The 115,343-nt window shown below is 68.4% G+C and carries 100 protein-coding genes and 1 pseudogene (1 of these 101 running past the window's edge); 80 read left to right on the forward strand and 21 right to left on the reverse strand.

Annotation, left to right across the window (positions count from 1 at the left end):
- On the forward strand, positions 1-1,028 hold a 1,028-nt coding region (locus tag VGZ23_10230; protein ID HEV2357969.1), incomplete at its 5' end, for a dihydrolipoamide acetyltransferase family protein.
- Position 1,029: 1 nt separating this feature from the next.
- Positions 1,030-1,896, forward strand: coding sequence for a lipoyl synthase (gene lipA, locus VGZ23_10235; GenBank protein ID HEV2357970.1), 867 nt, complete (start codon positions 1,030-1,032; stop codon positions 1,894-1,896).
- 20 nt (positions 1,897-1,916) lie between these two features.
- On the opposite strand, the gene VGZ23_10240 is transcribed toward lipA, so the two are convergent.
- On the reverse strand, positions 1,917-2,948 hold the full coding sequence (locus VGZ23_10240; protein ID HEV2357971.1) for an NAD(P)/FAD-dependent oxidoreductase: 1,032 nt from the start codon (positions 2,946-2,948) through the stop codon (positions 1,917-1,919).
- Between the two features lie 317 nt (positions 2,949-3,265).
- On the opposite strand from VGZ23_10240, the gene moeB reads away from it, so the two are divergent.
- Complete coding sequence (moeB, locus tag VGZ23_10245; protein ID HEV2357972.1) at positions 3,266-4,423, forward strand: molybdopterin-synthase adenylyltransferase MoeB; 1,158 nt, start codon at positions 3,266-3,268, stop codon at positions 4,421-4,423.
- A gap of 13 nt (positions 4,424-4,436) precedes the next feature.
- On the opposite strand, the gene VGZ23_10250 is transcribed toward moeB, so the two are convergent.
- Positions 4,437-4,901, reverse strand: coding sequence for a secondary thiamine-phosphate synthase enzyme YjbQ (locus VGZ23_10250; GenBank protein HEV2357973.1), 465 nt, complete (start codon positions 4,899-4,901; stop codon positions 4,437-4,439).
- Positions 4,902-5,107: 206 nt separating this feature from the next.
- Between VGZ23_10250 and erpA the strand changes: the two genes are divergently transcribed.
- From erpA to VGZ23_10315, 13 genes are all read left to right on the forward strand, one after another.
- The gene (erpA, locus tag VGZ23_10255) at positions 5,108-5,485 is read left to right on the forward strand and encodes an iron-sulfur cluster insertion protein ErpA (protein HEV2357974.1); all 378 of its coding nucleotides are present in this window, start codon (positions 5,108-5,110) and stop codon (positions 5,483-5,485) included.
- Entirely contained in the window at positions 5,485-5,748 is a 264-nt protein-coding gene (locus VGZ23_10260; protein ID HEV2357975.1) for a NifU family protein, read from the forward strand. The genes erpA and VGZ23_10260 overlap by 1 nt, the downstream gene beginning before the upstream one ends.
- A gap of 140 nt (positions 5,749-5,888) precedes the next feature.
- Positions 5,889-7,031, forward strand: a complete 1,143-nt coding sequence (locus VGZ23_10265; protein ID HEV2357976.1) for an acyl-CoA dehydrogenase family protein — start codon at positions 5,889-5,891, stop codon at positions 7,029-7,031.
- Between the two features lie 19 nt (positions 7,032-7,050).
- Positions 7,051-8,022: a methylcobamide--CoM methyltransferase gene (locus tag VGZ23_10270; GenBank protein ID HEV2357977.1), complete on the forward strand. Its 972-nt coding sequence runs from the start codon at positions 7,051-7,053 to the stop codon at positions 8,020-8,022.
- Positions 8,019-9,020 carry a methionine synthase gene (locus VGZ23_10275; GenBank protein ID HEV2357978.1) on the forward strand — a complete coding sequence of 334 codons (1,002 nt, stop codon included), beginning with the start codon at positions 8,019-8,021 and terminating at the stop codon, positions 9,018-9,020. The genes VGZ23_10270 and VGZ23_10275 overlap by 4 nt, the downstream gene beginning before the upstream one ends.
- A 29-nt stretch (positions 9,021-9,049) precedes the next feature.
- Positions 9,050-9,865 carry an SRPBCC family protein gene (locus tag VGZ23_10280; GenBank protein ID HEV2357979.1) on the forward strand — a complete coding sequence of 272 codons (816 nt, stop codon included), beginning with the start codon at positions 9,050-9,052 and terminating at the stop codon, positions 9,863-9,865.
- Between the two features lie 238 nt (positions 9,866-10,103).
- Positions 10,104-11,180 carry an Mrp/NBP35 family ATP-binding protein gene (locus VGZ23_10285; GenBank protein HEV2357980.1) on the forward strand — a complete coding sequence of 359 codons (1,077 nt, stop codon included), beginning with the start codon at positions 10,104-10,106 and terminating at the stop codon, positions 11,178-11,180.
- Between the two features lie 71 nt (positions 11,181-11,251).
- On the forward strand, positions 11,252-12,034 hold the full coding sequence (locus VGZ23_10290) for a DUF169 domain-containing protein (protein ID HEV2357981.1): 783 nt from the start codon (positions 11,252-11,254) through the stop codon (positions 12,032-12,034).
- Positions 12,035-12,114: 80 nt separating this feature from the next.
- Complete coding sequence (locus VGZ23_10295) at positions 12,115-13,881, forward strand: 2-oxoacid:acceptor oxidoreductase subunit alpha (protein ID HEV2357982.1); 1,767 nt, start codon at positions 12,115-12,117, stop codon at positions 13,879-13,881.
- Positions 13,874-14,743: a 2-oxoacid:ferredoxin oxidoreductase subunit beta gene (locus VGZ23_10300; protein HEV2357983.1), complete on the forward strand. Its 870-nt coding sequence runs from the start codon at positions 13,874-13,876 to the stop codon at positions 14,741-14,743. Before VGZ23_10295 ends, VGZ23_10300 begins: the two co-directional genes overlap by 8 nt.
- 11 nt (positions 14,744-14,754) lie before the next feature.
- Complete coding sequence (locus tag VGZ23_10305; protein HEV2357984.1) at positions 14,755-15,339, forward strand: Fur family transcriptional regulator; 585 nt, start codon at positions 14,755-14,757, stop codon at positions 15,337-15,339.
- Positions 15,339-16,268 carry an LptA/OstA family protein gene (locus VGZ23_10310; GenBank protein ID HEV2357985.1) on the forward strand — a complete coding sequence of 310 codons (930 nt, stop codon included), beginning with the start codon at positions 15,339-15,341 and terminating at the stop codon, positions 16,266-16,268. The genes VGZ23_10305 and VGZ23_10310 overlap by 1 nt, the downstream gene beginning before the upstream one ends.
- A 67-nt stretch (positions 16,269-16,335) precedes the next feature.
- Positions 16,336-16,725, forward strand: coding sequence for a hypothetical protein (locus VGZ23_10315; GenBank protein HEV2357986.1), 390 nt, complete (start codon positions 16,336-16,338; stop codon positions 16,723-16,725).
- A gap of 6 nt (positions 16,726-16,731) precedes the next feature.
- Here VGZ23_10315 and VGZ23_10320 read toward each other — a convergent pair whose 3' ends face one another.
- Positions 16,732-17,421: a hypothetical protein gene (locus VGZ23_10320; protein ID HEV2357987.1), complete on the reverse strand. Its 690-nt coding sequence runs from the start codon at positions 17,419-17,421 to the stop codon at positions 16,732-16,734.
- A 48-nt stretch (positions 17,422-17,469) separates the two neighbouring features.
- On the reverse strand, positions 17,470-18,180 hold the full coding sequence (locus tag VGZ23_10325) for a molybdenum cofactor biosynthesis protein MoaE (protein ID HEV2357988.1): 711 nt from the start codon (positions 18,178-18,180) through the stop codon (positions 17,470-17,472).
- A 138-nt stretch (positions 18,181-18,318) separates the two neighbouring features.
- Between VGZ23_10325 and VGZ23_10330 the strand changes: the two genes are divergently transcribed.
- Together VGZ23_10330 and VGZ23_10335 are read left to right on the forward strand one after the other, a co-directional pair.
- Positions 18,319-19,212 carry a M48 family metalloprotease gene (locus VGZ23_10330; protein HEV2357989.1) on the forward strand — a complete coding sequence of 298 codons (894 nt, stop codon included), beginning with the start codon at positions 18,319-18,321 and terminating at the stop codon, positions 19,210-19,212.
- A gap of 40 nt (positions 19,213-19,252) precedes the next feature.
- Complete coding sequence (locus VGZ23_10335; GenBank protein ID HEV2357990.1) at positions 19,253-20,164, forward strand: hypothetical protein; 912 nt, start codon at positions 19,253-19,255, stop codon at positions 20,162-20,164.
- A gap of 23 nt (positions 20,165-20,187) precedes the next feature.
- Here the strand turns inward: VGZ23_10335 and VGZ23_10340 are convergent, their stop codons facing one another.
- Positions 20,188-20,928, reverse strand: a complete 741-nt coding sequence (locus tag VGZ23_10340) for an SIS domain-containing protein (GenBank protein ID HEV2357991.1) — start codon at positions 20,926-20,928, stop codon at positions 20,188-20,190.
- Positions 20,915-21,895, reverse strand: coding sequence for a GHMP kinase (locus VGZ23_10345; protein HEV2357992.1), 981 nt, complete (start codon positions 21,893-21,895; stop codon positions 20,915-20,917). The genes VGZ23_10340 and VGZ23_10345 overlap by 14 nt, the downstream gene beginning before the upstream one ends.
- 96 nt (positions 21,896-21,991) lie before the next feature.
- On the opposite strand from VGZ23_10345, the gene VGZ23_10350 reads away from it, so the two are divergent.
- The 3 genes from VGZ23_10350 to VGZ23_10360 are packed head-to-tail and all read left to right on the forward strand — an operon-like array spanning position 21,992 to position 25,988.
- A complete protein-coding gene (locus VGZ23_10350) occupies positions 21,992-23,251 on the forward strand; it encodes a hypothetical protein (protein ID HEV2357993.1) in 1,260 nt (419 codons plus the stop codon).
- A complete protein-coding gene (locus tag VGZ23_10355; GenBank protein HEV2357994.1) occupies positions 23,248-24,387 on the forward strand; it encodes a lipid-A-disaccharide synthase-related protein in 1,140 nt (379 codons plus the stop codon). The genes VGZ23_10350 and VGZ23_10355 overlap by 4 nt, the downstream gene beginning before the upstream one ends.
- 5 nt (positions 24,388-24,392) lie before the next feature.
- Positions 24,393-25,988 carry a glycosyltransferase family 39 protein gene (locus tag VGZ23_10360; GenBank protein ID HEV2357995.1) on the forward strand — a complete coding sequence of 532 codons (1,596 nt, stop codon included), beginning with the start codon at positions 24,393-24,395 and terminating at the stop codon, positions 25,986-25,988.
- A 33-nt stretch (positions 25,989-26,021) separates the two neighbouring features.
- Here VGZ23_10360 and VGZ23_10365 read toward each other — a convergent pair whose 3' ends face one another.
- From VGZ23_10365 to VGZ23_10375, 3 genes are read right to left on the reverse strand one after another with little or no spacing between them, the layout of a single operon-like run.
- Complete coding sequence (locus VGZ23_10365; GenBank protein HEV2357996.1) at positions 26,022-27,029, reverse strand: glycosyltransferase family 2 protein; 1,008 nt, start codon at positions 27,027-27,029, stop codon at positions 26,022-26,024.
- Positions 27,019-27,954: a glycosyltransferase family A protein gene (locus VGZ23_10370; GenBank protein HEV2357997.1), complete on the reverse strand. Its 936-nt coding sequence runs from the start codon at positions 27,952-27,954 to the stop codon at positions 27,019-27,021. The genes VGZ23_10365 and VGZ23_10370 overlap by 11 nt, the downstream gene beginning before the upstream one ends.
- Entirely contained in the window at positions 27,951-29,789 is a 1,839-nt protein-coding gene (locus VGZ23_10375) for an ABC transporter ATP-binding protein (GenBank protein ID HEV2357998.1), read from the reverse strand. Before VGZ23_10375 ends, VGZ23_10370 begins: the two co-directional genes overlap by 4 nt.
- A 112-nt stretch (positions 29,790-29,901) precedes the next feature.
- On the opposite strand from VGZ23_10375, the gene VGZ23_10380 reads away from it, so the two are divergent.
- Positions 29,902-30,636 carry a hypothetical protein gene (locus VGZ23_10380; protein ID HEV2357999.1) on the forward strand — a complete coding sequence of 245 codons (735 nt, stop codon included), beginning with the start codon at positions 29,902-29,904 and terminating at the stop codon, positions 30,634-30,636.
- Positions 30,633-32,501: a bifunctional homocysteine S-methyltransferase/methylenetetrahydrofolate reductase gene (locus tag VGZ23_10385; protein HEV2358000.1), complete on the forward strand. Its 1,869-nt coding sequence runs from the start codon at positions 30,633-30,635 to the stop codon at positions 32,499-32,501. The genes VGZ23_10380 and VGZ23_10385 overlap by 4 nt, the downstream gene beginning before the upstream one ends.
- 42 nt (positions 32,502-32,543) lie before the next feature.
- Here the strand turns inward: VGZ23_10385 and VGZ23_10390 are convergent, their stop codons facing one another.
- Together VGZ23_10390 and VGZ23_10395 are read right to left on the reverse strand one after the other, a co-directional pair.
- On the reverse strand, positions 32,544-32,984 hold the full coding sequence (locus VGZ23_10390) for a type II toxin-antitoxin system VapC family toxin (protein ID HEV2358001.1): 441 nt from the start codon (positions 32,982-32,984) through the stop codon (positions 32,544-32,546).
- Entirely contained in the window at positions 32,981-33,253 is a 273-nt protein-coding gene (locus tag VGZ23_10395; protein HEV2358002.1) for a hypothetical protein, read from the reverse strand. The genes VGZ23_10390 and VGZ23_10395 overlap by 4 nt, the downstream gene beginning before the upstream one ends.
- Positions 33,254-33,437: 184 nt before the next feature.
- On the opposite strand from VGZ23_10395, the gene VGZ23_10400 reads away from it, so the two are divergent.
- On the forward strand, positions 33,438-35,135 hold the full coding sequence (locus VGZ23_10400; protein ID HEV2358003.1) for a copper amine oxidase N-terminal domain-containing protein: 1,698 nt from the start codon (positions 33,438-33,440) through the stop codon (positions 35,133-35,135).
- A 53-nt stretch (positions 35,136-35,188) separates the two neighbouring features.
- On the opposite strand, the gene VGZ23_10405 is transcribed toward VGZ23_10400, so the two are convergent.
- Genes VGZ23_10405 through VGZ23_10420 form a run of 4 tightly spaced genes read right to left on the reverse strand, consistent with a single transcriptional unit; the run spans position 35,189 to position 40,870 of the window.
- Complete coding sequence (locus VGZ23_10405; protein HEV2358004.1) at positions 35,189-36,349, reverse strand: glycosyltransferase family 1 protein; 1,161 nt, start codon at positions 36,347-36,349, stop codon at positions 35,189-35,191.
- Positions 36,346-37,920 carry a glycosyltransferase family 39 protein gene (locus VGZ23_10410; protein ID HEV2358005.1) on the reverse strand — a complete coding sequence of 525 codons (1,575 nt, stop codon included), beginning with the start codon at positions 37,918-37,920 and terminating at the stop codon, positions 36,346-36,348. The genes VGZ23_10405 and VGZ23_10410 overlap by 4 nt, the downstream gene beginning before the upstream one ends.
- 44 nt (positions 37,921-37,964) lie before the next feature.
- On the reverse strand, positions 37,965-39,503 hold the full coding sequence (locus tag VGZ23_10415; GenBank protein ID HEV2358006.1) for an LptA/OstA family protein: 1,539 nt from the start codon (positions 39,501-39,503) through the stop codon (positions 37,965-37,967).
- Positions 39,497-40,870: a phosphomannomutase/phosphoglucomutase gene (locus VGZ23_10420; protein ID HEV2358007.1), complete on the reverse strand. Its 1,374-nt coding sequence runs from the start codon at positions 40,868-40,870 to the stop codon at positions 39,497-39,499. The genes VGZ23_10415 and VGZ23_10420 overlap by 7 nt, the downstream gene beginning before the upstream one ends.
- Before the next feature lie 147 nt (positions 40,871-41,017).
- Here VGZ23_10420 and VGZ23_10425 point away from each other — a divergent pair, with 147 nt between their 5' ends.
- Positions 41,018-42,337, forward strand: coding sequence for a Wzz/FepE/Etk N-terminal domain-containing protein (locus VGZ23_10425; protein HEV2358008.1), 1,320 nt, complete (start codon positions 41,018-41,020; stop codon positions 42,335-42,337).
- 172 nt (positions 42,338-42,509) lie between these two features.
- The gene (locus VGZ23_10430) at positions 42,510-43,574 is read left to right on the forward strand and encodes an O-antigen ligase family protein (GenBank protein ID HEV2358009.1); all 1,065 of its coding nucleotides are present in this window, start codon (positions 42,510-42,512) and stop codon (positions 43,572-43,574) included.
- On the opposite strand, the gene VGZ23_10435 is transcribed toward VGZ23_10430, so the two are convergent.
- Entirely contained in the window at positions 43,541-44,857 is a 1,317-nt protein-coding gene (locus VGZ23_10435; protein ID HEV2358010.1) for a hypothetical protein, read from the reverse strand. The two genes, VGZ23_10430 and VGZ23_10435, sit on opposite strands and share 34 nt — an antisense overlap.
- A gap of 125 nt (positions 44,858-44,982) precedes the next feature.
- Here VGZ23_10435 and VGZ23_10440 point away from each other — a divergent pair, with 125 nt between their 5' ends.
- The 27 genes and pseudogenes from VGZ23_10440 (at position 44,983) to VGZ23_10570 (ending at position 77,957) form a co-directional block, all read left to right on the forward strand.
- A complete protein-coding gene (locus VGZ23_10440; protein HEV2358011.1) occupies positions 44,983-45,987 on the forward strand; it encodes an NAD-dependent epimerase/dehydratase family protein in 1,005 nt (334 codons plus the stop codon).
- A 6-nt stretch (positions 45,988-45,993) separates the two neighbouring features.
- Positions 45,994-46,974 carry a UDP-N-acetylglucosamine 4,6-dehydratase (inverting) gene (gene pseB / locus VGZ23_10445; protein ID HEV2358012.1) on the forward strand — a complete coding sequence of 327 codons (981 nt, stop codon included), beginning with the start codon at positions 45,994-45,996 and terminating at the stop codon, positions 46,972-46,974.
- A 15-nt stretch (positions 46,975-46,989) separates the two neighbouring features.
- On the forward strand, positions 46,990-48,018 hold the full coding sequence (locus tag VGZ23_10450; GenBank protein ID HEV2358013.1) for a Gfo/Idh/MocA family oxidoreductase: 1,029 nt from the start codon (positions 46,990-46,992) through the stop codon (positions 48,016-48,018).
- A complete protein-coding gene (locus VGZ23_10455) occupies positions 48,015-50,081 on the forward strand; it encodes an aminotransferase class III-fold pyridoxal phosphate-dependent enzyme (GenBank protein HEV2358014.1) in 2,067 nt (688 codons plus the stop codon). The genes VGZ23_10450 and VGZ23_10455 overlap by 4 nt, the downstream gene beginning before the upstream one ends.
- Before the next feature lie 18 nt (positions 50,082-50,099).
- Entirely contained in the window at positions 50,100-51,149 is a 1,050-nt protein-coding gene (locus VGZ23_10460; GenBank protein ID HEV2358015.1) for an N-acetylneuraminate synthase family protein, read from the forward strand.
- Between the two features lie 10 nt (positions 51,150-51,159).
- On the forward strand, positions 51,160-51,666 hold the full coding sequence (locus VGZ23_10465) for a GNAT family N-acetyltransferase (GenBank protein ID HEV2358016.1): 507 nt from the start codon (positions 51,160-51,162) through the stop codon (positions 51,664-51,666).
- Between the two features lie 6 nt (positions 51,667-51,672).
- On the forward strand, positions 51,673-52,713 hold the full coding sequence (gene pseG / locus VGZ23_10470; GenBank protein ID HEV2358017.1) for a UDP-2,4-diacetamido-2,4,6-trideoxy-beta-L-altropyranose hydrolase: 1,041 nt from the start codon (positions 51,673-51,675) through the stop codon (positions 52,711-52,713).
- Positions 52,713-54,704, forward strand: a complete 1,992-nt coding sequence (locus tag VGZ23_10475; GenBank protein ID HEV2358018.1) for a hypothetical protein — start codon at positions 52,713-52,715, stop codon at positions 54,702-54,704. Before pseG ends, VGZ23_10475 begins: the two co-directional genes overlap by 1 nt.
- On the forward strand, positions 54,697-56,202 hold the full coding sequence (locus VGZ23_10480) for an oligosaccharide flippase family protein (protein HEV2358019.1): 1,506 nt from the start codon (positions 54,697-54,699) through the stop codon (positions 56,200-56,202). The genes VGZ23_10475 and VGZ23_10480 overlap by 8 nt, the downstream gene beginning before the upstream one ends.
- A 126-nt stretch (positions 56,203-56,328) precedes the next feature.
- On the forward strand, positions 56,329-57,087 hold the full coding sequence (locus tag VGZ23_10485; GenBank protein HEV2358020.1) for a 3-oxoacyl-ACP reductase family protein: 759 nt from the start codon (positions 56,329-56,331) through the stop codon (positions 57,085-57,087).
- Between the two features lie 35 nt (positions 57,088-57,122).
- On the forward strand, positions 57,123-57,881 hold the full coding sequence (locus tag VGZ23_10490) for an SDR family NAD(P)-dependent oxidoreductase (protein ID HEV2358021.1): 759 nt from the start codon (positions 57,123-57,125) through the stop codon (positions 57,879-57,881).
- 19 nt (positions 57,882-57,900) lie between these two features.
- Positions 57,901-58,683, forward strand: coding sequence for a 3-deoxy-manno-octulosonate cytidylyltransferase (gene kdsB / locus VGZ23_10495; GenBank protein ID HEV2358022.1), 783 nt, complete (start codon positions 57,901-57,903; stop codon positions 58,681-58,683).
- Between the two features lie 37 nt (positions 58,684-58,720).
- Positions 58,721-60,643: an alcohol dehydrogenase catalytic domain-containing protein gene (locus tag VGZ23_10500; protein HEV2358023.1), complete on the forward strand. Its 1,923-nt coding sequence runs from the start codon at positions 58,721-58,723 to the stop codon at positions 60,641-60,643.
- The gene (locus VGZ23_10505; protein ID HEV2358024.1) at positions 60,633-61,664 is read left to right on the forward strand and encodes a class I SAM-dependent methyltransferase; all 1,032 of its coding nucleotides are present in this window, start codon (positions 60,633-60,635) and stop codon (positions 61,662-61,664) included. Before VGZ23_10500 ends, VGZ23_10505 begins: the two co-directional genes overlap by 11 nt.
- Before the next feature lie 53 nt (positions 61,665-61,717).
- Positions 61,718-63,571, forward strand: a complete 1,854-nt coding sequence (locus VGZ23_10510) for a hypothetical protein (protein ID HEV2358025.1) — start codon at positions 61,718-61,720, stop codon at positions 63,569-63,571.
- A 19-nt stretch (positions 63,572-63,590) separates the two neighbouring features.
- Complete coding sequence (locus VGZ23_10515) at positions 63,591-64,871, forward strand: aminotransferase class I/II-fold pyridoxal phosphate-dependent enzyme (GenBank protein ID HEV2358026.1); 1,281 nt, start codon at positions 63,591-63,593, stop codon at positions 64,869-64,871.
- Positions 64,871-65,653, forward strand: a complete 783-nt coding sequence (locus VGZ23_10520) for a methyltransferase domain-containing protein (GenBank protein HEV2358027.1) — start codon at positions 64,871-64,873, stop codon at positions 65,651-65,653. Before VGZ23_10515 ends, VGZ23_10520 begins: the two co-directional genes overlap by 1 nt.
- A 4-nt stretch (positions 65,654-65,657) precedes the next feature.
- Positions 65,658-66,434 (forward strand): glucose-1-phosphate cytidylyltransferase, encoded by a 777-nt coding sequence (gene rfbF / locus VGZ23_10525; GenBank protein HEV2358028.1) that lies wholly within the window; start codon positions 65,658-65,660, stop codon positions 66,432-66,434.
- Complete coding sequence (locus VGZ23_10530) at positions 66,410-67,525, forward strand: NAD-dependent epimerase/dehydratase family protein (protein ID HEV2358029.1); 1,116 nt, start codon at positions 66,410-66,412, stop codon at positions 67,523-67,525. The genes rfbF and VGZ23_10530 overlap by 25 nt, the downstream gene beginning before the upstream one ends.
- Positions 67,501-68,904 carry a UDP-glucose/GDP-mannose dehydrogenase family protein gene (locus tag VGZ23_10535; GenBank protein ID HEV2358030.1) on the forward strand — a complete coding sequence of 468 codons (1,404 nt, stop codon included), beginning with the start codon at positions 67,501-67,503 and terminating at the stop codon, positions 68,902-68,904. Before VGZ23_10530 ends, VGZ23_10535 begins: the two co-directional genes overlap by 25 nt.
- Entirely contained in the window at positions 68,901-69,812 is a 912-nt protein-coding gene (locus VGZ23_10540) for a glycosyltransferase (GenBank protein ID HEV2358031.1), read from the forward strand. Before VGZ23_10535 ends, VGZ23_10540 begins: the two co-directional genes overlap by 4 nt.
- A gap of 22 nt (positions 69,813-69,834) precedes the next feature.
- Positions 69,835-71,187 carry an O-antigen ligase family protein gene (locus VGZ23_10545; protein ID HEV2358032.1) on the forward strand — a complete coding sequence of 451 codons (1,353 nt, stop codon included), beginning with the start codon at positions 69,835-69,837 and terminating at the stop codon, positions 71,185-71,187.
- Positions 71,188-71,218: 31 nt separating this feature from the next.
- Positions 71,219-73,165, forward strand: a complete 1,947-nt coding sequence (asnB, locus tag VGZ23_10550; protein HEV2358033.1) for an asparagine synthase (glutamine-hydrolyzing) — start codon at positions 71,219-71,221, stop codon at positions 73,163-73,165.
- Positions 73,162-74,367: a glycosyltransferase family 4 protein gene (locus tag VGZ23_10555; protein HEV2358034.1), complete on the forward strand. Its 1,206-nt coding sequence runs from the start codon at positions 73,162-73,164 to the stop codon at positions 74,365-74,367. The genes asnB (VGZ23_10550) and VGZ23_10555 overlap by 4 nt, the downstream gene beginning before the upstream one ends.
- Before the next feature lie 82 nt (positions 74,368-74,449).
- Positions 74,450-74,545: pseudogene (locus tag VGZ23_10560) on the forward strand (GDP-mannose 4,6-dehydratase).
- Positions 74,546-74,815: 270 nt separating this feature from the next.
- Positions 74,816-76,153: a nucleotide sugar dehydrogenase gene (locus tag VGZ23_10565; protein HEV2358035.1), complete on the forward strand. Its 1,338-nt coding sequence runs from the start codon at positions 74,816-74,818 to the stop codon at positions 76,151-76,153.
- Position 76,154: 1 nt separating this feature from the next.
- Positions 76,155-77,957 carry a hypothetical protein gene (locus tag VGZ23_10570; GenBank protein HEV2358036.1) on the forward strand — a complete coding sequence of 601 codons (1,803 nt, stop codon included), beginning with the start codon at positions 76,155-76,157 and terminating at the stop codon, positions 77,955-77,957.
- On the opposite strand, the gene VGZ23_10575 is transcribed toward VGZ23_10570, so the two are convergent.
- On the reverse strand, positions 77,932-79,068 hold the full coding sequence (locus VGZ23_10575) for a DegT/DnrJ/EryC1/StrS family aminotransferase (protein ID HEV2358037.1): 1,137 nt from the start codon (positions 79,066-79,068) through the stop codon (positions 77,932-77,934). The genes VGZ23_10570 and VGZ23_10575 overlap by 26 nt on opposite strands.
- Before the next feature lie 278 nt (positions 79,069-79,346).
- Here VGZ23_10575 and VGZ23_10580 point away from each other — a divergent pair, with 278 nt between their 5' ends.
- From VGZ23_10580 to asnB (VGZ23_10590), 3 genes are read left to right on the forward strand one after another with little or no spacing between them, the layout of a single operon-like run.
- A complete protein-coding gene (locus VGZ23_10580) occupies positions 79,347-80,192 on the forward strand; it encodes an FkbM family methyltransferase (GenBank protein ID HEV2358038.1) in 846 nt (281 codons plus the stop codon).
- A gap of 52 nt (positions 80,193-80,244) precedes the next feature.
- A complete protein-coding gene (locus tag VGZ23_10585; protein HEV2358039.1) occupies positions 80,245-81,534 on the forward strand; it encodes a UDP-glucose/GDP-mannose dehydrogenase family protein in 1,290 nt (429 codons plus the stop codon).
- 48 nt (positions 81,535-81,582) lie between these two features.
- Positions 81,583-83,475, forward strand: coding sequence for an asparagine synthase (glutamine-hydrolyzing) (gene asnB, locus VGZ23_10590; protein ID HEV2358040.1), 1,893 nt, complete (start codon positions 81,583-81,585; stop codon positions 83,473-83,475).
- A 40-nt stretch (positions 83,476-83,515) separates the two neighbouring features.
- Here asnB (VGZ23_10590) and VGZ23_10595 read toward each other — a convergent pair whose 3' ends face one another.
- A complete protein-coding gene (locus VGZ23_10595; protein HEV2358041.1) occupies positions 83,516-84,580 on the reverse strand; it encodes a glycosyltransferase in 1,065 nt (354 codons plus the stop codon).
- Positions 84,581-84,629: 49 nt separating this feature from the next.
- Between VGZ23_10595 and VGZ23_10600 the strand changes: the two genes are divergently transcribed.
- The 12 genes from VGZ23_10600 to VGZ23_10655 all read left to right on the forward strand — a co-directional run bounded on the left by VGZ23_10600 (position 84,630) and on the right by VGZ23_10655 (position 97,340).
- On the forward strand, positions 84,630-85,853 hold the full coding sequence (locus VGZ23_10600; protein HEV2358042.1) for a glycosyltransferase family 4 protein: 1,224 nt from the start codon (positions 84,630-84,632) through the stop codon (positions 85,851-85,853).
- Complete coding sequence (locus tag VGZ23_10605; GenBank protein ID HEV2358043.1) at positions 85,850-87,409, forward strand: oligosaccharide flippase family protein; 1,560 nt, start codon at positions 85,850-85,852, stop codon at positions 87,407-87,409. The genes VGZ23_10600 and VGZ23_10605 overlap by 4 nt, the downstream gene beginning before the upstream one ends.
- Entirely contained in the window at positions 87,406-88,632 is a 1,227-nt protein-coding gene (locus VGZ23_10610; protein ID HEV2358044.1) for a glycosyltransferase family 4 protein, read from the forward strand. Before VGZ23_10605 ends, VGZ23_10610 begins: the two co-directional genes overlap by 4 nt.
- A 1-nt stretch (position 88,633) precedes the next feature.
- The gene (locus tag VGZ23_10615) at positions 88,634-89,893 is read left to right on the forward strand and encodes a glycosyltransferase family 4 protein (protein HEV2358045.1); all 1,260 of its coding nucleotides are present in this window, start codon (positions 88,634-88,636) and stop codon (positions 89,891-89,893) included.
- Positions 89,894-89,906: 13 nt separating this feature from the next.
- Positions 89,907-90,626, forward strand: a complete 720-nt coding sequence (locus VGZ23_10620; GenBank protein HEV2358046.1) for a sugar transferase — start codon at positions 89,907-89,909, stop codon at positions 90,624-90,626.
- A gap of 181 nt (positions 90,627-90,807) precedes the next feature.
- Positions 90,808-91,206: a HEPN domain-containing protein gene (locus VGZ23_10625; GenBank protein ID HEV2358047.1), complete on the forward strand. Its 399-nt coding sequence runs from the start codon at positions 90,808-90,810 to the stop codon at positions 91,204-91,206.
- Complete coding sequence (locus VGZ23_10630) at positions 91,154-91,537, forward strand: nucleotidyltransferase domain-containing protein (GenBank protein ID HEV2358048.1); 384 nt, start codon at positions 91,154-91,156, stop codon at positions 91,535-91,537. Before VGZ23_10625 ends, VGZ23_10630 begins: the two co-directional genes overlap by 53 nt.
- Positions 91,538-91,578: 41 nt before the next feature.
- On the forward strand, positions 91,579-92,439 hold the full coding sequence (locus VGZ23_10635) for a glycosyltransferase family 2 protein (GenBank protein ID HEV2358049.1): 861 nt from the start codon (positions 91,579-91,581) through the stop codon (positions 92,437-92,439).
- Entirely contained in the window at positions 92,436-94,595 is a 2,160-nt protein-coding gene (locus tag VGZ23_10640; protein ID HEV2358050.1) for a bi-domain-containing oxidoreductase, read from the forward strand. Before VGZ23_10635 ends, VGZ23_10640 begins: the two co-directional genes overlap by 4 nt.
- 25 nt (positions 94,596-94,620) lie before the next feature.
- Positions 94,621-95,616, forward strand: a complete 996-nt coding sequence (locus tag VGZ23_10645; protein HEV2358051.1) for an NAD-dependent epimerase/dehydratase family protein — start codon at positions 94,621-94,623, stop codon at positions 95,614-95,616.
- 16 nt (positions 95,617-95,632) lie between these two features.
- The gene (locus tag VGZ23_10650; GenBank protein ID HEV2358052.1) at positions 95,633-96,343 is read left to right on the forward strand and encodes a nucleotidyltransferase family protein; all 711 of its coding nucleotides are present in this window, start codon (positions 95,633-95,635) and stop codon (positions 96,341-96,343) included.
- A gap of 4 nt (positions 96,344-96,347) precedes the next feature.
- Positions 96,348-97,340, forward strand: a complete 993-nt coding sequence (locus VGZ23_10655) for a sugar phosphate nucleotidyltransferase (GenBank protein HEV2358053.1) — start codon at positions 96,348-96,350, stop codon at positions 97,338-97,340.
- Here VGZ23_10655 and VGZ23_10660 read toward each other — a convergent pair.
- A complete protein-coding gene (locus tag VGZ23_10660) occupies positions 97,337-97,921 on the reverse strand; it encodes a phosphatase PAP2 family protein (GenBank protein ID HEV2358054.1) in 585 nt (194 codons plus the stop codon). The two genes, VGZ23_10655 and VGZ23_10660, sit on opposite strands and share 4 nt — an antisense overlap.
- Positions 97,922-97,994: 73 nt before the next feature.
- Between VGZ23_10660 and VGZ23_10665 the strand changes: the two genes are divergently transcribed.
- Positions 97,995-99,125, forward strand: a complete 1,131-nt coding sequence (locus VGZ23_10665; protein ID HEV2358055.1) for a glycosyltransferase family 4 protein — start codon at positions 97,995-97,997, stop codon at positions 99,123-99,125.
- Positions 99,126-99,135: 10 nt separating this feature from the next.
- On the opposite strand, the gene VGZ23_10670 is transcribed toward VGZ23_10665, so the two are convergent.
- The gene (locus tag VGZ23_10670; GenBank protein ID HEV2358056.1) at positions 99,136-101,514 is read right to left on the reverse strand and encodes a hypothetical protein; all 2,379 of its coding nucleotides are present in this window, start codon (positions 101,512-101,514) and stop codon (positions 99,136-99,138) included.
- 172 nt (positions 101,515-101,686) lie between these two features.
- Between VGZ23_10670 and VGZ23_10675 the strand changes: the two genes are divergently transcribed.
- From VGZ23_10675 to VGZ23_10685, 3 genes are all read left to right on the forward strand, one after another.
- Positions 101,687-102,268: an NUDIX hydrolase gene (locus VGZ23_10675; protein HEV2358057.1), complete on the forward strand. Its 582-nt coding sequence runs from the start codon at positions 101,687-101,689 to the stop codon at positions 102,266-102,268.
- 63 nt (positions 102,269-102,331) lie between these two features.
- The gene (locus tag VGZ23_10680) at positions 102,332-103,270 is read left to right on the forward strand and encodes an NAD(P)-dependent oxidoreductase (protein HEV2358058.1); all 939 of its coding nucleotides are present in this window, start codon (positions 102,332-102,334) and stop codon (positions 103,268-103,270) included.
- A gap of 5 nt (positions 103,271-103,275) precedes the next feature.
- On the forward strand, positions 103,276-103,884 hold the full coding sequence (locus tag VGZ23_10685) for an SIS domain-containing protein (protein HEV2358059.1): 609 nt from the start codon (positions 103,276-103,278) through the stop codon (positions 103,882-103,884).
- 61 nt (positions 103,885-103,945) lie between these two features.
- On the opposite strand, the gene VGZ23_10690 is transcribed toward VGZ23_10685, so the two are convergent.
- A complete protein-coding gene (locus VGZ23_10690) occupies positions 103,946-106,387 on the reverse strand; it encodes a hypothetical protein (GenBank protein HEV2358060.1) in 2,442 nt (813 codons plus the stop codon).
- 370 nt (positions 106,388-106,757) lie between these two features.
- Here VGZ23_10690 and VGZ23_10695 point away from each other — a divergent pair, with 370 nt between their 5' ends.
- From VGZ23_10695 to VGZ23_10730, 8 genes are all read left to right on the forward strand, one after another.
- Positions 106,758-107,840 carry a kinase gene (locus tag VGZ23_10695; GenBank protein HEV2358061.1) on the forward strand — a complete coding sequence of 361 codons (1,083 nt, stop codon included), beginning with the start codon at positions 106,758-106,760 and terminating at the stop codon, positions 107,838-107,840.
- Between the two features lie 28 nt (positions 107,841-107,868).
- Positions 107,869-108,870, forward strand: coding sequence for a GDP-mannose 4,6-dehydratase (locus VGZ23_10700; GenBank protein HEV2358062.1), 1,002 nt, complete (start codon positions 107,869-107,871; stop codon positions 108,868-108,870).
- Positions 108,871-108,872: 2 nt separating this feature from the next.
- Positions 108,873-109,568 (forward strand): glycosyltransferase family 2 protein, encoded by a 696-nt coding sequence (locus VGZ23_10705; GenBank protein ID HEV2358063.1) that lies wholly within the window; start codon positions 108,873-108,875, stop codon positions 109,566-109,568.
- A complete protein-coding gene (locus VGZ23_10710; protein ID HEV2358064.1) occupies positions 109,559-110,560 on the forward strand; it encodes a thiamine pyrophosphate-dependent dehydrogenase E1 component subunit alpha in 1,002 nt (333 codons plus the stop codon). The genes VGZ23_10705 and VGZ23_10710 overlap by 10 nt, the downstream gene beginning before the upstream one ends.
- The gene (locus VGZ23_10715) at positions 110,535-111,581 is read left to right on the forward strand and encodes a transketolase C-terminal domain-containing protein (GenBank protein ID HEV2358065.1); all 1,047 of its coding nucleotides are present in this window, start codon (positions 110,535-110,537) and stop codon (positions 111,579-111,581) included. Before VGZ23_10710 ends, VGZ23_10715 begins: the two co-directional genes overlap by 26 nt.
- A 15-nt stretch (positions 111,582-111,596) precedes the next feature.
- Positions 111,597-112,805: a DegT/DnrJ/EryC1/StrS family aminotransferase gene (locus VGZ23_10720; protein HEV2358066.1), complete on the forward strand. Its 1,209-nt coding sequence runs from the start codon at positions 111,597-111,599 to the stop codon at positions 112,803-112,805.
- A gap of 36 nt (positions 112,806-112,841) precedes the next feature.
- Positions 112,842-114,356 (forward strand): radical SAM protein, encoded by a 1,515-nt coding sequence (locus VGZ23_10725; GenBank protein ID HEV2358067.1) that lies wholly within the window; start codon positions 112,842-112,844, stop codon positions 114,354-114,356.
- A gap of 374 nt (positions 114,357-114,730) precedes the next feature.
- Positions 114,731-115,343 carry the 5' end (the start) of a hypothetical protein gene (locus VGZ23_10730; protein ID HEV2358068.1) on the forward strand. 920 nt of this gene lie beyond the right edge of the window, so 613 of the gene's 1,533 nt are visible here — the first part of the coding sequence; it begins with the start codon at positions 114,731-114,733; the stop codon falls past the right edge of the window.

The following is a 115,343-nucleotide window of genomic DNA, read 5'->3' on the forward strand; positions in this document are numbered from 1 at the left end:
CGCCGGCGGCGCCCGCGCCATCCCGCCTACCCCCCGCGGCCGCCGCGGGGGCGGCCGGGAGCGCGGCGCAGTCCCGGGAAGGGCTTCGGCTTACGCCGCTCGTCCGGCGCCTCGCCGAGGAACACGGCCTGGGGCCGGAGGATCTCGTGCAGGTTCCCGGCACGGGCGCGGGCGGACGCATCACCCGGGACGACGTGTTGCGCCATCTCGAAGCCCGCGGGAGCGCCACGGGAACCGCGGCCCCGGCCGGGGCTCCACCGCGCATCCCGCCGGCGGCGCCGCCGCGTCCCGCGGCAGGCGACGGCGCCGCGCGCACGACGGCGCCGGGCGACGAGCTGCGTCCGCTGTCCGCGCTGCGCAGGACCATCGCCGAGCGAATGGCGCGCAGCAAGCGCGAGATCCCGCATGCGTATGGCGTCGTCGAGGTGGACGTCACGGCGATCGTGCGGCACCGGGATGCGCACAAGACGGCGTGGCGTGTCCGCGAGGGCATCAACATCACGCTGACCGCGTTCGTCATTCGAGCCGTGAGCCGCGCGCTGCGCGACATCGCCGTCGTGAACTCGACGTTCACCCCGGACGGGGTGCTGTGCCGGCACGCCATCAACGTGGGGATCGGGGTCGCGATCCCGGAAGGGCTCATTGTGCCGGTGATCAAGGATGCCGACCAGAAGAGCGTCGCCGGCATCGCGCGCGACCTCGAAGCCCTCTCCGTGCGCGCGCGCGCCGGGAAGCTCACGCTCGACGACGTCTCCGGCGGGACTTTCACCATCACCAATCCCGGCGTCTTCGGATCGGTGTTCTCCATGCCGGTGATCAACCATCCGCAGGCGGCGATTCTGTCCACGGACGCCGTGATCCGCCGGCCCGTCGTCGTCGGCGACGGCATCGCCATCCGGGAGATCATGCACGTGGGGCTCGGCTTCGATCACCGGGCGTTCGACGGGGCGGTGGCGATGCAGTTCCTCAACCACCTCAAGCGGCAGCTCGAAGCGTTCTCGCCGGTCGGGGATTCCCCGGAGTTCTGAGATGGCGGCCGAGCGGCGTCCGGAGTGGCTCAAGGTCAGGCTGCCCACCGGTCCGAATTTCCGGGACCTCGTGGGCGTCATGCGGACGCAGGCGCTGCACACGGTCTGTGAAGAGGCGCGGTGCCCCAACATCGGGGACTGCTGGGAGCGGCGGACGGCCACGTTCCTGATCCTCGGCAACGTGTGCACGCGCCACTGCGCCTACTGCGCGATTGCGCACGGCCTGCCGACCGAGCTCGACGCCGGCGAGCCGGCGCGCGTGGCCGAGGCCGTCGCCGCGATGGGCCTTCGGCACGTCGTCGTCACCTCGGTGGACCGCGACGATCTCCGCGACGGCGGCGCCGGGATGTTCGCCCAGACGATCCGCCTGGTGCGCGCCCGGGCGTCCCGGTGCTCCGTGGAAGTGCTGATTCCGGATTTCAAAGGCGACCCCGCCGCGCTCGACGCCGTGCTCGACGCCGAACCGGATATCCTCAACCACAACATCGAGACGGTCGCCCGGCTTTTCCCCGCCGTGCGGAACGGCGGACGCTACCGGCGCTCGCTCGAGGTGCTGGCGCGGGCCAAAGCGCGCGGTACCAGGTGGCTGACCAAGAGCGGGATGATGGTCGGGCTCGGCGAGACGCGGGACGAGATCGTCGCAACGATGCGCGACCTGCGGAAGGCCGGGTGCGACATTCTTACGGTCGGCCAGTACCTGAGCCCGGGGAAAGACTATGTCCCGATCGCGCGGTACTACCACCCCGACGAGTTCGCGTCGCTCAAGGCCGAGGGGCTGACCCAGGGCTTCCGGCATGTCGAATCCGGACCCCTCGTCCGCAGCAGCTATCACGCGGACGAGCAGGCGGTCGCCGCCGCAGCGACGTAGCGGCGGGCAACCCTGTCCGGTTAGGCCGGGGCCGAAACCGGGGCCGGGGTCTTCTGCTTGTGGACGTCCTGGCTGCTGCTATGTCCCGGGAAGACGCTCGCCTTCGGATTGATGTACTGCGCGGCGTTGTTGACCGCCGTCGCGGCCTCGCCGAAGCCCGTGGCAATGAGCTTCACCTTGCCGGGATACACCACGATGTCACCGGCGCCGTAGACGCCGGCCAGGTTGGTTTCCATCCGTGTGTTGACGCGGATGCTGTCGTGCTCAAGTTCGAGCCCCCAGTCCTGGATCGGGCCGAGCGTGCTGAGAAAGCCCAGCGAGGCGATGGCCGCGTCGACCGGGATCGTTTCGTCGGCGTTGGTCTTGTTGTTGTAAATGACCGCCCGCTCGAGCCGGTCCTGCCCTTCCAGACGGCGCAGCTCGTAGAACACCTTGACGTCGACGGCGGAGTGAAGCATTTTCTGCACGGAGTCTTCATGCGCCCGAAACCCGTCGCGCCGGTGGATCAGCGTGACCGAGCGGGCCACGCCGTTGAGGCCGTTCGCCCAGTCGACCGCGGAATCGCCGCCGCCGATGATGAGCACCCGTTTGCCCGCGAAATCCTGGAAGCGCTTCACGAAGTAGTAGAGCCCCCGCCCGTCGAACGAGTCGATCTCGGGCTTCTTGAACGTCTTGGGATGAAAGGCGCCGATGCCGGCGGTGATGATCAGGACCTTGGTCGCGTGGGTCGCCCGCGCCGTCGTCAGGCGCAGCGTGCCGTCCGCAGCGCGCTCCAGCTTCTCCACGGTCTCGCCCGTGCAGATCGCGGGCGAGTACTGGCCTGCCTGCTCGACAAGGTTGTCGACCAGCTCCCGCCCGACGATGCGGGGGAATCCCGCCACGTCGTAGATCGGCTTCTCGGGATAGAGGGCCGTGACCTGACCGCCGAGCGCGTCGAGGCTCTCGACGATCTTGGTACGCAGCGTGCGGAATCCGGCGTAGTACGCGGCAAAGAGTCCGGCCGGACCGCCGCCGATGATCGTCACGTCAAAAAGGTCGCCGTCTGCGCTCATTCCCTGCACTCCTCGCCTGTCGGGCCTCAACTCCCGCCTGCCGGGGCCCCACACCACCGCGCCATTATAGCACCGCACCGGCAACGCGCAATCGACCCGGCAGCGGGTCCGCGCATCGGGTCCCGACCCGACTCCGCCCGGGCCTGCCCCGACCTCTGGTCGGGGGAAGCGCCGTCGCCGCCCCGGCGTTTGCCCTTCGCGAGGGCGAACGGGCGGACGGCGGTCCGCACCTGAGACGGGCCCCCGGGTTTCTTGACAGTCCCCCGGGGAGGGCCTATCGTAAACGAATGTACCCGAAGTGATGGAGGGATAGCACGGTGGCGACCAACGTGACGGAGCGGCAGGCGCCGCTGCTGACCGACCGGCAGCTCGAACGGTACGGCCGGCAGATCATCCTCGAGGAGATGGGCCTCGAGGGTCAAACGAGACTGCTCCGCTCCAAGGTCCTCATCATCGGCGCCGGCGGCTTGGGGTCGCCCGTGGCCCTCTACCTCGCGGCGGCCGGCGTCGGCACCCTCGGCATCGTCGACGGCGACCGGGTCGATCTCAGCAACCTGCACCGGCAGATCCTGCACCCGACGCCGGCGCTCGGCCAGCCCAAGACGGATTCGGCGCGGCGGACGCTCGGCGGCTTGAACCCGGACGTCACCGTCGTACCCTATCAGACGGTGCTCACCAGCGCCAACGCGCTCGACATCATCCGGGACTACGACGTCGTCGTGAACGGCAGCGACAATTTCCCGACGCGCTACCTCGTGAACGACGCCTGCGTGCTGCTCGGCAAACCGCTCGTCGACGCGAGCATCTTGAAGTGGGAAGGGCAGGCCACCACGTTCGTGCCCGGGCACGGCTGCTACCGGTGCCTCTTCCCGACACCGCCTCCGCCGGGGATGGTCCCGAGCTGCGCGGAGGGCGGGATTCTCGGCGCCCTGTGCGGCCACGTCGGCTCGCGCCAGGCGCTCGAGGTGCTCAAGCTGCTCCTCGGGGTCGGCGAGACCCTCACCAACCGGCTGCTGATCTTCGACGCCCTGGAGGGCGAGACGCGCGTCGTGCGGTGGAGCCGGAACCCCGACTGCCCGGTCTGCGGCGACGCGCCGACGATCACCGCGCTGATCGACTACGAACAATTCTGCGGGATGCCGGCACACGATCGCGCCGCGGTTCAGCCGATCCCGGAGATCACGCCGGTCGACGCCCACGCCATGCTCGCCCGCGGCGGCGTGCAGTTGGTCGACGTGCGCGAGCCCTGGGAGTACGAGGACGCGCATATCGCGGGCGGCTGCCTCATCCCGCTCGGACAGGTGCCCGCGCGGCTCGACGAGATCGATCCCGCCGCCCCGGCGATCATCTACTGCCGGTCGGGCGCGCGAAGCGGCCGGGCGGTGGGCCTCCTGCGCGACCGGGGCTACGACAAAGCCGTGAACCTCAAGGGCGGCATCCTCGCCTGGATCAACGCGCAGTTGCCGACGGAGTGATCGGACAGTCGCGCTACGCGCCCATCACCTGCGCGTGGACGCGGCGGGTCTGCGGGCCGTCCAGCTCGCAGAACAGGATCCGCTGCCACGTGCCGAGGACGAGCCGGCCCTGCTCGATCGGGATCTGGACCGTCCGGCTGAGAAGCATCGCCGCCAGGTGGCTCCAGGCGTTCGCGCGGTTGCAATCGGAAAACGCGGGGTCGTTGTGCCGGTAGGCGCCGTCCTCCGGCACCAACCGGCGGAGGAAGTCCCGCATGTCGTGCAGCAGCGCGTCCTGCGCCTCGTTGATGAAGAGCGCCGTCGTCGTGTGCAGGCTGTGCAGCAGGACGGTTCCCTGCGTGACCTCGTCCAGGCCGGGCAGGGCCGCCACCTGTTCCGTGAGGTCCAGGATCCCGACGCGGCCGATCGTGGGGACGGTCAGGGTGCTGGCGACGATCTTGAGCGGTGCGAGCGTCCGTGTGGCGCCGGAGATGTCCACCCATCGCCTCCGAAGGCCGCCCACCCGCGGCCGGCTTGTTCGATGCGAGCCGAGTGTATCATTGCCGGTGCGGTTTGACAAACCAAACCGGCCGCCCGTAGAATAGTATGAATCGGGTGGCAAGACAACCGGACCACCAGGGACGGCCGGCGGGCCGCGCCCGGGCCGCGCCGAAGTCGAGCAGCGTTCAGGAGGCAGCCGGCTCTATGATCACGATCACCGACCGGGCCGTGACGAAGGTAAAGGAACTGCTGGCCGAACAGAACGATCCGAAGCTCGCCCTCCGGGTGTTCATCACCCAGGGCGGATGCGACGGGTACTCCTACGGCATGACCTTCGACGACGCGCAGGACGCGGAGGACCAGGTCTTCGAACGCGGCGGCGTGCGGGTGCTCGTCGACAAGATGAGCTCCCGCATGCTCGCGGGGTCGGAGATCGACTACGTGAGTTCGGTGACGGCGCAGGGATTTGCGATTCGCAACCCCAACGCGGTCTCGACCTGCGGCTGCGGGCATTCGTTCCATACCCGCGAGGAGGCCGGCGCGCCGGAAGAGTGCGGCGAGAAGAGCGAGGCGAACGCCTGATGGACCCGGCGACGGCTCAACCCACCGCCGACCTCGAGCTCAGCGCACGCGTCCAGGACGTGCTGGATCAGATCCGCCCGCACGTCCAGGCCGACGGGGGCGACATCGAGCTCGTCGACATCACGAACGGCGTGGTGCAGATCCGCCTCGCCGGGTCGTGCGTCGGCTGCATGTACTCGATGATGACGCTCCAGGCCGGCGTCGAGCGGATGCTCAAAGAGCGCGTGCCGGAGATCAAGGCGGTCGAAGCCGTCCCGTTGTAAGAACGCGGTCGTCGGCCGCGCACCGGCCTGCGCGCGTCCGGCGTCCGGCGTCGGCGTCCGAGAGGAACCCTGAGCCTCTCGTGGAACCCACGGGAGGCTTTTCATTTGCGTCAACGGCGCGATGACGTGCGGAGTTGCCGGTGCGGGTCGAGTACACCGAAGAGCAGCGTCTGATCCACCGGACGGTGCGCGAGTTCGCGGCCCGGGATCTGCGGCCGCACGCGCGGCGCTGGGACGCCGAGAACGCGTTCCCCCTCGAGCTCGTGCCCAAGATCGCGTCGCTCGGATTGTGGGGCATGACCGTGCCGGCGGACGACGGCGGATCGGGCCTCGATCCGGTGGGGACGGCGCTCGCGATCGAGGCGCTGGCGTGGGGCGACGGCGGCATCGCGCTGAGCGTGGCCGCCCACAACTCGCTCTGCGCCGGCCACATCGTGCGGTTCGGGTCGCCGGCGCAGCGCGCGGCGTACCTGCCGAGGCTCGCGTCCGGCGAGCTCCTCGGGGGGTGGTGCCTCACGGAGCCGGGGGCCGGCAGCGACGCCGCGGCCCTCGCGACACGCGCCGAACGGCGCGGGGACCGGTGGATTCTCGACGGCACCAAGGTCTTCGTCACGCAGGGCGGCATCGCCGGCGTCTACGTCGTGATGGCGCGGACCGGCCCCCCCAATGGGGGGCGGCGCGGCATTTCCGCGTTCATCGTCGAGCGCGGGACGCCCGGGCTGCGGACCGGCAAGCACGAGGACAAGCTCGGCATGCGGTCGAGCGACACGACGGAAGTGATCTTTGAGGAGTGCGCCGTCCTCGAGGCGCAGATGCTCGGGACGTCCGGAGACGGCTTCGCGCAGGCCATGCAGGTCCTGGAAGGCGGCCGCGTCGGGATCGGGGCGCTCGCGCTCGGCCTCGGCCGCGCGGCGCTCGACGCGTCGATCGAGTACGCGGCCGGCCGCCGGGCGTTCGGACAGCCGATCGGCGAGTTCCAGGCGATCCAGTGGATGATCGCCGACACCGCGACCGAACTCGACGCGGCGGAGCTGCTGGTCATGGACGCGGCGTCCCGCGCCGGCCGGGGCGAGTCCTACCGGCTCGCGGGCTCGATGGCCAAGCTGTACGCGTCGGAGGCGGCGTCCCGGGCCGCGGCCCGCGCCGTCCAGATCCACGGCGGGTACGGGTTCACGAAGGACTATCCGGTCGAGCGTATCTACCGGGACGTGAAGTTGTGCGAGATCGGCGAGGGCACGTCCGAGGTGCAGCGGATGATTATCGCACGCGAGACACTGGCATGACGGGGTGGAGGTGCACCGGGTGAAGACGACGGTCGTGGGCAGTTACCCGAAGATTCCCGACCCCCCGGCGCCGGGGCGCTGGCGCACGAGCGTCGAGAAGCTCCAGCGCGGCGAGATCACGCGCGAGGACCTGCGCCGGATCGAAGACGAGGTCACGGCCGAGGTGCTGGCGGAACAGGCCGACGCCGGCCTGGATCTCGTCACCGATGGGCAGATTCGCTGGGAGGACGGGTTCACGTACTTCGCTCGGGGGCTTGCGGGCTTCACGATCAACGGGCTGCAGCGGTACTTCGACACAAACGTCTACTACCGGCAGCCGGTCGCGGCCGGTGAGATCGGGTGGCGCGGGCCGATCACGGTGGCCGACTACCAGTTCGCCGCGTCGCACAGCGCGCGGCCGGTCAAGCCCGTGGTGACGGGGCCCTTCACGCTCGCCGTCCTGAGCAAGGACGAGTTCTACGGGACGCTCGATCAGTTCGTGATGGCGCTGGCCGCCGCCCTCAACAAGGAACTGCGCGCCCTCGCCGCCGCGGGCGCGACGGTGATCCAGGTGGACGAACCCGGACTGCTCGCCCGGCGGGACCAGTTTCCGCTGTTCCGGCGCGCGTCGGAGGCGCTGTGGGACGGGGTGACCGCCACCCGCGCCCTCTACACCTACTTCGGGCACCTCGACGGCCTGTACCCGGCGATCCTGGATCTGCCGGTCGACGTCCTGGGGGTGGATTTCGTCGCTGCGCCCCGCAACTGGGAGATCCTCGGCCGGGCGCGGTTCACGAAGACGCTCGGCGCCGGCGTACTGGACGCCCGGAACACCCGGCTCGAGCCGCCGGAGGAAGTGGCGGCGCAGTGCCGCAAGGCGGCGGCGATCGTCCCGGCGGACGGTCTCGTGATCGGTCCGAGCGCGGGGCTGGAGTTCCTGCCCCGCCGCGTCGCCCGCCGCAAACTCGAGGCGCTGGTCGCCGGTGTGCGCCTCGCCGGAGGTGCCGCATGACCCCCGCCGCCACGCCCACGGCCGTCGCCACGCTCCTGCCCACGACGACGGTCGGGAGCTTTCCGAAGCCGCCGTATTTGCTCGAGGCGCGCCGCAAAGTCTCGCGCAGGCAGATGGACGCGCAGGCACTCGCATCGCTCGAGCGGCAGGCCACCGAGGAATGGATCCGCCGTCAGGAAGAGCTCGACATCGACATCCTCGTCGACGGCGAGATGTACCGTGGCGACATGGTGGCGTTCTTCGCCGACCACATGGACGGCTTCGAGATCGCCGGCCTCGTGCGGTCGTACGGCAACCGCTACTATCCGAAGCCCGTGGTCGTGCGGCCGGTCGGCCGGCGCGGGCCGCTGACCGTCGACTGGTTCCGTCTCGCTCAGGGGCTCACGCCCCGGCCGGTCAAAGGAATGCTGACCGGTCCGTACACGATCGCGGAGTGGTCCTTCAACGAGTACTATCCGTCGCGGCGGGAACTCGTGATGGAGCTCGCGCGGGCGATCCATGACGAAGCCGTCGACCTCGAGCGCGCCGGGGCCCGGTACATCCAGATCGACGAGCCGGCCATTCACACGCGGCCCGAAGAGGACTTCGAGCTCGCCGTCGAGGCGATGGAGATCGTCACCCGCGGGCTCCGCGCCTACACCGTCACGCACGTCTGTTACGGCGACGTCCCGAAGATCTATCCGGCGATGCTGCGCCTGGCGGTGGACCAGATCGACCTGGCGCTCAAGAACGACGACTTCGCGCTGCTCGACACGTTCCGCTCGCCGCAGTTCACCAAGGACATCGGTCTCGGCGTGCTGGATGCGCACAGCCACCGGCCCGAGACGCCGGACGAGATCATCGACGGCATTCGGCGGACGCTCGACGTCATCCCGGCGGCGCAGATCTACGTGTCGCCCGACTGCGGCCTCAAGACGCGGACGGCCGACGAAACGGTCGCCAAGCTCGCCGCGATGGTGGAGGGGACGCGCCGAATGCGGAAGGAGCTGGCGGCATAGCGCCGCCCGTTCCACCGCTCGTCGTCGTCGTGGAGGCGCAGCGGCTCATCCGCGCCTCCCGCGAGCACGTCTTTGCCCATGTGGCGCACCCCGAACACCTGCCGCGATACGGGGCGCCGCTCTGGCTTTCCGCGGACGTCGAGGACCGGCGCGGCGGCGAGCCCCTCCTCGCGCTCCGGGGCTACTTTGCCGGCCTGCCCGTTGAGGCCGTGGTCCGCACGGCCGCGCGCGCCCCGCACAGCATCGAAATCGTCCAGGTGCGTGGCACGTTGCGCAGCCTGTCCCTGCGGCTCACGGCCGAACAGTCCGACGACGGGACCGTGCTGCGCTGCCGCGTGGACGTCGATGCCGGCATCCCGATGCTGTCGGACGAGGCCGCGCGGCACTTTTTGGTCCAGCACGTCGAGCGGATGCTTGACCGGCTGCGACTCGCCGCGGAGCGGCGTCCGCCCCAGCGGCGGCCGGTGCGGCCTTCGGCGAAGGCGGCCGAGGCGGCGGACGGTACCCCCGAGGGGGGCGATGCGGCGCCCGACGAGATCCCATCGGGCCCGGACGCGGTCCCGCCGGACGGCGGTCCCCAGGAAGCCCCCGCGGACGCGACGGCGTTCTCGCCCGAAGCCGTTCGGGCCCGCCGCCCATCGTCGTTCTCCCGGGCACGCGCTCCGAAGGCGGCGGCTCGCCAAATCGCCACCCCGCCCCCGGTCGGGGGTCAGGCGGAGGCCGCCACACCCGGTTCTCCGGGATCGGGGCGCCGCCGGCGCCGCCGGCGGCGCCGGGGCCGCGGCACCTCCGGGCGGGGTGATGCGGGCGCCGGTGCAACTCCGGACGGTGCGCCGGACGCGTAACGCCCCGATCATGCGATTTCTTACGATATTTACGGCTATCATTGCTTGACAGTGCCCCGTCCCGAGACTATGCTCGTGTAGGCAGTGAGAATTGTTCTCACCGGCCGGTCGGTGCGCGCCGACGCGCAGCAAGTTCCGGCCGCCGTCCCCGGCGTGAGCATGGGCATGTGGAGCGACCGAGGCCGCGCGGTCGGCGGCTCTCGCGCGTGGTGACGCGTGAGGTGCGAGGAGGCGTGGAATGGCGGCACGTTCGATCGCGGTGACGCGCGAGCAGGTGCTCGACGCGCTGCGGGACGTCATGGATCCGGAGCTCCACAAGAGCATCGTGGAGCTCAACATGGTCAAGGAGATCGCGATTCGCGACGGCGCGGTCCGGGTCGACGCGCTGCTGACGATCAGCGGCTGTCCCCTTCGGGAGACGATCACCGAGTCGATCCGTGAGAAGGTCCGCGCCCTGCCCGGCGTCGACACGGTGGACGTCCAGCTCGGCGTGATGACGCAAGAGCAGCGCCAAGGCCTGATGGCGCAGCTGCGCCCCGGTCCGCAGCGGCAGTCCCCGCTGCTGTCGCCCACGTCCGCGACCCGCATCCTCACCGTCGCCAGCGGCAAGGGCGGGGTGGGCAAGTCCACCGTGACGACGAACCTCGCCGTGGCGCTGGCACGGCGCGGACGCACCGTCGGCATCGTCGACGCCGACGTCTACGGGTTCAGCATCCCGAAGATGCTCGGGGTGAGCGGCAAGCCGACGATGATCGACCAGATGATGATCCCGCTGGAGCGTTGGGGCGTGCGCGTGATCTCGATCGGCTTCCTGGTGGACGAGAACGAAGCGGTGATGTGGCGCGGCCCCATGCTGCACAAGGCGATCACGACGTTCCTCGGCGAGGTGTACTGGGGCGACGTGGACGACCTGCTGATCGATCTGCCGCCGGGGACCGGCGACGTGTCGCTCACCATCGCGCAAACCCTGCCGCGCGCGGAGATGCTGATCATCACGACGCCGCAGGAGACGGCGACCGGGGTGGCCTACCGCGCCGGCCGCATGGCGGAGAAGGTCAACACGCCCGTCGTCGGGGTCGTGGAGAACATGTCCTACTACCTGCCGGCGCCGGGGGCGGAGCCGGTCTACATCTTCGGGAAGGGCGGAGGCGAGCGGCTGGCCGGCCTGGTGCAGGCCCCGCTCCTCGGGCAGATCCCGCTCGATCCGGCGATCCGCGAGGCGGGAGACCGCGGCCGGCCGGTCACGGCGGTGGCACCCGACGCCGCGTCGGCGCGGGTGTTCTACGAGATCGCCGACGCGTTGCTGCGCGACTGATGGCCGGAGCAGACCGCGCCGTTGAGCCCGGCGGGAGCGGTTCGGATGACGCCGACGCCGGCCGGGTTGCGATGACGCCGGCAGAGGTCAACGCCGAAATCGAGCAGCATGTCCGTCCGCAGACATTTCCGCTCGGCATCCGGATGCTGCGTCCCGGTGAGGCCCTGCCCGAGAAGGTGCGCCGGCCCTCGGACCTCGGCATCAAGGTGGCGATCTGCCAGACCTTCTCGATCGCGCGCCGCTACGGCTGGACGCTCGGCGTGGGACGAGACGACCTCAGCTGCCCGCTCGCGAAGACGGCCTTCGGCTTCGAGCCGGTCCTTCCGTACTATGCCGAGGGGAACCTCGCGTGCGGCATGTACGTGGAAACTCCGGAGGCGGCCGTGCGGACGGAAGCCGCGGTGCCGAAGTTCGCGCTCGGCGAGTACGAGCGGATCCTGATCGGGCCGCTCGGCCGGGCGGCGTTTGAGCCGGCGGTCGGCCTCGTCTACGGCAACTCCGCGCAGGTCATGCGCCTGGTCGCGGCGGCCCTCTACCGGCGGGGCGGCCGGCTGCAGAGCAGCTTCTCGGCGCGGCTCGACTGTGCCGACGCGGTGATCGAGACGATGCACAGCGGCGAGCCGCAGGTGATCCTGCCCTGCTACGGCGACCGCATCTACGGACAGACCGAGGACCATGAGATGGCATTTGCATTTCCCTGGGCGCGCGCCGGGGAATTGGTGGCCGGCCTGCGCGGCACGCAGCGGGGCGGCATCCGCTACCCCATTCCGGCGTATCTGCGGTACACCGGCGAGTTCCCGGAGAAGTATCGCCGGCTCGACGCGATGTGGGACTCCAGCGAGGAGCGAAAGTGAGGGGGCCGACCGGTCCGGGCCGTTCCACCAGAACGGCGCGCCGGGGCGGGACGCCCGACCTTCAACGGGGGTGACCGAGCGTGGCTAAGTTCGTCAACGATCTGTCGATCCGGCTCGCCGGGGAGGCCGGCCAGGGCGTCGAATCCGGGGGGGCCGGGTTCGCCCAGGCCCTCAGTCACGGCGGGCTGTGGCTGCATACGTATCCGGAGTACATGTCCCGCATCCGCGGCGGCCTGAACTTCTTCCAGATCCGCGTCGCCGAGCAGCCCCTCTGGAGCCATCACGAGGGCGTCCACGTCCTCCTGGCGTTCAGCCCCGAAGCGATCACCGACTACGGGCCGCACGTCGTCCGCGGCGGCGCGCTGCTGTTCGACGAGGGCCTGAAGGTCGACACGGAGGCGGTCGCCCGAGGCGGGGCGCAGCCGTTCAGCATGCCGCTCTCCAAGGTCGCGCAGGAGGTCGGCGGGAACAAGATCATGGCCAACACCTGCGGCCTGGGAGCGCTCGCCGGCATCGTCGAGTACCCGTTCGAGTTCATCGCCGACGTGATCAAGAAAAACTTCAAGCGCAAGGGCGACGCGGTCGTCGAGGGCAACCTCAAGGTCGCCCAGGAAGGGTACCGGCTCGCGAGCGAGCGGTACGCCAAGTCCTTCGACTGGAAGATCAAACCGCTGGCCGAGCGTCCGGACCGGATGTTGATCAACGGCAACCAGGCGCTGGCTGTCGGCAGCATCGCCGCCGGCTGCCGGTTCATCTCCGGCTATCCGATGACGCCGGCAAGCTCGGTGCTCGAGTTCATGGCGTCGCACGCACGCAAGTACGACATCGTCGTGAAGCAGACCGAGGACGAGATCGCGGCGATCTGCTTCGCGATCGGGGCCGGCAACGTCGGCGCACGGTCCATGACCGCGACGAGCGGCGGCGGGTTCGCGCTCATGACGGAGGCGCTCGGGCTCGCCGGCATGGCGGAAGTCCCGGTGGTGATCGTGGAGGCGCAGCGGCCCGGCCCGTCGACCGGCATGCCGACCAAGACCGAGCAGGGGGACCTCCTGTTCGCGCTGTTCGCCGGCCAGGGCGAGTTCCCGCGGATCGTGCTCGCGCCCGGCACGCAGGAAGAATGCTTCCAGGCCGCGGCGCGGGCGTTCAACCTGGCGGAGAAGTGGCAGTGCCCCGTGATCGTGATGACGGAATTCTACCTGACCAACTCCATGCGCACGCTGCCCTCGTCGGAGTTCCCAATCGAACGCGTGACCATCGACCGCGGCGAGGTCCTCACGGCGGAGCAGCTGGAGCGGCTCGGCGAGCCGTACCTGCGCTACAAGGACACGCCGAGCGGGGTGTCGCCGCGCGCGTTCGCCGGGCATCCCAAGGCGCTGCAGCAGACGTGCAGCGACGAGCACGACGAGTACGGCCACTTCGAGGACGAGGACGCGGCCAACCGGCTCCGGATGGCCGGCAAGCGCATGCGCAAATTCCACAACATCGTCGAGGACCTGCGGGCGCCGGCGATCTACGGGCCGGAGCGGGCGGAGATTACACTGATGGGATGGGGCGCCGCCTACGGCGCGATGCGCGAAGCGGTCGACCTGCTCAACGCGCAGGGCCGGCGCGCGAACCTGCTGCACTTCGTCGACATCTGGCCGTTCCCGGAGGCCAAGGCGACGCCGCTGATCGAGGCGGCGCGCCAGCTCGTCGCAGTGGAAGGCAACCAGACCGGGCAGTTCGCGCAGCTCGTCCGGGCCATGACCGGCCGCCGCGCCGACCGGATGATCCTGCGCTGGGACGGCCGGCCGCTGTCGGCGGAGTACATTCTGGCGAAGCTCGAGGAGGCCAAAGTCCATGCTTGATCAGAAGCTCTACAACAGCCCGATTAAAGTGACGTGGTGCCCCGGCTGCGGGGACTACGGCATTCTCAACGCGGTGAAGAGCGCGCTCGCGCAGCTCGAGATCCATCCGCACGAGGTGATGTTCTTCTCCGGCATCGGGTGCGGCAGCAAGCTGCCGGACTACCTGAACGCCAACGCGTTTACGACGATTCACGGCCGGGCCCTCCCGATCGCCATGGGCGCCAAGCTGGGCAACCACGACCTGCACGTGATCTGCGTCACCGGCGACGGGGACGGCTACGGGATCGGCGGCAACCACTTCATGAACATCCTGCGCCGCAACCCCGATATCGTGCACATCGCCGAGAACAACATGGTCTACGGGCTGACAAAGGGCCAGTACGCGCCGACGAGCCCGCGGGGCTTCCAGACCAGCACGACGCCCGAGGGCAGCATCGAGGTCGCGTTCAACCCGCTCTCCACCGCGATCAACGGCGGTGCGACCTTCGTCGCGCGCGGGTTCTCCGGGGATCCCAAGCACCTCGCCAAGCTGATCATGGCGGCGATTCACCACAAGGGCTACGCGCTCGTGGACGTCCTGCAGCCGTGCGTCATCTACAACAAGATCAACACCTACGACTTCTACCGGGAGCGCGTGTACAAGCTCGACGAGTCCGGACACGATGTGGCTGATCGCACGGCGGCGTGGCAGAAGGCGCACGAGTGGGGGGACAAGATCCCGATCGGGATCCTGTACCAGACGCAGGGCGAGCCCACGTACGAAGACCAGGTGACGGAGCTGAAGGCCGGCCCGGTCGCCAAGCGCACGCTGGCGCCGCTCACGGCGGCGCAGGCCGATGCGCTGCGCCGGGAGTTCTTCTAGAGGCACGGGAGGTGGCGGTCGCGTCATCGACACATCCGGTCGCGTCCAACAAGGCCGGGGCGCGCACGGCCGCGATCGCCGGGCCTGACCGTCCCGCCCCCCGGCTGAACCGGGGCAGGCGGGGCCCGGGCCGGCCCGGGACCGTGGCCGCGAACCTGCGCGTCCTCGAGCGGCAGGGCTACCGGGCGACCCCGCAGCGGCGCGCGATCCTCACGAGCCTGCTCGGCACGGGGCGCATCAACGTGCCGGCGGAAGACGTCTGCCGGCGCGCCCGCGCGCTGTGTCCTACCGTCAACCTCGCCACGACGTACCGGACGCTCGAGCTCCTGGGCCGCCTCGGAATCGTGCGGCGGCTCACCTACGGGGACGGGCGGGCCGTGTTCTGCGCGAACCCGCGGCCGCACTACCACGGTACGTGCCTGCGCTGCGGGGCGGTCGTGGATCTCCCCCGAGGGCGCGTGGCGGAGGTGCTCGAGCGCGAGCAATCCGAACTGACCGATCCCACCTTCGGGGTGGTCAGCCACCGGATCGAGTTCTACGGATACTGCGCGTCCTGTCGCGGCGCGGTGGACGGCGGGCAGGCGGGCCGCAGCTGATGCGTGGCCGGCGCATTGAAGCGACGCTCGGCGTGTCCATGCGGCGTCCACGCGTTCGCATCCGGCGGGGCGGCGCCGTCGCCGCGTGCGCGGCCGTCCTGCTCGGGGTAGCCGGCTGGGCCGTGTTGCCGCCCGGTGCGCCGGCCGCCCGGCCTGCCGAAGCGGCGGCGGTATTCCCCGCGCTCCAGGGGCCGCTCAACGTGAGCGCCGACGAGGTCGCCGTCGACAATGCCGGGACCGCACTGACCGCCCGCGGGCACGTGCGCCTCACGTACGCCGCGGGGGTGGCCACCGCGAACTTCCTGCGCCTCCGGCGCGCTGATCGGACCGCGGAGCTCACCGGCAACGTCACGATCACCGACCCGAAGGGCCGCGCCACCGGCGACGACATCACCGTCGTCTTCACCGCGGGCAACCAGATCAGCCGGATCGCGATGGACGGCGGCGCGGGGGCCGAAACCCAGGACTACGCGCTTCAGGCCGACCACATTCTGGCCGACCGCGCCGTGGGCCGGTTGACGGCGAACGGCCACGTCACGCTGTTTACGGCGCCGGACCTGATCGTCAACGGCGACAAGGCGGTCTACAACCAAGGCGCGCACTACGGCATCGTGAGCGGCCACGTCAGCGCGTCGAACCGCGCGGGGCGGATGCTCGGCCAGTGGGTCGAGTTCTTCCAGCGAAAGCAGCAGGCGGTCGTTCACGGGCCCGTCACCGCCGAGGTCTACGGCGCGACGATCACCGGGGCGGTGGCGCACCTTGACTTTGTCAAATCGAGCGCCGTCTTCACCGGCCATGTCCTCGTGACGCGCCGCCAGGGCACCCTGACCGCGGATCGGGTGACGATTCTCTACGCCGTGCGCCGGCTCATCGCCGAGGGCACCACCCACGCCCATTTCACCGACCTCGAGGGCGGCGGCGCTCCTTAAGGCGGCTTCCCTCGCCACCCCCGTGCGCAGAAGTCCCTGGCGCGCGGCCGGTCGCTGGGTCGTCGCCGTGGCCGCCGCCGCGGCGGTGTTCGAGGCGGTGGACGCGCTCAGCGCGGGTTCCGGATCCTCCCTCAACGGTCCGGCCACCGGCATCGCCGGCCAGATCGTGTTGTGGCTGCCTGTGGCGTCTCCCGGCCTCGCCGGGCTGGTCGCGGCCTGGATCGCGCCGCCCGGGGCGGGCGCCGGCCTGGCCGCCGCGGCCGCCGCGGTCTGGGCGCGGATGGGCGCGGACCGTCTGATCGGGGCGCTTCACAGCGCGCAGTTGCCGCCCGAGACGGGCGTCGTCCTCGTCCTCGCGTTCGGCGTGCCGTGGACGCTCACGGCGCTGCTTGGCGGTCTACTCGTGATCGCGGGCCGGGTGCTCGCGCGGGCGAGTCGACCTCCCCGACGGAGTTGAGGCCGGCTACGGCTCCTCGCCGCGCGTGATGTAGTTGTAGAGCGTGCGGTCGCGGTAGGCGAGGTTGAACTGCACGGCCGCGTCACGGCTGCGCCCGGTGCGGTAGTAGGCCGAGCCGAGCATGTAGTGGAGCACGCTGTTGCTCGGATCCAGCCGGACCGCCTCCTCCCATTGGGCGAGGGTGTTCTTCCCGTCGTTGTGCGTCGAGTACACGTAGCCGAGGTAGCCGTGGTTCATCGCGTTGCGCGGTTCCTGCCGCGTGATCTCAAGCAGCTCCCGAAACGTCGTCTGGTGATCGCCGGCGACCCACGACGCGAAGGCGAGCGAATAGCGCGCCAGGAGATCTTGAGGGTTCTTGCGCACGGCGCCCGCCGAGTCCTGAATGATCCGGTGCTCCAGGGCCGGCCGGCCCGCTTCGCCGCCGACCGCCCGGTCGATTTGCTTGAAGACGTGCCAGCCGTCGATCAACATCCCCTCGTGCGCGTACACCATCGCGAGCCGAAACGACGTCTCGGGGTCAGGGTGCTGCGCCGCCTGGGCCTTCAGCCCGGGAATCAGCCCGCGCCAGCTCGAGCCGGCCTGCTGGGCGTGCGCGATCGAGCCCGGAGCCGCGACGAGAGCGCTTAGGAATCCGAGCGCGAGCGAGGCGGCCGCAAGGGCGGATACGAACCGGCGTCGAGTCGGGGTTGTAGGCATCATCGCGTCCTCCTGGCTGCGAACGTTGGTCAATACGTCGCCGGTGTGCTAGCGGTTCGGCCGTTCGCTTCCGACCCAGGCCGCGCCGCCTTCCCACACTTCTTTTTTCCAAATTGGGACCGTGCGCTTCAACGTATCGATGGCGTACCGGCCGGCCTCGAACGCCGCCGCGCGGTGGGGCGCGGAGACGGCGACCGCGACGCTCGGCTCGCCGACTCCGAGGCGGCCGGTTCGGTGCGCCAGGGCGACGCGCGTCACCGGCCAGCGTTCCGCGATCGTCGCCGCAATGTTCTCCATCTCGCGGCGCGCGAGCGCCTCATACGCCTCGTAGATCAGGTGGTCCACGCGGCGGCCGTGCGCGTTGTCCCGCACGACGCCGAGGAACAGCACGACCGCGCCGGCCCGCGAGTCGGCCACGGCGCTGAGCATGCGGTCCGTCGAGATCGGCCGCTCCGTGAGGTCGACGGCCGTCGAACGTTCGACCGTAGCACGCTCCCGGTCGGTCGCGGATTCGGCGCCGCCGCTGACCGGGGGGATCAACGCCACTTCGCCCGCTCCCTTCAAGGAGCGGTTGCCGCCGACGTATTCGTCGTCGACGGCGTACCCGGCCGGCGGCGGCAACGTCCCGAGCGCCGGATAGCGGGCGACGAGGGCGCTCCACAACGCCGCGCCGTCGGCGTCGTCGCCGACGGGAACGTCGACCTGCGACGCTCCGACGGCCTCGCGATACGAGGCGAATAGCCGCACTTTGAGGTTCACAGTGTCGATTGTAGCACACGCGGCGCGAGCCGCCGGTCGCAGGGAACCCCTCGCCCGCGGCGGAACTCCGGCGGCGGGCGGCGCGTTAAGATAAGACGGACGTCCGGGACGGAATCGGACGCGAAGGGGACGACAGGCATGTTGCACATCCGACGGTTTACCATCGTTGCGGTCGTAGCGGTGTTCGCGATCGCGGGCGCGTTCCCGGTGGCCGGCCCGATGCCGGCCGCCAACGCGGCGCTCTTCAGTGTGAGCGAGCAACAGGAGATCCAAATCGGCCGCGAGGTCGAGCGCCAGCTGGCGCAGAAGCCGGGGTTCGTCGACGATCCGGGCCTGACCCGGTACCTCAGCGACATCGGCCACCGCCTGGCGGCCGTGTCCGAGCGCCCGAATCTGCCCTGGACCTACCACATTTTGCGGGACGACAGCGTCAACGCCATCGCCGCGCCGGGTGGCTTCATTTTTGCGACCCGCGGACTGTTCGGGTTCGTCAAGTCGCAAGACGAGCTCGGCTTTGTCATCGGCCACGAGACGACCCACGTCGCCCATCGCCATGCCGTCGACCTCGCCCAGCGCGACATGGAAGTGCAGTTCGGCGCGGCGATTCTCACGCAGCTCGTGTTCGGCGGCAATTACTCGGCCTACATCCTGAGCCAGGTCGGCCGCCAGATGATCGACGCGAAGTTCTCGCGCGACAAGGAATTCGAGGCCGATCATTACGGCGTCATCTTCGCGCGAAAGGCCGGATTCGATCCGACACAATCGCTCGCGTTCTTCGACCGCCTGCGGAAACAGGAAAAGACCCAGCCGGGACTGACGCACGCTTTTGAAAATCACCCCGACACGCCGGCCCGCATCGCGGCGGTGTGCACCGAACTTGGCGGGATGGGGTATCACGTCGCCTGCCCGGTTGCGCCGGCCGCGGCCGGGCCGGTCACGCCACGTCCCGCCGCGCCGGCGCCGGGATTCCCGCCGGCGAACTCGACGGCGGCGCCGTCGCCCGCCAACCCGAGCCTGGACGATAATCGGTAGCCGGGGGGATCCCCGGCACGCGGCCCGAATCTCCCCCGGCGTGAGTCGCGTCCGGATCGGGGACCCGTATGCCGCGCCGGGCGCCTACCGCAAAGCTCAACTGCACTGCCACACCACGCGCTCCGACGGCCGGGATCCGCCGCGGGCCGTGCTCGAGCGCTACCGCGCCGCGGGCTACACGTTCGTGGTATTCACCGACCACAATCGTGTCACGGCCTGCGACGACCTGAACGGCGACACCTTCCTTGCGCTGCCCGGCGTCGAAACCACGATTCCGCGGCCGTTCCGGCCGCTCGGCCCGCACATGGGCCGGCTCGGCGCTCCCGGGTCCCTTGCGCCGCGAAACGCCCAGGCGTGCGTCGACGCGACCGTCGCCGCGGGCGGGGTCGTGTCGCTCCACCACCCCACGTGGACCGGCAACTTCGGGACCGGCCGATGGTCGCTCGACGAGATGCTGACCCTTCGAGGCTACCATCTCATCGAAATCAGCAACCACCACAGCGCCACCGCCGCGGACGTGCGGTGCTGGGCCGCGGTGCTCCGGCATCGTGGACCGGGAGCCGCGGTCGGCGCGGTGGCGGCCGATGATCTGCACCGGCTCCGGGATCTCGACACCGGGTGGATCATGGTCAAGACCGCGTCGGTCGCCGCGGCCGCGTTGCTCGCCGCCCTGCGGTCGCTGGCCTTCTACGCGTCCACGGGCCCGGCGGCCGAGTTCGGCGTGCGGGACGGGACGATCACGGTCGAGACGGACGCGTCGATGGTCCGGTTCTTCGACGCCGCCGGCGCGCTGCGGGCGGAGCAGCCGGGCTCCACGGCGTCGTACGAACCCGCCGGCGACGAGCAGTTTGTCAGAGTCGAATGCCTCGGGCGCCGGCCGACCGGGAATCGGGCCCCCGCCACGGCCTGGTCGCAGGCGTTTTGGATCGCCAGAGCAGAGGCGCGAGGGTAAACCGACGCCGGTGCCGGCGCGGCCTAACGGCGTCTGCGTCGGCGCGCGGCGCGCGGCCGGACCGGGGGCAGGGACGCCGGCGCACCGAGGCTCAGGCGCGGCAGTCGTGCGCCGGCCGCCATCAGGAGGTAGCTCGTCAGCATGTGGTTGACGGCGAGGTGCGCGTCCTCGACCACCTGATAGTCGTCGCTGGGGATCACGATCGGATGATCGGCCAGCGCGCGCACCGTCCCGCCGTCGCCGCCGAGCAGCGCGACGACAGCGGCGCCCGCCGTGCGCGCCGCGTGTGCCGCCGCCACGATGTTGGGCGAGCGGCCGCTGACCGACAGCAGGACCACCGCGTCGCCCGGCCGGGCGAGTGTCGTCACCTGCTGCGCAAACGCCCGCTCGTAGGCGTCGTCGTTGGCCCAGGCGGTCAGCGTGCCGGCGGCGTCGCTCAAGGCGACGGTCCGCATCCGCACGGCGCCCGGGCGCGGCGGCCGGCCCAGTGAGGATTTGCCGAGGTCGACGGCCATGTGGGAGGCGTTGGCGGCGCTGCCGCCGTTGCCGGCGATGAGGACGAGGCCGCCGGCCCGCGCGACCTGCCGGAGGCGCTCCGCCGCGGCAATCACGCGGGACGTGTCCACCGCGGCGAGCGCCGCGCGGAGGCGAAAGACGTGATCATCCATCGCCGCCCGCGCGGCGGCGGCCGGCACCACCGCCTGGATGTCGACGGCGATCGGACGGCGGCCGGCGCCGCGCGGGCGCGGTCTACTCCTCGACATAGATGATCCGGCTCCCGAACGGCTCCAGGCGCACCGGCACCGGCCGCAGGTCCGGCAGACGCGCGAGGATCGCCGCGTGATCGCGCGGCGATGCGAAGAGCAGGAGGAAGCCCCCGCCGCCGGCGCCGACGAGTTTCCCGCCAATCGCGCCGGCTGCGCGCGCCCGCGCGTACCATTCGTCGATCTGCGGGGTCGAGATGCCGGAGGCCAGTCCTCGCTTGATCGTCCACCCGGCGTCGAGGATCTCGCCGACGGCGTCGAGCCGCCGGTCGAGAATCGCCGCGCGCAGGTCGAGCGCCAGGTCTCGCAGCCGCCGCGCGTCGTCGAGCGCCGCCGTGCCCTCCTCGAAGCCGCGCTGCTGTTCGGCGAGAATCGTATCGGCGCGCCGGGTGAGGCCGGTGTAGAGCAGGAGCAGATGCTCCTCGAGGTCGCGCCGAAACTCCCCGCCCGGAAGGAGCGGCTCGACGAGCACGCCGTCCGGCTCGAACCGGATGAACTGAAACCCTCCGTACGCCGCGATGTACTGATCCTGCCGGCCGATCGGCCGGCCGAGACGGTCCAGTTCGATCGCGCAGGCCTCTTCGGCGAGCCGCCTGGCACCCACGTGCCGGCCGGCATAGGCGTGCAGCGCGTGCAACAGGCCGACGGTGTACGTGCTGGAGGAGCCGAGGCCCGTGCCGCGGGACGGGATGTCCGAGATCGATGTGATCTCGATCCCGCCGCCGATCCCGGTCATCCGGAGGGCCTCGCGAATCAGTTCGTGCTTCAGGTCCTCCACGCGGTCGACCATCTCGGTGATGGAGTAGCTCGCCCGGATCCGCTCGTCGAATTTCCTGTTGACCGTGATGTACATGTACTTGTCGATCGCCGTCGCGACGACGGCGCCCGACGCCCCCCGGTACACGGCGGGAAAGTCGGAGCCGCCGCCGGCGAAGCTGATGCGAAGCGGCGTGCGCGTAATGATCACGGCGCATCACTTTCGGCCCGTTGCCTGCCGCTCCTTTCACCACGCATCGGCCGGCGCGATTTGCTCCTCTCGTGGAGCCTGCCGTATAATCCAGGCGTGACGCGCGTCCCCGCACTCGATCACCCCGACGGGAACCGGTCGATCCCGCCGCGCGGCCCGGCGGAACTTCTCATCGTGTCGAGCGGTCCCGGTGAAGTGGCGACCTGGGCGGTGCCGATGGCCCGCGCGGCGGCCGCCTGGGCGGCCGCGCGCGGGCACGCGCTCACGCTGTCGCTGGTGCTGCCCCCGTGCCAATTTGCGAGCGGGCAGGAAGCGGCGTTCGCGCGCCGCCAGGGGCTCTTTGCGCGCGTGCTCGGCCCGCGGGAGTGCCTCGCGATCGTGACGGGTCTCCGGCGTCTCACGCTCGCCGCGCCCGGGTGCGTCCTGCATCTGGGGGGCGATTTGTGGTACTCGTCGACGCTCGCCCGCCGCGCCGGCGTCCCGGCGTTTGCGTACGTCGAGACGCCGCTGATCCGCTCGCGGGCGCACCGGTTCGCCCGCGTCTTCGTCCCCTCGCGGGATCTCGCGGACGGGCTTGCCTCGGAGGGCGTTCCGCGCGATCGTCTCTTGACCGTCGGGGACCTGCGCGTGGATGCGCTGACGCAGGCCCGGCCGGGCGCCCGCGTGCCGCGCGCGGGGCTCCAGGTGGCGTTGTTTCCCGGCAGCCGGCGGTGGATCGTGCGGGGGTTCCTGCCGTTCTTGGTCGACATCGCGGCCGCGATGCGCGAACGGCGACCCGACGTGCGGTTCGTCCTCGTCGTCTCGCCGTTTCTCCGCCGCGAGGCGCTGACCCAGGTGCTCGACGGTCAACGGCCCGCGCTCGCGCGGCTTGGGATCGCGGTGGCGGACGGCGACGATCTCGGGGCGGCGGCCGAGGCCGATCTTGCCGTTACGCTTCCCGGTACGAACACCGTGCAACTCGCCGTGCTCGGTGTGCCGATGCTGGTGGTCCTGCCGCTGGACCGGCCGGGGCGGATCCGCACGGAGGGGCTGAGCGAGTGGCTCGGCCGTGTCCCCGGGCTTGGGAGCGCGATCAAAGGCGTCATGGCCCGGCGATTTCTGAAGCGGCCGCACGCTCTCGCATGGCCCAACCGCGAGGCCGGACGGATGATCGTTCCCGAACTGGTCGGCCGGCTCAGCCCCGGGGAGGTGGCCGGGCGGGCGCTCGCGCTGCTCGAGGATCCGGACGGACTCGACGCCACGGCCCGGGATCTGCGGGAATTGTATCGCACGCCGGCGGGGGTCGCGGATCGCATGCTCGAGGCGATGGCGTCGTCCCTGGCCGCGCCGGCCGGCCGTATCGCGGCGCCGGCGTGAGCAAACCACGTCTTCTTATCGTCAGCAACGGCTACGGCGAAGATCTCGAGGCGGCGCAGGTCGTGCGGTCGCTGCCGCCCGATCGTCTCGACGTCGCGGCCTATCCGCTGGTCGGGCTCGGGGGGGCCTATCCCGCCGGCGTGGAACTCCTCGATCCGCGGCGCGACTTCCCGAGCGGGGGTTTCGGAGTCCGCGCCGGCTGGCGAAGCACGTGGGCCGATCTGCGGCACGGCTGGCTCGCCTTCTGGCGGGCCCAGCGGCAGGCGTTGCGCGCGCAGCGCGGCCGGAGCGGACTCGTGCTGGCCGCCGGCGACGTGTATTGTCTCGCCATGGCGGCCGCCGCGGGCGGACCGACCGTCTACCTCGCGCTGCCGAAATCGGAATACGTCGGTCCGCACTCGCCGCTGGAGCGGTTGCTCATTCGGCGCCTGGCCACCCGCGTCTTCGCGCGAGACGAGGTGACGGCCGAGGCGCTGCGGCGGCGCGGGATCGACGCGCACTACGTCGGGTTCACGCTGATGGACACGCTGGCCGTGACGGGAGCAACCTTCGGCCTGCCGGCCGGCCGGCCGGTCGTGACGGTGCTCCCCGGAAGCAAGCCGCCCGCGTTCAATAACCTTCCCCTCCTCCTCCGGACGGTGGAGCGGGTCGCGGCCCGCATGGCCCCGCCGCCGGATGTGCTCGTTGCGTGGGCCCCACACCTGGCCGGCGAGCGCCTGCGGCAGACGGTGGAGACCGCCGGCGGCCGGTGGATTGACGGGCGGCGCTTCCGCCTCGGGCAGCTCGAGGCCCTGGTGACGTTGGAGCATTTCGCCGACGCGCTGGCGCAGGCCACGGTGGTCCTGGGCATGGCCGGCGCCGCGCACGAGCAGGCGGCGGGGCTCGGCAAGCCGGTCGTGGCGTTTCCGGGCACCGGCCCGCAGTTCACTGCGGTGTTCCTGGCCGAGCAGCAGCGGCTGCTCGGGGACGCGCTCGTCGCGACGCGCTCCCCGGAGGAGGCGGTCGAGGCGGTGCTGCGCCTCCTCGGCGATCCGGCGGAGCGCGAGCGCCGCGGCGCGGTCGGGCGTGCGCGGCAGGGTGGCCCGGGCGGCGCCGCGGCGATCGCCCATTACCTCCTGACGCGCCTGGCGGCGTAGCGGGGATGGGGCGCCGCGAGCGCGTCTGGGCGGCCGCCGTGCTGGCCGCCGCCGCCATCCTCACGTTCGCCCGCCTCGGCGCGGGCACGCTGTGGGATCAGGACGAGACGAAGTACGCGGAGGTCGCGCGGGAAATGCTCCAAACCGGCGACCCGATCACGCTGCACATGAACGGCAGTCCGTGGTACGTCCACCCGCCCCTCTACATGTGGCTCGTCGCGGCGACGGGCCGGATCGCCGGCTTCAGCACGCTCACCGTGCGGTTCTGGTCCGCGGCCGCAAGCGTGCTGGCCGTGTACGCGACGATGCTGCTCGGCACGGCGCTGTTCAACACGCGGACCGGTATTCTCGCCGGCGCGGTGCTGGCCGTGACGTTCCATTTTCTCGTGCAGTCACGCCTCGCCGTCTTCGATACGGTGCTGCTCGCCTTCATGCTGCTCGCCGCGTACGGCGCCGTGCGCGGGTACCAGCGGGGGCGCGCGGCCGACTATCTCCGGTTTTTCGTCTTTGCGGGACTCGCGACCCTCACCAAAGGTCCGATCGGGCTCGTACTCCCGGCGCTGGTGATGGCGGCGTTCGCGACCGCGCGGCGGGCGTGGCCGCGGTGGCGCGAGGTGCCCTGGGGAACGGGCCTCGCCCTCTACGCGCTGATCGGCCTGTCCTGGTACGCGGTGGAGGCGGCCGTGCGCGGCTCGGCGTTTGTTCGGCCGGTGCTCGGGTACTACGGGGTGGGGCGGTTCTTCGGCGTCGTCGAAAATCAAGCGGGTCCCTGGTATTACTACCTCCCGATTCTGGCGCTCGGCGCGTTCCCGTGGACCGCGTTCTGGCCCGCCGCCGCCGTCTGGCACGTCCGCCGGCTGCGCGAGGACGGCAGCCTCTTTGTGCTTCTCTGGTGCGGCATCACCGTGTGCTTCTACTCGCTGGCGCGGACCAAGCTGCCCAACTATGTGCTTCCGGTGTATCCGCTCGCCGCCGTAGGCGTCGCGGCCCTGTGGGACGCCTGGCTCGAGCGCCGGGCCGACGCGCCGACGCCTGCGGCGGCGCTCTCCGCCGTCCTGCTCGGGGTCCTGATCGCCGGGCTCTACGTCGGGATCGCCGGATACCTTGTGCGGCTGTACCCGCAACAGTACCACGCGTTCAGCCGGATCTTGCTCCCGCCGGCCGTCACGCTCGCCGCCGGCACCGCCATCGCCGCCGTCCTGCTGGTGTCCGGACGCCGCGCCGGCGCCTTCGTCGCCCTATGCGCCGGGATGGCGCTCACGTGGCTCGGCGTGATCGCGTGGGTGGCCCCGGTGGCGGAGGCGGAGAAGCCGATGCCGGTCGCCGCGCGGGCCATCGCGGCGGCCTGGCGGCCGGGCGACCGGATCCTCGGCTACCGGTTGGACGTCTACTCGTCGCTCATCTATTACTCCGGCCACCGGGTGGAGTGGGTGGACACGCCGCTCGGTCTGGCCAACGCGGCCTGCCTGCCCGGCCGGGTATTCGTCGTCATCGCGGACGCTGAGCGCCGGTGGGTGGCGCTGCCCCGGCCGATGACGCCGCTCTCGGCCCGCGGGGGGATTGAGGTGCTGGTGAAGCCCGAAAGCGTGACTTGCCCGTAACTCGACCCGCGGAGTCGAGACGACCGGATGCCGCTACCGAAGCGGTGTGGGGGTTTCCGGCCGCGCGTCGGTCCGTCCCGTCGCGGGCCGCGCCGCCGGTTGGCGGGTCTCCGCCGCGCCCGGCGACTTGAGCGCGCGAAACACGCCGTCGTAAAACGCCTCCCAGAGCAGAAAACTGTAGCATTCGTTGAGGATGAGCAGCCATCCCCGGGCTTCCGCGCGGGGCACCAGCCACCGGATGAACGGCGCGATGAGCCGCGTCCGGTACACGAGCCACTTCACCGGCAGCATGAACGGGGCGATTTCGAGAAAGATGCCGATGCGCGGGGAGCGCCCGTACTTGCGCCAGAAGTAGACGGCGCCGGTGCCGGCCTGCCGCAGCTTCTCCCGCACGCCCGGGAGATCCTCGACGTGGTGATGGTATCCGAGCGCCCGCGGTTCGTATTCGAATCGCACGCCCCGCGCGTGCAGGCGGAGGGCCAGCTCGATGTCCTCCCAGCCGTATCCGCTGAAGGTCTCGTCGAACCCGCCGGCGTCGAGCACGTCCCGCCGCAGCATCGAGCAGTTGCGCGTGGTCACGTGGAACGGCGACAGATCGCGGCGCCGCCGGATCGTAAAATCCGGGGTGATCTCCTTGACCTGCATAAAGGGCGTCACCCGCGAGTCCGGGTGCGTGGCGGTCCGGCCCTGCACGCCGAGTCCCGTCACGCCGGCGGGGTAGTGCCGGTGGTGCTCGGCGAGCAACGTCGGCGTGGCCCAGAGGTCGGAATCGAGAAACACCACGATGCGGCCCCGCGCACGCTGTACGCCGAGATTGCGGGCCGCGCTCCGCCCCCGGTTCATCTGCGTGACGTAGCGAACGGCCGGCCCCCCGGCGGCGGACAGCGCCGCCACCATCTCCGCCGTCCCGTCCGTGCTGCCGTCGTCGACCACCACGATCTCGCACGCGTCGGCCGGAAAGGCTTGCGCGCGCAGCATCCGGAGGGTCTCCTGCAGGACCTCCCGGTTGTTGTAGGTGGGGATGACGACGCTAATCTCCATCGGTCCGCGCGTGGGGCCGCACGTGGGCGTTCGCGTGGAGGTGGGCGAGGTAGCGGGCGTTGAGGACCCCCGACAGCAGGAGACGGCCGAGGCCGGGCGCCCCCGACCGGTCGGCCCGGCGGACCCACGCCTCGACGTTGTCGGGACGCACCAGCCCGAAGAGCCGCTGCGCGCCGTTGAGCGCCAGGTGAAACGGTGTGAACTGGAGCGCCAGGCGCGCCTCGAGCGTCGGATGCTTCTCGTAGAACAACCAGGCGGTGCGGGCGCGCTCTTCCTCCTTCGTCAAGAGGCCGGCGAGGCTCTCGGGCGAGACCTCCTCATGATAGTGGAACAGGGCCGCGTCCCGGCGATAGATACGCCGCAGGCCGAGCGCGCGAAGGCGGAAGCCGAGATCGAGCCCTTCCCATCCGTAGGGGTAGAAGATCTCGTCGAACAGGCCGACCCGCAGGAGATGCGCGCGCCGCACGGAGGCGTTGTCCGTATCGAAGTACGCGGTGGACAGGTCGAGGATGCTGCCCCGCGCCGCAAACGGCCGCTCGAGGGATCGCGTCAGGATGACCGGGCCGCGCCCGACCGCGGCGGGGTGGGTCTCGTGAATCGCCAGGTGCGCCTGCAGGAACGCCGGGGGCGCGAGATTGTCGCTGTCCACGAAGACGAGGACGTCGCCCCTGGCCTCACGGATCGCGTGGTTCCTCGCTCCCGGCACGCCCATGCGGTCGCGCAGCCAAAACGCCCGGATCGGCGGCCGGGCGTCGCGGGCGGCGGTCTCGACCACGGCGCGGGTCTCGTCGGTGGAGGCGTCGTCGACGACGAGCACTTCGTACCGGTCCGGGGGGAGCGATTGCGCCGCGAGGTGGTGCAGGCACCGGGCCAGCACCGGGGCCCGGTTGCGCGTGGGGGTGATGACGCTGACGGCGAGGCTCACGAGGCCGGCGGCGGGGCGGGGCCGGCGGCGGCCGGCACCGGGGCTTCCTCGAGCAGCTGGCTTCGAACCAGACGGCTGTAGGGCCCGTCGCGCGAGGTCAACTCGTCGTGCCGGCCGATCTCCGCGATCCGCCCGTCCAGCATGACGACGATGCGATCGGCGCTGCGGACCGTGGAGAGGCGGTGGGCCACGATGAACGTGGTCCGCCGCTCCGTGAGGCGCGCCATGGCCTCCTGGATCGCTTCTTCCGACTCGGTGTCCAGGGCCGAGGTCGCTTCGTCCAGGATGTAGATCGCCGGATCGTTGAGCACCGCGCGGGCCAGCGCCAGGCGCTGCCGCTGGCCTCCCGAGAGCTGCAGTCCGCCTTCGCCGAGCACCTGGTCGTAGCCCCGGGGCAGCGCGGCGATGAACCCGTGCGCGTTCGCCACCCGGGCGGCGTTCTCGACCTCGCGCCGCGATGCGTGGGGCCGGCCGTAGGCGATGTTCTCCGCGATCGTGCCCGCAAAGAGGATCGTGTCCTGGGGGACCAGGCCGATCTGCGCCCGCACCGAGGCAATCGTGACACGCCGCAGATCGTAGCCGTCGATCTCCACCGTTCCGTCCGTCGGATCGTAGAACCGGGGGATGAGATTCACGAGGCTCGTCTTGCCGGCGCCGCTCGGGCCCACAATCGCGACGTGTTCGCCCGGTTGGACGTCGAGCGTGACGTCGTGCAGCGCGAAGCGCCCCGGTTCGTAGGCCAGCGACACGCCCGCGAAACGGACGCGGCCCTGCGCGCGGGGCAGCGGGACGGCCCCCGGAGCGTTGCGGACGGTCTCCGGCACGTCCAGCAGTTCGTAGACGCGCTCCAGCCCGGCCATCGCCTGGCGCGCCTCGGAGTAGAGCCGCGTCAGGCTCATCGCGGGGTCCATGGACAGCGCGAGGTAGCCGAGGAAGGCGAGCAGCGACCCGGGCGTCATCTCGTGCCGCGCGACGTACCGGGCGCCGGCCCACAGCACGAGCACGAGGGCGAGCGCGGTGAGCAGACTGACGAGCGAGACCTCGACGGCGATGATCCGGCGGATCCCGTAGTTGGCCTGGAACGTGCGCTCGTTGACGCGGCCGAACCGGCGTTCTTCGCGGGACTCCTGGACGAAGGCGCGGATGACCCGCGCGCCGATCACCGATTCTTTGATCAGACCGGTAAGCGACGCGACCTGCTGCTGCGCCCGGGTCGAGATAGTGTGCACTTCGCGCGCGAATACCCGGGCCGCGACCACGAACGCGGGCAGCGCAACGAAGGTGAGGACCGCCAGCCGCCAGTTGATGAGGAACACCATCACGATGATGCCGGTGAGCGTCATCGCCGTCGTGATCAGGTCGACGATCCCGCCGAGCAGGCGCTGCTCGACGAGCTGCGTGTCCTGGATCGTCCGCGAGATTACTTCGCCGCTGTGCCAGGCGGCGAACCGGGCCAGGGACCAGCGCTGGACGCGGTGGAAGATCTGGGCGCGTAGATCGGCTACGAGGCGGTGCCCGACGAAGGCGAGCAGCGACAGCTGGATGTACAGGCACATGCTGCGGAACGCGTAGATCGCGAGCACGATGAGTGCGGCATGGTTGAGGATCGCGAGGCTGCCGGTCTGAATGACCCGGTCGGCCTGCTCGCCGAGGTAGCGGGGCACGTAGAGCCACGCCACGGCCACGAGGATCGCGGCGCTGACGCCGGCGGTGAGCTGGACGGTGTACGGGCGCAGAAAGGCGCTGAGGCGCCGCAATTCGGCCACGGCGCCATTATACATGGGGCGATCGGTGCGGGCGAGCAGGCCGCGATCCCGGAGGACTCGCCCGCCCATCCGCGAACAACCGCAACGGCGCGGCCCGACCGCGGCAAGATGCGCGAGAGATGTGCTATAGTAGGGGCGCCGTGCCCGTCGGCGCGGCCCCGGCACGGAGGATACGCAGCGTATGCATCGATACTTCGCAGCAATCATCGTGACCGTGTGTGTCGGAGGGCTGCTGATTCCGGCCGGCGCCGCCCCGCAGACGACGTCCACGCAGGAACTGCGCACGCTCTTCGGCCACCTGCTCGGCGACCCGGCGATGCTCCACCTGGAGGCGGTCCCCGACCTCTACGACGGCGGATACGCGCGCGTGAGCCTGTACGGGCGCCACGTGATGATCAAGGGGATGCTGATCGACGAATTGTGGATTCGCCTGGTCGGCGTGTCCTTCGACCCGGCCGCGCTCAGGCGCGGCGCGCTCAAGATCCTCGACATTCGCGACAACGCGATCTACGGCACGCTGTCGCTCGCCGCGGTGCAGGACTTTCTCAACCAGCAGGCGTCGGTGAAGGACGTGCGGCTCGCCCTCGATCAGGAGGCGGTCACCGGCGCCGCGACGGTCGTGTACAACGGCATCCCGACGCGGGTGCGGATGCAGGGGATCTTCCAGGTCTACGGGCAGCCGGAGGTCTTCTTCCACGTCCAGGCGCTCTCCGTGAACTCCATCCCCGTCCCGTACGTGCTCGCGGCCAACCTCGAGCGGCAGATCAACCCCGTGGTTGACTTCCGGACGTGGCCGGTGCAGTTCAAGATCCGCACGTTCCGGCAGACGCCGAAAGGGTTCGTGCTCAGCAGTCAGCGCGACTTCGGACAACCGTGCGACATCTGCGGGGGGCCGCCGGTCCAACTCCAACCGTGAGCGCCCACCCGTTCCGGGCCCGGCTCGCGCGCGGCCCGCTCCTCTGCGACGGCGCGATGGGCACGCTCTTGTACGCCCGGGGCGTGGCGTTCGATCACTGCTTCGACGCGCTCAACCTGTCGGACCGCGAGCGCGTCCTGAACGTCCATCTCGACTACCTCCGCGCCGGTGCCGAGATCATCGAGACCAATACATTCGGCGCGAACGCCCTCAAGCTCGGGCCGCACGGGCTCGCCGACCGGGTCCGCGACATCAACCGGCAGGGGGCCAAGATCGCCAAGGAGGCCCGCGACGTTTTCGGCCGCGCCTGCTTCATCGCGGGCTCGGTCGGCCCGCTCGGCCGGCCGATGGCGCCGTTTGGCCGGGTGACGCCGCCCGAAGCGCGGGCGGCGTTTCGCGGCCAGATCGACGCGCTGGTCGAAGGCGGCGTCGATCTGCTCATCCTCGAGACGTTCGCCGACCTGAGCGAGCTCCTCGAAGCGGTTTCTGCCGCGCGCGAGGCGTGCGATCTGCCGCTGATGGCCCAGATGACCTTCACCGACGACGGGCGGACGCGGTACGGACACAGCCCCGCGGAAGTGGTCGCGGCCCTCGAGGGCGCCGGCGCCGACGTCGCCGGCGCCAACTGCAGCGTGGGACCGGTGCCGATGCTGGAGGTGATCCAGCAGATGGCCGCCGCCGCCCACGTGCCGCTGTCCGCGCAGCCGAACGCGGGGTTCCCGACCCTGGTCGAAGGGCGCTACATCTATGTCTCGTCGCCGCAGCACATGGCGACGTACGCCAAGAAGATGGTCGAGGCGGGCGCCCGGGTGATCGGCGGGTGCTGCGGGACGACGCCGGAGCACATCGCGGCGATCCGGCGGGTGATCGCCGGCGTCGAGCCGGCGCCGGAGCGCCCGATGACGGAGGCGGTGCCGGCCGCCGGGCGCGACGAGGCGTTGCCGTCCGTCGGCCAGCCGAGCGAGCTGGCGCAGAAGCTCCGCCGGTCGTTCGTGATCAGCGTGGAGGTGGATCCGCCGAAAGGCCTCGACGCGACGAAGGACCTCGAGGGGGCGCGGCTCCTCAAGGAGGCCGGCGCGGACGTGATCGACGTCGGGGACAGTCCCATCGGACGGGTGCGGATGAGCGCGCTCGCGATGTGCTACCTGATCCAGCAGCACTGCGGCATCGAGACCATCATCCATTTCACGACCCGCGACCGCAACCTGGTGGGGCTGCAGGCCGACCTCATCGGCGCGCACGCGATGGGCGTTCGCAACGTGCTCGCGCTCACCGGCGAGCCGCCGCGCGGCGACTACCCGAACGTGACGGCCGTGTACGACGTGGACAGCACCGGCCTGGTGCGCATCATCAAGCGGTTCAACGAGGGGCTCGACCTCGCCGGGAAGTCGATCGGCCACCCGGCCCGGTTTCTCATCGGCGGCGCGCTCGACATGACGACGGCGACGCTCGACCGGGAACTGCCGAAGCTGGAGCGGAAGCTCGAGGCGGGGGTCGATTTCTTCATGACGCAGCCGATCTACGAGCCGGAGACGCTCGAGGCGTTCGAACGCCGGGCCGGCCGGCTGCCGGTGCCGGTCCTGGTGGGCGTGCTCCCGCTCCAGAGCTTCCGCCACGCGGAGTTTCTGCACAACGAGGTGCCCGGCATCACGATCCCGGACTGGGTGAGAGACCGCATGCGGATCGCGGGCAACGCCGGGCGGGACGAGGGCTTCCGGCTCGCGCACGAGCTCCTGGTGGCGCTCGTCGACCGGATCGACGGCGCGTATCTGATGCCGTCGTTCGGCCGCTACGAGGTCTGCGCGACGCTCACCCGGGAGATTCGCGCGCGCGTCGGGACGGTAGGGGGCAGAGCGCGGACCTGATCCGTGCCCTGTGCGGGGAGTTCGCCGCCGTGCCGCGCGGTACTACGCGGTAAAGGCTCCGATCCACCTCACTCGCGCCTCGGCCCGATGTACCGCGTTGTAGAAGCGCCGATCGCCGGTCCACAGGGCGCAATCGTACCTCTCCGCCAAGGCGAGATAGTGGCAGTCGTACGTGGTTGACCGCTGCAGACCTGCGGCGAGGGAGAGCGCCCGCGCCGCCAGTCCCGGTTCCTCACGCAATTCGACACCGAAGGCGAAGATCACGCCGAGGGCGGACGCCGCGGTGGAGATGTCCAGTTCGCCGCGGAGCATGCGTTTGTAGAGCGCGTCGGTCACCTCGGCGACGAGCAGGCAGGGAGCGACCAGGTGCACGTCGTTCCGTCCCCACTGCTCAGCCAGGGCGAGCGCCTGGGCACTGTGTGGTTCGGGCAGGGCCCACATCGCCGCCAGGCTGGCGTCCACGATCACGGTTCCCGTCGTCACGCCGGGCGCCGCTCCCTGGCCTGCCGGATCAGGTCGGCGGAACTCGCCTTGAAGATCGTGCCGTGGAATGTGTCTGACCGGAAACGCCGGGCGTTCTCGACCGCGGTCGACAACCGCGCGCCTTTCCTGCGTGCGGGCGCGTCCTCCTCATCACGCTCGAGTTGGCTCGTAATGGCGCGGACGCAGTATTCGGAGACCGAGAGATCTTGCTCGGCGGCGGCCGCCTTCACTGCGCGCCGGAGCGTAGAGTCCGGAAGGTAGATGTTCAAGCGTACTCTCGCAGGGGGTTTCCGGGCTGTCCGTACCATGTCCACGCCTCCGCAGCCGAATGTAGCACCAAAGCACTAAGGTGTCAAACCACGTGTGAAAAATGGGGGACAACAGTCCATGAACCCTGCCGGGCGGCGCAACGTTACTACATTCACAGCGTCACCGGAAAGGGGGCGCAGAACCTTGCGACATCGACTGATGCTTGCTCTCGTGCCGATCCTGGTGCTGTCGCTGGCGGGTCCGCAAGCCGGACTGGCGCAGCCGGCGATCCAAGTGTACGTGGACGGCCAGGTCGTCAACTTCGACGTGCCGCCTACAGTGATCGGCGGGCGGGTGCTCGTGCCGCTTCGCGGCGTCTTCGAGCGCCTGGGGGCGACCGTGGACTACGACGCCCCGACCCAACACATCGTCGCGCTGCGCGGCGCCCAGGCGGTCGAGCTCACCATCGGCTCGCGCCAGGCGCGGGTCAACAATCTCCCCACGTTACTCGATGTCCCCGCGTTTACGATCGCCGGACGGACGATGGTGCCGCTGCGGTTCGTCAGCGAGGCGCTCGGCGCGGGCGTGCAGTGGGTGGACGCGAGCCGCGCCATTCTCATCAGTTCCGCAGCCGCCACGCTTCCCGTCCCGCCGCCGAGCCCCGCTCCTCAGGCCCCGCCGCCGCCGACCTACGTGCCCCCCGCCCCCGCGCAGGTGCCGCCGATCACCGGTCAACTCCTGACGGTCGCCACGGGGACGGCGCCGTACATCGTCGTCGCGGCAGGGGGGCAGCAGTACAAGCTCCCGGTTGCGCCGTCTGCGACCATCGGGCGCTACAACGCCGACACCCGCGCCGGCGGACCGGTCGGGCTTGAGGCCCTGCGGCCGGGCGACACGGTCACCGTGACGGCGGACCCGCAGTACCAGGCCACGCGGATCGTCGCCTTCTATCGCGTGGCCGCGCAGGCTCCCCCGCCTGCGCCGAAGCCCGCGCCCTCCCGTCCGTTCGCGGTGGAGGTCGTCTCGGGGAAGATCGTCGACGCCAACCTCCAGGCGCGCACGGTCAGGCTGGACAACGGCCGGACCGTCGCAGTCCCGAACGACGCGTACATCGTGCACGACCGCGGGACGGCCGGCTTCGGCGCGATCGCGGCCGGCCGCCTCGGCCGCTTCTGGGTTCTCGGGGGCACGAACCAAGCCGTGGCGATCGACGTCACGGAGCGGCTGGAGGTCCGGGCGGTGGAAGGGACCATCGTGGACGCGAACTTCAAGGCCCGCACGGCCAGGCTGGCCGGCGGCGAGGTCTTCACCGCGCCGTCGAATATCCACGTCACGCGCAACGGCGGCCCGACCGATTTCGGCGCGGTGGCGGCCGGCCGCCTCGGTCGTTTCTGGGTGATCGAGGGGACCCATCAGGCGGTGGCGATTGATCTCGCGGATGCCGCGGCCGGCCCCGGGAGCCTCCCCGCGGCCGGGACGATCGAAGGGTGGATCGCCGATGCCAACTTCCGGGCCCGCACGGCGAGGCTGGCGAACGGACAGACGGTCGCGGTCTTCGGGGACGCCTACATTGCGCGCGGCAACGGCCCCACAGACTTCGGCGCGGTGGCCGCCGGCCGCTACGGGCGGTTCTGGGTGACCGCGGGGACCACGCAGGCCTTCCTCGTTGACCTGACCGAGCCGATCGCGGTCCAGATGGTGACCGGTAAGATCGTGGACGCAAACTTCAACGCCCGCACGGTCAGGCTGGCGAACGGTCAGACCTTCACGATCGCGACGAACGCCTATATCGCGCGCAGGGGCGGCCGCACCGACTTCGGCGCCGTCGCGGCCGGCCGCTCCGCCACGTTTTGGGTCGTCCAGGGCACCAATCAAGCGTTCCTCGCGGACCTGGGGGACTAGCCGCCGCGCACCCGATTCCCGTGCGGCGTCACCGCGAGGCCGGCGGCGCGGGTTTACCCCGCGTCCGCCGCGGCCTCGCGGACGACCGCCATCACTTCATCCACGTGGTCGTCCCATGAAAACCGCCCCGCCCTGGCCCGGCCGGCGGCGGCGAGCCGCGCGCGCAGATCGGGGTCGCGGGCGAGACCGGCGACTTGCCTCGCGAGCGCCGCCGGGTCGCGGGGCGGATAGTATACGGCGGCGTCCCCGCACATTTCATGGTTGAGCGGAAGATCGGCTGCGACGATCGGTAATCCGCTGGCCATCGCCTCGACCAGCGGAAAGCCAAACGATTCGCACAGGCTCGGATAGACGAACAGATCCGCGGCTTCGTAGATGCGATGAACGGCCCCGTGCGGGATACGCCCCAGAAGCCGCACGTGGGCCTGGAGCCCGTGCCGTTCGATGAACGCCACGTAGCGCGGGAAACCCTTGGGCCAGTCTTCGCGCGCGATCGTGAGCCACATCGTCGCGGCCAGGGCCACGTCGTCGCGGAGCACACGGCCGGCCTCGAGCAGCAACTCAATCCCCTTGTATGACGCGGCGTGCGACACGTAGAGGATGCGCACGCCGTTTGAGGCGGCGATCTGGGCCGCGGCGTCGCCGGGCACGGGGGCCCCTCCGCGGAAGGCCGCGACCCCGAAGCCGTGCGGGATCACGCGAAACTTCGCCGGCGGCAGGTCGGGATAGCAGGCGCGGATCATCTCCCGCATCGCGGCCGACGGCGTGACGACCCGCCGCGCCGCGCGCATCACCGCGTGGGCGAGGGCGCGTGTCGCCGCCACTTCGAGCGCGCGGCCGCGTCCCAGCGCGGCCAGGTAGAACGGACAAAAATAGACGGGGTTGCGCTCGAGTACCACCTGCGGCACCGGAGACCGGATCGGGCCGAAGTTCAGCAGCGAGAGCAGCACGTCGGCGTGTTCGCGAACGGCCACCCGCGCGATGCCCCACTGATCCCACGCGGCGTGGACAAATCGGTTGCGGAGCGCGCCGACGTCCACGAGGCGAATGTTCGAGGGGAGCGCCGGCAGGTGCCACTCCGAGTTCACGCAGGCGATGAACGCATCGTCCGGATACCGCCGGCCGGCGGTGTGGAGAAAGTTCGGCAGGTGCGTCGCCGCGCCGCCCATGCGCGCGGCCACCGCGTTGATGACGACGCGGAGGGACCGACTCACTGCCGGACGGTCATCCCGGGACGGAGCCACGCCGGTGCCGGCGTCCAGTACGGCGTGGCCGGGTCACCGTAGCCTCCCAGGTCCGCGATCCGGGTCCGGACGTGCGCCCAGGCGCCCGGGGCGATCTGGACGTAGTGGTGACGCGCGAGCTGATCGCGGAGCGTCGCGTCGATCGAGTAGTAGGGTTCCTGTCCGTGACCGTAATCGTTGAGGATGACGTAGTCGAAGAGTTCTGGGTCGATCTTCCAGCGGACATCGCCGCCCGTGATCTCGATCCACGCCGGATCCCCCCCGGCGTAGAACATCGTCTGGGGGGTGTCCGCGATCGTACGGCCCCGCGGGAGCGCGGCGACGATCTTGGCCGAGTAGAAAGGGGACGGATCGATCGGCGGGACGTGGGCCATCGAGGCCCGCGCGATCCGATCGGTCATCGGGTCCCAGACGTCATAGGCCGTCGTGAGGCCGACCACGACCACGAGACCGGCGGCCAGCGCCCGGGACCACTCCTGCCGCGGGCCGCGCGCACGCCACGTCCACAAACCGACCGCCGCGACCACGGTGAGAAGATAGGTTGCCGGAAGATCGTAGTACCGGTTCACCAGGCTGTCCCACGGCGCGAAGATGTACAGGACGATCCACGGCACGCACCAGACCCAGATCGCCCGAAACTCCGCGCGCCACCGGACCGCCGCGGAGATCCCAAGAAAGATGAGCAGGAAGACGGCGATGAACAGGTGGGCCTCGACGGCCAAGGGGATCTCGGAGAGCGCCTTCGCGATGCCGCGGAGATCCCAGTCGCGAAAGAAGAACCGCTTCGTGAGCCCGGAGGATGCCTGGAACGTTAGCCAGCCCGCGGCGATCCAGATCACGCTCGGGAGCGCAGTGATGGCCGCGAACGCGCCGGCCGTGACGGCGGCCGTCCCACGCCGCGTTGGACGGACCGGCCACCACATGACGAGGAATGCCGGGTAGAGGAGCACGGTCGTAAACTTGAACCAAACCGCCAGGGCCAGCCATACGCCGGACCAGATCGCATCGGCCCGGCGGCGGGTGTCGCCGTACCGGAGGAGCAATACCGCGGCGGCGAGCGCGCAGCAAATCGTGAGCGTATCGAGCTGGACGTTTTGCGAGAAATAGATCAGGCCGGGGGCGACCGCGACGAACGCGGCGGCCACGACCGCGATCTGCTCGCTCCGCATGAGCCGCCGGGCGAGGGCGGCCATCAACGGTACCGCCGCGATGCCGGCGAGCACGATGGGCAGCCGGGCGGCGGCCTCGGAGGGGCCAAACACTTTCATGGCGGCCCACATCAGCCACGGTCCGCCCGGCGAGAACGTCCGGTCCAACCCGAGCTCATTGTGCTGAGACCACAGCCCGTACCGGTCGAAATTGAGGGCAATCATCGCATAGTGCCCTTCGTTCCAGGCCATCAGGCGGTTGAAGGGTCGCGCGATGTGCGCGAAGCGGAGCACCGCGCCGAGCACGGTCACACAGGCGACGCCCCAGGCGTACATCCCGGCGGAAAGGTGGGCGCCCTCCCAGGGTGCGGGGCGGTCCCGCGCCCCTGTCATCTCCGGACGGCGATTTCCGTGAGGACGCGGGAACCCATGGGCTGCTACCGCGGCCCCACCGTAAACGAGGTCGCGAGTCCAGGAAGTGTGTTGATGCCGAGCGTGACGTACCACTGGTTCGAGGCCGGTGACTGCGGAAACGTCCGATACACCACCCCAAGCGACACGCAATCGCAGGTGGCGTTCACCGCGTAGTCGACTTCCGTGTACTGTTGCGTGGTCAGATTGTACAAGACGTTGGTGCTGAACAGGATCGACGGACTGACGGTGAACGCCAGGTTCAGGCCGACGGTCGTTTGCTGCGTGAGAAAGTCGTACGTGCCGCTGAGGGTTCCACTTTGAAGCGCCTTGCCGGGATAGTAACTGTAGCTCAGGGAAATGGCGCTGTCCGATGCGATGTGGTCGAACAAGAACGGGGTGGCGCCGGTCACCTGGGCGAAGTTGTACGAGAGCGTCGTCGAACTCGTCTGAGTGAGAACCTGGGTCAGGGCCGCGGCGGCCGCGCTGATGTTGCGTACGTTGCCCACGCTGTACGCATCGTAGCGGTAGTATCCTCCGGCTGAGACCGTGAGCGATTGGTTGAGGTGAATCGTGTCGGTCGTGAGCGTCAGCAGTCCCTCGGTCCGGAACGCGTTGACGCCGCTCTGGCTCTCCTGAAAGTTGCCGGCCTGCACCTCGAGCGCGTACGTCAGGGGCAGCCTGCCCACGGTGCGGGTGTCGAGATCCGCTTCTACCGTGTACTGATCGAAGTTGAACTGATTGCCGTTCTGATCGAAACTGACGGCGCGGCCGAGATGGGAGGTGACGAGGTAGCCTGGGAAGTGGCGGTCGATGATGGCCTCCCCGGACACGCCGGACCGGGTTCCGTAACGGACCCGGACCTGACTCTCCCACTTTCCCAGCGGGAGATACTGGTTGTATTCGACCCACACCCCGTTGAAATTGTCGTAGCCGAGGGTCGGGCCGGTGGAGGCCTTGCGGCGCGTGCGCTTGAGCGAGACGGTGTAGGCCGGCACGTAGAGCACCGGCACGCCGTACACGCGAAGCACCGCGCCGTACGCCGTCAAGTAGTCGTCGGGAACGACGACGACCCTCCGGGCGGTGACGCGGAACGCCGGGTGGGCGGGATCGCACGGCGTCGCGGACGCCGTGGTCGCCACGCCTCGCCCGCCCGCGGTCGTGATCGTCCGGCCCGTCAGGGTCCAGGGGGGGTATTTGGTGACCGCCTGGCTCATCTCGCCCACGCGGGTCTGGTAATTGTATTTGAGATTCTCACCGGTCGACGTCCGCCCGGGCTCGGTGAGGACCACGCGGCCGGTCGCCTGGACGTCGCCCGTGTTGAGGTTGCCCGTGAGGTGGTCGGCCGTAATCGTCGTGCCGGCGCGCGTGGCGACGACGTGCCCGTCTGCGACCACGTTCCCCGTCTGCGTATCGTATTCGATATGGTCGGCCGTGAGCGTGACTGGTCCCTGGGTGGCCGGGGCGACGGGTTGGGCCAGAGCGGACGATGCCAGCGATGCCGCGAGCACAAGGCAGGCGATCAGGGCCGCCGCGCCGCGGAACAGAGGCGAGGGCCTTACCACGGGACGGGAGCGACGTCGGGGTGGCGGCGGAGTTGTTCGGTAAGGACGGCCTTCGCGCGTTCAAGCGCCTGAGGCGTCGTGCCTTCCGCCCGCACCACGAGCACCGGCTGCGTGTTGCTGGCGCGCACGAGGGCCCATCCGTCGGGGAACACGACGCGGACGCCGTCTATGTCGACGACGTCGTACCCGGATCGGAGCTCGCGCGTGACCGCGTCAACGACCTGAAACTTGCGGTCGTCGGGGCACGCCACGCGGATCTCCGGCGTCGCGTAGTAGCGCGGGATCTCCGCGGCCAGCGACGACAACGGCCGGTCCGTGTGCGAAAGGATCCGCAGCAGGCGCCCCGCGGCATAGACGGCGTCGTCGAAGCCGAAGTACTCGTCGGCGAAGAACATGTGTCCCGACATCTCACCGGCGAAGACGGCCCCTACCTCGCGCATGCGGGCCTTGATCAACGAGTGGCCGGTCCGGGTGAACTCCGGGCGGCCGCCGAGGCGCCGGATCTCGTCGATCAACGCCTGAGAACACTTGACCTCCACGAGGGCCACGGCGCCCGGATGACGGGGAAGTATCTCGCGCCAGAACAGGGCCATCAATTGGTCGCCCCACAAGATCCCGCCGAGGTCATCGACGACGCCGATCCGGTCGCCATCGCCGTCCAGGCCGATGCCGACGTCGGCATGGCCGTCGCGTACGAGCCGGATCAGATCGGAGAGGTTCTCGGGCACAACCGGGTCCGGGTGATGGTGAGGAAACGAGGGGTCGAGTTCGCAGTAGAGCGGCAGTACGTCGCAGCCCCACGCGCGGAGGATTTCCGGCGCGAACGCCGCCGCCGTCCCGTTCCCGCAGTCCAGCGCAACGCGGAGGTGCCGGGGTCCCAACCGAATGCGTTCTGCGAGCATCCGGCGGTACGCCGGGAAGATCTCCCGTGTCTCCATGTCGCCCGGGTTGCCGGGTTCGGTCGGCGCTTCCGTCAGGACACGGACCTCCTGGATTTGGGGCCCGTAGAGAGTCCCCGGGCCAAGGCACAGCTTGAACCCGTTGAACTCCGGAGGGTTGTGACTCGCCGTCACCATCATGCCGCCCTGCACGTCGAAGTGGTGCAGCGCAAAATAGAGCATCGGCGTAATCGCCACGCCGGCGCCGATCGTGTCGCACCCCGCGGCGGTGAGGCCGCGAATCGCCGCGGCGTACAAGTCCGGGGAACTCACCCGGCTGTCATGGGCAATGACGGCCCGCCGCACGCCGCTGCGACCGAGGTACGCGCCGAAGGCCCGGGCGATCGTCTCGGCGGCCTCCGCATCCAGATCGCGGCCGACGATGCCGCGGATATCGTACTCGCGGAAGATGTGTGCCGGTGGCTGCATATGACAGAGAGAATTTGCCCCCGCCCGCGTCCCTACCTACCGTCCGGCGATTGTTGCCACTCCGGGGGTCTTTGGGAGGACTGCTCTGCATCGCCCCGAATTGGCAAGGGTTGAAAGAGAGGCCGGTGGGAGGGTACGGGTTTCGCAATGGATGATGATACTCTGGACATTCGGTACTATCTGGCGGTGTTCTGGCGTCACCGGCGCCTCATCATCGCCGTGACGCTCGCGGCCGTCCTTGTCGCAGTTCCCGTAACCCTCATGTCGCGGCCGGTTTACGAGGCCGTCGCCGTCCTCTCTGTGCCCCAGGCGACCCTTCAGGTCGGAACTCCGGGAGGGAGCACTGCCGCCGGCCCGAGCATCAGCGAGGTGTTGAATCCCCAGTTGCCGGCCCAATCGCTGGCGCAATTTGCCATGCTGGACGGGTTGCTGGAGGCGGTGACGAGGTCCGCATCGAGCACGACGACCGGCGTGCACGAGAAATTCGCGGCCACAATCCCGCGCGACGGGGGCAATATGGTCGAGCTCGGGGTCCGCGGATCCAATCCAGAGCGCGTCGCGAAAATCGCCAATCTGTGGGCGGCGGTCGTCTCGGAGAAGGGCAGCGGGCTCTTCCAGGCCGAGGCGCGCCAGTCGTTCGCGTTCTTCGACCGAGAACTCCAGAGCGCTCGGAGCCGGCTCAACGGCTCAGAGGAAGCGCTCCGCCGGTTCAACGCGCGGAGCCGTGTTGGCGAACTCCAGGCCCGCGTTCAAGCGCTCACGAGTCAGATCGCTGCGTACCAGTCTGATCTCCTCGACCTGTCGGTGAGGCTCGAGCAGACCGAGGCACGGTGGAATGCAATACGGTCGCAGCTTCGGGAGCAGCCCAGAGTCTATACGCTCACCAAGGCCGTCACGACCGACCCCGACGCGGTCGCGGCCGCCCGGCAGGACCTCGCGACGCTAAGTCATCTGAGCCTTCGCACCCAGGAGCTGAACACAGTCTACGTGAGTCTTGACCAGCAGGCGGCCAACACGGCGGTGCAGGTGACTGAGCTCCGTGCGGAGCGGGCCGCGACCGCGAAGACCATGCGGGACATGCAGGCGCAGTTGTCATCTATGCGCAATGAATTGGCCGCGCTGCAATATCAGGCTACCCAGCTTACCCGGACGGCCGATGATACCCGACTGTTGTACGCCGGATTCCTCAAACGGCAGCAGGAGACCGCCCTTGCGTCCGCCGCGACGCATGCGAGTCCGGTCGTGGTCGCGTTGGAGGCGTCGGTCCCCGCTCAGCCCCTCCCCAGGCACCGGGGCTCGACCCTGGCGATATTCGGGATTCTGGGTTTCTTTCTCGCGCTCGCTGCGGCGCTTGTGATCGAGTACCTCCACGTTCCGTCTGCCCGTGCACCGCTCCCAAGCTCCGGCCTTCCCCAACCGTTGCCGGCGGCCACCGGTATCGGCAGTAACGGGGATCCTGGTTCCTGAGCGGGTCTCGACGCACAACGCCGCGGGCGTCATCGGCGACCGCAATGCCTTTGCGTATGAATACTGGGCTACTCTCATTACCGTCTTCCTCTACACCGCCGGCTACGCCGCCGTCGGCTTCGGATTGTTGTTTTTCGGGGCGCTATGGCGGCTCGTGAGACGACGCCCCATCGTGTGGCAGTCCTCCGCCCTCGACGTCCCCCTTGCGGGCTTCGCGGTGATCCTGCTTGTCTCCGCGGCCGCATCCCCGTACCGGGGTGTGGCCATCGAAGTCACCACGATACTCGTCCTTTCGGGCGTCATCTATTTTGGATCGTTCATGTGGCTGTTGAGCCGCGCCGCCGGGGCTCGGACCGCGCTCTTTTATGCGTGGGTGCTCGGGGCGCTCGTTGCGGCGCTTGCGGGGTTGCTATACTCTGCCTCGTCGTACTCTCAGATAGGAGCCCATACCTGGATCCATGCCCGGGCGGAAATCCCTCGGGGAGTCGGTCCCAACGGGTTGGGAACGACCCTGCTTCTCGGGACCATTCTCGCGTCGGGATTGGCGTTCCGTGTGCGCGGGTGGACGCTCGTTGGGTTGTCGGCATGCGCGTCCCTCACGTTCGTAGGGCTGCTCGCCACCGGATCGCGCGCCTCTCTGGCGGGCTTGATCATCGGGACGGCGTACCTCGTCTATCGCGAATTGCGGACCCGGCCGGTTTTGATGGTGTCGGTCCTCGCCGGGGGCGCCGTGGCATTGGTCTTGGCCTCCGCCGTGACTCCGCAGCTCCACCAACGGCTGCGGGACACCGTCACCGACGTCTCCGGCAACCGGATACGGATCTGGCGCACGTCACTCAGCATGATCCGAAGGCATCCCGTGCTGGGTACCGGTTTCGGCACCTTCGAAACGGAGTACGAGCGGCGCAAGGCCCCGGGCATGAGCCCGGAACCATTTGCGTTCAACCTGGCGCTCAACATCGCCGTCGAGACCGGCCTCGTGGGATTCCTCGGCGCCTGCTGGATCGGAGTGGCGGCGGTGCGTGCATGGTGGCAGCAGGGACGCCGCGCCCCACCGTTGGCCGATCCCATGCGATCGGTCATCGCGGCGCTGTGGGTCGGCCTTCTTGTTGACCAGCTGGCCGACAACACGCTGTTCTCGGTCAGCACGAGCGCGGCGCTCTGGCTGATGCTGGCGCTTCTGGTGGCCTCGCCGCCTCGCCGCTACACGGTTTCCGGCGAGACAAGCATCCCGTAGAACAAACTGAAGGCGATGGCGCCCTCAGGTGTGTCAACAGTGGGGTACAAAACGTTCAGCGTCAGCAGGAGGCCGAGGCCAACCATCCCGATGACCGGTGCCGGCCACCCGACGGCTACGGTTCGAGCGCGGATCGCCCGCCGCCCGGCGACGACGGCGGCCCATACCATGCCGAGGTAGAGCCCCAACCCCAGTATCCCCGTCTTGATGAGCAGAAAGACATATCCTGACGAGGCGTACGGCCAGGGGTGGCCCGGATCGTGCGGGGCCCGGCGAAGCACGAGGCCGCCCAGGCCCTCCCCGAACAGTGGGTTCGGGGCGAGTCGCCGGCCGACTTCCCTTAGTTCCGCGAGACGGTCCTGAACCGAGTTATCGGCGCCCGCCCGGACCCAGCGATAGACGCTGCTCTTCACCGGGACGGTGAACCAGGCGGGCCCGTACCCGCCGGCGGCGCCGATTCCGATTAGGGCCGCGACGGCCAACGCCGCTCCAATGATCGCAAGACGTCGAGGCCTGAGACCTCCGAATACCGGGAGGCTGATCACGACCATGCCCGTGGCGACGGCGAGGAATTGAAGAAAGCGTTCGGATGTCGCGAGCACGTACCATGCGATGGCCGCCGAGGCGGCTCCCCACCACAGCCGGGCCGGCCGCGAGGATGTCGTCATGGCAGTTGCGAGGCTCAGGAGAAACGCGGTGACCATGACCGTCCATTCGAGGTAGCGTACGCTCCACCAGGTGTACGCCCGGCCGGCCACGGCCTGCGGCGGATACCCGGGGAGCGCGATGAATCCGAGCAGATGCGCGAACACCGCCGCGATCGCCACGACTGTGCCGATCACGTAGGCGGCGGCGAAGGCCCGGAAGTCTCGCGGCTGATACCCGCCGGATGCGAAGACGAGCGCGAGGAGGTAGAAGGCGAGCGCCCGCGACTCTCGCACGGCGAGGAAACGGGCGTGCGGATCCCGGAGGCCGGCGATCAGGGGGATCAGCATGTAGGCGATGAAGGCCGCGACCCACAGGACCGTCCGCGGTCCGCCGAGGAGGCGGCGGACGATCGTCGGGATCGCCACGAGTACCGCGCAGGCCGCGAGCACGTCCAAGAGGTTGACCTTCGCCGCGCCCACGGTGATCGCGGGAAAGAGGTGCAGCGTGTACCACGGAATCATCGCGCCGACGAGGAGCGTGGCCAGGAGACTCCCGTGTCGCAGCCGCCGGAGCGGTGAGGCCTCGAGTGCGAAGGTGATCGGCGCGGCGGCGCGCGAAGCGGCAGCGGTCTTCATTCCTGGTCTCGATTGGATGCAACACGCGTATATTCCTCGGGGATTGTCTTCGAGCAGGAAAGCACTTCGGGCAGGAAAGCACGTCGTTGGAGGGAAACACCGCTCCCGTTATGGGTCGCACGCTCGTGCAACGTGTCCTGGTAACCGGCGGGGCCGGGTTCATAGGCGCGCACTTGGTTCGCGCGCTCGTCCGCCGGGGTCACGCCGTGCGCGTGCTCGACGACATGAGCGCGGGGACGGCCGAGAACCTGAGCCGGGCGCTCGACGTGCCGCTGCCGGCGGTACGGGAGGCGCTCGGCACGGCGCGCGCGCGCTGGGTCCGTCTGGCCGATGGATGCGAGGCACGGATCGGGGACGTTCGTGATACGGCGACGGCGGCGGACGCCGCCGGGGGCGTCCACGCGATTCTCCACCAGGCCGCCCTTCGATCGGTGTCCCGGTCGCTCGCCGATCCGCTGAGGACGCACGAGGTCAACATGACGGGGACGCTGAACGTCTTGGAAGCGGCGAGGCAGGCGGGGGTCCGGCGAGTGGTCGTGGCCTCATCGTCCTCCGTGTACGGCGACACGGATCTGCCCAAGCATGAGGGCCAGCTCCCCCAGCCCAAGTCGCCGTACGGGGCCGCGAAGCTGGCCGCGGAGGCATACTGTCAGGCCTATGCACGCGCGTTCGGCCTGTCGACGATCGCGCTACGCTACTTCAATGTCTTCGGTCCGTGGCAGGACCCGTCCTCGGAGTATGCCGCGGTGATCCCCAAGTTCATCCGGCTCGCCATGCAGGGGGAGCCCCTGCCGGTGCATGGAGACGGGGAGCAGTCGCGCGACTTCACGTACGTCGAAAACGTCGTCGACGCAAACCTGGCCGCGATGGACGCCGACGCATCCGCGATCGCGCTGAATATTGGAACAGGCACCCGATGCACGTTGCGGGCATTGATCGAGCAGATCGGGCACATCCTCGGGCGCAGCGTCGAGTGTACGTACGGGCCGTCCCGGCCCGGGGACGTTCAGCATTCGGAGGCGGACATCACGCTCGCGGCCAGGACGATCGGATACGTGCCTCGCGTGGACATGGCCGCCGGGCTGCGCCGCACGATCGAGTCCATGCAGCCGGCGCCGACGAGGATGTAGCCGGCCATGGATTGGACGCGGAGCAGCGTGCTCATCACCGGGGGAACGGGGTCGTTTGGCCGCAAGTTCGTCGACGTCATGTTGCGACGGTACGGGCCGGCCAAATTGGTGGTGTTCAGCCGCGACGAGCTCAAACAGGAAGAGATGCGGCGCGCGCATCCCGACACGGGAGGATCGCCGATTCGGTACTTCATCGGCGACGTGCGTGATCGGGAGCGCCTCGCCCGGGCCTTCCGCGGCGTGGACGTCGTCGTCCACGCCGCCGCGCTGAAGCAGGTGCCGGCCTGCGAATATAATCCGTTCGAGGCCGTGCAGACCAACATCATCGGCGCGAAGAACGTGATCGACGCGGCGATCGATCAAGGCGTTCAGAAGGTCGTCGCCATCAGCACCGACAAGGCCGTGAATCCCGTCAATCTGTACGGCGCGACGAAGTTGTGCGCGGAGAAGCTCTTCGTCCAGGGGAATTCGTACTCCGGGGCGACGGGTGCGCGCTTCAGTTGCGCGCGGTACGGCAACGTGGTCGGCAGCCGGGGAAGCGTGATCCCCGCGTTCCTCGAACAGCGGAAGAACGGCGCAATCACGGTCACGGATCCGCGGATGACGCGCTTTTGGATCACCCTGGACGAGGGCGTCGCCTTCGTGATCCGCTGCATCGAGCAGATGCACGGCGGAGAGATCTTCGTGCCGAAGATTCCCAGCATGAATATCATGGACCTGGTCACCGCGGTGGCGCCGGAATGCCGGGCCGAGTACATCGGCATCAGACCCGGCGAAAAGGTGCACGAGGTGCTGGTCTCGGAGGACGAGGCGCGCCACACGGTGGAATTGGACGACATGTATGTCATTCAACCGGCGCACCCCTGGTGGCAGTCCGCAAACTGGACCGAGGCGCGCCCGCTCCCGGACGGGTTCTCGTTCACCAGCGACGCCAATGCGCGCTGGTTGTCCGTCGAGGAACTACAACGCCTGATTGTGTCGCTCTGACGTAGGCGTCGTCGAATGGCCGCGCGACGGGAGACGCCGTTGCGCTTCGCGGTAATCGGCTGCGGGTCCATCGGGCAACGGCACGTGCGCAACCTCGTCGCCCTGGATGCGGGCGAGGTCGTCGCGTTCGACGTTCGGGAGGACCGGCGTCGTGACGTGGCGTCGCGGTTCGGGATCGAGGTTCCGGACCGCCTGGACGAGGTGTGGCGGCGCGGGCCGGACGCCGTGGTGGTCGCGGTCCCCCCTCACGCCCACGTGCCGCTCGCGCTTCAGGCCGCCGCGCGCGGGTGTCACCTGTTCATCGAGAAGCCCTTGTCGGACCGTTGGGACGGCACCGAGGAGTTGCTGGACGCGGTGCGCGCGCGGGGCCTGGTGACGCTCGTCGGGTGCAACATGCGGTTCCACCCCGGGCTCGTGACGGTCAAGAAGCTGCTGGAAGACGGCGCGATCGGCCGCGTGGTAGCGGGGCGGGCGGAGGTTGGGCAGTACCTTCCGGACTGGCGCCCCGCGGAAGACTACCGGCAGGCGTACAGCGCCAGGCGGGACCAGGGGGGTGGGGTGATTCTCGATGCCATCCACGAGCTCGACTACCTCCGGTGGATGCTCGGCGACGTCGGCGAGATCGCCTGCTTTTCCGGCAGGCTCGGCCGCCTCGAGATCGACACCGAGGACACCGCCGCGATGCTGCTGCGCTTCACGAGCGGGGCAATCGGCGAGGTCCACCTCGACTATCTCCAGCGGGCGTACAGCCGAACGTGCCATCTCATCGGGGAAGAGGGCACGATTCGATGGGACTATTCCGCCGGCGAGGTGCGGTGCTACACGGCCTCGGAGCGACGGTGGCGGAGCTGGGCGAACCCGGCCGGGTGGGAGCCGAATCACATGTACATCGACGAGATCCGCCACTTCGTCGAGTGTCTGACCCGCGACGCGCACCCGGCGGCGGACGTCTTCGAGGCGGCGCAGGTGCTCAAGATCGCGCTCGCGGCGAAAACGTCCGCCCGCTCCGGCGGCGTCGTTCGCCTCGAGGGGAGCCAAGGGTGACACCGCCTCCCCGGGTCATCGCCATCGTGCAGGCCCGCTTGGGCGCGACGCGGCTCCCCGGGAAGGTGTTGGCGGAGATCGCGGGTCGGCCGATGCTCTGGCACGTGGTCGGCCGCGTGCGCATGGCACCGTCGATTCACGAGGTGATCGTGGCCACCTCGACGTCGCCCGCGGACGATGCGATCGCGGAGTATTGCCGGCGCAACGGCATCCCGTGCGAGCGCGGAAGCGAAGAGGACGTCCTGGACCGGTTCTACCAGGTCGCGCGGCGTCACGCCGCCGCCGCCGTGGTTCGCGTGACCGCGGATTGCCCGCTCATCGATCCGGGCGTGATCGAGCGGGTCGTCCAAACCTACCTACGCGGCGGGTACGACTATGTCACCAACACGTTGCGATACACCTACCCCGACGGCCAGGACACCGAGGTGTTTTCCGCTGCGGCGCTCGAAGCGGCGTGGCGGGAGGCGTCCTCGCCGGCAGACCGTGAGCACGTGACCGCGTATCTCCGGACGTCGGGCGGGTTTCGACTGAAGAACGTCGAACACGACGTGGATTTGTCGGACCGCAACGTCCGTCTCACGGTCGATGAGCCGGCCGACCTTGAGTTTGTGCGCGCCGTGTACGCGCGGCTCAGCTCGGCGCCCGCTCCGATCACGCTGGCGGACGTCCTGGCGTTGCTCGAAAGGGAGGCTTCACTGATGGAGCTGAACCAGAGGATCGTGCGCAACGAGGGTTACTATCGGTCGCTCGCGGGCGAACCGGCGGTGCCGCCGCGCGTGCGATCGCTCGACCGCTCCCGCGAACTGAAGGCCAGGGCGGAGCGCGTCGTTCCGTCCTGCACGCAGACGTTCAGCAAGGGGCCGACGCAGTTCATCCAGGGGGTGGCGCCGGCGTTTCTGGCGCGGGGCCGGGGCAGCCACGTGTGGGACGTGGACGGCAATGAGTACATCGACTACCCGATGGCGCTCGGCCCGATCATCCTGGGTCACAATTACCCGGCCGTCACGGACGCCGTGACGCGTCAAATGGGCGACGGTCTCACATTCTCGCTGCCTCACCCGCTCGAGGTCGAAGTCGCCGAAATGCTGACGGAGATCATCCCCTGCGCCGACATGGTGCGGTTCGGCAAGAACGGATCGGATGCGACGTCCGGCGCGGTGCGGGCGGCCCGGGCGTACACGGGACGGGAGATCATCGCATGTTGCGGGTATCACGGGTGGCAGGACTGGTACATCGGCACGACGACCCGCAACAAGGGGGTGCCGAAAGCGGTCCGCGAGCTGACCGTCCCCTTCGAATTCAACAATGTCGACAGCCTCCGCCGCGTGTTCACCGAGCACCCCGGCCAAGTCGCGGGGGTGATCATGGAACCGGTCGGCGTGATCGAGCCGCGCCCCGGCTTCCTGCAGCAGGTTCGTGACTTGACCGGCCGCGAGGGCGCCCTGCTCATCTTCGACGAAATCGTCACGGGCTGCCGCTTGGCACTCGGGGGCGCGCAGGAGTACTTCGGCGTCACGCCGGACCTGGCGTGTTTCGGGAAGGGCATGGCCAACGGCTATCCGATTGCCGCGGTCGTGGGCCGCCGGGACATCATGGAGCTCTTCGACGAGATTTTCTTTTCGTTCACCTTCGGCGGTGAGGCGCTGTCGCTCGCCGCCACAGCCGCGACGATCGGGGAGTTGCGGTCGAAGAGCGTCATCCCGTATCTGTGGGCCCAAGGCAGGAAGCTGCAGGACGGGTATCACGTGCTGGCGAGGCAGTGCCGCCTTGAGCGGCACACGGAGTGCATCGGCCTGCCACCCCGTACGGTGATCACGTTCAGGGACGAGGCCGGAGCGGAATCGCTGCTGCTCAAGAGCCTGTTCCAGCAAGAGTGCCTCAAGCGCGGGGTGCTGTTCTCGGGGGGGCAGAACGTGTCCTTTAGTCACAGCGACGCCGACATCGACTACACCCTCCGGGTGTACGGCACGGCCATGGGGATCCTCGCGGACGCGATCGAGGCGGGGGACGCCGAACGGCGGCTCGAAGGAGCGCCGGTCGAACCCGTCTTCCGCCGTGCGTAGCCGGGCCTAAGGCGGGCCATGGTTCGGGGGATTCGGATTGGCGGCCGGCGGGTCGGGGACGGCGAACTCTGCTTTGTAGTGGCGGAGGCGGGGAGCAATCACAACGGCCTGTGGGAGCAGGCCGTGCGCCTCGTCGATGTGGCCGCGTCCGCGGGGGTGGATGGGGTCAAGTTCCAGGTGTTTCGAGCCGACCGGCTGTACCCGAAACACGCCGGCACCAGCGACTACCTGAACATTTCCCGATCGATTTACGATATCATCGCCGAGAGCGAGATGCCGTACGACTGGCTTCCGGACCTCGCGGCGCACTGCCATGCGCGGGACGTACTCTTCCTCGCGTCCGCGTTCGACGAAGAATCGGCCGATCGCCTGGTTCCGTATGTGGACGCCTTCAAGATCGCGTCGTATGAGTTGACGCACATCCCCCTCATCCGGCATGTCGCGCGGTCCGGAAAGCCCGTGATTGTGTCCACGGGCGGCGCGACCCTGGACGAGGTGGCGGAGAGCGTCGACGCCGTTCGAGAGACGGGGAACGAGGGGCTCATTCTGACGCAGTGCACCGCGGCGTATCCGGCTCCCTTCGAGTCCCTGAACATCCGTGTCATACCCGCGATGAAGGCGGCGTTCGGCGTACCCGTCGGGCTGTCCGATCACTCGCGGGATCCACTGGTGGGGCCGCTGGCCGCGGTGGCGGTCGGCGCGAATCTTCTCGAGAAGCACTTCACGTTGAGCAACGAGCTGCCCGGAGTGGACCATCGGTTCGCCGTGGAGCCGGGCGAACTTCGCACGATGGTGCAGAAGCTCCGGGAGACGGAGCACGCGCTGGGCGGCGCGGACAAGGCCGTGCACCCGGTCGAGGAGGAATTGCGGGCGTTTGCGCGCCGCAGCGTGTTCGCGGTGCGCGACATCAAGACGGGAGAACTGCTGACGCGCGAGAACGTCGCGGTACTGCGCTGCGGCAAGCTGCCCGCGGGGTTGCCGCCGAGAGAATTTGACGGGGTGCTCGGAAAGCGCGCGCGGCGAGACATTCCGGCCGAGCGGGGGATCGTGCGCGACGACTATGCTTGAGACGCCCGACGTGACACGGCGCCGCGTGAGCGTCCGCGCGGCCGCGATGGAGGATTGCCGCCGGGTCTGGGAGTGGAGGAACGCGCGCGGGAGCCGGGCCGCCTCCTTCACGACACGAGAGATTCCCTACGCGGAGCACCAGGAGTGGTTTGCCCGGGCGGTCGTCGATCCCGGCGTGCGATTTTTCATCGTCCTCTGTGACGGGCGCGCGGTCGGGTACGTCCGGTTTGTCATCAGCGGGGAAGACGCCGAGATCAGCGTCGGCATCGATCACGAGGAACAGGGCAAGGGCTATGGGACCGCCGCGATCGCCATTGCATCACAGGTGGTGCTGGCCGGGCAGGTGCTGCGAATCATCGCTCACGTGAAGACGAGCAATCCGGCATCCCGAACGGCGTTCGAGCGCGCCGGGTTTTTCTTGGGCGGCACCACGCGGATCGCGGGTGTTGAAGCGTGGGAGCTCGTCTCTCACAGGAAGACGGATTCTGCCGACGGCCGCCGGCCGGCGCCGGGCTGACCGCCGATGACGTGCGACGCGGCACGGCCGCGCGCGGTTCTATTCCGCGTGGACGCGACGCCCGAGAGCGGCCTCGGGCATCTGCAGCGGTGCCTGTCCCTTGCGCTCGCTCTGCGCCGCGCGGGCGCCGTCTCGAGCTTCCTCAGCGACGGACCGGTCGAGGCAAGAGGCCGGATCACGGAGTGTGGCTTCGAGGCACTGGACTTGGGCCGCGCCGCGCCGTGGAGCCCCCAGGACCTGACGCACACCGTTGCCGCGGCCGCACGCCTCGGGGTGACGCATATGGTCGTAGACTCCTACTATATGACCGGGGACTACCTCGCACGCCTGCGGGATGCCGGGTGCTTCGTGGCCGGGATCGACGATCTGGCCGCATATCCGTTTCCATGTCAATTGGTGGTCAACGGCGGCGCCCACGCCTGCCAGCTGGCGTATCGGTCATCGGGAGACACCCGGTTCTTGCTGGGTCCACGCTACGTCCTGCTGCGCCCCGAGTTTTGGAGCGTGCCCCCTCGCGCGCCGCGCTCGAGCCTCCGGCACGTGCTGATCATGGTTGGCGGAGCGGACCGGCAGAATCTCATGCCGGGGCTGCTCGATCTGGTGGATGCGTGCCCCGGAGAGTTCTCTATGACGGCGATCATCGGTCCGTTTTTCGGGCATCGCGGCGACCTGGAGGCGGCCGTCACGCGGTGCCGGCGGCCGGTCAGACTTGTGCACTGCCCCGACTCAGTCCGCGACCTGATGCTGGACGCGGACCTGGCCGTGTCCGCCGGAGGGCAGACCCTGTACGAGCTCGCCGCGACCGGGACTCCGGCCGTGGCGATCGTTATTGCCGAGAACCAGACCGCCAGTGTGCGGGCGTTGGCCGCGGCCGGCGTCGTGCGCGCGGTCTACGGCGTCGATCAGGCAGACTTTCGCGAACGTGCCCGGGACGCGATTGCCGCGCTGCTTCAGCGACCGGACGATCGGACGGCGATGGCCGCGGCCGGCCGTGAGTTGGTTGACGGCCGCGGGGCCCAACGCGTGTCGGATGCGCTGCTGGCCTAATGGCGCATTCCGCTGGTTCTCCGGGCAGACTGCTTCTCTTCGAGGAATGCCCCGCCGGCCTGGACCACGGGCCCCACGATCTGCTGGTGGCGCTGACACCGCTTGCCTGCTATCAGCTGACCCGCCTGCGGAAACCCCATGCCGTTCCGTCCGACTTCGCGAGCGAGTCCGTCCTCGCCGGACTGGAGGATCGGTATTGGGAGGAGCAACTTGAGTGGCTGGATCATCTCGACCAACTGCTCTGGCGGGAAATCCCGGCGCTGGCGCAGCGCGGCATCCGTGCCGCGAGCCTCTACGGGTACTTTCTGAAGATCAGCCTGGATATTCTGTTCATTCGAGGCTTTGAGTTAGCGGCGCTCTTGGACCAAGGCTACCGCCAGGTGATCCTGTGGCACCGCGAGGTCGTTGAGCCCCCCCTCGACTCTACGCTCCTCTTTCGCGGCCCGAGTGTGTACTCGCGCCTCCTGCCGCAGTTCTGCCGGGCGCGGGGCATCGAGTATCAGGCACGCGCGGTCCCGGGGCCGTCCGCCGTTCTCGCCGTGCGACGCCCCGCCACGATGTTCGGCGTCCCCGTGCGGCACCGCGCCAGACGGCTGCTGCACGATATCGCGCAGTTCCGCGAGGCCGCGATACGGACGGTCGGTCTCTCGCGGCGGCCGGACCCGGGGCCGCGGCTGACCCTCTTGTTTCGCACCACCGGATACGATCTCGGCCCTTTGCTGCGTGCCGCGCGGGGCAGCGGGCATCGCTGCCTGCTCATGGACGGCGACCGGGTGGTCGACGTGACCGGGCTCGTGCGGAGGACGGTCACCGCCGGCGGCGCGCCGGATCCTAGGTCCGCCGCGTCGGATCGATCGGGCGACGCGTCCGAGTGGACCGATGCCGCGCATCGTACCACCGCGTCGGAGAGTACGATCTGGCGTTGGCCCAACGCGTGGTACGATCTGCCGCTGTCCGAGATCCTGGCGCCGCGTGTCGCGTACTGGATGACGAGCGTGGTACCGCGTCTGGCCGCGCTGACGGACCGATTTGTCCGGCTCCTCAGGGATGAGCAGATCGACTTTGTCGTCGCCCCGCATATCGCGGACCTGTCCACGTGTGCGGCGATTGCGGCCGCGCGGACCCTGCCGCGCAGCCGCAGCGTGCACATCGAGCACGGCGACAGTCTGTTGGCGCTGAAAGTGTGGGATTTGCTGAACCTCTTCCACTTCGACGACTATTTTGTTCCCCACGCCGAGGTCGCCGCATACTTTCGGTCGCGGCGCGAGTGCTATGCGCGTCCCACGGCGCAGGTGCACGTCGGCTCGTACCGCTGGCAAAGCCACGGGCGGCGGGTGCGTGCTCCGCAGATGGCGGTCGAGCGTTCGAGTCACGGCGCGGCGAGCGGGGATCCGGGCCGGCGGCGCGGGTCGCCGCCGCCGCGACCGATCGTCGTCTACTTGTTGACCGGAACCGGCGGTGACGCCCGGTACCTCAACAGCGCGTGGTACCCTGATCCCTGGTACTATGAGCTCCAGACACGCATCGTCGACGTCTTCGCCGGTCGTGACGACTATACGTTTGTCGTCAAGCTCTTCCCATCCGACGGCCACATACTCAATCCCATCGCCGAGTACGTTCGCGATCTGGGCCGGAAGCACATCCGCGTGTCGCGGGCGCCGTTCACCCGATGGTTGCCGCGGGCCGACCGCGTCATCATTGATTTCCCGTCAACGGGCCTGTACGAGACGGCCGTGGCCGGCGTCCCGTTTCACCTGTTGTTGCACGCGAAGTTTCGGTTCCGGCCCGCCGCCCTCGAGCCGCTGCGACCGTGGACGACGATCTTTACGCAGACCCAGGAGGCGGTGCAGGCCGTCGAGCAGTTCCTCCGCGGCGACGTCACGCGGGGGCAGGTGCTGCATCCCGAGGGCGTGGACATCCTGCGCACACTGGAGGGCCTCGCCGGCCGGACCGGGGAAGCGGCGTCGGGGGGCCCGGTCGTTCATGACTGAAACAGGCGGTCCGGCGATCACACCGCTGTCGGTCCTCCGGAACTCCGCGAAGCTCTCGGGGGCTAATCTGGCCTCCGCGCTTGCCGGCTTTCTCGCCTACATGTATGTTGCCCGCGTCCTGGGGCCGGAGATGCTCGGTGTCTCCGGATTTCTCATGCTGTGGCTCTTCTACGCCAACCTGCTCCGTCCGGGCCTCTTCAGCGCCGCGATGCGGGAGATGCCCCACCTGCTGGGACAAGGGAAAGCCGAGGAGGCGCGCCGGATTCAAAACGTCGCGCTCACGGTCGAGGTGCCGTACGTGCTCCTCCCCGTGACCGTGATGCTGTTCGCGAGCCTGTCCTATTCGGTGCCGGTCATTCGTCACGGTCTCCCGCTGATTGCGCTGGCCTATCTGCTGATGTCGGTTCGCGATTTCGTCGGCGGAATCCACGGCATTCACCGGCGGTTTGGCCTCCAGGCCCGCGTGGTACTCGTTTCCAATCTCGTCGCCCAGGTGTTTGTCGTGGCGTCGGTCCGCTGGCTCGGCATCTACAGCGTTCTGCTCGATCGCGCGGTCGCGGCGACCGTGGCTCTGACCGTGTACCGGCTGATCGCACCGCCGCTCAGATACGCGGTCGTCTGGGGCGGGCCCGAGGCCCGGCGGCTCTTGCACATCGGCCTTCCGATGACCCTGCTCGGCGTCTTCTACTGGGGGTTCCGGACGGTCGATCAGACGCTCATTGCCGTCTGGCTGCCGTTCGCGGCCCTGGGCTATTTCACGTTTGCGCTGAACTTTGCCAACCTCGCGAGGCTGCTGGTCTCCGACTTCGGAAATGTCTTGGCGCCGGTGCTGTTCGGAGAGTTGGGCAGGCGGGGCGGCGCGGAGGCGCTCGGCGCGGAGGCCGCGCGCATCGTCGTTTTCCTTGTCGCCGCCACATCTTTCGGCGTCAACGCCGGACAGGCGGCCTTGGGGCCACTCGTCCTGCATTACCTGCCGCGATTTGCACCCGCGGTTCCGGTGGTGGAGGGGCTGATTTTCGTCGTGCCTCTTGCGGCCGCCGCGCTTGTCCCGAGCATCCTGCTGAACTCCGTCTCGTTGAACCGACAACGCCTTCACGCCGTGGTGTGGGGCGCCGGGCTGGCGCTCAACGCGCTGCTCGGCACCGTGGCCCTGCGATACCTTCATTGGGGACCGAGCGGGGTGGCCTGGGCCACAGTAACCTCCCAGATGGCGATCACGGCGGGGCTCTTTGCAGCGACGCACCGGTACCTGGCCGGCCGGAGAAGAGATCGAGGAGCGTTGTACGGTGGGATGCTCGGCCTGCTCGCCGTCGCGGCTCTCGTGTTCATCGTCCTGCACGTCCGCGCGCTGGCGGCGCACGGCGCCTGGCTGTCGAGCCTCGCGTTCCGGCTCGCCTGCGTGGCGGCGGCGTGGGCCGGCGCGGCCGCCGTGGCCTACGGTTGGTGGCGGTGGTTCCTGGGAAGCTCCGGCCATCCGGAGCAGTTGGATGCGGTCTGAATCACACCGCCGGCCTCAGGCATGCTGCCGCGGCGGGGCGAGAGAGGGGGACCGAAGCGCCAAAAAGAATCTACGGGACGCTTCAGTTCGCGGCGTTCGCCCGGCGCGCTGCGTAACGGAGGGACGGTGTCGCGTCTCGCGCAGGACTCCAAAGTGGCGCTCGTGACCGGTGCCTCACGCGGCATCGGTCGTGCGTGCGCCTTGCGGCTGGCACAGGCCGGCTACGACGTGGTTGTGAATTATCGGTCGCATGCCGACGGGGCCGCCGAGGTGGCGCGGGAGATCGCCGCGCTTGGCCGGGACGCGGTGATCGTTCAGGCGGACGTTTCACGCGCGGACGCCGTCGAGGCGATGATGCACGAGACCCTGGCGCGGTGGGGCCGCATCGACGCGCTGGTCAACAACGCGGGGAGCGCGGCGATCCGCGCGTTTGACGATCTCAGCGTCGATGAGTGGGACCGGTTGATGGACGTCAACCTCAAGAGCGCGTTCCTGTGCTGCCAGCGCGTCATCCCCATCATGAAGGAGCAACGGGCGGGCCGCATTATCATGCTGGCGTCGCAGGCCGGTCAGACCGGAGGATACTTCATCGGCGCGCATTATTCCGTCTCCAAGTCCGGCGTCATCTGCCTGACGAAGTACCTGGCGAAGCAGCTGGCTCCGTGGGGAATCCTGGTGAATTGCGTCGCGCCGGGGATCATCGACACGGAGATGTCGGCGGCGTACCCTCCCGAACTGGTCACCCGGTTGGTGGGGGACGTGCCGCTCCGCCGCGTCGGGACGCCGGACGACGTCGCCCATGCGGTCGTGTTCCTCGCCGGGGCCGGGAGCGCCTATATTACCGGCGCGACCCTGAACGTCAACGGCGGATTGTACATGGCCTAGCGCCCGGGGCCCAGGCGGAGCGAGGCGGATTCGGCGTGAGCTCGAGAAAAGTCGTGGTGGTGACCGGAAGCGGCGGAAGCATCGGCTCCGCTGTGGCACTGCGTTTATGCGGCCCCGACGCCGTGGTGGCGGCGGCCGATCGCGACGAGGGTGCGGCAGAACGGACGGCGCGCGCGATCGCAGACCGCGGCCATGCGGCGCTGGCCGTGCCGGTGGACGTGGTCGCCGCGGGCAGCGTGGCCGAGATGACCAGGCGGATCGTGGAAGAATACGGCGGGATCGATGTCCTCGTCAACTGCGCGGGCCTGTCCATTCGGGGCAGGTCGGAGGATTACGCGGAGCGTGACTGGGACACGGTGACGGCGACGAACCTGAAGGGCACGTTCCTGTGCTGCCAGGCCGCCGGAAGAGAGATGATTCGGCGCAGCGGCGGGACGATCGTGAACATCGGTTCTACGGCCGCGGCCGCCGGTTTTCCCATGCGGGCCGCCTACTGCGCGAGCAAAGCGGGGGTGGTGGCTCTCACGCAGGCGCTGGCGGCGGAGTGGGCGGCCCACGGGATTCGTGTCAACTGCGTGAGTCCGGCCCACACGCGAACCCCGATGGTGGAAGAGACGATTGCCAAAGGCTTCGCCAGCCTGGCCGAGTTGCAGCGGCGGATTCCGCTCGGACGGCTGGCGGAGCCGCAGGACATCGCCGACGCGATCGCATTCCTCGTGAGCGACCAGGCGCGTTTCGTCACCGGAGTCAACCTCTACGTCGACGGCGGGTGGACCGCGCTGGGGCTCTTCTAGCGCGGCACGAGGAGCGGCGATGCGTACGATCGGCATAATCCCCGCTCGGATGGGATCCTCCCGGTTTCCGGGCAAACCGCTGGTCTCGATCCTCGGCGCCCCGATGGTGGTGCACGTCTATTTCCGCGCGCGCATGTGCACATCGCTCGACGCGGTGTACGTGGCAACGCCGGACCAGGAGATACGGGCGTCCGCGGAGCGCTACGGGGTGCCGGTAATCATGACCTCTCCCCACCACGAGCGGGCGACCGACCGGGTGGCGGAGGCGGTCGAGCGGACCGAGGATCGGAGCGAGATCGTGGTCAACATCCAGGGCGATGAGCCGATGCTCTATCCCGAAATGGTGGACGCGCCGGTTCGCGCGCTCGCGGAGGATCCGACGTTGGTCTGCACGAACCCGGTCGCGCGCATTCGCGACCGCGAAACCTTCGAGAACCGTAACGTGATCAAGGTCGTGACCGACCGCGGCGGCCTGGTGCTGTACATGTCGCGAGAGCCGATTCCGACGACGGTCCGTCTGGGGGACGCGGTTCCGATGTACCAGCAACTGGTCGTGCTGCCGTTTCGTCGAGACTTTCTCAAGACCTTTACCAGACTCCCGCAAACGCCGCTGGAGCAGGCAGAGTCCGTCGACATGCTTCGCGTGCTCGAGTACGGCTACAAGATCAAGGCCGTCGAGGTCCCGCGCGTCACCATCAGCGTGGACGTGCCGTCCGATGTGGCCCGTATCGAAGCGGCGCTGAGGCACGATCCTCTCGTGGACGGCTACCTCCCCAGGCTGCGCCTCCAGGGCTCCGAATAGTGCCGGTCGGTCTTGTGCGTCCGCCGCGGTGTTGCCGGTGGTGAGTTCCCTGCACACCTCGGTGGTGATCCGGGCCTACAACGAGGAGCGGCACCTCGAGGGTCTGCTGCGGCGGCTTCGTGAACAAGAGTATGGTCAGGGCATCGAGATCATCGTCGTCGACTCGGGATCGATCGACCGGACGCGGGAGATTGCGCGCCGGCATGCGGACCAGGTTGTGCGGATCGAGAGTGCCGACTTTACGTTCGGCTACTCGCTCAACGCGGGTGTGCAACACAGCACCGGACGGTACGTGGCGATCATTTCCGCCCATGCCCTTCCGATCGACAGCGCCTGGCTCACGCATCTGACCGCGCCGCTTGGGCAGACGCGCACCGCCATGGTGTGCGGACGTCAACTCGGCGTGGCCGGCTCGAAGTTCTCAGAGGCGATGGACCTTGCCCGAACCTTCGGACTCGAGCCCGTCGCGCTCACGCCGCCGAACTTCTTTGCCAATAACGCCAACTCCGCCCTCCGGCGGGAGTTATGGGAAGCGCACCCGTTTGATGAGTCGCTGCCGGGGTTGGAGGACGTGGAGTGGATCAAGCACTGGATGCAGCAGGGGTACCGGGGAGCCTACGAGCCGCGGGCGGCGGTGTACCACATCCACGAAGAGACATGGCGGCAAGTTCGCCGTCGGTACTACCGCGAAGCCGTAGCCAGGCGGATCATCGGGGTTCCCGCGGCCTGGGGCATGGCCGGCGAGCTGGCGGGCGACGGCGCCCGTCTGATCGCGGATCTTGTCGCGGCCGGGCGCCGGGGCGTGCTCGTGACCAAGACGCCCGAGATCCTGCGCTTCCGCTGGGAAAAGGCCTGGGGGACCGCCGTCGGGTTGGCCCACGGGGCCCGGTACGCGCGAAGCCCGCAGCAGAAGCGGGACATGTTCTTCGACGCACGGTACGGCGCCGTGGTGATTCGCGGCCCCGGCCGGGCGTCGTTCGAGGAGATCGCGATGCCGGTCATCAAGCCGGGCGAGGTGCTCATCAAGGTGGCGTACGAAGGGGTGTCCGGTGCGGATCTCGAGATTTTCGACGGATCCCTGGGTTGCTACCAAACGGGCGAGGCGACGTATCCGATCGTGCCCGGACACGAGTTTTCGGGGCGGATCGTCAAGACCGGGGTGAACGTCAACGGGTGCGCCGAGGGGGATCGCGTCGTCGTCGAGCACATCCAGAGCTGCGGCGTGTGCCAGTACTGCCTGAGCGGCGATGGGATTCGCTGCGCGGATCGTCAGGAGGTCGGGGTGATCGGCCGGAACGGCGGCTACGCCGAATACGTGGTCGCCCCGGCGCGCTTCGTGCACACGCTCCCCGCCTCCATGGATCTCAAAGCCGCGGCACTGTGCGAACCGGCGGCCGTGGTCCTGAAGGGACTGAGGCGGCTCGAACGTCTGCGGCGGCCGGGCGAGGCGGCCGGCTCCTGCGGGATCGTCGGCGCCGGGCCGATCGGACACCTGGCCGCGCGCATTTTGCAAACGCGGGGCTATCGCGTCGCCGTCTACGATCAGAATCCGGACCGCCGGGCGCAATTGACCGGCACGGGGATCCAGACCTTCGATTCGCTGAGCGATCTCATGCGGTTTGAGATTATCGTTGAGGCCACCGGCGACCCCGGGGTGTGGCAGACCATCCTTCTGGAGAGCCGGCCGGGGGCCGTGTTGCTGCTGATCGGATTGCCCTACGTTCGACGGGAGTTCGCGATGCATTCGATCGTGGCGTACGACAAGATCGTGATCGGTTCGGTCGGCGGCTCGGGCGCGGATTTCGACGAAGCGATCCAGGTCCTGCGCACTCTGGATCTCGGTCCGTTCGTGCACACGGTGATCCCCCTCCGGGACTTTGCGACGGCCTGGCAACTGTTCCGGACGCGCAGGCACCTGAAGGTGCTCCTCTGCGCGGATCCGGACGTGGATGGCGCGTGACGTGGACCATCGGAGCGCGGCATACTACGAAGACAAGCTGGCGGTGTTGCGGGATCTCTGGGGCACGCCGGCCGTCTCGTTGGAGCGGGGCTGTCTTGTGGTCCGCGGGCGGCGCTACCCGATTGTTGATGATGTCATCGTGCTCCTCGAGCCGTCGCAGTACCCCCCGCGACTTGCCCAACGGCTTCAGGACTCCGAGGGTCCCCGGGCGGCTCCCGACGCCGGGTTTGCCCCGGACATCCAATACACGTTTGGGGAAGAGTGGAGCGCCTTCCCGGACATCCTGCCCGAGCATGAACGGGAGTTCCAGCTCTATTTCGACCTGATCGACCTTGGGGCACTCCGGGCGTGGCGGGTGTGCGATCTTGGCTGCGGGATCGGGCGGTGGAGCCTCTTCTTGAGCCGGCTGTGCAGGGAGATCGTGCTGGTGGATTTTTCCGACGCCATCTTCGTCGCCCGGCGGAACCTGGCGGCGGCGTCGAACGCGCTGTTCTTCATGGGAGATTTGACCAAATTGGAATTTCGTTACGGGTTCGCGGATCTGGTGGTGTGTCTCGGCGTCCTGCACCACCTCCCGACTCCGGCGCTCACCGAAGTCCGGTCGCTGCGCCGGTGGTCGCGCCGTCTCCTCGTCTACCTGTATTATGCGCTGGACAACCGTCCGGTCTACTTTCGATGGCTGCTCGGTCTCGTCGGAGGCATGCGCGCGGTCTTGAGCCGTCTCGTGCGCAATCCCGGTACGCGCGGCGCGCTCACCTGGCTGCTGGCGGGAGGTCTGTATCTCCCCCTCATCGGCCTGGGAGGGCTCCTCCGGCCGGTGGGATGGAGCCGGCACGTCCCCCTGTACGAGACGTACGCGGGAAAGGGGCTCGTGCGGATCCGCCAGGACGTCTACGATCGATTTTTCACGCGCATCGAGCAGCGGTACGCCAAGCGGGATATCCTGACGTTGGCCGACGCGTTTTCGACGCTGATCGTATCGGAGCACAGCCCATACTGGCATTTCTATTGCGAACAGTAGACCGTGCGAACTCCGGCCGGTCCACCTCCGCAACGGAAGTGACGCGGCAGGGCGTGGTCATCGCGCATGCCGGCCGGCGCCCGGAGCGAGTTGCCCGGATGGTCGTCGACGCGACGGGTCCCGGCACGGACGCGCCCATTCCCTGGCTGTTCCTGGGGCAAGACTATCCGGCGGCCCGGCGCTGGGAGCGTGAGCTGGGCGCGGGGTTTGAACGCGCGGAGATTGGGCATGCGCTAGCCTCGGCGGCCGACGCGCTGCGCGGCCCCTTTGTGGAGTGGGTCGACGCGCTGAGCCGTCTCTACGAGAACGACCCCGACTGGTGGTTCACGAACGTGTCCGAGCGGAATACCCTGGTCAGCCCGTTGTTTCTGCACGCGTGCTATCTGGAGGTCGCGCGGCGCGCTCTCTCCGGCGATCGAGGTCCGCGCCTGCTGGTGGCCGAGAGCCGGGGGCTCGTCGACGCGCTTCGCCGTCTGTCGGCGGCGTGTGGCGTATCCGCGGTTTCCCAGGGACCCCGGTGGAAGTGGATCGAGCGACTCACGTGGGCTGTCCGGTTGGTGTTGGTGTGGGGATTTTTTCTCGTCAGCGGCTTCCGGCGCCGCCGGGCGGCGCGAGCCACGCGTCGGGGAGCGCGGCGGCGGCCGCCCTTCCTCGCGCACCACCCGGCGGTCTTGATCGATACATTCCTCCACGAATCGAACCTGGCTCCGGACGGGATCTTTCGCGACCGGTATTTCCCATATCTCCACGAGTGGCTCGGTGCGCGTGGATTCCATACATACGTGTTGGCGACCCCCGCCGGCATCCGAACGCCGATCGCCGAGGTCTACGCCTGGATGCGCAGCAGCGCGACGGAGTTCTTGATCCCCGAAGACTGGCTGACGCTCGGCGATTACGCCGCGGCGATGCGCTGCGCGCTGAAGGGTCTGCGTTACCCCCGCACCGCGGCCCCCCTTGCCGGCATGGATATCCGGCCGCTCGTCGAGGAGGAGCGGTGGCTACAAGCCGTATCGCGGCGGCCGCTTGAGGCGTGCCTGATGCGGCGCCTTCCGGTGCGGCTCAAGGCGGCGGGCCTGGCCCCCGATCTGATCCTCAACTGGTTCGAGAATCAAATGCTCGACAAGGCACTGGTGCTCGGATGTACCGAGGCCTTTCCCGGAGTCCGCCACCACGGCATTCAGAACACGCCGTTGTTTCCCAATCTGCTGAACATGTTCCCGACGGCCGTGGAATGCCACGCGGGGGTCGTCCCGGACAAGATCGTCTGCAGCGGGCCGCTGCACCAACAAATTCTGACCATCCAGAGCCGATCTCAGGTGCCTGTCGTCGTGGGGTGCGGTCTACGATACGGCTATCTGTGGAATCAAAGCACAAGGGCGGATCACCGGATTCATGCGGATCGGGCCGGCGTGCTGGTCACCCTCCCAAACCCGCTGGCGCAGGGGCTGGCGTTGCTCGACCTGGTGCTGCCGGTGTCCCTGGAGCGGCCGGATATGACATGGTATGTCAAGCCCCATCCAGATTACTCGATCGAGGCTCTGCGCCGGGCGGCGGGACCGCGGAGGCTGGATCATGTGGTGCTGATCGAGGGCGCGCTCAGTGAGTGGCTCGAGGAGGCGGATCTCGTCGTGAGCGCCTGCACCGGGGCGGCCCTGGAGGCGGTCGCGGCGGGAATGCCCGTCGTGCTTGTCGGGAGCCCGACGGCGCTGGACTTTAACCCGTTGGCATGGTTCGATGACGTCGTGGACACGCCGTGCTTCACCCACGACGAGATCATCCGGCGTATCGATGAGCTGATCCACATCGACGATGCCGCCCGTTCTCGACTCCGCGAACGGGGAGTGAGGGTGTTGCATGCGTGCTTCTCTCCGGTTACCGACGAGCATCTCCGGCGGTTTATCGAGTAGGCTCGGGGGGCGGGACCCGATGATTCGCTACACGATCTACTCGGGCACCAATACGTGGCAGGAGTGCGAGTTGGCCCTGCGGCTGCTGTGGCACGGGCGGGAGTTGGATGCCGGGCCCCACATCCAGGCATACGAACGGCGATTTGCGGAGGCGGCCGGCACCGAGTTCGCGTTCAGCTTCGCGTCGGGACGGATGGGGCTGTATGCCATGCTGGAGGCCCTGAAGATCGGTCCCGGCGACGAGGTCATCGTTCCCGCCTTCACCTGCGTGGTCGTTCCGAACGCGATCCTGTACCGAGGCGCCCGCCCCGTCTACGTGGACATCGGGCCCCGGACTTTCAATATCGACGTGCAGAAGATTGAGGAGAAGATCACTCACAAGACCAAGGCCATCCTCGCGCAGCACACGTTTGGGCTGGTCTGCGACATTGACGCGATCGCGGAGATCGCGGAGCGGTACGGCATCACCGTCATCGAGGACGGGGCGCACGCGCTTGGGGCGGCCCACGGCGGCCGGGCGGTCGGCAGCCTGACGCGGGTGGCGTTCTTTTCCACGGATCATTCCAAGGTCATCTCCACGTCCACCGGCGGCATGGTCACGACCAGCGATCCCGATCTTGCCCGGACGCTCGCAGCAATGCAGGCGGGAACGCCATTCTTGAGCCGCCGCCGAATCCGAGCGATCCTGGCGACGTTCGTGGCGGAGTACCTGCTGTTTCACCCCGGGCTGTACCCGGTCGGAAAGTACGCGCACGGGGTGTTGAGCAAGCTCAGGCTCTGGCCGTACTTCTATGACGAACTTTCCCTCACGAAGCCGGCGCGCTACCCGTATCCGGCCCGGCTCTCCAATGCGCAGGCCCAGATCGGTCTCAGCCAGTTGGCCCTGCTCGATGCCAACCTGACCTGGCGGCGGCGGCTGGCGAAGCACTATGAAGCGTGGATCGGCGCCTATCAGGGGCTGCTCAACTCCGACGGCTCGAATCACGCCTTCTTGCGCTATACGTTTCTCGTCGATCATCGCGACGCGTGGGAGAAGCACTTCTCGCCGGTCCTCGACATGGGAGTGTGGTTCCGCACGATCGCCGGCGGGCGGGACCACAACCTCGACGAGATCGGGTATGCGCCGGGAAGCTGCCCGGTGGCCGAGGAGGTCGCCCGGCATTGCGTCAACCTGCCGACGCACCAGAGGATCAGACGCCCCGATCTGCTGGTGGAGCGGCTGCGGCGGGCGCGTGAACGGCCGGATCCGAGGCTGGAGCTGCATTTTTCTCCGGCGTCCGGGGCGGGCCGGCCCACGTAATGAGCAGCGACGGCCGGTTGGAGCCGCGCGAGTACTGGAACGACGAAGCGATAGAGCGCACCAAGGCGTGGTGGCTCGAGGACGTCAAAGATCCGCGTGTCCTCAAATATCTGCGGGACGAGACGAACCTGGAGCGATGCTTTCGTGACGGCCTGGCATACCTCGAGCACGGGCTCGGCGGCGTCCGGGGAACCGTCCTGGATCTGGGTGCGGGGGTGTGTTGGACGTCCGCCATCGTCTCCACGCACGCCCGTGTAGAGCGCATCGTTGCGGCCGACTACTCCGCACACCGGCTGTTCAAGGTGGCCCCCCTCGTCCTGGCTCAGTATCACGCCGTCGATGCCAAAATCGAGCGCCGGCTCGGCGAGATGTCGGAAGTCGTCGGCCGGTTTCCCGACGCGGCGGTCGACGTCGTCGTCTTCTGCCAAGCTCTGTACATGCACGACGCCCCCCGCACGCTGCTCCGCGACGTCCACCGGATCTTGAGACCGGGTGGGGTCGTCATCGTCAGCTGCGAGCTGATCGCGGCGGCTCCCGCCTGGATGCGGGCGCTTCGGGGCTGGTACCGCTCGGCGGTGGCGGGGCGTTCGAACGGGACGGCCGGCGATCGGACGGCGCTGCGGCGGGACGCGTCGGGACGGTACAGTTATCGCGACGACGACTACCAAGAATTCCTCGGGGACGCCGGATTCGTGCTCCACGTCCAGCGGCTGAACTATCGCGTGTTTCAAGGGGCGCGAGTGCGTGCAGCGAATTACTTCGGCGTCAAACAGGGGGCGTAATCCGATGGAGGTCGTCATCCTCTGCGGGGGGCAAGGCACACGGCTGCGGGAAGAGACGGAATACCGGCCCAAGCCGATGGTGGACGTCGGCGGGCGCCCGATTCTCTGGCACATCATGAAGACGTACAGCCACTTCGGCTACCGGGATTTCATTTTGTGTCTCGGCTACAAACAGGAGCTGATCCGCGAGTACTTCATGAACTATCGTTGGATGAACAGCGACGTCACCGTCGACCTGGCCTCGCAGGAGATGACCGTTCGGCACCGCACCCATGCCGAAGACTGGCGCGTGACGCTCGTCGATACCGGGAAGGACACCAAGAAGGGGGGGCGCCTCAAGAAGATCCAGCCCTACATCTCCGGAGGTCTGTTCATGATGACGTACGGAGATGGGGTGGCCGACATCGACATCCATCGTTTGACCGAACACCATCGTCGCGCCGAAGCGCTGGTGACCTTTACGGGCGTGCATCCGATCTCCCGGTTTGCAACCGTCGAGACGGACAGGAACGGCGCGATCGTCGACTGGGAAGAGAAGAAAGTCTTGGAAGGGTACATCAACGGCGGGTTCTTCACGCTGGACAAGCGCGTCTTCGATTACATCGCGGGTGATTGCGAGTTTGAGGAAGAGCCGATGAGGCGGCTGGCGCAGGAACGCCGCGTGACCATGTTCCGACACGAGGGCTTCTGGCATTGTATGGACACCTACCGAGACTATCTCCTCTTGAACGAGATGTGGGCCAACGGGAGGGCTCCGTGGAAACGCTGGGACGACGACTAGACGGCAGGTCGGTCGTCGACGAGGACCTGGACGCCATCGTGGCGGCGTCGCGGAGCGAGCTTGACGCGCTGTCGGATTCGACACTCCTGGTGACCGGCGGGGGCGGGTTTCTTGGATATTACTTGATCCAGTGCGTGCTGCGGTACAATGCCGGCGCGCCGGCGCCGATCCGCCTCACGGTGATAGACAACTTCATGCGCGGCACCCCCGCGTGGCTCGCCGACCTGGCCCGACGCGCGCCGGCGGCATTCGAGCTGGTGGCGCACGATGTGACGCGCGCGCTCGATGCTTCGCACGCCCCCTACGATTACATCATGCACGCGGCATCCATCGCATCGCCGGTGGTGTACCGCAAACATCCCATTGAGACGATTGACGCGAACGTGTGGGGTCTTCGCGCGTTGCTCGAGCATTACCGGCGAACCTACTCCCGCGAACGGCCGGGCTGCCTCCTCTTCTTCTCGTCGAGCGAGATCTACGGGGATCCGGATCCGGCGCACATCCCCACGCGCGAAACCTACCATGGCAACGTGTCCTGTACGGGCCCGCGGGCCTGCTATGACGAGAGCAAGCGATTCGGCGAGACGCTCTGCGTCAATTTTGCGGCGTCGTACGGATTACCGATTGTCAGCGTGCGGCCGTTCAACAACTTCGGACCGGGACTGAACCTCGACGATCGCCGCGTCGTGCCGGACTTTGCCGCCGGCATTCTCGCCGGCCGGGACATCGAAGTGTTCTCCGATGGTTCGCCGACTCGAACCTTCTGCTATGTGACCGACGCCATCTCCGGGTACCTCAAGGCACTGGTGCGCGGGAGGCCCGGAGAGGCGTACAACATCGGCGTCGAGCAGCCGGAGATCTCGGTCGCCCAGCTGGCGGAGCTGATGCGCGCGCTTGCGCACGAACACTTCGGCTACAGGGGCCGCGTCGTCTTCGGGAATCCGCGCGACGGGCAGTACCTGACGGACAATCCCGGCCGTCGCTGTCCCTGCATCGACAAGGCCCGGGACGAGTTGGGATATCGTCCGACCGTGCCGCTCGCGGAGGGGCTTCGGCGCACCCTGACGTGGTATTCGGCGTCCGGCAACTGACCCCGATGGAACGCGTCTCGGTGGTCGGTGCAGGCTACGTCGGACTTGTGAGCGGGGTGTGCCTGTCCCATCTGGGGCACAACGTTACGTGTGTTGATATCGACGCATCACGGGTCGAGCGCATCAACCGGGGACAGTGCCCGGTGCAGGAGCCGGGACTCACGGAAATGCTGCACCGAGTGCTCGAGCACGGACGGTTTGCCGCCACCGAGGACCTGCGTGCCGCCGTCCGCGGCTCCGCCATCACGCTACTCGCGGTCGGGACTCCCGCGGGCGAGACTGGGATTGACCTTGCCTATGTGCGCGAGGCGGCCGCGCAGATTGGTCGGGCGCTCCGAGACAAAGCCGGGTATCACACCGTCGCCGTGAAGAGCACGGTCGTCCCCGGCACCACCGACGGCGTCGTCCTCCCTCTGCTCCGGCAGCATTCGGGCAAGATGCCTGGGGAGGACTTCGGCGCAGGCGTCAACCCCGAGTTTCTGCGGGAAGGGCGTGCGGTCGCGGATTTCATGAATCCGGACCGCATCGTAGTTGCCGGCAGTGACGCCCGGGCGCGTCAGAAGGTCGAGGACCTGTACGCGGTCTTCCACGGCGTGGAGATCATTCGCACCAACAACCGAACCGCGGAGATGATCAAGTACGCGTCGAACGCGTTGCTCGCGACGCTCATCTCCTTTTCGAACGAGATCGCGAATCTCTGCGACCGCTACCCCGACCTGGACGCGATGGACGTGATGCACGGAGTGCATCTCGACCGGCGCCTCGCGGCCGTGTCGGAGGACGGCCGCCGGGTCCGTCCGGATATCCTCTCCTATCTGCTTCCCGGCTGCGGGTTCGGAGGAAGTTGTCTGCCGAAAGATCTCGAGGCCCTGGTGGCCGAAGCCCGCCGGCGCGGGTATGATCCCGCGCTGCTACAATCGGTCGCCGACGTCAACGCGGGTCAGCCCCAGAGACTTGTCGGTTTGCTGAAGAGACACTTCGATACGCTCGCCGGCCGGCGGGTCGGCGTGCTCGGCCTGGCCTTCAAGCCCGGAACGGACGACGTCCGCGATTCCCCCGCCCTTCGGGTCATCGAGTTGCTGCGGCGGGAATCGGCAACCGTCATTGTCTACGACCCCCTGGTCACGGCGGACGGCCGCGGCGTCCCGGCGGGGGTCACGGTGGCGGAGGACCTCGAGGGCCTGGCGCGGACCGCCGACGCTCTCGTGCTGGTGACGTCCTGGGCCCCGTTCAAGGCCCTGGAAGAGATTGTGCCCCAGCTCGCGCGGCAGCCCGTGATCGTCGATGGGCGGCGGTTCTTCGAGAAGGCCGCCTTCCGGCTCTACGAGGGCATCGGTCTCGGCTCGGCCTGTGCCTCCGGGGAAGGCGGCGGAGGGTGAGCGCCGTGCCCGCCGTCAGCGTGATCATGAACTGCTTCAACAGCGCGCGATACCTGAGGGACGCGATCGAGAGCGTCTACGCGCAGACGTTTTCCGACTGGGAGATCGTCTTCTGGGACAACGCGAGCACCGACGGCAGCGCGCGGATCGCCCGGGCATTTGACGGAAAAATCCGGTACTTCCGGGGCCAGGCGACGGTCCCCCTCGGCCAGGCGCGCAACATGGCCCTCGCGCAGGCGCGCGGCACGCTGATCGCGTTTCTGGACTGCGACGACGTGTGGCTTCCGACGAAGCTCGCCGCGCAGGCCCCGCTGTTCGATGCGGATCCGAGGGTCGGGTTGGTGTATTGTAACGCCGACTATATCGACGCCTTGGGGAGGAGCCGCAACGGCACGTTCTTTGACCGGTTTGCCCCGCGGGCCGGAGACGTCTTCTTCGACCTCCTGACGGGCCCCAACTTCATCCCCTGCGTGACGGCCGTCCTCCGGCGGGACGTGTGCATGCAGGCGGGCGGATTTCGCGCGGAGTTGACGAACGGCGAGGAGTACGAACTGTTCCTGCGGGTTGCCCGCGACTACGCCGTGCGTTATGTCGATGCGTCTCTCGCGAAGTACCGGCAGCATGCCGGAAACTTCATCAAGCGGAACTGGATCGCCGTCACCCTCGAGGAGATCGCGATCTTGGAATCCGCGACACGTGAATTGGACGGGCTGACGGACGCGCAGGCCGCGGCGGTGCGGAAGAAGCTCCGCGGCGTCTTTGCGAAATCGGTTCTCAAACACGTAGCTCGAGGCCGCGTGATCAGGGTGGTCCCGCACGCCCTCGACTTGACCAGGCGGTACCGCGGGCTGTCCGCGCACCTGCGAAGGTGCGTCAGAGTGGAACGCCCGGCGCCGCACCGCGGGTGATGTCGGCGGCATGATGTCCGCCGTGCCGGCACGCGATACCGCGCGGCCGCATCCCGCCGCGCGCGCGAGACCGATGCCACGGTTTCTCCTCTTCTGCATCTTCGCCATCCCGTTCGCGCCGCAGGGCGCGGGGTTCTATCTGGGGTCGGGTCTTCCCATCCTCGACGTGCCGCGGATGCTGGTGCTGATCCTGATCGCATGGTGGTTTCTCCGACGCGGGATCACGGGGCGAATCCGCTGGGCGTGGAACGGGGTCACGGTGTCCCTCGCCGTGCTGGTGGCGACGCAGTTCCTCTCAGCCGTCGCGACCGGCGAGGCGGGCGCGTTGATCACGTGGGTCGGCTACGTCGCCTACTATTACGCGATCTTTGTTGTGGTGTCGACGGAGTTGCGGTCGTACGATGACGGCCGAAGGGTCCTCGACGTGGTGGTCGTCCTGGCCGTGGCACTCGCCGCGCTGTCGTGTTACGAATTTCTCACTCAGACGGATGTCTACGCGAACGCCCGCACCGCGTGGGAGGCGGACCCAAACGCCACGCTCGGCCCGCAGTACCGGCACATCGGTCTGCTCGCCAGTTCGGGACCCTTTGCGGTCAACACCCTCCTTGGATATTTCTTCGCCGCGACGTTCTTCCTCGTCAGTTCCCGGCTTTTCTCCCCGGACGTGCGGATACCGAAGATCCTCGGCGCGGTCATCGTCGTCATGATGGTGCTGGGCCTGTTTGTTACGCAGGTTCGGGCCGCCATCGTCGCCGTGTTGGTGACCGCGATCGTGCCGGCCGTCATCATGCCGCGACAATTGGGCAAGTCCTTGCTTGTGGCGGCACTGCTCATTGTCACCATCCTGACGCTCGGAGTGACGCTCATCCCGCGGCGGTACGTGTACGCCGACTTTGTCACAAACTTCTATCAAAATCAGACCTACCGGCACAACGGCGTGGGCCCGCGCCTGGAGGCCATCACCGCCGCGCTGGAGGCGCTCATCCGGCGCCCGGCATTGGGATATGGGACCGGCTCCGTGACCCGATGGATGTTTGTCGGCTCCGGCTTCTCCCCGCTGAACGATCTGCCGGTCTACCTCGTGGTCGCCATGGAGAGCGGCGTGGCTGCCGGAGCGGCGTTTGTCCTCTTGGTGGGGCTCTCTCTGCGCGCGCTGTGGCGACGCTACCGCAGTGATCCAGATCCGCGGCGCCGGGCAACGGTTATGGGCTTGTTCCTGTCGATCCTGAGCTACGGCATCGCGATCCTGGGCGCGCCGCGGCTGGACTCCACCTTCATTTTCTTTGTGCTGCTGGCGGTGGCGAACTCCCTTCGCGCGCGGCCGGGGGAACGCGGCGCCGGAAGGACATTGGAGCCCAGCCCGCATGCGGCATGATCGGCGTGACGATGCGTAGGCGGCAGGGATAATGTGCGGGATCTGCGGACAGATCCGCCTGGCGCCCGGCGCCGCATCGGTCGCCATGCCGGTGGACGGGATGTTGGAGTCACTGACCCACCGGGGGCCCGACGAGCGCGGCGCGTGGGAGGCCGACGGCGTGTCGCTGGCGATGCGCCGCCTTCGGATCATCGACCTCGGGACCGGACAGCAGCCGATGCCCAACGAGGACGGCACGTGCTGGATCGTCTACAACGGCGAAACCTATAATTTCATGGACCTCCGCCGGGAACTCGAAGGCCGCGGACACCGCTTCCGCACGCGCTCCGACACCGAAGCCGTCCTGCATGCGTACGAGGAATGGGGCGCGGACTGTGTGCGGCGGCTGCGCGGCATGTTTGCATTTGCGATCCATGATGGACGGTCGTCCTCATCGCCCGGCCGGCTGTTCCTGGCCCGCGATCGCGTGGGCGAAAAGCCGCTCTACTACTACCGGGACGCCCGGCAGCTCGTCTTCGCATCCGAGATCAGCGCCCTGCTGCTCCACCCTGCGGTCCCGCGCCGGGTGAATCGCCGGATGCTGCCCCTGTATCTGGCCTGCGGATATGTGCCGGCGCCGCACACGATGTTTGAGGACATCCATGAACTTCCCCCAGGCCACACGCTCACCGTGGCGAACGGCGAGGTTTCGGTGGCGGAGTACTGGGATGTCACCTACGCGGCGGACGCCGTCGAACATTCGTCCGTGCGCGACATCGCCGAGCGGGTGCGACACCTTCTCGAAAAGGCCGTGCGAATCCGGCTCATCAGCGAGGTGCCCCTCGGGGCATTTCTCAGCGGGGGAATCGACTCCACCGCGATCGTTGCGCTCATGGCGCGGTTCATGGATCAGCCCGTCAAGACATTCGCCATCGGGTTCGCCGATGATCCTTCGTTCGACGAGCTCGCGTACGCGCGCCTGGCGGCGCGCGCCTACGGCACCGATCATCATGAATTTGTCGTGCGTCCCGATGCCGCCGGTCTCCTCCCTGAGCTCGTCCGGCACTACGGCCAGCCGTTCGGGGACTCGTCGGCGATTCCGATGTATCTGGTGTCCAAGCAAACGCGCGCGCACGTCACGGTGGCGCTCGCCGGCGACGGGGGGGACGAGCTGTTTGCCGGGTACACGCGCTTCGCCGCCGCCCGCGTTGCCGAAGCCTACCGCCGCGCGCCTCATATTCTGCACGCCGCGATCGCGGCGCTACTTGGCGCGCTGCCCGACTCGACCAGGTATGACGGCGTGGTGCGCCGCGTCCGCCGGTTTGTCGAGAGTGCGCCGCTGCCTCTCGTAGAGGGGTACCTAGGATGGGCGGGGGTGTTTCAACGTCCGTTCATTCGAGAGGTGATGCTCGACGCTCCCCAGACCGACGCCCTGGAGCACTTCCAGGCGTTCGTCGCGCGGGTCCGGCAGGCCGATCCGATCGGACGGCTCCTCTACCTGAATACCAAGACGTATCTGCCGGGTGACCTGCTGGTTAAGGCCGACCGGATGAGCATGGCCAATTCCCTGGAGGTGCGGTCCCCGTTCCTCGATACGGAGTTGATCGAGTTCGCCGCACGCATCCCATCGAATCTGAAGCTCAGAGGACTGACCATGAAATACATCCTGAAGCGGTCCGTGAAGGGGATCGTGCCGCGAGAGATCGTCCATCGGAAGAAGCACGGCTTCGGCGTTCCAATCGGCCGGTGGTTCCGGGACGACCTGAGACCGCTCGTTCGCGACACCGTCCTCAGCCGGCGTGCCGCCGAGAGAGGATACTTCCGCCCCGATGTTCTTCGGCGGGTGGTCGAAGAGCACGAGACGGGTCGGAGAGATCACGGCCACCGCCTCTGGACGCTGCTCACGCTGGAAGTATGGCACCAGATGTTCATCGATGAGAGCGCCCGGCCGCGGACGGCCCCCTATTTGGGGGCCGGCTCCCCCGGCGCCGGCTCGTGAACGGACCCGTCCGGCGCCGCGCCGTTATCGTTCGCGTCATCGCCCGCCTGAACGTCGGGGGTCCGGCCATTCATGTGGTGAATCTCACCGCGGGCCTCGACCCTCGGCGCTTCGAGTCCGTGCTGGTATCCGGTAGCGAGAATGCGGGAGAGGGTTCCATGCTGGACTTCGCCCTCGCGCGCGGCGTGCGTCCGGTGATCATCCCCGAGATGGTGGGTGACGCCAGCCTGCGGCCGCGGGATCTCAGAGCGCTCGCGTCTCTCTATCGCGTCATACGCGCCCGGCGGCCGCAGATCGTCCACACCCATACCGCGAAGGCCGGGTTCCTCGGCCGGATCGCGGCGCGCCTGGCCGGCGTGCCCGTCGTCGTGCATACATATCACGGCCACATCCTGCAGGGCTACTACGGACCGATGACGTCGGGGCTGTTGCGCCGGATGGAGCAGGCGCTCGCGCTCATGACGGATCAGATCGTCGCGGTGAGCGAGCGGGTGAAGCAAGATCTGGTCGACTACGGGATCGCTCCGCCCCGGAAAATCGCCGTGATCCCCCTGGGGTTCGACCTCCGGCCGTTTGCCGAGTGCGCCGCCTACCGGGGAGCGTTCCGGCGGGAACTGGGCCTCCCGGAGCGGGCCCGGCTGGTCACGATCGTCGGCCGAATCTTCCCGATCAAGAACCACCGGCTCTTCCTGCAGGCCGCCGCCCTCATCGCCGCCGCCGACCCGGAGGTGCACTTCGCGGTTGTCGGCGACGGCGCGCTCCGCGCGGCGACGGAGGAATACGCGCGGACTCTCGGCATCGCGTGCCGTGTCAGCTTCACGGGATGGCGCCGTGACCTCCCTCAGATCTACGCAGACACGGACGTGCTCGCGGTGTCCTCAACCAACGAAGGGACGCCGGTTTCGGCGATCGAGGCCATGGCCGCCGGGCGCCCGGTTGTCGCGACGCGCGTGGGCGGGTTGCCGGATCTCATTGCCGACGGGACGACCGGCTTCTTGGTGCCGCCGGGTGATGCCGGCTCCCTCGCCGCCGCGATCCTTCGTATACTCCGGGATCCGGACACGGCCGGGCGGGTTGGGAACGCCGCCCGCGCCGTCGCGCAGGCACGATTCCCGGTGGAGCGCCTTCTATCGGACGTGGAGGGTCTTTACGCGCGACTTCTTGCGCGCAAAGAAGGTGCGTTGGTTACGTCTACGGAATAGCACCACCCATGCCAGACCCGTTTGGCCCTACGGGACAGACGGGCCGGGTAGGGTGTTGCCATTCGCAAGGGGGAGGGACCGGTTGCGGGCTCTGATCACAGGGGGCGCCGGATTTATCGGGTCGCACCTGGCTGAAACACTCATTGAGCGCGGGTTCAATGTCATTGCACTCCAGCATGGGTGCAAGGTCGTCATCGCCTCGACTTCGGAAGTGTACGCAAGCTCGAAGGCCCTTGATGGGTACCTGGCCCGCGCGTACCATGCGGAGAAGGGTCTCCCGGTTGTCGTCGGCTGCTTCTTCAAAGCCCAGGATTCGAAGACATCCGGTACCGCGTCCCGGACATCACGAAATTGCGGAAGACGATCGGGTACCGGCCCACGAAGACGCTCGACGAAATCTTGGCGGCAATGATCGCACACGGCGAGGTGCGGCGGGAGGCGGGCGCCGATGGCCGTTGAGGAGATCAGCACCCAGGCGCGGGAGACGCTCGAGTCGCGCATCCGGACGCGGGAGGCCCTCATCGGGATCGTCGGCCTCGGATATGTCGGCCTTCCGTTGGCCGTAGAGTTTGCGCGGGCCGGAATGCGCGTGGTGGGCATCGACGTGGACGACCATCGTGTCGCCGAGATCGGCGCCGGACGCTCGTACATCCCGGACGTCTCGAGCGCGGTGCTCCAGGACTTGGTCAAGCGCGGCAGTCTGCGTGCGACCGTCGAATTTCCGATGCTGGCCGAGGCCGACGCCGTCGTCATCTGCGTCCAGACGCCGTTCACGGCGGCAAAGGAGCCGGATCTGCGGTTCGTGGTGGCCGCGCTCGGCGAGGTGGCGAACCGCCTGCATCCCGGGGAACTGGTGGTGCTGCAGAGCACGACGTACCCCGGAACGACCGAGGAGGTGGCGCTGCCGCTGCTTGCCGCCTCCGGGCTGCGCGTCGGCGAAGATTACTTTCTCGCCTTTTCCCCCGAGCGCGTCGACCCCGGCAACACACGATTCTCCACGCGAGATATCCCGAAGGTCGTGGGCGGGATCACTCCGGCATGCGCCGCGGCCGCGCAACTGCTGTTTGAGCAAGTCGTCACCCGCGTCTATCGTGTCTCGTCGGCACGGGTGGCGGAGCTGACCAAGCTTCTCGAGAACGTGTTCCGGAGCGTGAACATCGCGCTGGTGAACGAACTGACGCTGCTCTGCGATCGGATGGGCGTGGACGTCTGGGAGGTGATCGGCGCGGCGGCGACCAAGCCGTTCGGGTTCATGCCCTTCTATCCCGGCCCCGGGGTCGGCGGCCACTGCATTCCCGTCGATCCATACTACCTCTCGTCCAAGGCAAAGGAATACGATTTCAATACGCGGTTCATCGTTCTGGCCGCCGAGATCAACGAAAACATGCCGTACTACGTCGCCGATCGTGTCACGGAAGCGATCAACGTGCATGCGCGGAAGAGCATCTCGTCCGCCGGCATTCTCGGGTTGGGCGTAGCATACAAGGCCGGCATAGGGGACGTCCGGAAGTCGCCGGCGGTAAAGGTCCTGGAGCGGCTGGGCCGGCGGGGTGCGTCGATTGCCTATCACGATCCGTATGTCGCCCGGATCCGCATTCACGGTCAAGACTATGCGTCCGTGCCGCTCACGGCGGAGGAGATCGGGCGCGCGGACTGCGTGTTGATTCTTACCGATCATCCCGGCATCGATTACGGGTGGGTGGTGAAGCACGCATCGCTCGTATTCGATACCCGGAATGCGACCAAGTCCGTCGGGGCGCCGGCGGCGAACGTTCTCAAGCTCTGAGATGCTCGGCCTGCCGAGCCTGGTGGCTCACACCATCGCGGCCTTCGCCCTCGCCGTGGGGCTCGCGGTGCTGTTCACCGTCGGCCTGCGGCGGTGGCTGACCGGTATCGGCTGGGTGGACGTGCCCCGTGCCGATCGATGGCACCGGAGTCCGGTCCCACGGCCGGGCGGCCCCGCGATCGTTGCGGCGATCGCCGTGAGCATGACTGTCTTCTTGCCGCGGCCGTTGAGTCACCAGTTCTGGGGACTCGTCGCCGGCGCCGCGTTCGTGTTTGCCGTCGGCCTCGTCGATGACCTCGTCGATTTGCCAAACCAGCTCAAGCTGACGCTGCTCATCATCGGCGCAACGGTTCCGCTCTTCTGGGGGCTCTCGTTCGCGGTATTCCCGGCCCCGATCGGCGTTCTGCTGGCGATGCTCTGGATGCTCGGGATGACGAACGCGGTGAACTGGCTGGACAACATGGACGGTCTCGCGTCGGGCGTCGCGGCGATTGCCGCCGGCGCGATGGTCGTGCTGGCCCTGGCCCAGTCCGACGCGGCCGGCAGCGCCGCGGCGGCCTCGGTCGCCGGCGCCTGCGTCGGTTTCCTGTTCTTCAACTTCAGTCCGGCCCGAATCTTCATGGGCGACTCGGGAAGCGGCTTCCTTGGTTTCACACTCGCCGCGCTCGCGCTGGCGGGCAGGCCGCGTCTTGTCACGCACACGTTCCTCGGCTTCATTGTCCCGGTCATGATCTTGAGCATTCCGATTTTCGACACCGCGATCGTCACGGTTACTCGATTCCTCGGCGGCCGTCGTCTGTTTCAAGGTGGACGCGACCATCCGTCGCACCGGCTCGTCGTCTTGGGGCTCTCCGAGCGTCAGGCCGTCCTGTATCTCTACGGGCTGAGCCTGATGTCCACCGCGGCGGCGTTCGTCACGTCGCAGCTGGGACTCTGGACCGGCCTGGCTCTCGCCGGGCTATTGGCGTGCGGCTTTGTCGCACTAGGCGTGGTGGTCACACAGGTGCGCGTCTACCACGACGGCGAGGCGCCTAACGGGATCACGCGGGTGGCCCTCGCCCAGATGATCTATAAGCGTCGAGTCTTCGAAATCTTGCTCGACTTGATTCTGATCTGCGTCGCCTATCTCAGTGCGTACCTGCTCCGGTTTGAAGGCGCGATTCCCGCCGTGTTTGTGCAGCGGATGGGGTTTTCGCTTCCCCTTGTGATTGGTGCGAAGGTGGGCTGTCTTTACATCGCGGGCGTGTATCGTGGAGACTGGCGCTACGTAGGTCTGCTGGATCTCTGGTCGCTGGCGAAGGCGTCCGCCATGGGATCTGCCGCCGCGGTCGCCGGGCTTTTCGTCTGGACCGGCCTGGTGGGATACTCTCGCGCCGTGTTTGTCATCGATTGGATCGTCGCGTTCGGGTTGCTTGCGAGCATGCGCGTTTCGATCCGCCTGTTGAAAGAGCACTTTGCGATGCAGCGGCGCGGCGGGCGGCGCGTGCTCATCTTCGGTGCCGGGCAAGGCGGCGTGCAGGTGCTCGAAGAACTTCGGGATAATCCGGCGCGCACCTACCAGCCGGTGGGGTTTGTCGATGATGATCCGGTCAAGCAGGGCCGGGTCATCCGGGGGCTCCCCGTGCTGGGCGATCGTCACGCGATTCCATCGCTGGTCAACGCGTACCGTGTCGAGGAAGTGCTGTTCGCCGTGCCGTCCGCGGCCGGCCTTGAGGCCGAACGCGTGTCCCTCATCTGCAGCGAGGCTGGCGTGCCGTGTCGCGTCGCGCGTCTGTCATTCACGCATCTGCTCGAGGGACAGTAGCGGCGCCGCGGACGAACGCCGTCACCGCATCAATAACCCGGGACACGTCGTCGTCCGACAGGCCGCAGTGCAGCGGCAGCGTCAGGATCTCCCGAAACGCGCGTTCCGTGTTGGGGAGCGCCACCCCGTCGGTACGGTAGAACGGCTGGAGATGATTGGGGATGTAGTTGATGCCGCCCTCGATCTCCCGGTCCCTCAGATAGGCGAGGAGATCGTCGCGGCGCCCGTCTTCGACGCGAACGACGTAGATGTGCGGCGTCACGGTCCGGTAATCGATGGGCAGGGTGGTCAGGCCGGACAGATCCGAGAACGCGGCGTCGTACCGCTCGCAGATCTGGCGGCGCCGGGCGGCGAACGTATCGAGCTTTCGAAGCTGCGCGAGGCCGATCGCCGCGTTGATCGTGCTCATATGATACCGGTACCCCTGGGTGTGGACTTCGTACGCCCAGCCGCGCTTCGCGGCGAGCCCCGGCACGTCGCGGTCGATGCCTACGGCCCGCTTTGTGCGGATGGTCTTGGCCAGCACGTCCTCCCGGCAGACGATGGCGCCCCCCTCACCACACGTGATGTTCTTGATCGAATCGAAGCTGAAGCACGCGACGTCGCCGAAGCCCCCGATTTTCTTGCCTTTGTACAGCGATCCAAACGCGTGGGCCGCGTCCTCCACGACGCGGATGCCCTTTCGTCGTCCCAGGTCGTGGAGCCCGTCGAGGTCGCAGGGGTTGCCCGCGTAATGCACCGGCATGATGACCCGTGTGCGCGACGTGATTCGCCGTTCGACGTCTGCGAGATCGATGAGGAGGGTATGGGAATGCACGTCGCAGGGGATGGGCGTCGCCCCCGTGGCCGAAATCGCCTGGAAGGCGCCGACGAACGTCAAGGAAGGGAGGATGACCTCATCGCCAGGCCCCAGCCCCAGCGATGCGAGCGCCAGGTGGAGAGCGGACGTGCCGGAGTTCACGGCCAGCACGTGTTCGGCGCCGAGATATGCGCGCAACGCCTGCTCGAACTCGGCGACGAGCGATGACATTCCGAAATAGCCGTAGGCCATCGCCTGCTCTACACGCTCCAACTCTTCCGCGCCCAACGTTCCCTTTGAGACCTTGATCACGAGGTTGTTCTCCTCTTGACGAAGACGCCGGTTGCCCGCCCCCTGCCTCGCCGCGACGCGCGCGGCGGAGAGGGACGTTCGGAGCCTTTGGGTTCGCGTCATCATCCGGGTTCTCCTCGCCGGTGGTGCGCGGGCGCGTTCGGCGGCCGCCCGGCTAGCAGGTCCGTCCGGCCGGCACCCGAACTTACCCTGGTTGGATTGGGGGGTGCTGCCGGACAGGTGGAGCGGGGTTGATGGACGGGGGCGCAGGTTACAGAATCAAAAGGGGAGTCGCGGACGTGTTCAAGTACGTCGTCCGATCGCTGCAGGGCGCCGTCCTGGCCCCCGCCGGCCGTCACCGGACGCGACTCCAGATCGAACTCTCGGAGGACATGGTGCCGGTCGTCGAGGTCGCGCTCGACGGGGCGTCGAGTGCGACCATTCGCTTCTTCTGCCCGAGCGCCACCGCGCTCTGGCGTGCGGAGACCCTGCTCTCCAAGGAGCCCGACACCATCGAGTGGATCGACGGCTTCGGTCCCGAAGACGTGTTGTGGGACATCGGCGCGAACCTCGGAGTCTACTCTCTGTATGCGGCGAAACGGGCGCGGGCCCGTGTGCTCGCATTCGAGCCGTCCGCGGGCAACTACTGGCTGTTGAATAAGAACATCTACCTGAATCGCCTCGACGGCCTGGTGACCGCGTACTGCCTCGCCCTGAGCCGGCAGACATCGCTCGGGACGTTCAACATGCCCGACACCGATCTGGGAGGCGCGCTCTATGCGTTCGGGGACGTCGAGGGGACCATTCGCTCCCCCGATGATACGGTTCGCAAGGTGGTGTTCCACCAGGGAGGCGTCGGGTTTTCCATCGACGAATTCGCGAAGAAATTCTGTCCGCCCCGTCCCACGCGCGTGAAGATCGACGTCGACGGCGGCGAGAGCGACATCCTCAGGGGCGGGTTGGAGACGCTTTCCGCTCAGCGCATGCAATCGATCTCTGTCGAACTCGACGAGTCCTCGCCGGCCCACGTGCAGGCGGCGACGGAGGTCCTCGCGACGTGCGGGTTGCGGCTGCAGCGGAAGACGCAGGCCCGTACGGCCGATGAGGCGAGCAGGTACATCTTCAACTATCTGTTCGTTCGGTGACGCTCCGGACACGCGCGGGTGAACGGGTCCGGCGCGTACGGTGGGAGTGCGTATGAACCTCGGTGTTGTGGGCACGGGCTACGTCGGCCTGGTGACCGCCGCCTGTCTCGCCGATCTCGGGCACGGGGTGATCGGCGTCGATCGTGATGCGGCGCGGATCGCGCATCTCGGGCAGGATCGCGTGCCCTTCTTCGAGTCCGGCCTCGAGGATTTGGTGCGCCGGGGGCGGCGGTCGGGGCGGTTGCGTTTCACCACCGACATTGCCGAGGCGGTCGAGGATGCGGAGGTCATTTTTATCACCGTGGGAACGCCCTCCCGGCAGGACGGCACGGCCGACCTGATCGAGGTTTCGACCGTGGCCGAAGCGATCGCCGGCGCATTGTCCGAGTACCGGCTGATCGTGGAAAAGAGCACGGTTCCGATCAGGACCGGCGAGCGGATCCGAGACCAGATCCAGTTGCTGACGAAGGGCGCGGTGCCGTTTGACGTGGCGTGCAACCCCGAATTTCTCCGCGAGGGATCGGCGGTCCACGATTTCATGCACCCGGACCGCGTCGTCCTCGGGGTGACGAACGAGCGCAGCGAGCGGCTGCTGCGGGAAGTCTACGCGCCCCTGGATGCTCCGATGCTGGTCACCGATCTGACGACGGCGGAGATGATCAAGCACGCGAGCAACGCGTTTCTCGCGCTCAAGATTTCCTACATCAACGCCATTGCCAACATCTGCGAGCGCGTCGGCGCCGACGTCCGGCAGGTCGCCGACGGGATGGGCTACGATCGCCGGATCGGGCGGGCATTTCTCGACGCGGGCGTCGGGTACGGGGGGTCCTGCTTCCCCAAGGACGTGGCGGCATTCATCCAGATTGCGAGAGAGGTCGGCTACGACTTCCGCCTGCTGGACGAGGTCGCGCGCGTCAACGAAGGCCAGCGGGAGGCACTGCTGCGCCATCTTCGGGACGCGCTGTGGGTCCTGCGCAACCGGACGATCGGCGTCCTGGGACTGGCCTACAAAGCGAACACGGACGACGTTCGCGACGCCCCGGCCGTCGCGATCGTTGAGGCGCTTCTCAAGGAAGGCGCCGTTGTTCGTGCCTACGATCCGGCCGCGGAAGCGAACGCCCGCAGGATCTTGCCGGACATTACGTACTGTCCCGACCCGTATGAGGCGGCGAGAGACAGCGACGCGGTCGTCGTGCTCACTGAATGGGATGAGTTTCGCGCGCTGGACCTTGCCCGGTTACGGGATCTCATGCGCCGTCCGGTGCTGATTGACGGACGCAATATCCTTGATCCGGAGGCGGTCCGCGCGCTCGGTTTCCATTACGCGGGCATGGGCCGCTGAGGGCGGTCCGCGCCGCGGGGACGACCGTGCCGCCGGGGCCAACGTAAGATGTGCGGGATATGCGGGGTCTGGAGCGCAACTCCGGGCGAGGCCGATGTGCTCCGGACGCTCACTGCGCGCATGACCGCGGCGCTCACGCACCGCGGCCCTGACGACGAAGGGGTGTGGGTCGACGAGGCCGGCCGGGTCGGCCTCGGCAACCGCCGCCTCGCGATCATCGATCTTTCGCCCGCCGGGCATCAGCCCATGGCGGATGCGAGCGGCGCCGTTGTCCTCACCTACAACGGCGAAATCTACAATTTCCCGGACCTTCGCCGGGAACTCCTCGCCTCGGGGTATTCGTTCCGCGGGCACTCTGATACCGAAGCCATCCTCGCGTTGTACCTGCGTGAAGGCGTCGAGATGTGCCGCCGTCTGCGGGGGATGTTTGCGCTGGCGATCTGGGATGGCCGGTCTCAGGAGCTGGTACTGGCGCGGGATCGATTCGGCATCAAGCCGCTCTACTACGCCGAGGCCGGCGGCCGGTGGCTCTTCGCATCGGAACTGCGGGCCCTCAGGGCTTATGGTGCGTTGACGACGCGTGTCAATCCGGCGGCGCTCGCGGCGTTCTTGCGCCTCGGCTCCGTCCCCGGCCCGATGACGGTCTTTGAAGGCGTGCAGGAACTGCCGCCCGCGACGGTGCTCGTCGTCAACGGAGCGGGGCGCGGCACGCAGCGCCGCTATTGGGAAATCCCGGCGCCGGAGACGGCGCAGAAAGAGACCGACGCCACGACCGCGGAGCTGCGCGCGCGGCTGGGTGACGCCGTCGCCCGGCACCTGATCAGCGACGTGCCGCTCGGCGTCTTTCTGAGCGGGGGCGTCGATTCCGGCGCAATCGTCGCGATGATGCGGGAGGCGGGCCACACGCGGATCCGCACGTTCTCGATTGCCTTTCCGGAATGGAAGCTGGACGAAGGGCCCGGCGCCGCGCGCCTCGCCGCGCGCTACGGCACCGATCACACCGCGTCCGAGGTCCGGGGCGCGGATGTGGCGGCGGACCTGGATCGGGTGATCGCCGCGATGGACCAGCCGACGATCGACGGCCTCAACACCTACTACGTGTCTCGCGTCACCCGGGAGTCCGGGACGATCGTGGCGCTGTCCGGACTCGGCGGCGACGAACTGTTCTGCGGGTACCCCTCGTTCCGGCAGGCGCCCCGGCTGCTCGCTTGGCAGCAGGCCGCCGCGCGGTTCGGGCCGGCCCGGCCGGTCCTGGCCGCCGCGCTCGCCGCCCTGCCGTCTTCGCGGTCCGCCAAGTTGCGGGAGGGTCTGATGGAGGCGGCGACGATCCAGACGGCCTACCTCACCGTGCGCGGTCTCTTCAGCCGCGGCGAGGTGTCGGATCTGCTGGCGCCCGGACCGTGCCGGGATGCCGCGCGCGACTTGAACGCCGCGGCGGCCCTGGGCGCGCTCGCGCCGTCCCTGCCCGAGGACCCGGTGGCCGCGACCGGGATGCTGGAGCTGCGTGGATACATGCACAATCAGCTGCTGCGGGATACCGACGCGATGAGCATGGCGCACAGTCTCGAGGTCCGGGTGCCGTTTCTCGATCACCCGCTCGTCGAGTTTGCGGCCGCGCTGCCGGACCGCCTGCGCGCGAACGGTCATCCTCCGAAGTGGCTTCTCCTTCGTGCCCTCGGCGACCGGCTGCCCCCGGAAGCCGGGCAGACGAAGCGCGGCTTCACGTTCCCGATGGGCGAGTGGCTCCGAGGGCCGCTGCGGCCGCGCGTCGACGAGGCGCTGCGGGGGGGCGCCGGAATCCTCCGCCCGGACGCGGCGGCGGTTCTGCGGGCAAGGGTGGAAGCCGGGCGGGCACACTGGTCGCGTCTTTGGGCGCTCGTTGTGCTCGTTCTCTGGCTCCGCACGGCCGACACGGCTTTGGGCTGTGGAGGTGCGGTGTGACCGCTGACCCACCGTACGCGCGGATCGCTCGTAACGATTGCTACGCACGGGTCCCGGCGGCCGGCGACGCCGCCCGGGTAAGGTGCCGCGCTGCCTCGACGATCTCGCGGAGCCGATCGCGGTAGGTGTGTCCGCCGGTGGTCACGCGGACGTAACCGGCCTGGCCGATCCGCCGCCGGATCTCGTCGTGCGCCAGGTAGTATCGGATCTTGTCGAGCAGCTCCTCGGATGAGCTGAAGAACGCCGCCTCCTTATCCTCGCGGAAGACGGCCAGATGCTCCTCGGTTCGCTCCGCCAGCATGAACGCGCCACACGCCGGGATCTCAAAGCTGCGCATCGCGTGCCCGTCCCGGTTGGCCCGGCGCACCAGGCAGAGACCGATTTTGGCGCCGCCGAGAGCCAGGCGGTACTCTCGTCCCACGGCGAATCCCCGCGCATAGGGGCGGTATCGGGGATCCCGGTTCCAGTAGCCCCCATACAGCGCGATCGACACGCCGGGCGCGCCGAGCAGCGGCTCGAGGTCCCGCAGGCGATCCCTGTCGGCCCCGCCGAGGAGGGCGACGTCACTCCCGAAGCGCCGGATCTCGTCGGCGGTCGCGGGGTGCTCCGGAAAATGTACCGACGGCTTGTAGCCGAACATCGTGTGAATGACCGCCGAACATCCTGCCTTGGTGACGTCCTCCATAATCGCCCGCTTCGTGCAGGCGTACAGGTCGTAGGCCGGGATGCCGGCGACGAGATCGGGCGTCCTGTTGGCCCTGTTGAACGGGTCGTCCGTCGCATAGTTGATGAGCGTGGCCCCCGTCGCTTTCTTGATCCGCCGGAGCGTTGAAGGCATAATATAGGCGCCCTTGACCGCCACGACGAGATCCGGGCGGACGCGGAGGGCCTCGGCGAGCAATGCCCGATTGTACTGCCACCACGTCAACGGCCGGCGGTGGAGCACGCGGTAGCCGACCTTGTGCAGCAGGGACGTCTCGAGCGGCCGGAGATAGGGGGCCTCGTCGAAGAAGGACGTCTCATAGCCCAGTTGTCCCGCCGCATCGACGAAGAATGGGGATACCGGCGCGTAGAGGGTCGTATCGGCGAGCAATATCCGTGTCATATACGCGAACGAAGTTTCGCAGCCTGGGGGAATTGCCCTGTCGAGCGCGGTGACGTCATCCGGGCCGCCGCCGAAGTTTCGGCTGGCGTACCTGGTCTCGCATCCCATCCAGTATCAAGTTCCGCTCCTGCAGCGTCTCGCGGCGCATCCGCAGCTCACCCTGCACGTCTATTATATGAACGATCAGGGCGCGCGTCCGAACCGCGATCCGGAGTTCGGTGTATCGGTCCAGTGGGACATCCCGCTTCTCGAAGGGTATCCCTGGACGCTGCTGCGGAATCGGTCGCCGTGGCCGGGGGGAGAACACCTCTTTGGCTACATTCATCCCTCGATCGCCGGCGTGCTGGCCCGGGAACGGTACGATGCGGTCGTCGTCCACGGATATGCGCATGCCACCGAATGGCTCGGATTTCTGGGCGCCTGGAGGAGCGGTACCCCGATCCTGTTGCGGGGAGAATCCACCCTGCTGGGCCGCCGGGCGCCGTGGGTGGCGGCCGCGAAACGGCTCGCGCTCGGCTCCGTGCTGCGCCGCATCCGCGGCGCGCTTGCGATCGGGATGCTCAACCGTGAATTCTATCGGGCGTACGGCGTTCCCGACGACCGGATCTTCTGGGTCCCGTACGCCGTCGACAACGCCCGGTTCCGCGCCGACGCCGATCGCTGGGGACCTTCCCGGGCCGCGCTGCGGGAGGCGCTCGGCCTGCCCCGCGATCTCCCCGTCGTGCTCTACGCCGGCAAGCTGGTGTCGCGTAAACGCCCGCTCGATCTGCTCGAGGCCTACGCTCGGGTGACGGGTGATCACCCCTCCGCGATGGTGTTTCTCGGGGAGGGAGCGGAGCGTCAGCGCCTCGAGGCCGCCGCGGCGCAGCGGGGGCTGTCCCGGGTGTCGATCACCGGATTCGTGAACCAGGGCGACATCGGGCGGTACTACGCGGCCGCCGATATCCTCGTGCTGCCGAGCGAGCACGAGCCCTGGGGCCTCGTGTTGAACGAAGGGATGTGTTTTGGGTTGCCGCTGATTGCCAGCGACGCCGTGGGCGCAGTACCGGACCTCGTGCGGGCGGGTGAAAACGGCTTCGTCTATCCGGTGGGGGACGTGCCGGCGCTCGCGGACGCGCTTCGGCATCTCCTCGCCGATCCCGCCCGGCGCGCACGCATGGGTGTGCGCTCCCGGGAGATCGTCGCGGCGTACTCGTACGATGCGGACGTCGACGGCATTCTCATGGCACTCCATCGCGTGACCGCCGGTCCGCGTCTTGGGATCGCCTGGTGACGGCGCCCCCGATCCGGCGCGCGCTGCTCGCGGCCGTCTGGCTCAGCGCGACGGGGTACCTGTCGTTCCTCTTGAACTTCGGGCTCAATCTGCTGCTCGCCCGGGTGCTCTTTCCGAAGGACTTCGGGCAGTTCGCCCTCGCCGGATCGCTGGTCGAGATCCTGTCGCTCGCCACGGGGTTCAGTTTTTCGCAGGCGGTCATTCAGATGCAGGACGCGCCGGGGATCGTGGAGACCGCCTACGTGCTGAGCCTGCGGCTGTATTGGGCCCTGATCGTCGGCGGCGCGCTCCTGGTTGCGGCGCTGCGGTGGCATTTCCCCGGCGTGTTCCTGCCGCTGTTCTTCGCGCTGTTCGCCGTCAGGAATCTTAGCGTGATCTCCTACGTCTACTCGGCCACGCTCGAGCGGACGTTTCAATACAATCAGATTTCCCGGGTGCGCCTCGCGTCGGCGATCGTGTCGATCGTGGTTGCGCTCGTGCTGGCGCGGCTGGGTGCCGGCGTCTGGAGCCTGTTGGGGCGGGAACTCGCGTTGTCGCTGATCACGCTGGCCGGCGTCCGGATCGCGAGCGGCTGGCGGTACCGAGGCGGGTACAACGTCGAGACGGCCCGCGCGGTCTGGCGGTTCGGCTGGCAGATGTTCGTGACCCGCGCGCTGGAGACGATCTGGTACCGGGGCGATACCGCGCTCCTCGGGATCCTGGCCGGCACGCTGACGCTGGGGTATTACGACCGCGGGCGGTTTCTTGCCGAGTTCGGGCACTACGTGGTCTCGTTCGCCGCCGTCCAGGTGGCGTTTCCGGTCTACGCCAGTCTTGCGGGGCGGCGGGAGGCGCTGACCTACGCGTATCGTCTCTCCCACGGCCTGCTCGTCCGGCTGATGCTGCCGGCACTTATCTGGCTCGCGCTCTTCCCGCGCGAGCTCGTGGGACTGCTCTACGGCGCCGGCGTGCGCTGGACCGAGACGGCCGCGATCCTCCCCTGGCTGGCCGCATTCGGCTTTGTCTTTCCGATCGCCGAGAACATCAAAGTGCTGCTCACCGGGATCGGACGGCTGCGGGACGCGATGTGGATGCGCTTCGTCCAGGCCGCGGTGGCGCTCCCGCTCCTGGTGCCGGCCATCAAGATCGCCGGGCCCTACGGAGCAGGGACCGTCATGTTTGTGAGCGAGGTGGCCGGGTTGTTCGTCGGTTATCGGGCCCTGCGCCGGGAGGTCACCAACCTGTATCTGGACGGGTACTGGCGGCCCGCCGTGGCGGCCCTCGTGGCCGGCGGCAGCGTGGCCGTGCTGCGGGCGTTCCACCTGCTGCCGTGGGTCGGGAGGGCCGGATACGCGGCCAACCTCGCCGCGGCGGGCGGGATCTACCTCGTCTGTCTCTTCCTGATCGACCGGTCGCAGCTTCAGGAGCACCTGTGGGCGCTGCTCGCGGGGTTGCGCGGGGAGCGGCCCGCGGCGTTCGCCGCCGTGCCGAACGGCGTCGTGTCCGCGCCGGCGGCCGGGCCGATCGCCGACGGGCAGGGGAAACCGGTGCTCACGATCGGCGACGACGCCCCTTGAAGGTCACGGTCTCCGTCGGCGGGACGTTTCATGCGTTCCGGCTCGCCGAGCAGCTTCACGCGCGAGGTCTGCTGCACCGGTTGGTGACGACCCATCGTCCACGGCGCGGCGAGCAGATTCCGCCGGATCGTCTCCTCGCCAATCCGTGGCCCGAGGTCCTGATGCGCGGACCTCGAATGTTGGGTCTGCCGTGGCGCGCGGGCGCCTACCTCAAAGCCGTCGCGTTCGACCGATGGGCGGCCCGGCACGCCGACGGGTGTGACGTGTGGGTGGGATTCGCCGAGTTCTCGCTGCTCGCGCAGCGGGCCGCGCGCGCGGCCGGCGCCCGCACCGTCCTCGAGCGCGGTTCGACGCACATCCTCACCCAGCAGGCACTCATCGCGGAGGAATACCGGCGCTGGAAGTGTCCGGCGCCTCCCGCCGACCGCCGGCTGGTCGACCGGCAACTGCGAGAATACGAGGAGGCGCAGTACATCGCCGTCCCGAGCCGGTTTGCCGCCGAGAGTTTCCTCGACCGCGGCGTCGGCGCCGACCGGCTGCTGCGGATTCCCTCCGGCGTCGACGGCCGTCTCTTCTCACCCGGCCTGCCCCCCGGCGGGGGTCCGCCCCCGCTCCCCGGCGGGGGTCCGTTTCGGATCGTGACGGCGGGGCTGAGCCTCCGCAAAGGCACCCCGTACCTGCTCGAGGCGGCGGCGCGGTTGGGGATCGGTTCGCGCGGCGGCCCCCGTCTGTCGCGGGGCGGGCCCGAGATCGAACTGTGCCTGGCCGGCGCCGTCGCGCCCGATCTTGCGCCGATCCTTCGCGGCACCCCAGTACCGGCGCGCCGTCTCGGCGCGCTCTCGCACGCGGATCTTGCCGACCTGTACCGCCGTGCGTCGGTGTTCGTCTTGCCGTCGGTGGAAGAGGGCATGGCGTTGTCGGTTCTCGAAGCCATGGCGAGCGGACTTCCCGTCGTGGTGACGCCGAACACCGGGGCCGCGGACCTCATCGCGCACGGACGGGAAGGGCTGGTCGTCCCCGCCCGGGACCCCGAGGCGCTGGCGCGGGCGATGCTGGAATTGTACGAAGATGAACCGAAGCGCCGCGCGATGGGAGAGGCGGCCGCTGAGACGGCCCGGCGATGGACGTGGGAAGCGTACGGAGATCGGGTCGTGGACGCGTACACGCGGATTGTCCAGCGGGCCAGAGACCCCCAGGACGCCGATGTGGCCGGACGCGCCTGACATGGGCCGCGGCATGCGCGTGCTGCTGATCACGCCGCACTATCCTCCGGAGATCCGGAGCGTCTCCGTCTTGATGTCGCAGCTCGCTGAAGATCTCGCCGCGCGCGGACACGCGGCCACGGTGCTGGCGCCGTACCCGCCCGCCAATATGGACGCGGCGACCGCCCGCGCCGTGCCTCAGGAAGAGCGCGGCGGCGTGCGCGTGATTCGCGTGCCCGTGCTCCCGTTCGTCAAAGTGGCCCGCGCGGTGCGGGCCGTCACACACTTCACGCTGGCGGCCTCCATGGTGTGGGCCGGCCTGCGGGCCGGCCGCCAGGAGGCGGTGATCGTGTACTCGCCGCCGCTGCCGCTGGCGCTGGCGGCGGAGGTCCTCGCGCGGCGGTGGCGCGTCCCGCTCATCGTGAACGTGCAGGATCTCTATCCACAGGCGCTCATCGACCTCGGGCTCGTCCGGAATCCGATCGTACTGGCGGTTCTCCGGTGGCTGGAGCAGCGCGCGTACCGGCACTCCTCGGCCCTGACGGTGCACTCCCAAGGCAACCGGCGGGCGCTGATCGGCCGCGGGATTCCTCCGGCCAAGGTCCTGCTCGTACCGAACTGGGTCGACGGGGCGCCGGTGGCCGGGGGGCCGAACCCGTACCGCGCCGATCTCGCGCTGGGTGACCGGGTCGTGGTCCTCTTCGCCGGCGTCATGGGATACGCGCAGGACATGTCGGTGATCGTGGAGGCCGCCTCCCTCCTGCGGGACGCTCCCACCATCGTCTTCTTGCTGGCCGGCGACGGCGTCCGCCGCGGCGAGGCCGAGGCCGCGGTGAAGGCGCGCGGTCTCGTCAACGTGCGCTTCCTGCCGTTCCAGCCGATCGACCGTTATCCGTTGTTGGTGGCCGCCGCCGACTGCTGCCTCGTCACACTTCAGTCGGCGGTCGCGACGCCGGTCGTGCCCTCTAAGATCGCCGGCATCCTGGCCCAGGCCAGGCCGATTGCGGCCGCCCTGCCGGCCGGCGACGCCCGCGACATCGTCGAACAGTCCGGCGGCGGTCTCTGCGTCGCGCCGGGAGACGCGTCTGCGCTGGCGGAGGCGATCCGGCGCCTGGCGGGAGATCCGGTCGCCCGGCGCGCGATGGGCGAGGCGGGGCGGCGGTACGCCGAGGCGCACTTTTCCCGGACCACCGCGACCGGGCAGTATGCCGCGCTGCTCGAGCGGCTCGGCACGTCCCGGGCAGGAATGTCTGCCGAACCGGCCAACTCTCCTAAGTCATGATGAGAGCACTCCAGTGACGCCGGTCGACCTGGCCGGGAGAGGCGCGGGCACGCGGGTCGCCGAGACGCCGGCCGGTCCGCCCGACGACGCGCCGGTTGTGACGCGGGGATACCGACTCAAGTGGCCGCTCGAGGCCGCGCTCGCGCTCATCGGGCTGCTCCTGCTGCTGCCGGTCTGCGTCGTCGTCGCGCTGGCGATCTGGCTCGACGATCGCGGCCCGATCGTCATTCACCAGACTCGGGTCGGGCGCGGCGGCGTGCCATTCGGCGTGATCAAGTTCCGCACGATGCATCCCGTCGTCCACCTGGACGTCCACCGGCAGGCGACCGGGATCGACAACCGCATCACGCGGGTCGGCCGCATCCTCCGGGCCACGGCGCTTGATGAAATCCCCCAGCTGCTTAATGTGCTACGCGGGGAGATGAGCTTCGTGGGACCGCGCGCGCTGCTCCCGCAGGAGATCGAAGTCGATCCGCGCTCACGATATCACCGCATCGAGGACGTGCCCAATTACCACGTCCGCGTCTCGGTGACCCCGGGGTTGACCGGGCTCGCGCAGGTCTTTGCGCCGCGGGACATCAGCCGTCAGAAAAAGTTCAAGTACGACGCGCTGTACGTGCGGCGCATGAGCCTATGGCTCGACCTGCGGCTGATCGTGCTGTCGATCGCGATCAGCCTCACGGGCCGCTGGCCGCGGCGGGGGAGGCACGCATGGCAGCGGAAGAACGGTTGAACGAGGCAGCCGCCGCCTCCGGCCGGCCCGGAGGGCAGCATCAGGTCGAAGAGCAGCTCGCTGTTCTCGAGAGGATCCGTGCTCTGCGCGATCGCATCGCGCGCCGCGTCGGAGGGACGGCGGACGTCATCGAAGCGCTGGACCGCTCTCGACAGGAACATCCGTAAAGTGGGACGCGACAGTGGCGGAGCGAAGCCGGGACTGGTTTGAGCAAGCCAAGCGGGACCTGGAAAGCGCCCGCTGGCAGGCCCAGGGCGGGTTTCACGAATGGAGTTGCTTCATCTGCCAACAGGCCGCCGAGACGGCGATCAAGGCCCTCTACCACAAGTTCGGGGGTGAGGCCTGGGGTCACTCGGTGGCGCAGCTTCTCGAAGGGCTCAAAGACCGGCAATCGGTTCCCGATGACCTGACTGCCTGCGGCCGGTTGCTGGATCGATTCTACATCCCGGCGCGCTACCCGAACGGCTGGGATACCGGCAGTCCAAAGGACTACTTCACGTCGGAGGACGCGGACCGTGCCCTCGGTTGTGCGGAAGTTATCCTACGGTTCTGTCAAGGTCTTCTGGCTGGACCGGGCTGAAGCGCTCCGGCGGCTTGAGGACGCCGCCAAAGCTCTGCTCGCCGCCCGTCCGGACGTCGTGGCCGTTTATGTGTTCGGGTCATTGCCAGAAGGGCGTGCAGTGCCGGGGAGCGACGCCGACGTGCTCTTGCTCCTGCGGGAAACCTCCCAGCGTTTCATCGACAGGCCACTCGAGTTCGCGCCATTCTTCGCCCAGTTGGGATTGCCGGTGGACGTATTCTGCTACACGGCCGATGAGGCGGCACGGAATCCTTTCGCTCGTCGGGCACGGGAGCGGGGGATCGTTTTGGCGCAGCGAGCGTCCGCCCCGTTGTCGCCACCCGAAGCATGAGCGGCTCTCAGCCCGCGGCGGCCCGCGGTCCCGAGACCGAGATGGCCCCGCGCACCGGCCCCGTCCCACTCGGCGTCGTCATCCTGACCCGAAACGAGGAAGACAACCTGCCGCACGCGCTGGCGAGCGTTCTGGGATGGGCGGCGGAGGTTTGGGTGGTGGACTCCCACAGTACCGACCGCACGGCCGACCTGGCGCGCGAGGCGGGCGCCCGGGTGGTCGCCCACGAGTTCACCGGCTACGCCGCGCAGCGCACGTGGGCTCTTCGGTCGCTGCCCCTCGCATCGGAATGGACCCTCTTTCTCGACGCCGACGAGGCCGTGACGCCCGAGCTTCGGACGGAACTCGGCGGCGTGCTCGCCTCACCCCCCGCGGGGGTGGCGGGGTTCCAGGTCAAGCGCCGGTTCGTCTTTCTCGGCCGCTGGCTGCGCCACGGCGGGTACTATCCGGTCTGGCTGCTGCGGATTGTCCGGCATCGTCTCGCCCGCTGGGAAGAGCGGGGCGTGGACGAGCACCTCATCGTCGAGGGGCCCACGGCGCGCCTGCGGAGCGACCTGCTGCACGAGGATCGGCGGCCCCTCCGGCGGTGGATCGAGCGCCATACCCGCTATGCGGAGATCATCGCGGGCGACCTGGTGCGCCAGACCCGGGGTGAATTGCCCGCGCGGTGGCGCAGCCCGAATCAGGCGGAACGCACGCGCTGGTGGTACGAGCGCGTGTACCGGCGGATGCCGGTCGGCCTTAGAGCCCTGGTGTACTTTCTCTACCGGTATGTCGTGCGGGGCGGGTTCCTTGACGGTCCCGAGGGGTTCATCTACCATTCCCTGCAGGCCTTTTGGTACCGGCTGCTCATCGATGCCCTGGTGCTGGAAGCGCGCCTCGGAGGCCGTCCCGGATCATGAAGCAGGTCGTACTGAGCCCACGCAGCGGGACCCTCGAAGTGTCCGATGTCCCGGCCCCGCAGGTCCGGCGGGGGACGGTCCTCGTGCGCAACGCGGCGTCGGTGGTGAGTGCCGGGACCGAGCGCCTCGTCATCGAGCTCGCGGAGAAGAACCTGCTCGGCAAGGCGCGGGCCCGGCCCGATCTCGTCCGCGAGGCGCTCAACAAAGTGCGGCGGGATGGGCTGTGGACCACCGTGCGTGAAGCATTCCTGCGCCTCGATCGGCCGTTCCCGCTCGGGTACAGCTGCAGCGGTGTCGTCGCGGACGTCGGTGACGGGGTGACCGGCCTGCATCCGGGCGATCGCGTGGCCTGCACCGGCGCCGGCTTCGCCCTGCACGCGGAGATGGTCGCAGTCCCGGAGGAGCTGTGCGTCCCGCTGCCGCCGGAGGTGTCGTGGGAGGCGGGCGCATTTGTGATGCTCGGCGGCATCGCCCTCCACGGCGTCCGCCGGGCCGGCGTCGCGCGCGGAGACGTGGCGGCGGTGATCGGGCTCGGGCTCCTCGGCCAGTTGACGGTCCAACTGCTCAAGGCTGCCGGGTGCCGGGTCGTGGGGCAGGACATTGCCCCCTCGCGCGCGGCGGTCGCCCGAGCGCTCGGGGCCGACGCGGCGGTCACGACCCCCGACGATGCCCGGGCCGCGCTCGTCCGGCAGTCCGCCGGCGCCGGGGCGCGCGCCGTCATCATCACAGCTGCGACCTCGAGCAACGCGCCTGTCGAGCTGGCCGCCAAGCTGGCAGGCGCGGGCGGGACCGTGGTCATGGTGGGTGTGACGGGGATGCACATTCCGCGCCGCCCGTACTGGCAGAAGGAACTCTCGTTCTTGCTCTCGCGGTCGGCGCTTCCACAAGACAACGTCGACTTCATCGCGTCGGTCGCCGCGAACCGCGTCCGCGTCGAGCCGCTGATTACGCATCGGTTCCCAGTTGAGCGCGCGGAGGATGCCTACACGTTGATCCGCGGCCGCGGGCGCGAGCCCCATTTGGGGATCGTGCTGGCGTATCCTGCGCGCGAGGCGGGAGGCGCGCGGACGCAGATCCTTCGGCCCGTCGCGCCGTCGGCAGCGGCTGCACCGCCGGCCGGAGCGGCGGCGCCCATCGCGGTCGGGGTGATCGGTGCGGGGTTGTTCGCCCAGACGGTCCTGCTGCCGGCGTTGCGGCGGCTGCCCGGCATTCGGTTGCGGACGGTGGCCACCCAGAGCGGGTTGTCTGCCCGGCACGCGGGCGACCGGCTGGGTTTCGAGCGGTGCACGACCGACGTCCGGGAAGTGCTGGACGATCCCGGCATCCAGGCCGTCGTCATTGCGACGCGCCACGACCTCCACGCGGCGCTGGCCGCCGACGCGTTGCGCGGCGGGAAGCACGTCTTCGTGGAAAAACCGCTCGCCCTGACCGCCGAGCAGACCCGCGCGGTGCTCGCGGCGCACGCGGCGTCATCCCGCGTGCTCGTGGTCGGGTTCAACCGCCGGTATTCTCCGCTCGCCCGCACACTCCACGAGTTCCTGGCCGGCGAGCGTCCGCTGACGTTGACGTATCGGGTGAACGCCGGTCCGGTCCCGTCCGACCATTGGGTCTACGATGCCGATGAAGGCGGCGGGCGGTGGCTCGGGGAGGCGGGGCACTTCATCGATCTGCTGCAGTACCTCACCGGGGCCGATCCGGTCGAGGTCGTCGCCCGGGCAAGCGTCTCTCCGGGCGAGCCGAGCCTGTCGGGCGACGCGCGGCGCACGCCCGCGGCCAGAACCACCATGGTGGCCACGCTGACGTTCGACGACGGTTCGGCCGGATCGGTCGTCTATGCGGATGGCGCCGACCGCGCCGAGTCGCGAGAGCGTCTCGAGGTGTTCGGCGCGGGGCTGGCCGCGACGCTGGAGGACTTCCGCCGGCTCACCCTGGTCCGCGGCGGACGCGTGCGGCGCCTCCGGCGGCGGGAGACGGCGAGGGGGCACGAAGAAGAGTTGCGGGCGTGGATCGCCGCGGTGCGGGGTCGGAGCGCGCCGCCGGTGAGTGCGAGGGCCTACGCGGCCAACACCCTGTGTTGCCTGGCCGCGCTCGACTCCGCGCGGGACGGACGGCCCGTCCCAGTCGACGTCGCGTCCGTCATGCCGACGTCCAGTTAACGACGCGAACGGAGGAGTGCGACGAATGGCGCATGAGCAGGCGTACGCGGACAGCCGGGTGCTGGTCACCGGCGGCGCCGGGTGCATCGGGAGCAACTTGACGCGAACCCTGGCCGGGCACGGCGCCGCGCGCGTGGTGGTCCTCGACGATCTGTCCTCCGCCGGCCGGTGGAACGTCCCGGATCACCCCGCCGTGCACTTCGTGCAGGGCAGCGTGCTCGACGACGAAGCCCTCCGCGGGGTTTTCGCAGAGAAGCCCGACTACGTGTTCCATCTGGCCGCTCTGTTCGCAAACCAGAATTCCGTCGACCACCCCGAGCAAGACCTCATGGTGAACGGACTCGGGACGCTCAAAGTCCTGCAGTTTGCCCACCTGGCCGGGGTGCGGCGATTCGTCTACGCGTCGTCCGGCTGCTCCGTGTACGGCAGCGCCGCTCCGCTTCCGCTCCGCGAGGACTTCGTGTCGATCGACCTCGACACGCCGTATCAGATCACCAAGCTGCTCGGGGAGCTCTACGGCAATTTCTTCTTCCACTACTACAAGGTGCCCGTCGTCCGCACGCGCTTCTTCAACGTGTACGGGCCCGGGGAGATCCCCGGCCGGTACCGAAACGTAATCCCGAATTTTCTCTACTGGGCCCTGCGCAAAGAACCGCTCCCGATCACGGGCACCGGGGAGGAGACGCGCGACTTCACCTACGTGGACGACGTGATCCAGGGCCTGTTGGCGGCCGGCGCGGCGGACGCGGCCGTCGGCGAGGCGATGAATCTGGCGTCCGGCAGGGAAACGACAGTGGCGCACCTGGCCGGGTTGATCAACGAGCTGACGGGGAATCCGGCCGGCGTTCGCTACGTGGCGCGCCGGCCCTGGGACAACATCACGCGGCGATGCGCCTCGGTGGAGAAAGCCGGCCGGTTGCTGGGCTACCATCCGTCGACGGATTTTGACACCGGCGTGCGCCGCACGTGGGAGTGGGTCACTCGGCACTGGGATCGCCTCGCGCAGGACGCGCGGTTCTGACCGCATCGGAGGCCGCATGTACGCGATCGTGCTGGCGGGAGGAAAGGGAGAGCGCCTCAGGCCGTTCACCGAGGATCGGCCGAAGGCCATGGTCGAGATCATGGGCATCCCCATCCTCAGCTACCAGATTCAGTGGCTGCAGGCGCAGGGCGTCACCGACCTGATCATCGCCTCCGGCTACCGCCACGAGGTCATCGAGAGCTACTTCGGGGATGGCGAACGCCTGGGGCTCAGGATCACGCATGCGGTGGAGCAAGAGCCGCTCGGCCGCGGCGGGGCGCTGCGCGCGGCGCTCGGTCACGTGCCCGCGTCGGAGGACGTCGTGATCGCCACAAACGGCGACGTCATCACCAATTTTCGGTTGGGGCCGCTGCTTGCGGCCCATTGGGCGGCGCGCTTCCTGGCGACGGTGGTGTTGACCCCGTTCATCAGTCCCTACGGGATCGTCGAAGTCGACGAGCAGGATCGCGTGACCCACTTCCGCGAGAAACCGGAGCTGCCCTATTGGATCAACGCCGGCGTCTACGCCCTCTCCCGGGAGATCCGCGCGTTGCTCCCGGAGCGGGGCGACCACGAGACGACGACGTTTCCGGAGCTGGCGCGGGACGGCCGCCTGGGCGCGTTCCAGTCCCGGGACTACTGGCGCGGCGTGGACACGATCAAGGACGTCAACGAGGTCGCGGCCGAGTTTCAGGGCCGGCTCCTGACGTTCTTCCGGCAGGGATGAGCGCGTGAACGCGATCATCCCGGTGGCCGGGCGAGGCACGCGCCTCCGGCCGCACACCCACACCCAGCCCAAGGTCTTGGTGAACGTCGCCGGCAAGCCGATTCTCAGCTACATTCTCGACGACCTCGGGCGCCTCGGGGTCGAGGAGATCACCTTCGTCGTCGGCTACCTGGCCGAGCAGGTCGAGAAGTTCGTCCGGGAACGGTATGCGTTTCGCGCGCACTTCGTCCACCAGGAGGAGACGCTCGGCAACGGACACGCCGTCTACTTGGCCCGCGAGCACTTGACCGGACCGACGTTGATCGTGTTCGGCGACACGATCGTGGACGCCGACCTGCGTGCCGCGTGCCGCCTGCCGCACTCCGCCGTCGGGGTCAATCGGGTGGACGATCCGCGGGCCTTCGGCGTCGTGGAACTGGACGCAGACGGGTTCGTGCGGCATCTGTGGGAAAAGCCGGAGCAGCCGCCGCCCGGGCTGTCCCGGATCCCGGATCTCGCCGTTGTCGGCGTGTACGTGATCCAGGAGCCGGCGCCCTTTCGGGCCGCGTTGGAGGAAATGGTGGCCCGGCGCCGGATGGCCCGCGGAGAATACTGGCTTGCCGACGCGCTGGAGATCTTCGTCGAACGCGGCGCGGCGCTGCAGACCTTCCCCGTGCGTCACTGGTACGATTGCGGAACCCCGGAGGCGCTGCTCCGCGCCAACCACGCGCTGCTGGAGCACGCCCCGCGGCCGCGGGAGATCCCGGGAACGGCCGTCATCCCGCCGTCGTCGATCGCGGACTCGGCGGTGATTGAGGGCTCGATCATCGGGCCGTACGTCACGATCGCCGAGGGCGCCCGCGTGGTGCACGCGGTGCTGCGGGAGAGCATCGTGAACGCGAACGCCCGCGTCGAGCGGGTCGTGCTCGAGGAGTCCATCATCGGCGAGCACGCCATGGTGAAGGGCCGGCAGGTCCGGATCAACGTCGGCGACGACTCCGAGATCGAGCTCGCTTAGGCCGGCGGCCGCAGTCCGCGGGCGATTTCGGCGCACGCCCACCCGAGACACAGACCGCCGAGCACATCCGACGTCCAATGATCGCCCAGGTAGACGAGCGCCGCCATGACGGTAATGACGAGTGCGCCGGCGGCTGGCGGCGTGCGCCGCAGTACCATGACCGCGAAGAACGTGGTCCGCATCGTGTGCCCCGAGGGGAAGCTGAACGGCTGCGGCACGTAGAGCCCCACCCGGTGGGGCATGCGCTGGAACTCCAGCGGCGGTCCCGGGTGCGGCAGGACCCACTTCAGGAAAAACGCGACGGCGCTGGCGGCGAGCATGCCGGCGGCGAGCCACGCGACGCCTTCGACGCGCCGGCGGTCTCGCCGCGCGAGCAGCAGCCCGACGAGGACGATCAGCGGGATGCTGATCTCCGCGTCCGCAAGAAACACGAGCCCCGCGGCCGGCAGATCGAGTACCTGGGGGGCGTGCTGCAGCCACACGGTCACCGCGACGTCCCAGCGGTGAGACGGCAGCAGGAACGTGCCGGCGGCAATGGCAAGGAAGAGGAGCAGGGCCCAACCGAGTGGTCGCACGGTCACACCGGTCGATTCACGGCCGCATGATCCGGGTCCCCCGAGGCGGGCGGATCCCGCCCGGCGGAGGAGCGTCCGCGTGAACGTCCTTGTGCTCGCCACAAAGTACTTCGGCACGGGCGGCGCCCAGGCGTACACGCGCATGTTTGCCGACGCCGCGGCGGAAGGCGGCCGCCAAGTGGACGTGCTGTCGCTCCTCGGCGGTGACCTGTCCGACCGGTCGTGCCCCGGACGGTATCTGGGTGATCAGGGGAGCCGCTCCACGCCGTGGACCCAGGCCCGGTTTGTGGGGCAGGCGATGCGGCGCGGGGCCGCCTACGACCTCGTCGTGTGCGGCCACGTCGCGCTGGCCCCCGTCGGACATCTCCTGCTCCGCCTCCACGGGACTCCGTATCTTGTGATCGGACACGGCATCGAAGTCTGGGGACCGCTGGGGCCGCGGAGGCGGACGGCGCTCCGGCGGGCGCAGCGGGTCGTGACGGTGAGCCATTTCACGGCCCAGGTTGTCGCCGAAACCCATGGCGTGTCTCCCGCCCGGCTCGCCGTGATTCATCCCGCCGTCGATCCGGCACTGCTCCAAGCGGCGCAGGACGCCGCCGGGCCTGCCCCGGACACCGACACGGTGACGCTCTTGACGGTGGCCCGGCTGTCCGCGGAGGAACGATACAAGGGGTGCGATGCGGTCATCTCCGCGCTGCCCGCGGTCCGCGCGGCCGCCGGGGTCGCTCGGTACGTGATTGCGGGTGACGGAGACGATCGTCCGCGACTCCGGGCGCTCGCCGAGGAGCGGGGCGTCGGGGATGCCGTCACGTTCGCCGGGCGGGTGCCCCGTGAGGGCCTGCCGGCGCTATATCGCGGCTGCGACATGTTTGTGATGCCGTCGATCGCGGAGCGGCGGCCGGCCGGCTGGACGGGCGAAGGCTTCGGCATCGTCTACATCGAGGCGGCGGCGTTCGGGCGGCCGGTGGTCGCGGGAAACGGCGGCGGGGCGCCCGAGGCGCTCCGGGACGGCGTGACCGGTGCCGTCGTCGACGGCCGCGACGCCGACGCGGTGGCAACGGTGCTGGTCCGGATGGCTCAGGACGCCCCGCTGCGCCGGCGCATGGGCGAGGCCGGACGGCAGTGGGTCCAGGAACGCTTCACGTTTGAACGGTTCCGGCGAGATGTGGCGCCGGTCGTCGAGTCGGCGTTGAGCGCCCCCGATCGCTGACCGGGTACATTCAGGGCGTTTCGGACGGTCCGTCTCGACGCGTGCGGTCGACGACCCATGCGGCGAGGCCGCACAGCCCCGCAAGCAGCGCGATGGTGCGGCCGAGAGCCAGCATCCGGTCGCGATACTCGAATCGGACGACGTGCCGTCCCGCCGGGACCGCCACTGCCCGGACAAGATAGTTCGCGCGGTAGACCGGCGCGGGCCGCCCGTCAAGTTCCGCCTGCCACGCCGGATAGTAGATGTCGTTCAGCACGAGGAATCCCGGACGCGGGAACTCGGCCGTGATCTCAACACGGGTATCCGTGTACGAGGTGATGCGGGCGCGCGCCGGAAGGCCCACCAGTGGGGGTAGGCCGGCGGCGCCCCCTCGTGCGGGCAGGCCGCCCCAGGCCGCGAACCCGGGGGGAAGCGCCGGCCGGCGCTCCAGCACGACGAAGGCGCGGGGGTCGTAGCCGGGGCGATTCAGTTCGTGCAGAATGGCGGACCGGCCGCGGATCACCCGGTAGCCGCCCGCCGCCAAGACCCGTGGAAACACGTGCGGCCGCCGGTAGATGAGAATGTCTGGCGCCACCTGATCGAGCCGGGACGGATCCTCGAGGCGCGCCGTCTGGATGTCGGCCCCGCGTAGGATGACATATTTCACGTTCAGAAGATCGAGGAGCGGCGAATCGAAGCCCGCGTGGATCGCCACCCCATGCGGTCCTTCCGGCCGTTCGGAGGCGTCGGGCGGGCGTCCCTGGAGGGCGTCGCTGTACTCCTGGTACCGCGCGAGCAGGAGGCTCGGCTCACCGCCGGTGTCCTGCACCCCGAAGATCGGGCCCCGATCGTAGAAGCCAGAGACCCGATACAGCGAGCGGTCCCGCCCGAGGTATCTCGTGATCGCGTCCGCCTGCGCAATCGGACGAGCGTCGGTGCCCGCGGCGATGAGGGGCGCCGCGGCGTACAGCGCGCCGGCCAAGAGAAACGCGATCGCGGCGGCGGCGAGCCAGGCGGGGGCCGTGCGGCGCGCCGCACGGCTCCGGATCAGAAATGCGCTGCCGGCCCAGGCGACGGCGACGAAGACGGCACTGTCGACGGCCGCGTGCCGGACCACCGGAAGGGACAGCAACGCCGGACCCATGCGCCACGGTGATAGGATCGTCGACGCGGCCAGCACGACGCCCGCGCCGACCGCGACGGCCAGGGCCCGCTCGACGTTGCGCCAGACCTCCGGGGAGTGCCCCGGCTCGAGATACCGCTCGAGCCCGACGGCGGCAAGGACCGACACGCTCATCGGAAGGAGAAGATTGATGTTCTCGATGTCCCGAAAGTTTCGCAGAAACGGGACGAGGGCGACCGCCCGGTAGAGGTAGCCGAACTTTCCGAGCGCGAGCCAGAGCACGGCGCCTGCGAACAGCGCAAAGAACCGCACGTGCCACCGGTCTCGCCGCGTCACGAGAGCCGCGATCGCCAGCACCACGGTAAAGAAGCCGGTATGAAGGCTGGCGGCGTGCGGATAGAACTCGCGGGCCCCGAGCTCCGCTTCTCCCCACCATCCGTGGATCTCGTCCCCGAAGAAGCGCGGCGCGAACAGCGACACGAGTCCGACCGGCGGAATCGACCCGAGCAGCGCAAAGCCGGTCCCCGTGCCCGGCCGGTTCGATACGGCGAAATTCTCCAACGTGGGCAGCGCCTGGATCGACGCGAAGCCGGCCCCGAGGACGAACATCGCGGCGAGACACAGCGCCGCCCGCCGGAGGTGCGTGCCGCACAGGCGATCCCGCGCGAGCGCGGCGACCCGGAAGCCGGCGTAAGCCGCGACGGCCACGCTCAGGTAGGTGAAATTCTGGGTCTCTCCCGCGAGCAACGGGCAGGCGAGGACGACGCCGCCGAGCAGGGCCGCGCCCAGCCGCTGCCGGCCGCACGCGATCTCCTCGACCAGGTAGAACAGCAGCGGCACGCAGGCATACGTGGCGAGCCGCGGGATGTCGCCGGACAGGATGCGCCAGGCGGCGACGCCGGACAGCATGTACGCGGCGGCGCCCGCAAACCCGGCGGGGCGCGACAGCCGCAGACTGCCGAGGTACAGCAGCATGAAAGCTCCCGCGAGGACCAGATGCAGGACCACCATGGCGTCGAGCGCCGCGGTGACGGAGCCCAGGGTGAGGAGCGGGACCGTGAGCGGGTAGAAGACGTTCGAGGCGGGATCGGCAAGTCCGGGATTGCCGGCGACGGTGTACGGGTTCCAGAGGGGGAGCCGGCCCATCCGGATCTCGCGGGCGACGAACGCGTACAGCGAGTACTCGTGCGTCATCTCGCCGCGGCCGATGAGCTCGCCGCGCGACAGCGCCGGAAAGACCACCGCCAGCGCGAGCACCGCAAGGGCGAGGAGCTCAGGGAGGACCATGCGCGCCGCCCACGCCGGGCGGCGCCCGCCGGTGCCTGCCCGGCGCCAGACGGGGTCCGCGCAAACGGTGGCCGCAGTCTCGGTCAGGAGCCATCCCCCGTGGCCATGCCGGCGTTGATGCTACCATGGTCCTCGGGACACCGTCAAACGAACGTCAGCGGGGAGGATCGGCATGCCGGGTTCCGTGTTGCCGTGGGTGCGAGTTGGTCGGCCGGCGGTGCTGGTGGAGAAATTCGGGAAGTCAGTCGTCAGCCAAACGTTCCGCAATCCACGCACCGGCATCGACGCCGAGTACATCCTCTTCGGTCATGCGGACTGGTCGACGGTGGTGCCGATCACGACGGACGGTTTCGTGATTGCCGTGGAGCAGTACAAGCAGGGGTGCGATCGGATCGTCCTGGAGCTGCCGGGAGGAGTGGCGGAGGCCGGTGACGAGGACGCCGACGCCGCCGCGGCCCGGGAATTGCTGGAAGAGACGGGATATCGGCCGCAACAGGTGACGTCGCTCGGTCCCGCCTTGTTCATGAACACCCGGAACTCATGGACGAAATGCCACCCGTTTCTGGCGACCGGCTGCCGGCCGGTGCAGCCGCCGTCCTTCGACGAGCACGAAGACCTGCTGACGCGGATGTTCGCCCTGGACGAATGGGTCCGGCTGTGCGTGGAGGAGCTGGTCTCTCCCTCCACAATCGCGACCACGTTCCGCGCGCTCCCGCACCTCGGCTACCGGTTCGTGAAAGGCGGGGCCGGGTAGAATGGGGGGTGCGGCGCCGTCGGAGGAAGAACGTCGAATCGCACGGAAGCCGTTCTCTCCGTAATGGAGCCACGGGTGCTCGTGACCGGCGGCGCGGGGTATCTGGGGTCTGTGCTCTGCGAGCATCTCCTCGACGCCGGGTACTACGTGACGGCGCTCGACAACTTGACGCATCATCAGCGGTCGCTGTTCCACCTGTGCGCGAGCCCGGCATTCGCGTTCGAATTCGGCGACGCAAGAGACGAAGGTCTCGTCCTCCGCCTGCTGACGAAGGCGGACGTGGTCATTCCCCTGGCGGCCGTGGTCGGAGCGCCAGCGTGTGACCGAGATCCCTGGCTCGCCCGCGCGCTCAACGTGGACGCGGTGTGCCTGCTCAATCGACTCCGCAGCCCGAACCAGCTCGTCGTGTTCCCGACGACCAACAGCGGCTACGGAATGAAACCCGGCGCGGCATACTGCACCGAGGATACCCCGCTTGAGCCGGTCTCGCTGTACGGTCAGACCAAGGCGCAGGCCGAGACCGAGTTGTTGGGTTCACCGAATACGATCTCCCTGCGGCTGGCCACGGTGTTCGGCATGTCGCCGCGGATGCGCGTCGATCTCCTCGTCAATCATTTCGTCTACGCGGCCGTGAAGGATGGATATTTGGTGATTTTTGAGAAGGACTTTCGCCGCAACTTCGTCCACATTCGCGACGTGGCCGACTGCATGATTCACGCAATCAGGCACGCGGACGCGATGGCGGGCCGGTGCTATAACGTCGGCTTGGACTCGGCAAACTTGACCAAAGAGCAGCTGGCACTCAAGGTGAAGGAGCAAGTGCCCGACTTCCGCATCGAGTTTGCGTCGGTGGGCCGTGATCCCGATCGGCGCGACTACATCGTCTCCAACCAGCGTCTCCGCGAGGCCGGATTTGAAGCGCGGCGCTCACTGGAAGAGGGGATCGCGGAGTTGCGAAAAGGGTATCGGATGCTGGCGCGGGGTCCGTTCGAGAATGTGTGACACGCGTGGGCGTTGACCGGTCGGAGCGGGTGCGCGCGCATCTCGCGGAGAGCGCGGAGCTGAAACGCGAGGTCGCGGCGGGCCTGACGGCTGCCATCGTGTCGGCGGCCGACCTAATCGCGGCGACGTTCCGGGCGGGTGGAAAAGTATTGCTGTGCGGAAACGGCGGGAGCGCCGCCGACTGTCAGCATCTCGCGGCGGAGTTCGTCAACCGCCTCACCGCGGACTTCCCCCGGCCCGGCCTGCCGGCCGCCGCCCTCACGACGGACTCGTCCGTGCTCACGGCGGTGGCCAACGACACCGGCCTCGACGAGGTGTTCGCGCGGCAGGTGCAGGCGTTTGGAAAGCCGGGCGACGTCTTGATCGCGATCAGCACCAGCGGCGAATCGTCGAACATCGTCAGGGCCGTCGAGGCCGCCCATGCCGCGGGTATGCAAACTATCGCACTGACCGGACGGCGGGGCCGCCTCGCCCGGATGGCCACGGTCGGCGTCGCCGTTCCGAGCGACCGGGTACAGTACATTCAAGAAGCTCATCTCGCGATCGAGCACATCGTGTGCGACCTGGTGGAGCGCGCGCTCTTCGGCAACGGGGAGACGGCGGAGGGCGACTGACGCGGCCGGCGGCATGACGCCGCCGTTCGGTCGGGGATCGCCGAAGTCGTTTATCCTCCGTTCATGGGTGGATCAACAGGCGAGCCGCGACGGCAAGGACGGCAAGCATCGCAGAGATCGACACGACCTGCGCGACGGCGAGCGCGCCTGAGACCGTGCCGGATCTGTACGCGAACTGTACGATCGCCGTGCCCCCCGGGACCCGAACGGCTTTGAAGCCGAAGTTGGCGCGCAGGATCGGGGCCGCGATACCGTTGACCTGAGCGTACCAGAACGGGTGCCAGGCGTCTGCGAAGTACAACCAGGACGGCCCCGCGCCACGGGGCAGCGCGGTACGCACCACCACGGTGTTTGCCGTGGCGCGCAGCACGCGGACCCGGCCACCGACCCGCGTGTTCGCGCCGGGCCGTACGCCGGCTTGATCGTCTGCGACTTCCGCCGGTTCGGCCCCACGGTTCTGTCCGAGGTACGACGCGTAGTCTCGCCCTGAAGCCAGCAGGAGGTCGCCGGTGTACCGGGGATCGTACATGAACCGTGCCATCTCGCGTTCCTCGCGGATCACGGTTACCGTGGAGAAAAGTTGCAGCTTTGGAAACTCACAGCCGATGGCCTTCTCGACGCGCTTGTCGCCGATAGGAAAGGAAATGAGGCGGGGCACATAGCCATCCGGCAAGGTGTTCAGATCGTGCAGCGGCATGCCGGTCGCCGCACGGTAGAACGTGTCCACGCCAGGGAACCAATAGTCCACGCGGAAGACGCTGCGGCACGGATCGACGCCGACGAACGGTTCGATCGTATTGTAGAGTGTCCCTCTCTCCGTATTCCAAAAGTCGTAGTAACAGTGCATCTCTTCCAGTCTGGCGCATTGATTGTACCAGTTCGGCCTGATGGGCTCGCTGAGGCTTGACGCCACCACGCGAAAGGCCGCGCTGCTCATCGGGTCCCGGGTGCGCTCCATGGCGAACGGTTTCTCTGCGAAGGCAAATAGGCTGCGGTAGCTCGCGTCGATGGGCACCATGTGCTGCTGAAACTGGGACATGCGGTAGCTGTACACGTCCACACCCTGGATCACCAGCAGCAGGATCCCCATCACTGTCGCGGTCGTCCGCGTCCGCAGCGGAGCGAGCAGCACGGCGATGGTGGTCACATACACCAGTGCGACAAAGGCCATACGATTCAGAAGCCTCTGCAACTGAGCAAACCCGCTGGTGGCGTCGGTCAGCTCCGCGAACACCTGTTGATGCCCGCTCCGCATCAGGTTGATTGCCCCGAACGCGGGCAACACCAGCGCGGGAAGCAGCATCACGCCCAGGATCGCCGCGAGGATCAGATATGCTCTGTGCGCGTGGTCCTGCCGGGCCTCGATGAGCGCCTCGAGGCCGAACCCGGAGAGCACCACCAGCATCACCTTGATGAGCGGGAGCACCAGTCCAATGTGGCGATAGTAGGCTACCCCGGGGATCTCGGCCACGAGCGGGGCGACGAATGAATCCTTCCCGAGGGACAGCAGGGTGAAGAACGCGGCCGTCAAGAAGAACGGCGTCATGCGCCGTTCCGGCGCCCAGAGCAGCCCGAACACCACTAACCCAAAACCGAGCACACCGAAGTAGGCGTTGGCATCGAGGTCCCACGATACACCCGTAATGAGCTCCGCGAACTTCGAGAGCCCGATCCCCTCGGCGTAGGTGAGGAAACTCTCGGGGCTTACGACGGCGCCGTTCGTCCGTCCGGCGTCGTAGTTGATGTGGTTGACTCCGTATGCGAGCAGCACCAGATACACCGCGGCGGTGAGGGCGCACGCGGCCAGCACAGCCACCTCGCGCGCCCCCGCGCGGCGCAAGGCCAATCGGATGTCGAAGCCGTGCGTCCACCACGCTCCCGCGACAAGCAGAGCGTACGTAAGCGCGTGCACCACCGGGAAGTACGGAAGGTTGCCGAATTCGGAGACGAGAAGCGCGAGTCCACCGGCGAGTACGCGCCAGAGCTGGTTGCGGGCAAAGCCGGTAAGGACGAGGTAGGCGCTGAGCGGAACAAAGTAGTAGAGATGGAAATTGAACCACGGTTGCGCAAACCAGAGGATGGACCCGGTCATCGTGATGCAGACGAAGACGAGCGTCAACCGGCGCTTAAACAGCGTGCGCGCGAGCAAATATGTCCCGGTGAGCAGGACGACTTCGTCCAGAAACATGCCGAGGTAGAAGTACTGCAACAAGTCGCCCCGGCCCAGCAGTCGGGCCACCGCGAGCATGGTGGCAAGCGACGGCCCGATCGTGAAGGCAAAGTACCAGTTGATGTCGACACCGTAATTGATGTAGGGATACCACAGCGGGACCGCATGATGCGTGAGCGCTTCGTTGAAGATGAAATGGGCGATGTTGGTGACCTGGAACCCGTCGTGAATGGGAATCCAATTTCGCGACAGGATCACCGTATAAAACAGTACCGACGGAAGCAGCGCGAGGAAGAACGGCGACCACAGGATCCGCCGCGGTACTAAGCGCAATGGCGCGTCAGCCTCCTTCCCTTCGACTCAATCTCAAATCCGCCATCCCATCCACCAAGGCTGGGGCCCACCCGAGGTTCGGCCCCGCCGTTTCTGCTCCTGCGCTGGTCTCGTGCATCGGCGGGTACCGCCGGAAGCGACGATCCTACCCCGAGACTACCCGAGGCGGGTAGTGGTGGGCGGTCGATTATCCATGTATCGTAACGCATTGCCGGCACGGGGTCGACGCAGCCGGCCGATAGGTTCGCCGGGCCGGCGCCATTCTGGACGTGGTCGCGACGTGGGAAAGATGTTAGTCTGGCGGCGGGGCTTGCTTGCACAAACGGTCGCGCAGGGCTGGAGCAGGGGCTGAGGCGGGAGTGACGTCTAGGTGATTGTCACGCGGACCCCTTTTCGGGTCTCGTTCTTCGGTGGGGGGACCGACTACCCCGCGTGGTACCGCGAGCACGGCGGCGCGGTGCTTGCGACGACAATCGACAAGTACAGTTATCTTACATGCCGGTACCTGCCGCCATTTTTCGAGCATCGCATCCGCATCATGTACTCGAAGATCGAAATGTGCCAGCATCTGGACGAGATCCAGCATCCGGCCGTGCGCGAGGTGCTGCGCCACGTCGGGATTGAGCGCGGGGTCGAGATCCACCACGATGGCGATCTGCCGGCACGCAGCGGCATGGGCTCGAGTTCGGCCTTTACGGTCGGTCTGCTCCATGCGCTCTACGCGCTGAAGGGGCAGATGCCGAGCAAGCAACAACTGGCGCTGGAAAGCGTGTTCATCGAGCAGGAGCGCCTCAAGGAGGCGGTCGGGTCTCAGGATCAGGTCTTGGCCGCCTATGGTGGGCTCAACCATATTGTTTTCTCACGAGACGGAAAGATCTCGGTGAACCCGGTGACGCTCCACGCCGACCTCATCGACGAGCTGAACAGCCACCTCATGCTGTTCTATACAGGCATCAGCCGTACGGCGTCGGACATCGCCGAAAGCTATATTCAACGCACGAGCACCAACGGCCATCACATGCAGGCGATCGGGGAGATGGTCGAGGAAGGGCTCGCGATTCTCAACGAGGGGAAAGATCTCGCCCGCTTTGGACGGCTGCTGCACGATGCGTGGGAAGCCAAGCGCAGTCTCGGCGCGCGGGTCTCGAACCGCGAGATCGATGGTCTCTACGATCAGGCCAGGGCGGCCGGAGCCATCGGCGGCAAGTTGACCGGCGCCGGCGGCGGCGGCTTCATGCTGCTCTTCGTTGAGCCCCACAACCGCCAGCGGGTGCGCGAGCAGCTCAGCGGCCTGCTGCACGTGCCGTTCGGGTTCTCCTTCGGCGGCAGCCAGGTCGTCTTCTTCGATCCAGAGCAGGACTATTCGGCGGAAGAGCGAGACCGAGCCGCCCGCGTCCTCCGGCCGTTTCGCGAGTCCACGGCCGTAGACCGTCCACCCGGTGGCACCCAATAATGGTCGTCGGCGCGGGGCACCGGGCGGCATGACGCCACCGTTGCACCGCGTCCTGATCACCGGGGTGGCCGGGTCGGGCGGCAGCTATCTCGCCGAGTACATCCTGGAGCACCATCCCGAGGTCGAGGTCCACGGCATCGCGCGCTGGCACAGCGCCGCCCGGGACCGGGACCTCTTCGGCGGCCGGGTTACGGTGCACGAGTGCGACCTGCTCGACTTCGGCTCGGTGCTGGCCGCGCTGGGGCGGGCGAGGCCGGACGGGGTGTTTCATCTCGCCGCGTACGCCAACGTGCGCGCGTCGTTCGAGACCCCCGGCGTCGTGCTGCAGAACAACATCCTCGCCACCAGCAACCTGTTCGAGGCGATCCGGTACCTCCGGCTCGATCCGCTGGTCCAGCTCTGCAGCACGTCCGAGGTCTACGGGCAGGTCGATCCGGCGGACGTGCCGATCCGCGAGGACGCGCCGCTGCGGCCGGTCAGCCCGTACGCGGTGTCCAAGGCCGCGCAGGACCTGCTCGGCTGGAGTTACTTCGCGGCGTACGGCATGCGCATCGTCCGCACGCGGATGTTCACCTACCTCAACCCGCGGCGGACGGATCTCTTCGCCACGGCGTTTGCGCGGCAGATCGCCTGGATCGAGGAAGGCCTGGCGACGGAGCTCGTCCACGGCAACCTCGACTCCGTCCGCACCTTCCTGGACGTGCGCGACGCGATGCGGGCCTACTGGGAGGCGCTGCGGTTCTGCCGGCCCGGCGACGTCTACAACATCGGCGGCACGACGACGATGACCGTGGGCGAGTGCCTGGCGCGACTGGTCGCGCTGGCCCGCGTGCCGATTCCGACCCGGCTGGATCCCGCGCTCGTCCGGCCGAAAGACGTGACCCTGCAGATCCCGTGCATCGACAAATTCATCCAGGCCACCGGGTGGGCCCCGCGCATCGGCTTCGAGGAGAGTCTGCGGCACCTGCTCGATCACTGGCGGCGTGAGGCACGGCGGCAGCGGGCGGACGCCACCGTTCCGTCTCCGTGAAGGTGACGCTGCTGCTCCCGGTCCTCAACGAAATCCACGGCGTGCGCGAGATCATGCCCCGGGTCAGGCCCGAGTGGTGCGATCAGATCCTCGTCGTCGACGGCGGGTCCACGGACGGCACGGCCGAGTACTTCCGGGAGCGCGGGTATGCGGTGGTGGACCAGCGGCGCCCGGGCATGCGCTTTGCCTACCTCGATGCGCTGTCCCAGGTCACCGGCGACGTCATCATCACGTTCAGCCCGGAGGGCAACTCGATCCCCGAACTGATCCCGCCGCTCATCGAAAAGATCCGCGAGGGCTACGACATGGTGATCGTGTCCCGCTACGCAGACGGGGCCCGCAGCGACGACGACGACACCGTGTCCGGGCTAGCGAACCTGGTGTTTACCCGGACCATCAACCTGTTGTTCCGGGCGCGGTATACTGACGCCATGGTCATGTTCCGCGCCTACCGGCGGGAGTTGATCGGCACCCTCGATCTCGACAAGGAGGCCTCGTACTGGCCTGAGGAGGCGGTCTTCGGCAAGCGTGTGGGCTGGGAGCCGCTGCTGAGCATCCGGGCTGCCAAGCGGCGTCTCCGGGTGACGGAGATTCCGGGGAGTGAGCCGGCGCGGATCGGGGGACGCAAGCGGCTGCACGTGCTGTGGGGATTCGCCTACATCCTCGAGATTGCACGAGAGGTGATCTCGTGGCGCTAGGGCCGGAACACGTGTCCGCGAGCCGCGACGCCCGATTCTACCGGGCGCTGCTCAGAATTCGCCGTGTCGAGGAAGCGCTCGCGGACGTCTACCCGACCGACAAGATCCAGAGTCCGGTGCACCTGAGTATCGGGCAGGAGGCGGCGTCGGTGGGTGTTTGCGAGGCCCTGGAGCCAGCGGACGTCGTGTTCGGCACGTACCGGAGTCACGCGTTGTACCTGGCCAAGGGCGGCGATTTGCCGCGCATGATCGCCGAGTTGTACGGGAAGGCCACGGGATGCGCCGGCGGGAAGGGCGGGTCGATGCATCTGATCGACCCGGCGGCGGGCGTGATGGGGACGTCGGCCGTGGTGGCCTCGACGATCCCGCAGGCCGTGGGATTCGCGTGGGGACTGCGCGTTCGGGGAAAGCCGGCCGTGGTGGCGAGCTTCTTCGGGGACGGCGCCGTCGAAGAGGGGGCGTTCCACGAAAGCATGAATTTTGCCGCCCTCAAGCGCCTGCCGGTGCTCTTCGTCTGCGAGAACAACTTCTACGCGATCCACTCGCCGCAGGGCGCCCGCCAGCCGTCCTCCGACCTGCTCGATCGGGCGCGCGCCTACGGCATCCCGGCTGCGCGGATCGACGATTCCGACGCCGCTGCGATCTACGAGGCCGCCCGGGACGCCGTCGACGCGATACGAGGTGGTGCCTCGGGCCCGAGATTCCTGGAATGCCGCGCCTACCGCTGGCGAGAGCACGTCGGGCCGAACGAGGATTTTGACGCCGGGTACCGGTCGCGAGACGAGGCGGAACCCTGGTTCCGCCTCGATCCGGTGGCGCGCGCGGGCGACCTCCTGCGGCCGGAAGTCCGCCGGGCGATCGAAGAGGAAGTGCTGGCGGAGGTTCGCCGGGCCTTCGAGTTCGCGGAGCGCAGTCCGTTCCCGGACCCCGAAGCACTCTCCACAGACCTCTTCAAGGAGTCAGCGCATGGAGCGCCTGCTGACGTACGCTGAGGCGATCCGCGAAGCCACCGAGCAGGAGATGGACCGGGATCCCTCGGTCGTCGTGCTCGGCATCGGCGTCGACGACTTCCGGGGGATTTACGGGACCACCCGCGGCCTGCAGGCAAAATTCGGTCCCGCACGGGTGAGCGACACCCCGTTGTCCGAAGACGGGATGACGGGGGTGGCGATCGGCGCGGCGCTCTCGGGGCTGAGGCCGATCCACGTGCACATCCGGATGGACTTCCTGCTGCTGGCAATGAACCAGCTCATCAATATCGCCGCGAAGAGCCGGTACATGTACGGCGGGGCGGTTTCCGTCCCGATCGTCGTCCGGTCGATCATCGGACGGAGCTGGGGGCAGGGCGCGCAGCATTCCCAGGGTCTCCACGCGCTCTTTGCGCACGTGCCGGGGCTCAAGGTGGTGGCGCCGAGCACGCCGTACGACGCCAAGGGCTGTCTTGTCGAGAGCATCCGGGACGACAATCCGGTGATGTTCGTCGAGCACCGGATGCTTCATGCGCAGAAGGGGCACGTTCCCCAGCACGCCTACGCTGTCCCGTTCGGCAAAGCGCGGACCCTGGCCCAGGGTGACGACGTGACCCTCGTCGGGATCTCGTACATGGCGGTGGAGTGCCTGCGCGCGCAGCGCAGTCTCGAGCAGGCCGGGATCCATGCCGAGGTCATCGATCCGGTGTCGGTGAGCCCGCTCGATACGGAGACCATCGTAGAATCGGTGCGCAAGACCGGACGGCTCGTGGTGGTGGACACCGCCTGGACCGCGTGCGGCGTGACCGCGGAGATCGTGGCCCGCGTGGTCGAGCATCTCCAGGGCGTACGGCGCCTCCAGGTGTGCCGGATGGGGTACGCCCCGGTCGTCTGTCCGACCACCAAGAACCTGCAGGACCTCTTCTACCCGACGGTGGAGCAGATCGCGTCTGCGGCCTATCGGCTCGTTCGGGGCGAGGCCGGCGCGTGGACCCCGGCCGCCTTGGAAGCGCCGGAGCTGGTGGCGTTCAAAGGGCCGTTTTAGGAGGTTCGGAACAGGATGACCGCACCCGGGGCCGGGAGACCGAGCGTGACCAGGCAGTATCTGCTGGCGGACCGCACCATCAACCGCGACGACCTGCGGGATCTCGTCGCCTGGCTCGAGACGGATCCGTGGCTGACCCAAGGGCCGCTCGTGCGGGAGTTCGAACGCCGGTGGGCGGAGTGGCTCGGGGTCGGGCACGCGACGTTCGTGAATTCCGGCTCGTCGGCGATCCTCTTGATGTACTGCAGCCTCCTGTATTCCGGACGCTTGAAGAATACCAAAGTCGTCGTGCCGGCGATCAGCTGGGCGACGACGGTGATGCCGGCGATCCAGCTCGGCTTCGAGCCCATCATGTGCGAAGCGGACTGGACGACGTTCGGCGTGGATCTCGATCACCTGGAGGCGCTGCTGCGGCGCGAGAGCCCGGCCGCGGTGATCGCCGTGCACGTGCTCGGCGTGCCGAACGAGATGGAGGGGCTGCTCCGCCTGCGGGAGCGGTACGGCTTCGTCCTGATGGAGGACGCGTGCGCGGCGACCGGGTCGCGGTACGACGGCCGCCTCGTCGGGACGTTTGGTGAGCTGAGCGCCTTTTCGTTCTACTACGGGCATCACATGTCCACGATCGAGGGCGGGATGGTCTGTACGAACGACGCCGGGCTGCACGACATCCTGGCGCAGACCCGCGCGCACGGCTGGCCGAAGGATCTCGCGCCCGAGCGGGAGGAGCAGCAGGCCCGCAGCCGGGACGTCATCGAGTTCAACCGGCCGTTCACGTTCTATTACCCCGGCTTCAACGTCCGGTCGACCGACCTGAACGCCAGGATCGGTCTGTCGCAGCTCGCGCGGCTCGACGAGGTCGTCCGGCGGCGAGTCGAGAACCACGCGGCGTATCAGGCGCGCTTTGGCCGCGCGCCCGGCTTCCACTACCAGCGGTGCGACCGGGCGGCCATTGCCAGCATCTCGTTCGCGGCCGTGGCGCCGTCGCAGGACCACCGCGAGCGGATCGCGCAGGCGCTTCGCGCCGGTCACATCGAGACGCGGCCGCTCGGCGGCGGCAACATGTCGCGTCAGCCGTATTGGACCGACCGGTACGGCACCATCGTCTTCCCGGTCGCCGACAAGATCCATCTCGGCGGGTTTCAATTGCCGAACCATCCGCTGTTGACGACGGACGACGTCAACCATATCTGCGACACCGTGCTGTCGGTGCCGGCGGAGGCGTGAGATGACCGCCGGGATGCCGGCGGAGAGGAGCGCGGTATGACGGGGCGACCGCTCGATCTGGTGCTCGTGAATCCGGGCGCCCGGCGGCAGATCTATCAGTCGCTCGGGTCGACGCTCTCGGCGATCGAGCCGCCGGTGTGGACCGGGCTCCTGGCCACGTTCGCGCGGCGCCGAGGGTACGCCGTCGAAATCGTGGACAGTCACGCCGAGGACCTGAGCCCCGAGGAGACGGCGCGGCGCGTTGCCGCTGCGTCGCCGCGCCTCGTCGCCGTCGTCGCCTACGGCCATCAACCCTCGGCGTCGACGCAAGTGATGCCCTCGGCCGGCGCCATCTGCGCCGCTGTGAAGCAGGCGGCCCCCGAGCTCAACGTGCTGCTGGTCGGCGGGCATGTGGCGGCCTTGCCTGAGCGCACGCTCCGCGAGGAGGCGGCGGACTTCGTGTGCGGCGGGGAAGGCCCGTGCACGCTGCTCGATCTCCTGGAGGCGCTCGGATCGGCGCACCCGGACTACGCAAAGGTCCGGGGACTCTGGTACCGGGACGGCGGGACGGTGCGCACGACCCCGCCCGCGCCGCTGGTCGGCGATCTCGATGCGGAGATGCCGGAACTGGCGTGGGACCTCCTTCCGATGGACCGGTACCGGGCCCACAACTGGCACTGCTTTGGCGATCTCACCCGCGAGCCGTATGCGTCGCTCTACACGACGCTCGGCTGCCCGTACCACTGCAGCTTCTGCTGCATCCAGGCGCCGTACAAGAGCGGCGAGCGTGTGCTGGGGTACAAGGAAGCGGTCAACAGCTATCGGTTCTGGGACCCCAAGACCACCGTGGCGCAGATCGACCGCCTGGTGAGCGAGTACGGGGTGCGGAACATCAAGTTTGCCGACGAGATGTTCGTGCTCAACATGAAACACGTGCACGGCATCTGCGACCTGCTCATCCAGCGGGGCCACGATCTCAACATCTGGGCGTACGCCCGGATCGACACCGTGCGGGGCGAGGATACCGTCGAGAAGTTGAAGCGGGCCGGCTTCAACTGGCTGTGTTTCGGCATCGAGGCGGGCAGCGAACGCGTGCGCGCGGACGTGGACAAGCGCTTCGAGCAGGACGAGATCTTCAAGACCATCGAGCGCGTGCGGGCCGGCGGCATCAACGTCCTTGGGAACTACATCTTCGGACTGCCCGAGGACGATCTCGGCACGATGCAGGAGACGCTCGACATGGCGCTCGAGCTCAACTGCGAGTTCGCCAATTTCTATTCCACGATGGCCTATCCCGGCTCGCCCCTCTACACGCTCGCGGTCCAACAGGGGTGGCCGCTCCCGGCGACGTGGGCCGGATACTCGCAGCACGCCCGCGACACGCTGCCCCTGCCCACGAAGCACATTTCGGGCCTCGAGGTGCTCCGGTTCCGGGATCGCGCGTTTCAGGTGTACTTCTCGAGTCCCCGGTACCTCGAGATGGTCGAGCGCAAGTTCGGCCGCCCGACGGTGGAGCATATTCGGGAGATGGCCTCGTTTCCGCTGGCGCGGCCGTACTCGCAGACGGCGTGAGCCGCGTCGCGTGTAACCGCCTCACGGCATCCACGCGGTCGTGTCAGGAGACCTGCCGCACCCGTATGCTGGCCGGCATGGCCGACGGGCTGTGATGGCCGATATTCCGATGACGGACGACGATTGGTAAATGGTGGACGGTCTGCGTCCGGTGTCGACGGAACGAGAACCTCCGCAGAGTTACTCTGTACTGCTGTACTTCCCTCGGTCTCTCTGGCAACGCGTCAGCCACTACGTTGCCCGGTCGTGAGGAGGTCGAGACTGCGGGGGTCGACAAGGTCGACCTGGCCTCTAGTTGCCATGAGCCTTGCGCGCACCAAAATTATCGCAAGCTAATGATTTCGAGGTTGTTCTCCAGAACGGCGGTTCAGTTGGTGGCCCTTGGCGCGATCACGCTCGCAACTTATTATCATGACCTCTACGGCGTCGCACGTGCCGATCAGTTAATCTACTTCTACCGCACCGCCAAGATCAACGACTTTTGGAATCTCACATTCGGTGCGTTTGACTTCAACCGCACGCATTCCATCGGCGATTTCGCGCTCTTCCGGCCGGGTCTCTATTTCCTCCTTGGCGTCGAGAAATGGCTATGGGGCTACAATTTGCTGGCCTGGCAAGCGACGAGTCTTGGGCTGCATGTCGCCGTAGTCTTGAGCCTGTTCGCCTACTTCCGCGGGTGCCTACGGGGCGTGGGTGCAACACTGGAGTGTTCCTGGCTGCCTTTCGCCGCATCTGCTTTCTTCGCGACGCTCTACGCAGGCAGCGAAATGGTGGCGTGGCAGCACCTTGGCGGGTATCTTCTGTTTTGTCTTCTCCTCGTGCAATCGGCGATCTGGTACCGGCGCTTCACGGCTCGACCGTCTGCGGGACGCGCGGCCGTTCTGGTCATCTGCGCGACCCTCGCGGCGTTTACTTATGAGTTGGGTGTTGCCGGGTTGGGAGCGTACGCCCTCCTTTGCGCCCTGGCGGCGATGAGAAACAGGACCG

It is taken from the genome of bacterium, from assembly GCA_035945995.1.
In the GTDB taxonomy this organism is placed as follows: Bacteria; Sysuimicrobiota; Sysuimicrobiia; order Sysuimicrobiales; family Segetimicrobiaceae; genus DASSJF01.

Coding starts and splice junctions, on each gene's coding strand:
- VGZ23_10260 (HEV2357975.1), top strand. CDS start 5,485: ATGGACCCGGCGACGGCTCAACCCACCGCCGACCTCGAGCTCAGCGCA.
- pseG (HEV2358017.1), top strand. CDS start 51,673: ATGACGTGCGACGCGGCACGGCCGCGCGCGGTTCTATTCCGCGTGGAC.
- VGZ23_10570 (HEV2358036.1), top strand. CDS start 76,155: ATGCTCGGCCTGCCGAGCCTGGTGGCTCACACCATCGCGGCCTTCGCC.
- VGZ23_10375 (HEV2357998.1), bottom strand. CDS start 29,789: ATGGGCGGGCGAGTCCTCCGGGATCGCGGCCTGCTCGCCCGCACCGAT.
- VGZ23_10725 (HEV2358067.1), top strand. CDS start 112,842: ATGACGGGGCGACCGCTCGATCTGGTGCTCGTGAATCCGGGCGCCCGG.
- VGZ23_10330 (HEV2357989.1), top strand. CDS start 18,319: ATGTTGCACATCCGACGGTTTACCATCGTTGCGGTCGTAGCGGTGTTC.
- VGZ23_10645 (HEV2358051.1), top strand. CDS start 94,621: ATGGCGCATGAGCAGGCGTACGCGGACAGCCGGGTGCTGGTCACCGGC.
- VGZ23_10480 (HEV2358019.1), top strand. CDS start 54,697: ATGACTGAAACAGGCGGTCCGGCGATCACACCGCTGTCGGTCCTCCGG.
- lipA (HEV2357970.1), top strand. CDS start 1,030: ATGGCGGCCGAGCGGCGTCCGGAGTGGCTCAAGGTCAGGCTGCCCACC.
- kdsB (HEV2358022.1), top strand. CDS start 57,901: ATGCGTACGATCGGCATAATCCCCGCTCGGATGGGATCCTCCCGGTTT.
- VGZ23_10520 (HEV2358027.1), top strand. CDS start 64,871: ATGAGCAGCGACGGCCGGTTGGAGCCGCGCGAGTACTGGAACGACGAA.
- VGZ23_10475 (HEV2358018.1), top strand. CDS start 52,713: ATGGCGCATTCCGCTGGTTCTCCGGGCAGACTGCTTCTCTTCGAGGAA.
- VGZ23_10360 (HEV2357995.1), top strand. CDS start 24,393: ATGGGGCGCCGCGAGCGCGTCTGGGCGGCCGCCGTGCTGGCCGCCGCC.
- VGZ23_10640 (HEV2358050.1), top strand. CDS start 92,436: ATGAAGCAGGTCGTACTGAGCCCACGCAGCGGGACCCTCGAAGTGTCC.
- VGZ23_10615 (HEV2358045.1), top strand. CDS start 88,634: ATGGGCCGCGGCATGCGCGTGCTGCTGATCACGCCGCACTATCCTCCG.
- VGZ23_10300 (HEV2357983.1), top strand. CDS start 13,874: ATGCTTGATCAGAAGCTCTACAACAGCCCGATTAAAGTGACGTGGTGC.
- VGZ23_10285 (HEV2357980.1), top strand. CDS start 10,104: ATGGCGGCACGTTCGATCGCGGTGACGCGCGAGCAGGTGCTCGACGCG.
- VGZ23_10680 (HEV2358058.1), top strand. CDS start 102,332: ATGGAGCCACGGGTGCTCGTGACCGGCGGCGCGGGGTATCTGGGGTCT.
- VGZ23_10320 (HEV2357987.1), bottom strand. CDS start 17,421: ATGCCTACAACCCCGACTCGACGCCGGTTCGTATCCGCCCTTGCGGCC.
- asnB (HEV2358033.1), top strand. CDS start 71,219: ATGTGCGGGATCTGCGGACAGATCCGCCTGGCGCCCGGCGCCGCATCG.
- VGZ23_10670 (HEV2358056.1), bottom strand. CDS start 101,514: ATGGTCCTCCCTGAGCTCCTCGCCCTTGCGGTGCTCGCGCTGGCGGTG.
- VGZ23_10650 (HEV2358052.1), top strand. CDS start 95,633: ATGTACGCGATCGTGCTGGCGGGAGGAAAGGGAGAGCGCCTCAGGCCG.
- VGZ23_10435 (HEV2358010.1), bottom strand. CDS start 44,857: ATGAAGACCGCTGCCGCTTCGCGCGCCGCCGCGCCGATCACCTTCGCA.
- VGZ23_10380 (HEV2357999.1), top strand. CDS start 29,902: ATGCATCGATACTTCGCAGCAATCATCGTGACCGTGTGTGTCGGAGGG.
- VGZ23_10450 (HEV2358013.1), top strand. CDS start 46,990: ATGGCCGCGCGACGGGAGACGCCGTTGCGCTTCGCGGTAATCGGCTGC.
- erpA (HEV2357974.1), top strand. CDS start 5,108: ATGATCACGATCACCGACCGGGCCGTGACGAAGGTAAAGGAACTGCTG.
- VGZ23_10700 (HEV2358062.1), top strand. CDS start 107,869: ATGACGCCACCGTTGCACCGCGTCCTGATCACCGGGGTGGCCGGGTCG.
- VGZ23_10595 (HEV2358041.1), bottom strand. CDS start 84,580: ATGACACGGATATTGCTCGCCGATACGACCCTCTACGCGCCGGTATCC.
- VGZ23_10410 (HEV2358005.1), bottom strand. CDS start 37,920: ATGACAGGGGCGCGGGACCGCCCCGCACCCTGGGAGGGCGCCCACCTT.
- VGZ23_10425 (HEV2358008.1), top strand. CDS start 41,018: ATGGATGATGATACTCTGGACATTCGGTACTATCTGGCGGTGTTCTGG.
- VGZ23_10365 (HEV2357996.1), bottom strand. CDS start 27,029: ATGGAGATTAGCGTCGTCATCCCCACCTACAACAACCGGGAGGTCCTG.
- asnB (HEV2358040.1), top strand. CDS start 81,583: ATGTGCGGGATATGCGGGGTCTGGAGCGCAACTCCGGGCGAGGCCGAT.
- VGZ23_10515 (HEV2358026.1), top strand. CDS start 63,591: ATGATTCGCTACACGATCTACTCGGGCACCAATACGTGGCAGGAGTGC.
- VGZ23_10565 (HEV2358035.1), top strand. CDS start 74,816: ATGGCCGTTGAGGAGATCAGCACCCAGGCGCGGGAGACGCTCGAGTCG.
- VGZ23_10420 (HEV2358007.1), bottom strand. CDS start 40,870: ATGCAGCCACCGGCACACATCTTCCGCGAGTACGATATCCGCGGCATC.
- VGZ23_10720 (HEV2358066.1), top strand. CDS start 111,597: ATGACCGCACCCGGGGCCGGGAGACCGAGCGTGACCAGGCAGTATCTG.
- VGZ23_10275 (HEV2357978.1), top strand. CDS start 8,019: ATGACCCCCGCCGCCACGCCCACGGCCGTCGCCACGCTCCTGCCCACG.
- VGZ23_10715 (HEV2358065.1), top strand. CDS start 110,535: ATGGAGCGCCTGCTGACGTACGCTGAGGCGATCCGCGAAGCCACCGAG.
- VGZ23_10675 (HEV2358057.1), top strand. CDS start 101,687: ATGCCGGGTTCCGTGTTGCCGTGGGTGCGAGTTGGTCGGCCGGCGGTG.
- VGZ23_10310 (HEV2357985.1), top strand. CDS start 15,339: ATGCGTGGCCGGCGCATTGAAGCGACGCTCGGCGTGTCCATGCGGCGT.
- VGZ23_10505 (HEV2358024.1), top strand. CDS start 60,633: ATGGCGCGTGACGTGGACCATCGGAGCGCGGCATACTACGAAGACAAG.
- pseB (HEV2358012.1), top strand. CDS start 45,994: ATGGATTGGACGCGGAGCAGCGTGCTCATCACCGGGGGAACGGGGTCG.
- VGZ23_10240 (HEV2357971.1), bottom strand. CDS start 2,948: ATGAGCGCAGACGGCGACCTTTTTGACGTGACGATCATCGGCGGCGGT.
- VGZ23_10460 (HEV2358015.1), top strand. CDS start 50,100: ATGGTTCGGGGGATTCGGATTGGCGGCCGGCGGGTCGGGGACGGCGAA.
- VGZ23_10635 (HEV2358049.1), top strand. CDS start 91,579: ATGGCCCCGCGCACCGGCCCCGTCCCACTCGGCGTCGTCATCCTGACC.
- rfbF (HEV2358028.1), top strand. CDS start 65,658: ATGGAGGTCGTCATCCTCTGCGGGGGGCAAGGCACACGGCTGCGGGAA.
- VGZ23_10585 (HEV2358039.1), top strand. CDS start 80,245: ATGAACCTCGGTGTTGTGGGCACGGGCTACGTCGGCCTGGTGACCGCC.
- VGZ23_10290 (HEV2357981.1), top strand. CDS start 11,252: ATGACGCCGGCAGAGGTCAACGCCGAAATCGAGCAGCATGTCCGTCCG.
- VGZ23_10340 (HEV2357991.1), bottom strand. CDS start 20,928: ATGTCGAGGAGTAGACCGCGCCCGCGCGGCGCCGGCCGCCGTCCGATC.